We start from the raw sequence: 115,343 nt of genomic DNA, 5'->3' as shown, positions 1-115,343 counted from the left end.
GGGGCGGCGGACCGGTCACCCTCGACTGGTACAACTTCCCCGACGACTCCGGCGCCCTTCAGCAGGCCGCCGACTCCTGCGGCCGCGACTCCGGCGGGCGCTACTCGATCCGCTACAACAAGCTGCCGCGCACCGCCGACGGCCAGCGCCAGCAGCTGGTGCGCCGGCTCGCCGCGCACGACGCCGGGGTGGACATCATGGGCCTCGACGTCACCTGGGCGCCCGAGTTCGCCGAGGCCGGCTGGATCCGCGAGTGGACCGGCGCGCTCAAGGAGCAGGCCGGCGCGGACACTCTGGCCGCCGCGCTGAAGACCGCGACCTGGAAGGACCGGCTGTACGCCGTCCCGTACAACTCCAACACCCAACTGCTCTGGTACCGCGACGACCTGGTCCCCACCCCGCCGCGCACCTGGGCCGAGATGCTCGGCATGGCCGACGCGCTGGCCAAGGCCGGCAAACCGCACTTCGTCGAGGTCCAGGGCGCCCAGTACGAGGGCCTGACGGTCTGGTTCAACACCCTGGTGACCAGCGCCGGCGGTTCGGTGCTCACCCCCGACGCGACCGCCCCCTCGCTCGGGCCGCCGGCCGTCACCGCCGCCGGCGTCATCCGGGACCTCGCCCACTCCCCCGCCGCCGACCCCTCGCTCTCCAACCAGATGGAGGACCAGAACCGGCTGGCGATGGAGTCCGGTTCCGCCGCCTTCGAGCTCAACTACCCGTTCGTCTACCCGGCGATGAAGGCCGACCAGCCCGAGCTGTTCCCGCACTTCCGCTGGGCGCCCTACCCGGCCGTCCTCCCGGACCGCCCGGCGAGCGTGACCATCGGCGGGATCGACCTCGCGGTCGGTGCCTACAGCCGGCACCCCGAGCTGGCCCAGGAGGCCACCCTCTGCCTGCGCAACCGCGACAACCAGCTGACCAACGCGCTCAAGGGCGGCTTGCCGCCGTCGCTGCGCAGCCTCTACACCGCCGCCGAGCTGACCGACAGCTACCCGTTCGCCGCCGACGTGCTGGCGGCGCTGGACTCCGCCTCCGTCCGGCCGCAGACGCCCGCCTACCAGAACGTCTCGATCGCGATCTCGCACGCGCTCTCCCCACCGTCCGCCGTGCAGCCGGAGAGCACCGTCTCCGCGCTGAACGGCCAGCTCAGGGACGCGCTCGGCTCGAAGGGGCTGATCCCGTGACCAGGCCGCCCACCCTCCCCGCGACAGCCCCGAAGGGCCTGTCCGAGGGCTCGCGCCAGGAGCGCCGGCTCGGCTGGCTGCTCTGCGCCCCGGCCGTGCTGGTGATGACCGCCGTGACGGCCTACCCGGTCGGCTACGCCGTCTACCTCTCCCTCCAGCGCTACGACCTGCGCTTCCCCCAGCAGGCGGAGTTCGTCTGGTTCGGCAACTACGCCGCCGTGCTCTCCTCCCCGTTCTGGTGGCAGGCGCTCTGGGTGACGGTGCTGATCACCGCCGTCTCGGTGGCCATCGAGCTGGTGCTGGGGCTCGCGCTGGCGCTGGTGATGCACCGGGCGGTGTTCGGCCGGGGCACGGTGCGCACCGCCGTCCTGGTGCCGTACGGGATCGTCACCGTGGTCGCCGCCTACTCCTGGCAGTACGCCTGGACGCCGGGCACCGGCTACCTGGCCGCGCTGCTGCCCGAGGGCAGCGCCCCGCTCACCGACCACTGGCAGGCGATCGGGCTGATCATCCTGGCCGAGGTGTGGAAGACCACGCCCTTCATGGCGCTCCTGCTGCTGGCCGGTCTGGCGCTCGTCCCCGGGGAGACCGTCCGGGCCGCGATGGTGGACGGCGCGACCTTCGGCCAGCGGCTGCGGCTGGTGATCCTGCCGCTGATGAAGCCGGCCATCCTGGTCGCCCTGCTCTTCCGCACCCTCGACGCGTTCCGGGTCTTCGACAACATCTACGTCCTGACCGGCGGGTCCAACGACACCGGCTCGGTGTCGATCCTCGGCTACGACAACCTCTTCACCGCGCTCAACCTGGGCATCGGCTCGGCGATCTCGGTGCTGATCTTCCTCTGCGTGGCGGCGATCGCGCTCGTCTTCATCAAGGTGTTCGGCGCCTCGGCGCCCGGTGGCGGGACGGAGGGCCGATGACCTCCCGACGCACGCGCGCGGCGGCCGGCTGGGGCGTCGTCAACCTGCTGGTGGTGCTCTACGCGCTGTTCCCGGTCTGGTGGATCGCCGCGCTCTCCTTCAAGGACCCGAGCACGCTGAACGACGGCGACTTCGTCCCGCGCAAGTGGACGCTGGAGAACTACCGCGGCATCTTCCAGACCTCGGACTTCACCCGCGCGCTGGTCAACTCGATCGGCATCGCCGTCATCGCCACCACCATCGCGGTCGTCCTCGGCACCATGGCCGCCTACGCGGTGGCCCGCCTGCGCTTCCCGGGCAAGCGGCTGCTGATCGGGATGTCGCTGCTGATCGCGATGTTCCCGCCGATCTCGCTGGTCTCGCCGCTGTTCAACATCGAGCGGGTCCTGGGCCTCTTCGACACCTGGCCGGGCCTGATCATCCCGTACATGACGTTCTCGCTGCCGCTGGCGATCTACACCCTGTCGGCGTTCTTCCGGGAGATCCCGTGGGACCTGGAGAAGGCGGCGAAGGTGGACGGCGCGACGCCCGCGCAGGCGTTCCGGCTGGTGATCGCGCCGCTGGCGGCGCCGGGGGTGTTCACCACCGGGATCCTGGTCTTCATCTTCTGCTGGAACGACTTCCTCTTCGCCATCTCGCTGACCTCCACCAACGCCGCACGGACCGTCCCGGCGGCGATCGCGTTCTTCACCGGCAGCTCGCAGTTCCAGCAGCCGACCGGCTCGATCGCCGCGGCGGCCGTGGTGATCACGATCCCGATCGTGGTCTTCGTGCTGCTGTTCCAGCGCCGCATCGTGGCCGGCCTCACCGCCGGCGCCGTCAAGGGCTGACCCCCGAAAAGCACCCCGCAGGAAGCGTCCCAGGAAGGCAGGCAGGGCATGGCCGAGATCGTCCTCGACGGCATCACCAAGCGCTACCCGGACGGCGCGGTCGCCGTCCACGGCATCGACCTGACCGTCGCGGACGGCGAGTTCGTGATCCTGGTCGGCCCCTCGGGCTGCGGGAAGTCCACCACCCTCAACATGATCGCGGGCCTGGAGGACATCACCGAGGGCACCCTGCGGATCGACGGCCAGGTGGTCAACGACCGCGCCCCCAAGGACCGGGACATCGCCATGGTGTTCCAGAGCTACGCGCTCTACCCGCACATGAGCGTCCGCGAGAACATGGGCTTCGCCCTGCGGCTGGCGAAGACCGACAAGGCGGTGATCGCCGCCAAGGTCGAGGAGGCCGCCCGGATCCTCGACCTGACCGAGCACCTGGACCGCCGGCCCGCCAACCTCTCCGGCGGCCAGCGCCAGCGGGTCGCGATGGGCCGGGCGATCGTCCGCGACCCCAAGGCCTTCCTGATGGACGAGCCGCTCTCCAACCTGGACGCCAAACTCCGGGTGCAGATGCGCACCCAGATCTCCCGCCTCCAGCGCCGGCTGGGCACCACCACCGTCTACGTGACGCACGACCAGGTCGAGGCGATGACGCTCGGTGACCGCGTGGTGGTGCTGCGCGGCGGCGTCGTCCAGCAGGTCGGCGCGCCGCAGCAGCTCTACGACGAGCCGGTCAACCTGTTCGTCGCCGGGTTCATCGGCTCACCGGGGATGAACTTCCTGGACGCCACCCTGGAGCAGGGCGTGCTGCGCACCGCGCTGGCCGACCTGCCGGTGAGCGACCGGCTCCGGCAGCGGCTGACCGCGGCGGACGCGCCGCGCGAGGTGGTCGTCGGGCTGCGGCCCGAGCACTTCGAGGACGCGGCCCTCCTGGAGCACCCGCACGGCGGTCGGACGGCCACCGTCGCGGTCGAGGTGCTGGAGTCGGTCGGCTCCGACGTCTTCGCGCACTTCACGGTCGAGGGCGAGGCGGCCGTCCCGGGTGCGCTGGAGGAGCTGGCCGCGCAGCGGCGGGACACCGGCGCCACCGCGCGCGGGCGCGAGGTGGTGGCCCGGATCGGCACCGACACCCGGGCCGCCGAGGGCAGCCCGCTGGAGCTGTGGATCGACACCGACCGGCTGCACGTCTTCGACCCGGTCTCCGGGGCCGCCCTCAGCCACGCCGACCGCTGAGCGCCCGGCCGGGCCCGCCGCCGGGCGGCCCGCGCCGACGTGCCGAAGCGGGTGATCCGGGCGATCATGGGGAAACGCGCATCGAAAGGTGGAATGCGATGTTCCAGCTCCTGTGGATTCTGCTCATCGGTTTCGTGCTGGGTGTTCTGGCCAAGCTGATCCTGCGTGGCCCGCAGGCGATCCCCTGGTGGTTGACGATGCTGCTCGGCGCCGCGGGCGCCTGGCTGGGCAACGCGGTGGCCGGCTGGGTCGGCGTGCGGCACACCTCGGGCATCGACTGGATCCGCCACATCCTCCAGCTCGCCTTCGCCGTCGGCCTGATCGCCCTGGTCGCCCCCGCCTGGAGCAGATCGCACCCCAGCCGGTAGGCACCCGGAAGCCCGCCGGCGGGCACCCCGCACCGCAGCCGGAGGGCACACCCGGCACCCCGGCCGCGGACGACACGTCCCGGACCGGGGTGCCGGCCGGCGGCCGGACGGCCGCGGCCCGGAGCACCGGTGGGCGGTGCGACCGGGCACGTACGACCGCGGCTAGACTCGCCCGACCGAAGTGGACACCTGTCCGGTCGGCTGCGGGCGCCGGCGGCGCGGCACCGGCCGGGGATCGCGCGAGGGACAGAACATGGTCGAGGCCTCCCCCAAGGTCGTTGTCGTCGTACCCACGTACAACGAGCGGGAGAACCTGCCGGTCCTCGCGGGGCTGCTCGCTGACCTGAAGCTGCCCGGTCTGCACCTGCTGGTGGTCGACGACAACTCCCCGGACGGCACCGGCGAGGTCGCGGACGGGCTCGCGGCCCGGGCGCCCGGCACGGTCTCCGTACTGCACCGCACCGAGAAGGACGGCCTCGGCCGGGCCTACGTCGCGGGCATGACCCGGGCCCTGGCGGAGGGCGCCGACGTGGTGGTGCAGATGGACGCCGACCTGTCGCACCCCGCCTCGGTCCTCCCGGTCATGGTGGAGACACTGCTGGCCGACGAGAGCACCGCCGTGGTGCTCGGCTCGCGCTACGTGCCCGGCGGCTCGACCGCCGAGGAGTGGCCGTGGCACCGCAAGGCGCTGTCGGCCTGGGCGAACCTCTACGTCAACACCATCCTCGGCCTCGGCGTCAAGGACGCCACCGCCGGGTTCAAGGCCTGGCGCGCGCAGGCCCTGCGGGCGATCGACCTGCCCTCGGTGCACAGCAACGGGTACTCGTTCCAGGTGGAGCTGAACTACCGCGCCGTCCAGCGGGGCATGCGGATCCGCGAGGTGCCGATCCGGTTCGAGGAACGCGTCCAGGGCACCTCCAAGATGAGCCTCGGCGTACAGCTCGAATCGGCGCTCGCACCCTGGAAGCTGCTGCGCGAACAGCGCCGCCGGCCCTAGTGCCGAGCCGGCGCCGTCGGCCGGACGAGCGGCTCTTTCGAGTGCCGGTGCGGTGGATCAGCAGTGTGAGCTGCCAGGACGGGGAAAGAAGGGCGGCATGGCCCTACTCCCGGAGACCTTCGCCACCACGCTGCGCCGCGGTGCCCGACAACCCTTCGTCGTCCAGACGGTCCGGGCCACGGTGGCCGCCACGCTCTCGTACGTGGTGGCCACTCGACTGAGCAGCGAGCCGGCGCCGCTGACCGCCCCCCTGACGGCGCTGCTGGTCGTCCAGGTCACCGTCTACTCGACGCTGACCACCAGCATCCGCCGGGTCAACTCGGTGGTCGTCGGGGTGCTGATCGCGATCGGTTTCAGCTCGGTGGTCGGGCTCTCCTGGTGGAGCCTGGGCATGATCATCCTGGCCTCGCTGATCATCGGGCGGTTCGTCCGGGTGGACGAGTTCGTCCAGGAGGTGGCGATCAGCGCGATGCTCATCCTGGGCGTGAGCCAGGTGACCTCACAGGCCTGGGACCGGGTGCTGGAGACGCTGATCGGCGCCACCGTCGGACTGCTGTTCAATCTGCTGTTCGCCCCGCCGGTCTGGATCGACACGGCGGGCGAGTCGATCGAGGACCTCGCCCGGCGGGCCCGGCACCTGCTGCTCGGCATCGCCGAGGAGCTCGGCGAGCCCACCCCCGTGGAGCGCGCGGCCGAACGGCTGTACGAGGCCCGCCGGCTCGACCAGGCCATCGCGGACGTCGACGGCGCCCTGCGACAGGCCGAGGACAGCCTGCGGCTCAACCCCCGGATCAGCGAGGGGCTGCTCTCCCGGCTGGTGCTGCGGACCGGTCTGGACACGCTGGAGATCTGCGTGGTGGTGATCCGGGTGCTGGCCCGGTCGCTCACCGACCTCGCCAAGCGGCGGGCCCCGGGCGAGCGGCTGTTCCCGGCCGACGTCGCGGTCGCGCTGGAGGAGCTGCTGAGCCACCTCGGCGGGGCGCTGGTGAGCTTCGCGGTACTGGTCACCACCCAGGTGAGCCGCAACGCCGAGGAGGCCGAGCGGCGGCTGACCTCCGAGCTGGCCGCCGCCTGGGCCAGTCGGGAGAACGTCGCCCATCTGCTGCTGCTCCGGGTGCAGGAGCACCCGGAGGCCTGGCAGCTGCACGGTTCGCTGCTGGCCGAGGTGGACCGGATCCTCGACGAACTCGATCTGGAGCACCGCAGCCGGCGGCTGATGGAGGAACTGGACCGGGCCTCGGTGGCGAACCGGGAGCGGTTCTCCCGGTTCGCCCGGCTGCGGAGGCTGGCCCGGGGCGAGCGGCTGAACCCGGGCCGGCTGCGGAGGCGGCGGGCGGTCAAACAGCGGGCCTGAGGGCAGCGGGCCTGAGGGCAGCGGGCCTGAGGGCCCCGGCGTCGGCCGGGGCCCTCGGGCCCGACGCGGCGGTGGCGGTCTCAGCCCCGGGCGGCGTCGAGGAGCGGCTGGATCTCGATCTTCTGCATCCGCAGCATCGCCGCCACCACCCGGGCGGCCTTGGCCGGGTCCGGGTCCGCGATCAGTTCGGTCAGCACGCGGGGGACGATCTGCCAGGAGAGCCCGTAGCGGTCCTTGAGCCAGCCGCACTCGCTGGCCGCGCCGCCGTCGGCGGTGAGCTTGGCCCAGAGGTCGTCGACCTCCTGCTGGTCGGCGCAGTCGACCTGGAGCGAGATGGCCTCGGTGAAGTGGAACACCGGACCGCCGTTGAGGGCGACGAACTGCTGACCGTCGAGTTCGAAGGTGACGGTCATGACCCGGCCCGGCTCGCCGGGGCCGGTCTCGCCGTAGTGGGTCACGCCGGTGATCCGGGAGTTGGCGAAGACCGAGGTGTAGAAGCGGGCGGCCTCTTCGGCCTGGTCGTCGAACCAGAGGAAGGTGGTGATCTTCTGCATGGCCCGACGCTAACCGCCGGGCCGCGGCGGGCGGCCGAACCACGGCCGGAGGTCACCGGTTCGGCGCCTCCGGCCGTTCCCACCCGGGCCCGGGCGGCGGCGCCGGGGTCAGTGCACCCAGCCCGCGTACCGCTGGGTGAAGCGCAGACCGGTGCCCGCCGTCACGACGACGTCGTAGCGGCCCTGCTTGTCCAGCGGCCAGGCCAGGTTGACCTGCTTGCCGGGCTTGACCCAGACCGTCTGCGCGGTGCCCGCGAAGTCGTTGGGCACCGCGGTGAAGCCGACGTCGGTCAGGCCGTCGTTGACCAGTTGGAGGGTGAGCCGGGAGGAGCCGCTCAGATCGGCCGTCACGATCGGCACGCCGATGTCGTTCTGGCCGTCCTCACCGTCCCGGACGACGGTGCCGGCGAAGCGGCGGACGAAGCCGTCGGGGCCGTGGACGGTGAAGTCGTACCGGCCGTGCGTGGCGGCGGCGTCCCAGACGTAGGTGGCGGTGGCAGCGGGCGCCACCGTGTACGGCGTCCCGGCGAACGGGAGGACGATGTTGGGGTAGACGGTGTAGGGGAAGGCGACCGAGCCGTCGTTGCTCATCGTGCAGGTGACCTTGCCGGTCTTCCGGTCCACCTCGACGTCCGCCCAGGGCTGGTAGGGCAGGTGACGGTGCGGGCGCTCGCCGGGCTCCTGGACGGGCATCGACTGGGTGCCGGCGGCGGGCAGCACGACACCGGGGAGCGCCGCCCCCGCGTCGGCCTTGGCCATCAGCGCCACGGTGTCGGGCAGCTCCGGTATCGAGAAGTCCGGGGCCGCGAAGTCGAAGCAGCTTGTGAGGTCGCCGCAGACGGCCCGGCGCCAGGCGGAGATGTTGGGTTCGGCGACCCCGGTGACCTGTTCCATGAAGCGCAGGACCGAGGTGTGGTCGAAGACCTGGGAGTTGACGTAGCCGCCGCGTGACCAGGGGGAGGCGACCCAGAGTGGCACCCGGTTGCCGAGGCCGATCGCGCGGCCCTGGGTGAACTCCTCGGCCGTACCGGCCTCGGGGGTGGGCGGCACCATGTGGTCGAAGTAGCCGTCGTTCTCGTCGTACATGACGAGGAAGACGGTGTGCTGCCAGACGGCGGGGTTGGACATCAGCGACTGGAGGGCCTGGTTCACCCAGTGCGCGCCGTACGCCGGGCCGGCGTTGGGGTGTTCGCTGAACAGGTAGGGCGCGACCAGCCAGGAGACGGTCGGCAGGGTGGCGTCCTTGCAGTGGGCGTCGAAGGCCGCCGGGTCGAACCTGGTCATCGCGTTGACGTAACGCGGGTCGTCCTTCGGGAAGTTGTGGAACTGCTTGAAGTAGGACAGGGCGTTGTCGTCGTAGTCGCCCGTCCGGTCGTCCTTGCTGGGGTTGTGGTAGACCCGCCAGGAGACGCCGGCCGCCTGCAGCCGCTCGGCGTAGGTCGTCCAGTCGGCGACGGGGTTGTCGGTCACCGGGGTGTTGTCGATCCAGGGACCGGTGGTGCCGTCCCGTCCGGGGCCGGAGGTGCCCGTCCACAGGTAGAGCCGGTTGGGGTCGGTCGGGCCGGCCAGCGAGGTGAAGTAGGCGTCGCAGAGGGTGAACGCGTCGGCCAGCGCGTACTGGTAGGGGATGTCGGCGCGGGTGAAGTACCCCATGGTGCGCTCGCCCTTGGCGGCGATCCACTTGTTCATCGCGCCGTTGTTGATCGCCTGGTGACCGGTCGCCCAGTCGTGCGGGAGGCCGCCGGCGTTCTGCGCGTTGTACTTGGCCGTGTCCATCCGGTACGGCAGCATCGCGCCGCCGTCGGCGCGCCCGGCGTCGGGCTGGCGGAACACGTCGGTGCCGTCCGGGAACCGGAGGGCCTGCTTGTCACCGAAGCCGCGGACGCCGTTGAGGGTGCCGAAGTAGTGGTCGAAGCTGCGGTTCTCCTGCATCAGCACCACGACGTGCTTGACGTCCTTGATGGTGCCGGTGGGCCGGCCGGCGGCGGGAGCGGCGCTCGCGGACGCGGCGGGCAGGCCGGTCAGTGCGGCGGCGCCGGCGGCCGCGGTGGCGCCGACGAAGGAACGACGGGAGAGATCGGACATGGCGAACGGGCCTCTCGGGGCGGGGGAGGGAGCAGGACGGGGCGGGAGGCCGTCAGAGCTGGAAGGTGGCGACCGCGGCGGCGCTGTCGGAGGGCCACTGGTTGGCGGCGATCGCGGCCGGGTCGGTCCCGGTGGCGGGCCAGTCGGCCACCAGGGTGTGCGCCTCGACCAGCTTCAGCGGGCCGGCGTACAGCACGTAGTCGATCCGGTCCTGCGGCTCCGGCTCGCTGCCCCGCTGCTTGCGGACCGGCGACCAGGTGGCCCCGGGCGCCTTGGCCGGGTTCCGGTGCTCCTCCCGGAAGCTGTCGGTCAGTCCGGCCTCCTGGAGGGCCACCGTGACCGGCCAGTTCAGCGGGCCTACCCCGCCGTGGCTGGCCGCGGTGGCCGCCGTCCAGTCCAGGTGCGAGGGCGAGGAGAGCGCGCCGGCGAGGACCACCGGGGTGTGCGCGGCGGCCTCGGCGCGGACGGCAGCGGCGAGCGCCGTGGCCTGCTGGAGGCGGGCGGAGGCGCTCTCCCCGGCGGTCACCTGGGCAGCGCTCTGGCCGTCCTGCACCGCGTAGGGGCCGTAGTTCGCCTCGTCCAGGTGGGCGGCCCAGAAGCGGACGCCCCGGCCGCCGGGCAGCTGCACCGTCACACCGGCCGCGGGCAGCCCGGCGGTGACCGGGGTGACGGCGGACAGCGGGTAGCGGCTGAGGACGCCGACGCTGCCCGCGCTCTGGTAGGCGTACCAGCCGAGCGCGGTGGCCAGGCTCTGGGCGGCGCTGCCGGCCGTCTCCTGGAGGGCGAGCACGTCCAGGCCCTGGGCGAGCACCACCCGCAGCTGCTTCTCCACCGCGTCGGTGAAGGCCGCGCCGGCCTCGGCGAGGTTCCAGCTCGCCACCTTCAGCCGCAGCGGCCCTGCCGGGTCCGCCACCGGGATCTGCACGGTGACGGTGTCGGTGGCGCCCGCGCTGTCCTTCACGCCGACGACCACCACCTCCGGGTTCTTCGGCGCGGTGGCGGGCGCGGTCCCGGTGAGCGTGCCGTCGGAGCCGACGGAGGCCCAGGCCGGGCCGCTGATCTTGCGGAACGCCGCGGTGCCCGCCGGGTTGCCGGCCGGCCGGGACCAGAGACCGCCGAGCTTGACCGAGACGGCGCCCCCGGGCGCCACGGCCGCGGTGGTCAGCGCGTCGACCGCGCTGTGCGGGCGGACCACGGCGGGCTTGGGCCGGAAGGTGAAGGGCGCGGTCTGCGCCAGGACGCCGTAGCCGTCCTTGGCCAGCAGGTACGCGGTGTACGGGCCGCCGGTCAGCGCCGAGGTGTCGAGCTGCACGTCCCCGGCGGCGGCCGGGGTGTACTTCCAGAGCAGCGACGAGCCGGTGCCGGGCTTCCTGCTGCCGTCGTAGATGCCGACCCAGTTCTTGGCGTCCGGGGCGTCGGTGCTCCAGTGGAGGGTGAGCCTGTCGCCTTCGACCGGGTTGGCGGATGAGCTGAGCGTCAGGGCGCTGCCTGCGGCCACGGTGGTCCTGTCCGCCGCGCCCGGGCGACCGGTCCGCGGGAGGGCACGGCCGGGCCCGTCCGCGGCTGGTCACGGAGATCGGGATGAGGGTTGCCGGCAGTTGGCTGTACAACTGCGGGCGACCCCATTCATCCCAAGGTCGGCGACCGCCACGTGAACGACGCATGACGCGGTGTCGGGCGCTGCGGGAACTCCGGCCCTGACCGGGCCGCCGGCGCGGCGGGCGTCGATCGGGCGCGCTGGCGGGTGGGTGGACGGGCGGCGGTGCCGACCGGTGGGCGGTCAGGCCGCCCGGGGCGTGCCGGGGTCGGCGCCCGGGGGTGCGCTCGGCGGGCCGCCGTGCGCGGCTTCGACGAACTCCTTGAAGTCGTGCAGGTCGTCGATGACCTGACGGTCGACGAAACCGAGCGCCTCCCCGATCCGCTCCAGCAGACCCTGCGGTTCGACCTCCAGCTGGAGCATGATCCGCGTGCAGTCCTCCCCGAGACGGTGGAACGTCACCACGCCCGACTGCCGGACCTCCCCGGCCACCGCGGCCCAGGCCACCCGCTCGTCCGGCACCACCTCGGTCGTCGCGGCGTCGAACTCGCGGTGCGCGCCGGCCACGCCGACCACCCAGTGGGTGAGCTCCCCGCCACGCCGCTCGATGCTGACCACGCCGCGCATGAAGCGCGGGAAGTCCTCGACCTTCCGCCACTGTTCGTACGCCACCGCGAGCGGCACGTCGACCAGGACCGACTCCTCGATCTGTGTCATCATGTTTCCCTTCTCCGCCGAGGTCCGACCGCCGGGCCGGCGGTCGGTCGTAGGGGCGCCTGCCCCGGCCCCGCCCCGGTATGCACGCGGGCCGACGATCCGTCAGACGTCACCCGGCCGGCCCAGCGCGGATCCGGCGGCGGCGGGGGGCCGATCGGCCGCCGGGCAGGCCGGGGGGCGGGCGGCGGGGCCGGGGCGGGTGTGGGCGGCGGAGCCGGGGGCAGGCGGGACCCATTCCCGCGGACCGCCCCCGCGGGACCGACCCGAGGAAGGGAACCGCACACCATGGGGTGGAGCCTCGTCCGCCTGATCGTCGTCGCCGCTTCGGCCGCCGTCGCCGCCTACGGCCTCAACCTGCTCACGGAGGCCGTGGCACGACTGGTCGCCGCACGCGGGCACACCGGTCCCACACCGACCCTGCTCCGCGCCTGTCGGCCACCCCTGCTGGCGGCCACCGCCTGCGGACTGATGCTCGCCGGGGAGCCGTGGGCCCGCACCGCCCCGGTCGTGCACGCCGCCGGCCGGCATCTGCTGGTGCTCGCGACCATCGCCGCCTGCGCCTGGCTGGCCGCGCGGCTGATCGCCCTGGCGACGAGCGGCGCGATGCAACTCGCCGGGCGGCGGCGCAACCCCGCCTGGGCGGGCCGGGCCCGGACCCAGGCAGGTCTGCTCGGCCGGATCTTCCAGGCCACCGTCGCCGTGGTCGCCCTCGGGGCGATGCTGATGACCTTCCCCGCCGTCCGGGGGCTCGGGACCAGCCTGCTCGCCTCCGCCGGGCTGGTCGGCGTGGTGGCCGGGATCGCGGCCCAGAGCACCCTCGCCAACCTGTTCGCGGGCATCCAGATGGCCTTCGGCGACCTGATCCGGATCGGCGACGTCGTCGTGGTCGCCGGCGAGTGGGGGACGGTCGAGGAGATCACGCTCACCTCGGTGGTGATCGCCACCTGGGACCAGCGGCGACTGGTGATGCCGATGTCGTACTTCGCCGGCCGCCCCTTCGAGAACTGGTCGCGGCGCACCAGCAAGATCACCGGCACCGCACTGTTCCACCTGGACCACCGCACCCCGGTGCCCGAGCTGCGGACGGAGTTCGAGGCGTTCCTCGCCAAGAGCTCGCTGTGGGACGGCGAGGGCAGCGCCCTCCAGGTGGTCGACACCACACCGACCACCATCGTGGTGCGGGCCCTGATGACCGCGCCCGACGCCGACGCCGCGTTCGAGCTGCGCTGCCAGGTCCGCGAACACCTCGTCGGCTACCTGTGCGAGACCCATCCGCACGCCCTGCCCCGAGTGCCGGTCGCCCGCGCCGCAGGACGAGACGAGGCTCACATGTCGGGGTAATCACACCCTCTTCGCAGAATCACCACACATCAAAGGGGAATCGGTCCGAAGATCCCGGGTACACAGGGACAGACCGTCGCGGAACCGATGAAAGGACCGACATGGCTCCGTCCAGTGATGCTCTCCTCGCCCCCGTGTTCCCCCTTCAGGGCCAGGCCCGGCCGAGCGCCGGGCCTTTGGGAGCCACCTCCGGAACGCCCGGTCTCTCCGGCCTCTCGACGACCCCGGAGATCACCGAGCTTCCCGAGCTCCCCGAGATCGCCGAACCGAGCGAGGTCTCCCCCGCCGACGCGCGTGAGCTGACCCGGACCCTGCTGGCCCGGCTCGACGCACTGGAGGAGGGCACCCGGGAGTACTCCTATGTCCGGGCCACGCTGATCGAGCTGAACATCTCCCTGGTCCGCTACGCCGCCCGGCGCTTCAATTCGAGCCGCGAGCCGCAGGAGGACCTGGTCCAGGCGGGCATCGTCGGCCTGATCAAGGCGATCGACCGCTTCGACTCCCGGCACGGTGTGGAGTTCACCACGTTCGCGGTGCCGACGGTGCTCGGGGAGATCCGCCGCCACTTCCGTGACACCACCTGGGCCGTCCACGTGCCGCGCCGCCTCCAGGAGCTGCGGCTGACCCTGGCCAGGGCCCAGGAGCAGCTCACCCAGCGGCTCGACCGCGCCCCGACCGTCGCCGAGCTGGCCGAGCACCTGTCGCTCACCCCGGAGGAGGTGACCGAGGGGCTGACCGCCGCCAACGGCCACACCGTGGGGTCGCTCGACCTGGGCTCCGAGTCCACCGACGACGACTCCCGGGGCTCCCTGGCCGACCGGCTCGGCATGGAGGACGGCCGGCTGGAGAAGATCGAGAGCCTGGTCGCCCTGAAGCCCCTGATCGCCGCGCTGCCCGAGCGTGACCGGCAGATCCTCTCGATGCGCTTCACCGAAGAGCTCACGCAGTCCGAGATCGGCGCCCGGCTGGGCGTCTCCCAGATGCACGTCTCGCGGCTGCTCAGCCGGATCCTCGGCCGGCTCCGCGCCGGTCTGGACCAGGACTGACCGAGCGACCCCGGCGGCCGGGGCGTCACTCCTCCTGTGGGGCGTGCGCCTTGGCCGCGGGCTTTCCCCCGCGTATGGTCGAAGGGAACTCTCTGGAGGGGAAAGACAACCACGATGCCAGTCGAGGACGAGCAGTACCGGATCACGGCGGCGGCGAGCACTCTGCCGCCCGCGCTGACCGTGGACATAAGGCGGGCCGACGCCGAGGCGGCGGTCTGCGCGGTGGCGGGTGATCTCGACATCGACAGCCTCCTGCCCGCCGAGCGGGCGCTGACCTCCCTGGTCGACGAAGGCACCCCCCTGGTCGTGGTCGATCTGGAGGGCGTCGGCTTCTGCGACTCCTCCGGCCTGAACCTGTTGTTGAAGACCCGCCTGGCCGCCTCCGCCGCCGGGGTGGAGTTCCGCCTCGCGGCCGTGGCCACGCCGGTCGCCCGCGTCCTGGAACTGACCGGCGCCGGCGCCGTGTTCTCCATCCATGACTCGGTCGGCGCGGCGCTCGTCCGTTGAGCACGACCGTGCGATCCGGCCCGCTCCGCCCGCCCATGACCACGGGCGACCAGTCGAACGGCCGTCACAGGAATATCCTGGCGCTGCCCGGGAATCCGATCGGACGACGAGCCACAGCAACCGCACGAAGGGGTGAACCGCATATGACGAGGGGCCGGGGCACCCTGGACGACAACCGGTCCGGAGCCGCGCTACCGGAGGCCGGCCAACGCCGGCGGCTGCGGCTGGCCGGCCTGCCCAAGCCGGTGGCCCGTTCGCGTGCCTTCACCCAGCAGGCGCTCGCCGACTGGGCGTGGCTGGCTCCGGAGAGCGGCGCGGACCCGGACGTGGCGGACGATGTCGTGCTGCTCGTGGCCGAGCTGGTGGCCAACGCGATGATGCACGGCGGCGGGCCGCTCGAACTCGTACTGGACGCGTCCGCGGCCCGGCTCCGGGTGGAGGTGAGCGACGGCGAGTCCGCGCTCCCCGAGCCCCGCCTGCCGCACCGGCCGGGGCTGCCCGGCGGCCACGGCCTGTTCATCATCCAGCGGGCCGCCGACCGCTGGGGCGCCGAGCGCCACGACCAGGGCAAGGCGGTCTGGGTCGAGATCGACGCCGCCCGACTCGCTCCCGGGCACTGAACGGCTCAGGCTTCAGGGCTCTCGGGGTTCAGGGCTCTCAGGGCTCTCAGGGTCAGGGCTCTCAGGGTTCAGGGCACTCAGGGTTCAGGGCACTCAGGGGTCAGCAGGACACAGGCCACGGCCCGGGCGGTTTCCCCGCCCGGGCCGTGGTGTTCGTCGTGCTCCGGTCGATCCTCGTGCGTCGGCTGTTCGTCGTACCGGGCTCTCCCCGGCTCGCCGGCCGACGCGGGTGGTTGCGCCCGAAGCCCGCTCCGGGCGGAAGCCCGCCTATGACCGGGGGCGGCGACGCAGCCTCGTGCTGAGGTCGCCACCGCCCCCGGTCGTCGCGCTCCGCTCAGCCGGTCTCCCCCACCAGGCCCGCCACCGTGTCCGGCCAGTCGAGCAGCCGGTGCTCCGTCCCCGGGGCGACCACCTCGTACGTCCGGCGGAGGAAGTGCACCATGTCCCGGGAGGACAACACCAGGACGGCACAGCCCTCGTCGCCGTGGAACTCGACGGCGATCACGCCGGGAGCCCACGGCCGGACCCGTAGGTCCCCCAGACCGGACGGCTTGCGCAGCCCCTCCCCGAACAGCTCGCGGGCCGCCGTCCAGGACAGTGCACCCTCCAGTCCGAGCGAGGCACCGGCCCCGAAACCGAGCGACAGCGCGAACGGGTCGGCCGGGTCGTAGCGCAGCCCCATGAGCACCGGCCGGGGCTCCGGGCCGACGAGACAGGCCTCGATGACGTCCTCGACGATCTCGGGCACCGTGCGCCCCCCTTCTGTTGCAGCAGTGGTGCACGCCCGGCTACCCCCGTCGGCGGGGACCATGCGTGTCAGAACCGCTCCAACACCTCCGGCCGGTACACTTGACCGCTCGTCATGTCGCCCTACTGGCCCGCGAGGGGCCCCGAACCGACGGTTCGGCCGGGGGCTCAGTCGAGGCCGCGGGCGTGGCGGAGCCGGGCGGAGATCGTCTCGGGTTCGACGATCGGTGCCGGGTAGTCGGCCGGTGGGTGGTCCAGCCGCCACGGGCGGTGCACGGAGCGACCGGGCAGGTCGGCCAACTCAGGCACCCACCGCCGGACGTAGGCCCCGCCCGGGTCGAGCCGGTCCGCCTGGGCGAGCGGGTTGAGCACCCGGTTGGGCCGGGTGTCCGTACCGGTCCCGGCCACCCACTGCCAGTTGAGCTGGTTGTTGGCCAAGTCACCGTCCACCAGCAGCCGCAGGAAGTGGGCGGCGCCCGTCCGCCAGTCCTTGTAGAGCGTCTTGGTCAGGAACGAGGCCGTCACCAGCCGGGCCCGGTTGTGCATCCAGCCCTCCTGGGCGAGTTGGCGCATGCCCGCGTCCACCAGGGGGAAGCCGGTGCGGCCCCGGCGCCAGGCCTCGGACTCCGCGTCGTCGGGCAGCCAGTGGTCCCCCTTGGACCGGTAGTCGGCGTGCGCCGCCTCCGGGCGGGCGGCGAGCACCTGGTGGTGGAAGTCCCGCCAGGCCAGCTGCCGGACGAACGCCTCCGCACCGCTGCCGCCGCGTCGTTCGGCGGACGCCACCAGCTCGGCCGCGGAGACGCAGCCGAAGTGCAGGTAGGGCGAGAGGCGGGAGGTGCCGTCGGCGGCGAGGTCGTCGTGCAGTTCCTCGTACCGCTCCAGGGCGTAGCCCTGCCAGAGCTTGCGGCCGGGGCGCTCACCGCCCGGCGGCAGCCCCGGCGAATCCGGTGTGACGGCCGGGACGGGCTCGCTGGCGAGGCCCTCGGGCGTGCGCAGCGCCCGGGGCGCGCGGTGCACCGTCCGGCGCGGGGCCTGCTGCCAGGTCCGGAAGTACGGGGTGAACACGGCGTAGTGGTCCTTGCCGGCGGGGCTGACCGCGCCCGGTACGGCCACGGTCAGCACGCCGTCGTGGACGTGCAGACGGGAGCCGAGGGCGTCGCGCAGGGCCTGCTCGCGGCGGTGGGCGAAGGCGCTCACGCCGGCGGCGACGTGGACCGAGACGGCGTCCACCTCGGTGGCCAGCCGGGCGGTCTCGGTGGCGGCGGTGCCCCGGCGCAGCAGCAGCCTGCCGCCGAGCGGGCGCAGCGCGGCGTCGAGGTCGGTGAGGCAGTCGGCGAGGAAGGCCATCCGGTTGGGCGGGGCGAAGCCGGCGGCGTCGACCTCGGGGTCGAGGACGAACAGCGGCACGACCTCGTCGGCGGCCTCGGCGGCGGCCCGGAGCACGGGGTTGTCGTGCAGGCGCAGATCCTGGGTGAGCAGGGCGATGGAGACGGTCATCAGTGGTGGCCCGGGGGTCGTGGTGGGGTGGGATGTGGGGCAGGTCCGGCCGGTCCGGCGGAGGCGGTGTTCGGCCTTCGGCGGTGCGGTGTTCGGCGTTCGGCGGTGCGGTGTTCGGCGTTCGGTGCGCGGGGCGGTTGCCGGTCGGCGGCTGCCCTGCGGGGACAGACGAGCCTCCCACCCCGGTGCGCCGAACGGGGCACGGCGCGCCGGGAATTCACGCCCGGTCCGGATCCGGGACGGAACCGCGGGCAGCTCACCGCGTCGCCGGCCGGGGCGGGGTCCCTGCATCAGAGGGCGGGGTCCCAGCATCAGTGGGCGGGGTGCCACTCCACCAGGACGATCGTGGCGTCGTCGGTGAGCCGGTGGTCCTGGCGCTCCAGCAGTGCGTGGATCAGCCGCCGCAGTGCCTCCGGAGCGGAGACACGACGACCGGCCCGGTGGGAGCGTCGGTGCCCTCCGCCGCCGGTGGCAGCAGCGGTGCGAGCCGCACCTGCCGCACGTCGGCGAGCAGGACCAGCGCGTCGGTGAGCCCCATCGTCCGGGCCGCGTCCCGGACGGCCGTAGCGAGCTCACCGGGGCCGATCCGCTGGGAGGCTGCCAGCAGGCCCTCCATCGCCCGGCCGAAGCCGATGTCGTCCATGGCCTCCACCTTCCGCCGGGACCGTTCTCCGCCGATCGGCGCGGCCGCTCACGGCGTGCGACGGGGCCCAGGCCGTCGGGCCCTCCGGCCTCAGGCGAGGGTCAGGAAGAGCTTCTCCAGCTCCGCCTCGCTCATCGGCGGGGCTTCCCCGTCGGCGGCGGCCATGCACTGGCGCATCCCGCTGGCCACGATCTTGAATCCGGCACGGTCCAGGGCGCGGGAGACCGCCGCCAACTGGGTGACGACGTCCTTGCAGTCCCGGCCTGCCTCGATCATCGCGATCACACCGGCCAGCTGCCCCTGGGCCCGACGGAGCCGGTTCAGGACGGCGCCCACCGCTTCCTCGTCCACCTGCATCCCGGGAGCCGCCTTCCGCCGTCGTGACCGAGCCTCCAGCGTACCCCGTGGGGTATCGCGGCCGCCGGGGCCGACCCGTACGCACCCCTCCCCCGGGCCGCTCAGCGCCTGGCCAGCCGCCGCTCACCGCCCGCGCCGGGGGTGTAGGCGAGTGCGTAGTGCGAGAAGACCGCCGGTTCGTCCTCGGCGGGCAGCACGTCGTCGGTGCCGATCGAGGGCGCCTGCTTGACCACGCCCTTGGCGAACGCGACCCGGACGTAGCCGGGCCCGACCACGGCGCCGTCGAGCGGGACGAACACCAGCCGCCGCCGGGACGGCAGGCCGACCGTGACGGTCACGAAGAACGGCTGGTCACTGGCCGTCTCCACGTACACCGACTCCAGCGTGCCGATCCGGTGGTCCTTCTCGTCGACCACGGCGTGGCCGCGCCACTCCCTGATGTCAGCCATTCCGATCACCGCAGCCTCCCGTTCACCGCAGCCTCCCGTGTCGCCGGTGCCGTCGTGGGACACCCGGGATCTCCATCCTGCGCCGCGACGGGCCGGGGCGCCCGGCGAGCACCGCGGCACCCGACCGGCCGGAGAAGGGGTACGCGGGCTGGCGGCCCCCGGCACTCGTCGACGGGCCCGCGCAGCCGGCGCTCCCGGGAGGCCGGGCCGAGCGGGTGCACGCCGAGGCCGCCGCCCAGCAGGTGAGCCTGCCCGGCGCCGTCCTGCACTCGCTGCGGCACGCTTCGGTGGCGGGGCCGGCGATGCCGTGGGAGCGGCACCGCGCCCTGGAGCTGTCCGGCCGATCAGGTGACGCGCCGGGCTCGGCCCCCATGGGAAGGGGTGGCTGTGACGGAGACGGCTCATGAAGCGGCCGTTGCGTGGGCGCAGAAGATCATGGACGCGGATTGTGCCGACGATGCCGAGCCGTGCGGGGTGGTGGTGGCGTTGGGCAAGGCCCTCGGCTGTCCGAGCGGCTACGGCAGCGACTTGATCTTCTGGCCCGAGGGAAGGCAGCCGACGGCTCCCGAGGTCGTCGGTCAGGCGTTGGGGTACCGGCCCTTCGCCCTGTGAGAGGGCCCCGAGCCCGCGGCCGGACGGCCGGCCACCGTGTGCCCGATGGTGCGCCGCCGTGGGTAGGACGGCAAGGACCGTCAGCCTTTCGGCGGCCCGAGCCGGTGCCCGGGTCTTCTCCGGTACCGGAGCGGACTCCGGCTACCGCTCCGGTACCGGGGAGGCGGTCACTGTCGGGGGAAGTCCTGGTCCGCCCGGAGGGCGAGGGTGCGCCACCCATGGGTGATCTCCTCGCGCAGCGCGCCCGCGTCGGGCTCGGTGCTGCCCGGGCCGCGGCGCGTCGTCAGCAGGTCCAGCAGTGCGCCACCGTCGCCGGGGCGGGTCTGCGGGTCCGCGCTCAGCGCCCGGCCGACCACCGCCGCGAGCGCCGGGTCGAGCGCGGCGAGGGCTGCCAGAGCCGTCGGCTCCGGGCCGGTGTCGACGATCCGGCGGATCACCGCCCCCGTGCTGGCGGCCGCGAACGGACTCCCCCCGTGGGCCGCGCACACCACGCAGCAGGCCCAGGCCCAGACGTCCGCCGCCGGGCCGACCGGCCCGTCGCCGAACTGTTCGGGCGCCATGTAGGTCAGCGTCCCCGGGCCGCCGCCGGTGCGGGTCAGCCGGGTGCCGTCGACGATCGCCGCGATGCCGAAGTCGAGCAGCCGCGGCCCCGCCGTCGTCAGCATGATGTTGGCGGGCTTGAGGTCCCGGTGCACCAGCCCCAGCCGGTGCACTCCGCGCAGCGCGACGGCCAGCGCGAGCGCGAGGGCCCGCAGCGCCTCCGGGGAGCGGATCGGCCCCTGCTCGCGCAGATGGACGTCGAGCGGGCGGCCGTCCAGCAGTTCCATGGCCAGGTAGGGGCGCCCGGAGTCCACACCGGCGTCCAGCACCCGGGCGGTGTAGGCGCCGGAGACCATCGCCAGCACCTCCGCCTCGCGCTCGAAGCGACGCAACAGGTCGGCTTCCCCGAGGAGTTCGGGGTTGATCGTCTTCAACGCGACCTGGGTGGCCGAGCCCTCCCGACGGGCCAGGTAGACCGTCCCCATGCCGCCGGCCCCGATCCGGCCGAGCAGTTGGTACCCGCCGATCGTCCGCGGCTCGTGCGGGTACAGCGCCTGGTGCGGGACGTGCCCGACGGGTGAGGCGGGTGAGGCGGGTCCGGCCTGCCCGGCGGGTTCGACGCGCCCGAGGTGCAGCGGAGCCGGCGCGCCCTGCGGCGCCGGTGGGGCGGGGACGGACCACGGCGCGTCGACCGGGGCGGCGGGCATCGGCAGGTAGGGCGCGGGCCGGGCGGCGGGCGGAGCATCCGCCGGGACGTGGGCCGTGCGGCCGGCACCGCCGGCCAGCGGGCGCCGGCTGGTCACGAGCGCGATGATCTGGAACATCAGCGCACCCTCGACCACCCCGATCGGCAGCACCAGTGCACCGAGCACCGCGCGGAGGACGAAGCCGCCGATCAGCCGGACGATACTGCCCGTGGTCGTCCCGGCCCCCGGGGGCATGCCGACGACCAGCAGGTTGCGCTGCGTCAGGAGCCAGAGGAACACCCAGCCGAGCAGGGCGACCACCGCCGGGATGAGGTAGATCGGCTGCGTGATGGAGAAGTGGACGTCCAGGGCCTGGGCGATGGCCAGCGGGCTCTCCGAGACGATCGACGGCATCATGTAGACGAAGTCGGTGTCGGCGATCGTCGAGTTCAGCAGGGCCAGCAGGCCGGCCGCGCTCAGCAGCACGAGCACCTGTTCACCGACCGCCGCCGCCGTCAGCCCCGACGGCACCGCCACCCTCCCGCCCGCGCCCGCGAGGCGACCGATCGCGCGATGGCGGGTGGCCTGCTGAGCCAGCATCAGAAGCGGCAAGGACACCATCCGCACGACCAGTGCGACGCCGCCCAGGACCAGGATGATCAGGCCCAGCGGAGTCTCCGTGTAGCTCTCCATGAACGCCCCCCGTTGTGCCGTTCGCCGGTCAAGCAGACCGAGTATAGGCCGCGTCGCGATCACTCCGGCCGAACGGCGAACGGGGTCCGGGGGACGGCGAGTACGGCCCGGGCGGACGGCGGCCCGGGCGTCCTTCACACGCCACGGCGCCGGGCCGGGCGGGCCGGTACGCCCGACGCGCACAGGAGTTGCCAGGCCACCGCCGCGGTCAGCCCCCAGCTCAGCCACCCCACGCCGAAGTGGCCGGACCACCCGGCCAGCAGCAGCGTCAGCCCGAGGCAGGGCAGCGCCCAGCGCAGGGTCCGCCGCCAGGACGCCCCGGCCACCGCGGCCGCCAGCACGCCGACCCCGAAGTACCCGACGAGGCTCCCGCACAGCAGCCGGCGCGCACCCTCCGGGGTGTGGCCGTACGGGTGCGCGAGGCCCAGGCCCGGCCCGGCCCCCAGGACGGCGAGCGCGCACGTCGTGGCGGCGTGCAGCGCCGTCATGACGCGCACCGGAAGGACGCCCGGGCCGTCCTTCGGCACACCGCCGTACCCGTGCGGCAGCGACATGCTCCACCAGCCGATGAGTAGCGCGAAGCCGCCCGCCGCGGCGCGGACCAGGGCCGCGCGCCAGACGGCCTCCCCCGCCACCGACGTGATCTGGATGACCCCCTCGCCCAGCACGATGATGACGAACAGGCCCAGCCGCTCCACCGGGTGCGGGGCGTCGGCGTAGGCCGCCTCGACCACCGGCACGCGCTCCGCGGTCCCCCGCTTCCTGATCAGGCGCTCCAGCCGCTCCTACGCCAGTCGCAGCACCCGGCTGCCGGGGGTGGCGACGACCAGGTCGAGGAAGAGCTCGGTCCAGGAGGCATGCCGCTCGACGGGCGGCTGACATGTGCTCATGGGGAGAACATCGGCCGGCGGCCCGCCCGCTGGAGCGAGCCCGGTGTCCGTTGCCTCCTGTGCCCTTCGCCCTGCCTCCCGGCTCCCAGCTCCCGGCTCCCGGCTCCCGGCTCCTGTGCCGTACCGCCGGTCGGCGGGTGCGGCTAGATTTCCATGGACATGTACACCGCGCGCTTGCCGTAGCAGGCCGGAACGGCGACCTCGCGGTGGGTGCGGTAGCCCAGCAGGGCGAGCAGGATGTCGCTGCGCCGGACCGCCACCATGGAGATCCGCTCGAAGCCCTGCTCCTGCGCCTCCTCGCGGATGTGGCGGATGAACCGGAGCGCCACGTCCTTGCCGCGCAGCGGCTCCGCGATGACGAAGTCGTGCACGTGCAGGTTGCGCGACTGGAAGTCGGCCTCCTCCACCTGCCCCAGGTCCGGGCACTGGTAGAGCGGGTAGGGCAGGCTCAGCAGATAGCCGCCGACCTTGCCCCCGTGCTCCAGCACGAAGCAGGTGTCGGGTGAGGAACGCGCCCTGGACTGCAGCGCCTCCCGGCCCTCGGAGAGGTCGTCCGCCGCGTAGGCGTCGGACTCCAGCGCCACGACGGCGTCCCAGTCCTCGTCGGCCAGCAGGCGGAAGCTGATGTCGTCCGTCATCTACTCGGCCCCTCCGACGGTGGCACCGGCTCCGCCGGCGGGGCTGCCGCCCGGGCCGGTCAGGCCGTCGGTGCGGGCGGCCGCCACCATCGGGCCCCAGGCGGCGATCAGTCGCGCGAAGTCCTCGACGTCCGCCTTGGCCTCGTCGAGCAGGCGCTCCCGCAGCGGGGCCAGGTGCTCGGCGAACTCCGCGTACTTCCCGCCCAGTTGCCGGTACGAGCGGTCGAGGACGTCCAGCCGGTGGACGTTCTCCGCCCGGTCCGTCCCGGCGCTGTCCCTGACCAGCTCCAGGATCGTGTCGACCCGTACGTGGTGCTGCTCGTCGAGCAGCTCGCCGCCGGCCGCCATCATCCGGCCGTAGACGGGGTAGAGGTAGAGCATCGACAGCAGGAACTTGGTGAACCGCAGCTGGTAGGCGGTGAATCCGGCGCCGCTCCGGCGGCCCGGGGTGTAGTAGTTCACGATGTGCCGGTTGTGCACCACGCCGGGCAGGGTGGCGTCCAGGACCACGTGCAGCAGGAAGTAGTCACTGCCGATGGTCTCGGTCGCGGGCGGCAGCGGGACGCGCTCGTAGACCTCGTGATCGAAGCCGATGTTGCACATGTCCACCTGCCAGATGTCGGGAGCCCCGAGCACCGACTCGTCGGCGGTGAACGGGTCCGTCCCGCCCCCGGTGAACGACGCCTCGACCAGCTGCCGCTTCTCCTCCTCGGACCAGACGGGCGGCGCCCAGAGGCTGACCACGTCGTAGTAGAGAGCCGGGTCCAGCTCGCGGATCTCGCTGACGTCGACGGAGAGTTCACCGATGAAGGAGCTGCCGACCAGTGACACCGGCTTCTCGGCGTCCGCCGGCTCCAGCTCGCTCTTGGTGACGGCCGCCTCCGCGTCGGCCGCCCGCTTCCCGAGCGACAGCAGCTCCTGGTGGATCGGGAAGACCGGCTTCCCGCCCAGGACCTGGTAGTCGCTGTCCGAGTCCCGGCGGTGGACGGAGTCGCAGCCGAGGGCGGCGGCGATCAGGAACGCCCGGTTGGTGCAGGCACCGTAGGAGACGGCGTCGGGCAGCATCAGATCGAGCAGCCGGGCCGGTTCGGCGACGCCGGCGGCGTCGACCACCCGCTCCAGGAACTCCCGCTGGCGGGCCTCGTCGAGGTGGTGCACGACCACGCCCGCCGCCCCGGGCAGTTCGGCCACGGCGCGCGCGTGCGCCGCGAAGGTCGACGCGTCCGAGGAGTCCAGGACGACCAGGTGCACCTCGACCTCGAAGTGCTCGGCGGCGTACGCGGCCTCCTTGCCGATCGCCGAAATCGTCTCGGCACAGGCCCGGTTGGTGGGCAGGGCCAGACAGATTCTGCGCATGCCAGTTCTCCGTTCGGTCATCAGGTGTCTTGCTGTTACCGCGAGTTGGGCGAGGTCGAGCATGTACCGCAGACCCGGTGCGCGCGGTGGCGAAGCGCTGGGGGCGCCGTGGACCGGCGCAGCGCCGTCCGGCATCCGTTCCGGTCACTCCAGAGGTCGAGTCCGTTTACCACCACGCCGATCAGGTACTCCTTGCGGCGCCCGGACCGGCGCCCACCGGTGTCGGCAGCGGGCGCGGCTCCGGCACCACCACCGGCGCCGGCACCACCCGAACCGGCCGGACAGGCTGAACGGGCCCGAAGGACCGAACGGGCCGGGGCACGGCGAAGGCGTGACCGGCCACCGAATGGACCACACCCCGAGACCGCCACAACTCACCGATTTAGCTTGGCAGTTGATGCCCACGACGGGGACTCCTGCCAAGGCGCCCCCGCGCCGCCGACTGGCATTCCCCTACGGTGGACTAGACCAACTTCCGGTGTCAACCGCCTCCTTGGATCGGCTCCGGGCCACGGGGGCACGCTGCCCGATCGGGCAGCCGCCGCTGCCCGCGGCACGAAGCCGTGCGACGGCCCTCGGGAGGTGGGCCGTACACCCTTGACCACCGGGTTGCCGGGCCCGGGCGCTCGGTTGGCGCGGACCGTCCGACCGGTCCGGGTCTCAAGGTCCTCCCCGGCCGTCCGTCAGGGTGCGGACGTCGAGCAGCGGTGGATCGACCGGCCAGGGCAGCGCGGTGCCGGAGGCGCTCGCCGCCAGGCGCAGCGCGCCGAGCAGTGGCGGCCCGTCGGGGCGGTGCGGGCGCGCCGTCGGGAGGCGGTCGGTCAGCGCCGCCAGTGCCGCCTCACTCAGGCGGTCCAGGGCGAACAGGCCCCCGGTCAGGGCGACCCGCGGGTCCGGCAGCCCGACGGCCCGGACGACCGCGGCGGCCGCGTCCGCGATCTCCTCCCCCGCCCGCCGCACGATCGCGCCCGCGACCGGGCAGCCGCCGTCGGCCGCGTCGACCACGTCGGGGGCGAAGGCGGCCAGCAGGGCGGCCCGATCGGGGCGCGGCTGCAGGGCGGCGGGCAGGCCGGCCACCGGGCCGTAGCGGCGCTCGGCCGACGCCAGCAGTACGGCCGAGCCGCCCGTCCGGCCGTCGTGGGCGCGCAGCGCCGACTCCAGGCCGGCCCGGCCGATCCAGCCGCCGCTGCCGCAGTCGCCGAGCAGTTGGCCCCATCCGTCGGCCCGGTGCCAGCCCGTGTCCGGGTGGACGCCGATCGAGACCAGACCGGTCCCGGCGGCCACGGCCACACCCGGCCGACGTCCGAGGGCGCCCACGTGGGCGGTGACGGCGTCGCCGGCCAGCACCAACCGGTCCGCACCCGTCGCGCGGGCGAGCGGGACGGGGAGTTCGCGGGCGAGGTCCCGGCCGAGCAGGGCCATGCCCGTGGCCCCGACGGCCACCGCCCCGATCCGCGCGCCGGGCGGCAGGCCGGCGATCAGCGTGCCCAGGGCGGGGAGTACACGGCTCAGCAACGCCTGCGCGTCGTGCCCTCCTGCGGTGATCCGGGCCGGGGCCGCGATCCGGTCGGTCCGGGCACCGGCGAGGTCGGCGGGCCACCCGCTGGGAGCCAGGGCGAGCCGGACTCCCGTGCCGCCGACATCGATCCCGACCACCCAGCTGCCGTCCCGACAGTCCTGGCCGACCTGGCCGGGATGGCCGGGATGGCCGGGATGGCCGGGATGGGGCGTGGTGGAGCCGACGGGGTGCGGCCCGGCGGGATCGATCCGGTCCACAGCGGCCCTCCGCTCGGTGCTGTTCGTGCCCGCGACGGGACATCCGTACGAGCCGGCTCGGCTTCCCCGTGGGGTGTCACCCCCGGGGCCTGTCCGAAGTGTGCCACCGCGCCCCGCCGGGCAGCCGTCGATCCGGAGGTCCCGGGCGCCGTCGTCCGCTCTGTCCCCTGGATGAATGAGGCGAAGGGTTAGTGGTCGTAGGCGGTCAGCGAGCGCATGGCGGGTTGGTCGCTGTGGTCGTTGTGCCAGATCGCACTGGTCAGCGCGAGGGTGCGTTGTAGGCCACGCACCATCACCCCGGTCGGTGTGCGGCCTTGGTGGCGTTCGAGGTCGAGCTGGGCCTTGAAGGTCTGGTTGACGGACTCGATGATCTGCCGTAGCGGCTTTACCAGGGCGGATCCGGCCCGCGAGGGCTCGCCTTGCGGGCCGGCCGCAGCAGCCGCATTCCCCACTCGGCGCGTTCGCGTTCGAAGGCGCGGCCGTAGTACCGCCGGTCGCTGATCAGGGTCTGGCCCGGGCGGGCCGCCATGAGGTGCGGTTCGGCGTCGAGCCTGCCGAGGGGTCTCGCGTCCGTCGGCCTTCGCGCCGGTCAGCGCGAAGGCCGACGGGCAGGCCGTGCAGGGTGCACACGAGGTGCGGGCGCGGGCCCCAGAAGTAGCGGGAGTGGCTGGCGCGGTAGCCGTACTCGGCCCAGCCGGCCAGACGGAGCGCTCGGCGGTCTCGCGGGAGCGCCCGCATTCCACGGGTGTGGAGTCACCGCGCGCGACGCGTCGGTCGCGGTGCTCGGGCCGGCCGGGACCGTCTCCGACGGCGAACGCGTCCGCTACGTCCAGGACGGGCTCGTCCACCCGGCGCACTACCGCCGGAGCGTGGAGCTCGCCCGGTTCTCCACCGGCCACGAGTCGACGCCGGAGGGACAGCGCAACCAGGCCTCCTACCGCTCGCCGGGATTCCTCTCCTACGAGGAGCAGATGTCGGCGTCCGGGCTCCCCCGGGCCCGGACGCCCGGTTCGGCACCTCCCGGCACCGGACCGCAGGGGGAGCGGCTGACGGTTCCCGTGCCCGCCCTCGCCGCGGGCACGGGAACGGCGGGCACGGGTGCGGCGGGCACCGGCGGGGCCGCCCCGGTGGCGGCGGGCGGTTCAGCCGCGCTTGACGGCCACGCCGCCGTACATCGCGATGTCCTGGTCGCGCACCGGCGCCGCCTCCGCGTCCGGCCGCCACTGGTGGACCAGGGTCACGCCCGGGTCGAGCAGGTCGTAGCCGTCGAAGAAGGCGAGCGTCTCGTCCTTGTCGCGGATCTGCAGGGGAATCCCACGCGCGTTGTACTCGCGGCCGACACCGCCCACACCCACCGGGTCGGTGTCCCCGGTGAAGACGGTCAGCGCCAGGAAGCTCCCCGGGGCCAGCTCGTCCATGAACCGCCGCACGATGCCCTGCGGGTCGTCCTGGTCGAGGACGAAGTGCACGATCGCGATCAGCGAGAGCGCCACCGGCTGCGTCAGGTCCAGGACCTCGCGCAGCTGCGGGGCACCGATGATCGAGTCGACGTCGCGGAAGTCGGCGTCGATGTAGGAGGTCCGGCCCTCCTCGGTGCTCGACATCAGCGCGCGGGCGTGGGTCAGCACGATCGGGTCGTTGTCGACGTAGGCGACGCGGGCTTCTGGGGCGATGCCCTGGGCGATCTCGTGCACGTTGGGCGAGGTCGGGATCCCGGTGCCGATGTCCAGGAACTGGCGGACCTTGTGCTCCTCGGCGAGGTGGCGGACCACCCGCTGCATGAAGGTGCGGGTGGTGCGCATCGAGGTCGGCAGGGCCGGCCAGGCCTTGACCGAGGCGTGGGCGGCGGTCCGGTCCGCCTCGAAGTTGGTCTTGCCGCCGATGAGGTAGTCGTACACCCGGGCCGAGTGCGGGACGTCCATCCGCAGGTCCACCCCCGGCCAGCGCCGCTCCTGCCGGTTCCCTGACATCCACCCCATGCCTGACATCCTCGCCCCTCCCGCTCCCCGCTCACCCGGGGAAGCAGCTCCGGCCGCCCCGCTGGCGGGCCATCGTGCGCATGGTAACGGTGCCGCCCGAACAGCGCGGCTGCCGGGGGCCGGACAGCGCGGGGCCGGTCGCGGGACCAACGCCCGGCGGCCGCAGCAGCCGTGGTGCCCCGTCAACCCGGCGCGCCCGGGCTCGCGGGCGCGACGGGCTCCACGGAGCCCGGTACAGCGGGGCGACCGGGCTGAGCGCGGCGGGCGTGCCGCGCGGGCGGCCGGGACCAGGCCGGACTGGTAGGCGATGGCGACCAGTTGGGCCCGGTCGCGGGCGTCGAGCTTGGACATCGCGCGGTGCACATGCGTCCGGACGGTGAACGGGCTGACGTACATCCGCTCGGCGATCTCCTCGTTGGTCAGAGCGTGGTGGAGGTCGGCCGGGACTCCGCGCCCGGCAGCCCGAGCCGCAGATCGAGGGCGGGCAGGGCGAGGACGCCGAGGCCCACGGCAGCACCGCCACCGGGCGGCGCAGCACCAGGCGGGCCCAGCGGGTGCCGCCGTTGGCCGGCTGCCGCTCCGCTTCGGCGGCGGCCGGGGCCACCGGGCTCCCGGCGGTGGTGCCGTCGGCGACGGCACGCAGCCGGCCGACACGGCCCCGGCGGGCGGCGCGCCGGGCCCGGCGCGGCAGCACCCGGTCGCCGAGGAAGCCGAGCAGGGCCGGGACCAGTGTCAGGGCGATCACGACCGCGATCACGACCGTACCGGCGGCCGCCATGCCCATCTTGGCGAGGATCGGGATGCCCACCACGGAGAGCCCGGCCAGCGCGATGACGACCGTCAGCCCGGCGAAGACCACGGCGGAGCCGGCCGTGCCGACCGCCCGGCCGGCGGCCTCCTTCGGCTCGTACCCCTCCAGGAGTTCGGCGCGGTAGCGGGAGACGATGAAGACGGCGTAGTCGATCCCGACGGCGAGGCCGAGCATCATCGCGAGCGTGCTGGTCGTGGTGGAGAGGCTGAGCGTACTGCCGAGGGCGGTGATCGCCGCGATGCCGAGGCCGACGCCGACCAGGGCGGTCAGCAGCAGACCGGCGGCGGCCAGGGATCCGAAGGTGATCACCACACGACGGCGGAGATCGCCATGCCGATGGCCTCCGACGTGCCGCCCACCTCCCCGCCGCCCAGAGCGCGGAGCCGCCGATCTCGACCGTGAGGCCGGCGTCCCGCCCGTGCTGCGCCGCCTGTTGGAGGGCATCCGTGGCGGCCGTGCCCAGGGAGCCGGGCTTGGCGTCGTAGCCGATCGTCGCGTAGGCGGTCGAGCCGTCCTCGGAGACGGTGCCCGCCTGGAACGGGCTGACCGCGCCGGTGACCTGCTCGCCGTGGGCGAGCTCGGCGACCGTCCGCTCCACGGCCTGCTGGTGGGTGGCCGCGGTGATCTTCTGCCCGGACGGGGCGACGAAGACCCGGCGGGCCGACGCGCCCTCGGCGGTGCTGCCGGGGAAGCGCGCGTCCATCAGGTCGAAGGCCTGCTGTGCTTCCGTGCCCGGCATCGCGAAGCCGTCGTCGGGTGCCGCGGGTGCCTTGGCGGCCAGGACTCCGGCGGTCGCCAGCAGGGCGACCCAGAGGAGGGTCGTCAGGCGGCACCTGAGGAAGGCCCATCGGCCCAGGCGGTACAGGAATGTGGCCACGGGAGAGCAGACTCCTTCGGATGACGTTCACGGGTGCGGCGGCGGGCCCGGGGCCGCGGCACGGCCCGGGGCGCCCGGAGCATGGCCATCCTCGATCGCGGGGGGCCGCCGCGTCGTCCTCGCTGCGCAGGCCGTTCACGTAGTCCGTGCGCAGTAGCGCGGCACCCGGACGGAGTACGTCAGCTGCACCGCGGGGAGCAGCCGCCGGGCCTTCCGGCTCCCCGGCCCGGCCTCCACCGGGGTGGTCCGGGGCGGACGGCGACGTCCGGCGGGCCCCGGCGGTCCGGTGACCGCCCGGTCACCGGGGCAGTCACCCGGGCGGTCGGTGACGACGGGCCGGGAACGGGCAGGCGAAGTAGCGTGATGTGCCTGGCCCGACCGATTTGTCCGGTCCGGCCGGAAACGAACCCGCTCGATGATCTGATCATCCTGCCGCCGGAGGTGGCCTCATGGGCGTTCCAGCCGCTCGCATCGTGTTCGACGAGAGCGACCGCGCGGTCGTCGCGGACGCGGTGGCGGAGATCCTCGCCACCGGTGCGCTGACCCTCGGCCCCTGGACCGAGCGCTTCGAGCAGGCCTTCGCGGCCGAGCACGGCGCCTCGCACGCCGTGGCCGTCGCCAGCGGGACGGCCGCGCTGGAGATCGTCCTGCGCACCGTCGACGTCCGTGACCGCGACGTGGTCGTCCCGGCGGTCACCTTCTACGCGACCGCCGCCGCCGTCGTCCACGCCGGCGGACGCCCCGTCCTCGCCGACGTCGACCCGGCGACCTTCGCGCTCTCCCCCGAGACGCTGGAGGCGGCCCTCACCCCGGACACCGCCGCCGTGGTGCTGGTGCACATCGGCGGCCTGATCACCCCCGAGGTCGACGAGCTGCGCGCGATCTGCGACCGCCGGGGCATCCCGCTGGTCGAGGACGCCGCCCACGCGCACGGCAGCAGCTACGCCGGGCGCGCGGCCGGGTCGTTCGGCCTGGCCGGCGCCTTCTCGTTCTACCCGACCAAGGTCACCACCAGCGGCGAGGGCGGCATGATCCTCACCGAGTCGTCCGACCTGCGCGACGAGGCACGGATCCACCGGGACCAGGGCAAGGGCTCGTTCACCACCAACCACCACGTCCGGTTCGGCGCCTCCTGGCGGCTGAGCGAGCTCAACGCCGTCGTCGGCGCGGTGCACCTGCGCCGGCTCAAGGAGTTCGTGGAGACCCGGCGCCGGGTGGCCCAGCGGTACGACGCGGCGCTCGCCGGGCTCGACGGGCTGCGGCCGACGGTCGAGCCGGTCGGCTGCCGCAGCAACTACTACAAGTACGTCGCCCTGCTGCCGGCCGGCGTCGACCGCGCCGCGTTCAAGCGGGCGGTGGCCGAGGAGCACGGGGTGCGGCTCTCCGGCGAGGTGTACGACCTGCCGCTGCACCTCCAGCCGGTGCTGGCCCCCTACCGGCGCGGGCCGCTGCCGGTCGCCGAGGACCTCTGCGCCCGGCAGATCTGCCTGCCGGTGCACTCCGACATGACCGAGGACGAGACGGACCAGGTGATCGAGGCGGTCACCGCCGTCCACCGCCGGCTCGCCGGATGACCGGGACGGCCGAGAGCACCGGGGCCGCCGGACCCACAGCGACCGCCGGGGCCGCCGGACGGGTCGGCCGGTCCCGATGACCGGAACCACCAGGAAGCCCGGAACCACCGGAACCACCGGGACGCCCCCGGACCGGACGGTCCGGGCGAAGGCCGGACAAGGAGAGAGACCGTGCGCGTAGCCGTCACCGGGGGATGCGGATTCATCGGCTCACACGTCGTGGACCGGCTGATCACAGCCGGCCACGAGGTGCTCGCGGTGGACACCACCGACAAGTACCTCAATGCCGACGCGGAGCACGCCCGCATCGACATCCTCGACCTGACCGCCCTCACCAGCGCCCTGGACGGCTGCGAGGTGGTCTTCCACCTCGCAGCCATGGCCGACGTCGAGCAGGTCGCCGCCGACCCCGTCCGGGCCGTGCGGATGAACATCGACGGCACCGAGGCCGTCCTGGAGGCGTCCCGCCGCAGCGGCCTCAGCCGCACCGTGCTGGCGAGCACCGTCTGGGTCTACGGCGCCGCCCTCACCGACGACCAGCTGGACGGCGGTGCGCAGGAGCTGGACGAGCACGTGCCCATCGAGCTGGAGCGCAGCGGGCACCTGTACGTCGCCACCAAGCTGGCCGCCGAGATGCTGGTGCACAGCCACCGGGAGCTGTACGGGCAGCACTTCACCATCCTGCGCTACGGCATCCCGTACGGACCGCGGATGCGGGACGAGCTGGTGGTCGCCCGGTTCGTGCAGGCCGCGCTGGCCGGCCGGCCGATCACCATCGCGGGCGACGGCCGGCAGAGCCGCAACTTCGTCTACGTCGAGGACCTCGCGGACGCCCACGTGCGCGCCCTGTCCCCCGCCGCCGAGGACCAGACCTTCGCCCTGGAGGGCTCCACCGCCGTCTCCGTCCGGGACATCGCCGACACCGTCGACCGGCTGCTCGGCCCGGTCTCCATCTCGCACATCGAGGCCCGGGCCGCCGACTACGACGGCCGCCGCATCTCGGCCGCCCAGGCGAAGCGGCTGCTCGGCTGGTCGCCGAAGACCACCTTCACGGACGGCGTGCGGCGCTACGCGGACTGGTACCGCGACGAGGGCGGCCCGGGCGCCGGCCGCGCGGCCGGCGGCTCCTGAGGCGGCGCCCCCGGTGCCGCACGCCCTGCTGGTCTCCGGCTCGCTCGGGCAGGGCCACGACGTGATGGCCCAGGCCTGCGCCGACTCGCTGCGGGCGCGCGGCTGGACCACCGCCACGGTGGACGCCATGGCGCTGCTCGGACAGCGCGCGGGCGCGGTCGGCGAGGCGGTCTTCCGCCGGCTGCTCGACCTGCCCGGCGTCTACGACGCCTTCCACTTCGCCGCGCTGCGCCCCGGCGCCCGGCCGGCCCTGCTCGCCGACGCCGCTGCGCGGACCAGGCTCGTCCCGGCCCTGCGGGAGCTGGTCGCGCGGCAGCGGCCGGAGCTGGTGGTGTCGGTGTTCGCCACCGCCACCGCGGCGGTGAACCGGCTGCCCCGGCGGGCCGGCGGGCCGGCCTTCCGGCACCTGGTGCTCTGCACCGACGTGACACCCCACCGGCTCTGGGTGCAGGAGGGCACCGACCTCTTCCTGGTCACCTCCGAGGTCGCGGCCTGCGCGGTGCGGCGCTACCGGCCGGAGGCCGCGATCGCCGTGCTGCCGGCGCCGCTGCGGGCGCCGTTCTACCACCCGCCCACCCGCGCGGCGGCCAGGGCCGAGTTCGGGGTGCCGCCCGACGCCAGGTGCGTGCTGCTGATGTCCGGCTCCTGGGGGCTCGGTCCGCTCGCCCGCGCCGCCACCGACCTGGCGGACGCCGGGCCGCACGTGCTCGCCGTGGCCGGGCGCAACCGCGAGCTGGAGCGCCGGCTGCGCCACGCCGCCGGCCACCGTCCGCGCCTGCACCCGTTCGGCTACACCGAGCGGATCCCCGCCCTGATGACCGCCGCCGACCTGGTGGTGACCAGCTCCGGGGACACCTGCAGCGAGGCCCGGGCACTCGGCCGCCGCCTGCTCCTGCTGGACGTCGTCCAGGGCCACGGCCGGGACAACCTCCAGCACGAGCTGGAGCTGGGCCACGCCGACGTCACCTCCGCCCGACCGGCCGACGTGGTCCGCACCGCCCTCGCCGCCCTGGACCGCCCGGCCCCGCCCCCCTCGGCCGGCGCCTCCCCGGAGGGCTGGCGGACCGGCTTCGCGGCCGCCCTGGCCCAGGTCGGGCTGGTCTAGGGGTGTTGGCAGAGTTTCGCCTGATCCGGCGGGACTCTGCGAACACTCCCTAGCCGGTCCGGCCCGTGCGGGGCGGGACGGCGTGGTCGCGGAGTGGGCCGAGGGTGAGGCCGTGGGTGCGGCAGTGGGCGGCGATCAGGGGGAGGGCGGCGAGGGTGGCGCGCCAGGAGTCGGGGGCGGAGGTGCAGTCCGAGTCGTGCAGCAGGAGGGTGGCGCCGCCGGACAGGCCGGGGCGGGCGGTGGCGTACACGGAGGCGCCGGTGGCGTCGTCGGTCCAGTCCCGGCCCCAGGCCGTCCAGAGCACGGTGCGCAGGCCGAGGCGGCGGGCGGCCAGCGCCGGGCCGGCCGCCAGGACGCCGTACGGCGGGCGGTACCAGGACGGAGGGACCGCGCAGAGTTCGGTGACCGCCGCCGTGGCGCGGCGCAGTTCGCGCAGGTCGCGGGCGGGGGCCGGGTACCACTGCGGGCGGTGGTACCAGCCGTGCACGGCCACCTCGTGACCCCGGGCCACCAGCTCGCGGCCGAGCTCCGGGGCCCGCTCCAGCATCGTGCCGAGCAGGAAGAAGGTGGCCCGGACACCGAGGCCGTCCAGCGCGTCCAGGACGTACGGGGTGCTGCGCCGGTCCGGGCCGTCGTCGAAGGTCAGCGCGACGTGCCGGTCCGCGTCGCCGTACCCGGCCGTGCGCCGGGCGAGGGTGCGGCGCACGGGCGGCAGGCGGACGGCGGCCGGGGCGAGGTGGAGCAGCTCGGCGCCCGCCACGGTGAGGGCCGCCCGGCGGGCGGTGCGCGTCCGGTCCATCGGTGCCCGTCCCGGGTCAGCCGAACCGGGACGCCATGCGCCGGAACACCCCCGGTGCGACGCCGTGGACGCGTGCGGCGAGGCCGAGCCAGCGCGGGACGAAGGGCCGGTCGCAGGACGTGCTGATCGCCCCGACGACGGCTTCGGCGACCCGCTCGGCGGTCACCGGCCGAGGTCGTTCACGCTGGTAGGGGGTGCCGCGCCGGGCGAAGAAGGGGGTGTCCACCGCGCCCGGCAGGACGATCCGGACGCCGACGCCGGTACCGCGGAGCTCGTACCAGAGGCTCTCGGCGAACATCGCCAGCCCGGCCTTGGTCGCCGAGTAGGCGGCCTCGTCGCGGACGCCGACCTGCCCGGCCATCGAGCCGAGGAGCACGATCCGGCCGCGCCGGCGCTCCAGCATGCCGGGGAGAAGCAGCCGGACCAGCCGTAGCGGGGCGGCCAGATTGACCTCGATCATCCGGTCCAGGGTGTCGGTGGGGGTCTGCGTGAAGGGGCCGCGCCAGCCGAGGCCGGCACTGGCGATCAGGACGTCGACCTGCCCGGCGGCGGCCAGGGCCGCCTCGGCGAGGCGCTGCGGGCCGTCCGGCTTGGAGAGGTCCTCGGGCAGGGCCCGGCCGCCGGTGCGGGCGGCGACCGCGTCCAGCCGGGTGCGGTCGGTGCCGGAGAGCAGCAGCTGCCAGCCGGACGGCGCGAGTCGGGCGGCGGTCGCCGCGCCGATGCCGGAGGAGGCTCCGGTGACCAGCGCCACCGGCGGCCCGGCGGCAGGGGCCCCGGGCCGGTCCGGCCGCCGGGGCCGGTGACGGCCTTCGTCCACCATGGCTGCTCCCGTCCTTCCCACACCTGGCCGTCCGTTTTGTCCGGCAAGTCACCTTCGCACGGGGGCGCCGTCCGGGCTACCGGGGTGGGATCGCGGCCGCCTCGCTCCGGCCGTCGGCCGCCGCCGCGACCGGCCGCACCTCGGCCTCCACCTCGCCGAAGCGGGAGAGCACGAAGGTGCCGCCGACCGCCACCGCGAAGCCGACCAGCGCGCACCAGGCGTAGCCCGGCCGCGCCGCGTCGCCCAGCACGACCACGCCGACCAGGGCCGGACCGAAGGTCTCGGTCACCGTCCCGGCCGCCGTCGCCGCCGTTACGGTGCCCCGCTGCAGCGCGAGCGCGTACGCGAGGTAGCCGCCGAGGCCGCCCAGGGCGAGCCCGTACGCCGCCGGGTCGGTCAGCACGTCGGCCACCCCGCCGACGTCCAGCACCCGGACGGCCAGGCTGGTCACGCCGAAGCCGACCCCGGCGAGCAGGCCCAGACCGGCCGCCGCGGCGCCGCCGCCCCGGCGGGCCAGCACCAGGGTGAGCAGCAGCATCAGGACGGTGGTCCCGAGCAGCGCCCAGTGGAAGGCCGGCGCGGCGTACTCACGGCCCTCCCGCCCGGAGCCGAGGGCCAGCAGGGTGAGCCCGGCGACCACGGCCACGATCGCGGCCACGTCGCCGCGCCGCAGCCGGGCGCCGAGCAGCCAGACCGCGGCGAGCGCCGTCACCGCCAGACCCGCGTTGGTGACCGCCTGGACCAGGAAGAGCGGCAGGCTGCGCAGCGCGACGACGCTCAGCACGAAGCCGCCGATGTCCAGCGCCGTCCCGAGCAGGAACTGCCAGGAGCGCGCCAGGGCGGCGAGCAGCCCGACCCGCACCCGGTCCGACCGCGGCGCCGACCGCGCGCCGCGCGCCTGGAAGACCGAGCCGAAGCCGAAGCAGACGGTCGCGACCAGGGCGGTGGTGAGTCCGAGCAGCATGACTCTCCTCGCTCCTCGGGGCGGGCTCCACGACCAGTCTGGTCCCGTGCGGGCGCACCCGCACGGGGTGCGGGTACGGCGGGCGCCGCACCGGCGGGCGCCGCACCGGCGCGAGCCGGCGCGCCGGTGTCACGGCTTGATGGCCACGGCCGCGTAGAGGGAGGCCTCGGTGTCGGACACGGCGGTGTCCTCGGGGCCGGCCGGGCGCCAGCGCGGGGTGGGGACGAGCCCGGGGGCGAGGAGCGTCCAGCCGTCGAAGAACCGGGCGATCTCATGGTGCGCGCGGGCCTGGCCGGGGGCGCCCGCGGCGCGGTAGATGCCGGCCAGCCGGGCGATCTCCTCGGGCGCGAAGTCGGCGGTGACGTGGGAGAGCACCAGGGCACTGCCGGGCGCGAGGGCGGCCTTCAGGTGTTCGACGATCGCGTGGGCGCGCTGCACCGCGGCGCCGTCGGGGCCGTCCGGCGCGACGGTGCCGTCCGGCGCGACGGGGGCGTCGGGCGCGTCGGGGTCGCCGGGCGCGTCGGGGTCGTCGGGGACGAAGTGCAGGACGGCGTTCAGGGAGAGGGCGACCGGGCGGGCGAGGTCGATGGTGTCCCGCAGACCGGGTGCGGCGAGCAGCGCCGCCGGCTCGGTCAGCTCGGCCTCGACGTACGCGGTGCGGCCCTCGCGGGCCCCGGTGAGCAGGGCCTGGGCGTGCGAGAGCACGATCGGGTCGTTGTCGACGTAGACCACCCGGGCCCGCGGGTTCACCCGTTGGGCGATCTCGTGCAGGTTGGGCGAGGTGGGGATGCCGGTGCCGATGTCGAGGAACTGGTCCAGGCCGGCCTCGGCGAGGGCGCGCGTCGAGCGGTGCATGAAGGCACGGTTGGCGCGCGCGGTCGCGCGCACCCAGGGGAGCGCGGCGAGCGCCTGGCCGGCCGCCTCGCGGTCGGCGGCGAAGTTGGTGATGCCGCCCAGGAAGTAGTCGTACATCCGGGCCGAGTGCGGCACGTTCAGTCGTAGGTCGACACCGTCGTAAAGGCTCATCGCTCTCCCCGGCCGCAGGACTCACCCGTCGTTGCCCACGCTACCGGCCCGTCAACCGCCGTTCCGGTCCGTGGAGTTCCGCTGGCCGATGATCCGCAGATCGGACGTAATGACTGTCGGTATTCGCACAAACGCCTGCGGTGACGAAACCTGGTGGAATGGGGTCCGCGGGCACGGGGCCCGCACCCTCGGGCGGCCGGCGGTCGGTCGGCGGCGGTGGAAGGCAGGTTCGATGACGATCGACAGGGGTGTCCGGGTACTCGGGCACCGGGGAGGACCGGCGCCGGCGGGCCCGGGCGGGGGCGGCCGCCGGAGGAACGGCCACGGGGACGCCGACGAGCACGGGTACAGCGGCCCGGAGTACGCCAACATCCGCCTGGAGCTTGCCTATTCGGCGTTCTGCGAGACCCATGAGCCGGCCTGGCGGGCCCTCGCCCTGACCCGGATAGGCAACCGCGCGGACGCGGCGCTGATCGTCGAGGCGGTCAAGGAGGACCTCGCCCGGCACTGGGCCCACGTCCTGCGGTTCGAGGAACCGGCCGCGTACGCCTGGCGGCTGGCGAACCGTCATGTCGCCGACTGGGTGTCCGGCGAGGAGCGGGTCGAGGTGGAGGCGGTCACCTTCGAGGCCGTCATCGGAGCGTTCAAGGACGTCGCCAACGGCCTGCTGCACAGCGAGGCGGACGAGGTCCGGCTCTATGCGGCGATCCTCGAACTCCCCGACCGGCAGCGGGACGTGGTCGTCCTGCGGTACCTGCTCGGGCTGCACGTCAAGGTGATCGGCGCTTATCTGGGCCGGCCCGTCGCCACCGTCCACTCCAACCTCCGGCACGCCCGCGAGCGGCTGGCCAGACGGCTCGGTGTGCGCGAACTGCCGGACCGGGGAGGCGAACAGTGATCCCCCGGCCCCCGGCCGAGGCGCCCGCCGCACCGGCCACGCCACCAGGGGCCGTGCCACCGGCCGAGGGCGGGACGGCGACGCCGCACATCCCCCGGCCCGAACGGGCTCACGCCGAGCGGATCGCCGCGCTGCGCCTGGCCAGGCTCACGGCCGCCCCCACCCACCTGCCGTCCGAGCACGAACAGGCCGCCTTCGAGCTGGGCCTGGTGGTCGCCCTGGTGCTGGGTACCCCGGACGCGGCCCGGGGGCTGGACCTGCTGGTCAACGCGCGGCGGATCCAGCCGGAGGGAGCGGAGGTGTTCGCCGCGCTGCTCTACGCCACCGGCCGCGAGGAGGGCGCCGAGTTCTGGTGGCGGTTCGCCGCCGGATCGGGCAGCGGCACGGCGGCGTACTGCCTGCACCTGTACCACCTGCGGTACGGCGAGACCGACGACGCCGACTACTGGCGGGCCTGGTCCGACCAGCTCGCCGCCGCCCTGGGCCCGCCGGGAGCGCGCCCGCGCGGACCGACCCCGCCGCGGGTGGACCGGCCGCTGCTGCCGGACGACGTCCGGCGGGACGTGCTCTCGCGCTGCCACCGGGGCCTGGCGCCGCAACTGCCCCCAACGCTGGTCGAGGTGATCGACCGCCTGCCGCGCCAGGGCGATCCGGGCCGCGGCGACCCGGGCCACGGCGACAACGACCACGGCGACCCGGACCGGAGCGGTGACGTACCCAGCCCGTGGGGGCTGACCTCGGGTGCGACCTCGGCCTGTTCCTGGGACGGCGCGCAGGGGTGAACCGGGCCGCGGGACGGCCCGGCCCCGTTCGGGTGAGTCCCCGGGCCGGCGATCTCCGGACGGGGCGGGCGCAGGGCGGCGCCCGCCCCGGGCGCTCAGCGCGGGGCGAGGCGGTCGGCGATCTCCGGGCACCGGCCGGAGCCCTCGGCCGCCACCGTCGCGTCGTCCCAGCACGGCGGGCCGGCCGGGTGGGCGGCGGCATGGACCACGTAGTGCTGCGGGGCCATCGCGGTGTCCCGGCCTGGCAGGGCCTCGATCACCGTGCGGTGGGCGACCAGCGGGGTGAACCCGGGGTCGTCGGTGGCGATCCGGGCGATCAGACGGCCGTCGACGAAGTCGACCCGGGTGGCGGTGCCGAGCGCGTCGACGACCAGGGCCCGGACGGCGTCCAGGTCCACCCAGGAGTTCTCGATCCGCTGCCACGCACCGGTCCGGACGGCGCCGCCCAGACCGGTCAGCGCGGGCAGACCGGCGAGCGGGACCGGCCCCCGGGCGGCGGCTTCGAGCAGCGCGGGCAGGGCCAGCGCGAAACGGCCGGTCTCCTCGCGGTCGAGCACCTGCGGGCAGGCGACCAGGGCGAACTCCAGGCTGTTCGAGGTCCGCAGGATGTTCAACATCAGCCGGACGGCGACCGGCTGGTCCGGCAGCCAGGTCAGTTCGGGGTCGCTCGTCGGGGACGGGCGGGCGTCGGACATCGCCTCGGGGATGGTCATGCTCAGGTCGTTGACCACGACCTGGCGGGCGAAGCGGGAGCCGCGCAGATGGGCGACGTCCTCGATCAGCTGCCAGACGGCGCCCGCCGGGAGGGTGCTGTGCCAGTAGCCGGCGAGCGACGCCGCCTTGGCCCGGCCGATCACCTCGTCGAGGTCGGCCGCGTCGGTGTCCAGGGCGATCAGGGCGTCCTGGGCGAGGGTGCCGATGTGGTCGGCCATCGCGGCGCGCTGGCGGTTGGCGGAGAGCGCCGACATCACCAGGTCGCCGCGGCCGGCCCGGCGGGCCACCAGGGCCGCGAAGGCCGCCAGCAGGACGACGGAGGGGCTCGCGCCGGTGCGCCGCGCGGTGGCGAGCAGGTCGGCGGCGGCCTGCCGCGAGCGCAGGACGACGGCGGCGACGCCGTCCGGCGGGCCGGTGATCCGGGAGTCCGCGAAGGCGGCCTGCGGCGCGGTGGACAGGACCTTCTGCCAGTGCCGCAGCGCGGCGGCGGCCTTGCGCCGGCCCTGGTCGCTCTGCTCCATCGCGGCCACCTCCAGCGGCGTCCGGGCGGTGACGGGCGGGAGCTCCTTGCCGGCCGCGAGGGCGAACCAGTCCTCGATGAGCAGCGTCGTCGCGGCGCCGTCCGCACCCGCGTGGCAGACGACCACCACCAGCCGGAGCGGGTGGTCGTCCTCGGTCAGCAGGGTGAACCGGAGCCGGGGCCCGGCCGCCAGGTCGAACGGGACGGCGACGTCGGCCCGGCCCAGCTCCTCGGCGAGCGCGTCGATCCCCGCCGCCCCGCCGGTCGACCGGCTGTCCACCACGGTGACGCCGAACTCGCCCTCGCCGCAGACCAGCTGACGCTCGGGGAAGGCGTCCGGCCCCGGCCCGGGCGGGAACACCGTCCGCAGCGAGTCGTGCCGCTCGACGAGCCGCCGCACGGCGTCGAGCGCGGCTGTCAGGGTCGTCCCGTCGGGGACCGGCCAGACGGACTCCTTGTTGATCTGCTCGGGTCGGTCCCGCCGGATGCAGCGGATCATGTTGTCCTGGCCGAGGGTCAGCGGCCCGAAGCCGCTGCTCGCGCCGCTGTACCGGACGGTGATCCGCCGGCTGGTCTCTCTCACGTCGTACGCGCCCTTCGGCCGGCCTGGGGTTGGAGCGGTGTGCGGGTCGGGACGTTATCAGCGGCCCGGCGAAGTGGTACAGACCAGATTTCTGGTGGCGCCGACGGACCGTCAGTTCCGTTGCCAGAAAGGCTGACAGGCCTCTGACAAGGCTTTCCAGCGGTGCCGGCGCAGCCGGAACGGCTGCTCCCCGAGCACCGCTACGGCGGCGCGGAACGGCCCGGGCACCGGGACGTCGTCGAGCAGGCAGGGGCCCTCGCCGAGCGTGCCCGGGTGGGCCAGACGCAGCGGGGCCGGGCCGGCCAGCGGCAGCCCGAAGCCCTGCACCAGTCGGCCGCCGTAGGCTTTGACGCAGGCCTCCCGGCGACACCAGAGGGTGGTGAAGCGCTCGGCCAGCACGGCGGGCGAGGCCGACCGGGCGAGGAACTCCGCCTCGGCGCCCGGGAAGTAGCGCTCGGCCACCCGGGTGGCCACCCGGGCGTCGTGGACCTCCTCGACGTCGACACCGACCGGCCGCCCCGCGGTCAGGGCCAGCACGGCCAGGGCGCCGGAGCCGGAGTAGCTGACGCCGACCCGCTCGTGCCCCACCGCCGGTTCGGGTTTGCCGTGCGGGCCGTACCGCCAGGCGAGTTCGGCGGGGTGCAGGCCGAGGCGTTCGGCCACCAGCAGCCGGACGACGCCGTGCACCACGGTGAACCGCCGGCCGGCCACGGGATCGCGGGCGGGGCCCCGGCCGGTGGCGCGGGCGAGTTCGTCACGGTCCAGCAGGCTTCGCAGGCTCCGGACGACCTCGTCCGGCTGGTCGGTGGGAATGGTCCAGAGATCGACCCGGTCGGCGGTGTCCGGCATGGAGGCGGTGTCGGAGGTTGAGGTGGACGTGGAGGCGGTGTCGGCGGCCGGACCCGCCGTCACGGGCCGGCCCGAAGGGTCAGGGTGCTCAGCACGCCCAGCCTGCGGTCGAAACCGGCGGCCAGCACCGGCCGCCCCTTCTCCTGCCACTCGGGCAGCCGCTCGGCCAGCTCCGCCCAGAGGCCGGTGAACGGCAGACCGGCGAACGGCAGGCCGGCCGCGGCTGCCACCTCGGGGACCGGCTCGGCCGCCAGGCCGGAGCCCAGCAGGACGGCCGCGTCAGCCCCGAGGGTTCCGACCTCCGCGCCGACCACCTCGGCCGCCTTCCGGGCGTCGAGCGCGGAGACCTGACGTACAGTCAGTTCCACGTCGGCGGCTTCGTCCAGGACGAGCACGACGACGCTGTGCCGCTCGGGCAGGTCGACCGGCGCCGCCGGCCGGTAGTGCAGCGCGGTCTGTTCCGCCAGTACCACCACCGCCCGCCGGCAGGCCCCGGTGCGCTGGTACTCGGCGGCCACCCGCAGTGCGCTGAAGGCCACCGCCGACCCCTGGTCGCAGAGGGCGAAGGCCAGCGGCGCGCCCGGGCAGGACCGGCTGAGCGCCAGCGAGCTGGGCGCCCCCGGGCGCACGTCGGGCGAGTCGAAGGCGAGAATCAGCAGGTCCACCGGCACGCCGTCGGCGAGCGCCTCGGCCAGCAGGCCCTCGGCCAGTTCCTCGTAGGAGTGGCCGACGCCCTCGGCGAGGAGGTCCTCCCGCACCGGCAGGCCGTACGGCCGGACCAGGTCCGTGACGAACACCCGCAGGTCCGGGTCGAGCGAGGTCTCCGACCTGCCGTCGAAGGACCGCGCGAGGATCCGGGTGACGCCCAGGGCGAGCGGCGGCGCGGAATCGGCGGCCACCCGGTCAGTCCTCGGGGATGATGTGCCCGGCGACGTAGTCGGCCAGGCTGGTCACCGAGCGCAGGTCGTCCTCGCCGATCTGCTCGACGTCGACCTGGATGTCCAGCGTCTCCTCGACTTCGAGGATCAGCTCGATGGTGCCGGCCGAGGTCAGGCCGAGGTCGTCGAAGAGGCAGGCGTTCTCGGGGATCTCGGGGAGGTCGCGCTTGAGGACGCGCGGCAGCAGCTCGCCGATGCTCCGCAGGATCCGGTCGCGCAGCTCGACATCAGTGGTCTGGACCGCGGGTTCTGGCATGGATGTCCCGTCCCGTCGTGCGTGAGAGGTGAATGGGTGCGGCGGGCGGAGGCGTGGTCGTCCTCGCCGTGCCGATGCGTCGCCCGGGTGCGCCGAAACGACGATGCGTCAGTGTTCGACGGCCATGGCGGAGAAGGTGGCTCCGACACCGGCGGCGGCGATCAGGTAGCGGTCGCCCCGGTGGAGCAGCCCCCGCGTGGTGGCGGTGTGGAGATTGATGAGGCTGTCTGCAGCGAAACTGTGCCCGACGGAGCGCACGTTGTCCAGCACGACCTTCTCCACCGGGAACCCGATCCGTCGGCAGATCATCCGCCAGGAGGCCTGGTTGACGTTGTGCGGGAGCACCAGGGCGAGGTCCGAGAGGTCCAGACCTGCCTGGTCGAGGGCGGCCTCGATCGCCTCGATCATCACCACCGGGTACTCCCGCTGGTAGCGCGCCAGCAGGTCCGCGTCGCCGGCCAGGCGGCCGTCGAACTCGGGGCGGTGGCGGACGGCGTAGGAGAGCACCCGATTGCGCTCGCCGGTGGCCCGGACCAGGCAGGCGGCCGCGCCCTCGGCGAAGATCCCGGTCTCGGGCACCACCTGGGCGTCCTTGGTGAAGGTCTTCTCGCCGGCCAGCACCAGCGCCAGGGCCTCCGGGTCGTCCTGCCCGGCGAGCAGGCGGCCGGCCAGGTCGACGGCCAGCAGACCCACCGCACAGGCGTGGTGGGTCACCGTGAAGGCCGAGGCGTGCGCCAGGCCGTACCGGCCGAGCAGGTCGTGCAGGGGGTTGAGCGGGTACGGCACCGCCACCGGCATGCTGCGGGCGTGGATCACGAAACGGACGTGCCGTTCGCGTCCGCGCAGCTCCGGTAAGGCCTCGACGGCGGCGCCGAGCAGGTCGGGCAGCTTCCCGTCCGGATCCAGCCGCAGCTGGTCCAGTCCGTGGAAACGGCGGAAGAGTCGAAGTTGACGCGGGGTCAGGCCGATCCGCTCGCCCACTGCCTCAATGGGCACGGTGTGGTGGGGGAGGTGGACGGCCACTGCCTCCAGTGCTGTCACGCGGGCTAGTATTCCGACGCCCGACGGGTCGCACAAGTGATCTCGGGCCCTTCGCAGTCTCAATCCGCCCCCGTGCCGTCGAGCAGGTGGAGCCCCCATGACCTCTTCCGAACCCGAATCCTCCGCCGCCCAGGTCCGTCCGGAGCTGGTCGCCCTGCTGGCCCGGGCCGCCGGCGCGCCGCCCGAGTGGGCCGCGCTGGTCACTCCGCAGGCCCGGCTGGACGCCGATCTGCTGCTGGACGAGTACGAACTGACGGTGCTCGATGCCCTTTTGTGCGGGCACTTCGGGGCAGCCGCCGGCCTCGCCGCACTCCGCGCCGGGCTGGACCTGGCCGAGCTGGAAGCCCTGACCGTCGCCGAGGTGCAGCGGCTGCTGCCCGCCGAGGAGCCCGTCCGATGAGCCGATTCCTGCTGGTGGTACCGCCGTTGACGGGACACGTCAATCCGGTCGTGGGGATCGCCCGCGAGCTGGCCGCGCGCGGCCACGAGGTCGCCTGGACCGGCACCGAGTCGGTCCTGCGGCCGCTGCTCGGCCCCGGGGCGGTCGTCCTGGGGACGGGCACCCGGGCGTTCCGGACGCAGGGCGGGCACGGACTGGCCGCCCTGCGCTCGCTCTGGGAGGGCTTCATCGTCCCCTACGCGCGGTTCACCGCGAAGCCGTTGGACGCGGCGGTGCGGGAGTACCGGCCGGACGCGCTGCTGGTCGACCAGCACACGCCCGCGGGCGCGCTGGTCGCCCACCGGCACGGTCTGCCGTGGGCCAGCCTGGCGCCGGGCGCGATGGAGCTGGGGCGGCCGTTCCGGGCGCTGCCGAAGGTCGAGGCCTGGATGACCGGGCTGCTCACCGGGCTCTGGCGACGGGCCGGACTGCCGGAGGAGGAGTACACCGACCCGCGCTTCTCCCCCGCCCTCGTCCTGGCGACGACCGGTCCCGCGCTGGCCGGTCCGGCGCCGCTCCCGGCGCACTACGCCCTGGTCGGGCCGGTGCTCGCCGAACGGCCGGCCGACCCGGCCTTCCCCTGGGAACGGCTGCAGCCGGGCCGGCGCCGGGTCCTGGTCACCATGGGGACGCTGGCCGGAGACCTCGGCGCGGACTTCCACGCCCGGGCCGTCCGGGCCCTGGCGCTGTGCGGGGACGACGTCCAGCCGGTGATCGCCGCGCCCGCCGCGCTGCTGCCCGAACTGCCCCGCCACGCGGTGGCCGTGGACCGGGCACCGGTGCTGGAGCTGATGGCGCGGGGAGCGCTGGACGCGGTGCTGTGCCACGGCGGGATGAACACCGTCGGCGAGGCGCTGGCGCACGGGATCCCGCTGGTCACCGCACCCATCCGACACGACCAGCCGTTCGTCGCGGCCCAGGTGGCGGCAGCCGGCGCCGGGCTGCGGGTGCCGTTCGCGCGCGTCACGCCCGAGGGGCTGGCGGCCGCGCTGCGCACCGTCCTCGACGCACCGGAGCACCGCGCGGCGGCCGCCCGGGTGGGCGCCGAACTGCGGTCCGGCGGCGGGGCCCTGACGGCGGCCGACCGACTGGAGTCGCTGGTCGGAACCGGGGCAGAACGATCGAATCCATTGGTCTAGGCCATTGTATCCGGGGCGCCGCAGACCCTAGTGTGGCGCGAAGCACCGCTTCCCAGGTGCCCCGGCCACCTTCCCCGCACGGACCGTCCAGCCCTGTGTGCGCTGGACGTCGTCGACGTGGCACATCCATCCCCGCACGGGAGTTCTGGTTGATCGAGACCAAAGGACTTCGCAAGTCCTATCCGTCCAAGCAACGCGGCCAGGCTGCCGTCGACGCCGTCCGCGGCATCGACCTGGACGTGGCCGCAGGCGAGATCTTCGGCTTTCTCGGGCCCAACGGCGCCGGAAAGACGACCACCCTGCGCATGCTCGCCACCCTCATCCGGCCGGACGGCGGTGCGGTCCGGATCGCCGGCGCCGACCTGCTGACCGACCCGGCCGGAGTCCGGCAGCGGATCGGGTACGTCGCCCAGGGCGGCGGCACCGCCGACGCCGTCACCGCCCGCGAGGAGCTGGTGATGCAGGCCCGGATGTACGGCGCCCGCAAGACCCTGGCCCAGCAGCGGGCCGAGGAGGCCCTGAAGGCCTTCGGGCTCACCGAGTTCGGCGACCGCGCGTGCCGCACCTACTCGGGCGGCCAGCGCCGCCGGCTGGACATCGCACTGGGCGTCATCCACGCGCCGCGGGTGCTCTTCCTCGACGAACCCACCGTCGGGCTCGACCCGGCCAGCCGGGTGCAGGTGTGGGCGGAGATCCGCCGCCTGAACGCCGAGGGCCTGACCGTCGTGGTGACCACGCACTACCTGGAGGAGGCCGACGCGCTCTGCGACCGGGTGGCGATCGTCGACCACGGCGAGGTCGTCGCCGAGGGAACCCCGGAGAGCCTGAAGCGGGAGATCTCGGGCGACGTCGTCCTGGTCGGCCTGGCGGCCGGCGAGGCCGAACGCGCCACCAAGGCGCTGCGGGAACAGCCGTACCTCCACCGCCTGGAGACCCAGGGCGAGGACGACCTGCGGCTCTACCTCGACGACGGCGCGGCCGCGATCCCGCGACTGCTGCGCGCCCTCGACGGAGCGGGCGTCGTGCCCGGCACCGTGCAGCTGCAGCGGCCCAGCCTGGACGACGTGTTCCTGGCCCGGACGGGCCGTTCCATCGAGCAGTCCTGAGCACTGATCCCCGAGAGGCCCCCATGAAGCTCGCCCGCGACACCTGGCTGGTCTTCCAGCGACAGCTGCTGATCATGTGGCGAACCCCGATCTGGATCGCCGTCGGGCTGATCCAGCCCCTCTTCTACCTGCTGCTGTTCGCCCCGCTGCTCAAGACGGTGCTGGCGCCGATGGGCGCGATCACCTACGCCGACGCCTACCAGATCTACGTACCGGGCCTGTTGGCGGTGCTCTGCATCTTCGGCGGCCTGTACACCGGCTTCAGCCTGCTCGGCGAGCTGAAGGCCGGGATCATCGAACGGTCCCGGGTGACCCCGGTGAGCCGGCTGGCGCTGCTGCTCGGCCGGGCGCTGCGCGAGACGGTGGCGCTGCTCGTCCAGGCCGTCCTGATCACCCTGATCGCGCTGCCGTTCGGGCTGCGGGTGGCACCGCTGGACCTGCTGCTGGCGTACCTGCTGCTCGGCCTGCTGGCCCTGATGACCTCGGCGATCTCCTACGGCATCGCGCTGGTGCTCCCGGCCGACGAGGCGATGGCGCCGGTGGTGAACACCCTCGCGCAGCCGATCGCGCTGCTCTCCGGTGTCCTGCTGCCGCTGGTGCTGGCGCCGGTGTGGCTGCAGAACGTGGCCAAGTGGAACCCCTTCTACTGGGCCGTGGAAGGCATGCGGGCGCTGTTCTCCGGCCATGTCGGGGACAGCGTGGTCTGGCAGGGGCTGCTGGTGGTCGTCCTGATGACGGTGGTGTCCGTGTACTGGTCGGCCCGCCTGTTCTCGACCCGGGTGCGCTGAGCCCCGCGCGTTCCCCATGCGGTACGAGGGCGGGGCCGGGGCTCGAAGAAGCCCCGGCCCCGCCCTCGTCCGTGTCGCTACCGGGCCTGCGCCCGGATGAAGCGGGCCAGCTCGGCGACGCCCGCGTCGATCTGGTGCTCCGTCAGCGAACTGACCGAGAGCCGGAGCCGGTGCTCTCCCCCGCCCGCCGGGTAGAACGGCGCCATCGGCGTCCAGAGCACTCCGAAGTCCCTGGCGCACCGCTCCATGGCCGCTTCGTCGGCCGTGAAGGGCACCGTCAGCACGGCGAAGAAGCCGCCCTCCGGCTCGTTCCAGGACAGGCCCAGCCGCCGGCGCTCCGCCGCCGGGAACTCCCGCTCCAGGGCGCCCAGCAGCGCCGTCATGTTGGCCGTGTAGTAGGCCGTCGCGCGGGCGTTGGCGGCGCGCAGCCGGCAGTCGTGGCGCAGCAGCATGCCGCCGATGACGGCCTGGCTGAGCGCGGGCGTGTTCACCGTCGTCATGCTCTTCAGCTTCGCCAGCTCGTCGGCGAGCAGCGAGCGCCGGCCGCCGGGGCCGGCCACCTCCTGGTCGGCGACGACGTAGCCGAGCCGGGCGCCGGGGAAGCAGGTCTTGGCGAAGGAGCCGAGGTAGACGACCTGCCGGCGGCGGTCCAGCGCCTTCAGGGTCGGCCGCTCGCCGGGGTCGCGGGCGAAGAAGCCGTACGGGTTGTCCTCGATGACCAGCAGCCCCTCCGCGGCGGTGGTCTCCAGCAGCCTCGCCCGGGCGCCGACGGGCATGCTGGTGCCCGAGGGGTTGGCGAAGTCGGGCACCACGTAGAGGGCCCGCGGTCGCCCGCCCCCGGCCCGGACGGCCCGGGCGGCTGCCCGGACGGCCTGCGGGTCGGGGCCGCCGTCGGGGCCCTCGGGCACCGGGACGGTGGTCAGGTCGAGCAGCCGGGCGGCGCCGGTGACGCCGACGTAGCAGGGCGAACTGACCAGCAGGACGTCCTGCGGGCCGGCGCAGAGGGCGCGCAGCGTCAGCAGCATGCCCTCCTGGGCACCGACGGTGAGCACCAGGGACTCGGGGGCGACGGTGAGGCCCTCGTCGTTGGCCAGGGTGCGGGCGACCAGGTCGGCGATGACGCCCTTGGTCGGGCCGTACTGGAACAGCGTGGTGCGCACGGCGTCCCGGTCGAGGCCGCAGGCCGCCAGGTGGTCCAGATAGGCGTCCAGGTGGCCGTGGACGTCCTCCGGCTCGAAGAAGCCCTCGTAGGGGCGGCCGGGGGCGAAGGAGACGGCCCCGGGGTAGCGGGTGGTGACCTCGTTGAGGAAGGTCATCGCGTCCAGCAGCGGATCCGACAGCGAGGCGTGCAGTCCGGACAGCGCGAGGGGCTCGACGGCCGGGGCGTCGGGCGGGGCGAGCGGGCGGAGGGCGGTCACCGCAGAGCCTCGCGCAGCCGCTCGGCGGCGTACCGCTGGGCCTCGCCGGCCGCGTCCAGGACGCCCGTCATGGCGAAGAAGCCGTGCGGCATGCCCGCGAACCGGCGGGACTCGACCGGGACGCCGGCCGCCCGCAGCGCGTCGGCGTAGTGCTCCCCCTCCTCGCACAGCGGGTCGTACTCCGCGGTGATCACGGTGGCGGGCGGCAGCCCGGCCAGGCTCGGGGCGCGCAGCGGGGAGGCGTAGGGGTGGGCGCCGTCGGCGGGATCGGCCAGGTAGTGGCCCCAGTACCAGGCCACCGAGCGGCGGTTGAAGAGCAGCGGGTCGTCGTGCCGCTCCGGCGGTGCGGCGGCGACCGCGCGGTGGTCGGTGTTGGGGTAGACCAGCAGCTGGTGGCGCAGGGCCGGGCCGCCCTCGTCCCGGGCGAGCAGGGTGAGGGCGGCGGTCAGGTTGCCCCCGGCGCTGTCGCCGCCGACGGCCAGCCGGGCCGGGTCGACACCGAGGGCGTCGGCGTTCCCGGCCAGCCACCGGGCGGCGGCGCGGCAGTCGTGGACGGCCGCGGGGAAGGGGTGCTCGGGGGCCAGGCGGTAGCCGACGGAGGCGGTGACGCAGCCGACGGCGTTGGTCAGCCGGCGGCAGATCGCGTCGCTGGTGTCGGGCGAGCCGAGGGTCCAGCCGCCGCCGAAGAGGTAGAGCAGTGCGGGCAGCGGCCGGCCGGCCGGCTCGGGGCGGTAGAGCCGCAGGGCGAGCTCGCCGCCGGGGCCGGGGATCCGGTGCTCCTCGACGGCGGCGACGGGCTCGGGGGTGCCGGCGGCGGACCGGATGTCGGCGAGGTCGGCGGCGCGGGCCTGGGCCGGGGTGAGGCTGTAGAGCGGGGGTGTGCCGGCCTGCGCACGGCGTTCGCGCAGGGCCTGGGCCTGGGGGTGCAAGGGCATGGTCATCCCATCGGACGGCGGGGGTCGGGCGCTCCTGCTCCGAGCCTGCCCGGTCGGTCACGCCCGGACGGGCTCGCGGAGGGGAGTCCTGGGGCTTGTCCGAGCAGTTCGCGTCGCGAGAGCGCGGCGGGGAGTGTCGGACAAGTCCTGGGGGGTGCTGGCAGAGTCGCGTCGGATCAGGCGGGACTTTGCCGACGCTCCCTAGCGGTCGGCCTCGACGTAGATCGTCTCGTCGGTGCGGAACGCGGTGTCGAGGTCGGCGACGTCGGCGCGGACGCCCTGCCGGTAGGCGCAGTGGCGGATCGCGTCGGCCTCGAAGCCGGCCTGGGTGAGGACGTGCCGCAGCTCGTCCAGGTCGTAGATCCACTGGTGGCCGTAGTACCGGAAGATCTGGTTGACCAGGAAGGCCGGGCGCGGCGGCATCGGCGGGCCGAACCCCATGGTGGTGAGGCGCCGGCGGTGCTTGGTGAGGAAGCCGTCGTCGGTCGCGTAGCCGACCAGGTAGCGGGCCAGGTCGGGGGTGGTGACGCGCAGCACGCCGCCGGGGCGCAGCACCCGCCGGGCCTCGCGCAGCCAGCCGATCGCCACCGGCATGGTGACGTGCTCGATCAGGTGCTCGGCGTAGACCCAGTCCACGCTGGCGTCCGCGAAGGGCAGCGGGCGGCCGATGTCGAGCTGGGTGAACCAGCGGTCGCCGTCGACGCGGTAGAGGGTGCCGGGTTCGGTACTGGCGCCGGGGCTGCGCAGGGCGGTCAGGTCGGTCCCGAGGCCTTCCGGGTGGGCCGTCCGGAAGGCGGCGAACTCGATTCCGGTGATGCCGAGTTCGCGGAAGCCCTGGTGGTCCCGCGGGAGGCCGCCGGCGGCCGGTTCGAGCTTCTCGCAGGTGGCGACGTCGGCGCTGAACGCGTCGAGGCGGACGGCGAGGCCGTCCGGGTCGTCCCAGTCCCAGCCGGGGAAGGCGTCCTGGTTCTTCATGTCGTCGGTCTCTCTGTCGGGCGTGCGGTGCTTCGGCCCGGAACTTCGGTCCGGAGCTCGGTCGGGGCCGCGCGGTGGGGCGGTGGGCCGGGCGCGGGGGGATGGGCGGGGGCCGCGCGGTGGGGCGGGGGCCGGGGTCGCGCCGTCAGGCGGTGGGCCGGGGCGCGGAGGCGGTGGGCCAGGGCGCGAGGGCGCTGCGGTCCAGGTCCGCGAGGGTGGGCCGGCCCAGCAGGGCCAGCGTGTGCTCCAGTTCGTCGCGGAGCAGGTCGAGGACGCGGACCACTCCCGCCTCGCCGTCGACGGCGAGCCCCCACAGCACGGGGCGGCCGACCAGGACGGCCCGGGCGCCGAGCGCGAGGGCGACGGCGATGTCGGTGCCGGTGCGGACGCCGCCGTCGAGCAGCACCGGGACCTCCGGCGGGAGCGCCGCGACCACCTCGGGCAGCGCCGCCAGCGCCGGGAGCGCGCCGTCCAGTTGACGGCCGCCGTGGTTGGAGACCACCACGGCGTCCACCCCGTGTTCGGCGGCGAGCCGGGCGTCCTCGGCGGTCAGGATGCCCTTGAGGACCAGCGGGAGGCGGGTGCGGGCCCGCAGCCAGGCCAGGTCGGACCAGGTCAGGCTGGGGTCGAACTGCTCCAGGGCGTGCTCGGCGATGCCGGAGGAGCCCGCGTCGGCCCGGTGGCTGGCGGCCATCAGCGCGGGGTCGAGGTTGACGGCGCGGATGTCCGGCGGAACGGCGAAGCCGTTGCGCAGGTCGCGCAGCCGGCGGCCGATCCGGGGCGCGTCCACGGTCAGCATGAGCGCGGCGAAGCCGGCCGCCTCGGCCCGTTCGATCAGGGCGGCGAGCGCGTCGCGCCGGCGCAGCCAGTAGAGCTGCAACCAGAGCGGCCCGGTGGCCGCGGCCGCGATGGACTCCAGGCTGCGGCTGGCGAAGATTCCGGCGACCAGCACCGCGCCGGCCCGGCCGGCTGCCCGGGCGGTCACGGTTTCCCCGTCCGAATGGACCAGCCGGTGGTAGGCCATCGGGGCAATTGCGAGTGGCGTCCGGAGCTCGGTTCCGAGCAGCGGGACGGCAGTCGAGCAGGTCGAGACGTCGACCAGCGTGCGGGGGCGCAGTGCATAGTGACCGAACATTTCCCGGTTGGCCGCCAGGGTGCGTTCGGATCCACTGCCACCCTCGATGAAGTCCCATATTTCCGGTGGTAGTTGGGCGCGCGCCGCGCGCTCCATCCCGGCCAGCGTGAGTAGTCCCACGGGCATCCTCGTTCCCGGACGGCCGCGCTCGGACCAGTCCCGCTTCGGCAGCGTAGAAGGTACGGACCAGATTGGTATAGACCTTGATTTGACCAAACGTCTGTGCAAAGGTCTGGCAACGGAATTGACCGTATTGGTTTGAGAACGGCGTCCATGTCAAATCTCCTCTCCGTGGAGTGGCGTTGACCGGCATTTCCCTCCCCGCACTTCCACCCTCCTCACCGCCGCACGCCGACGCCCCGGACGACTGGGTGGCACGGTTCCTGCTGGCCGGCCCCGAGGACGCGGAGTGCCTGCGCTTCGGCACACCCGTCGACCGCGCCACCCTGCGCGCCCTGGTCGACGAGCAGGCCGCACGGCTGACCGCGGCCGGCCTCGGCCCCGGCGGCACCGCGGCGCTGCGACTGCCGCCCTCCCTGGGCTTCGTCGCCGCGCTGCTCGCCTGCTGGCAACTGCGCGCCCAGGTAGCCCTGCTGGACCATCGGCTGACCGACCACGAGATCGCCCTGGCGGTCGAACGGCTGACCCCGCAGGTGCTGGTAGGGTCCGAGCACCGGCCCTCGGCGGCGCTGCGCGGCTTCTCCGAGGTCGAGCCGGTGGCCGTCCGGCTACCGGGCGGGCGACCTGCCCGGACCGGCCACGCGCTGGTCCAGCTCAGCTCCGGGTCCACCGGCCCGGCCAAGGTCATCGCCCGTACCGCCGGCGACCTGCTCCGTGAACTCGACTGCTACCGGCGGTTGGCGGACTTCCCCGGCGAGGGCGAGCGGGTGGTGCTGCTCTCCTCGGTGGTGCACGTGCTCGGACTGGTCGGCGGACTGCTGAACAGCCTGTACGCCCACGCGCCGCTCACCGTGCCGGAGCGGATGACGGCGGCGGGTATCCTGGCCGCCGTCGGCGACGAGGGGGAACGGCCGACCACCGTGATCGGTGTCCCCTTCCACGCCGAACTGCTGGCCGGTGTGGCCGCACCCCCGGCGCTGCCACGGCTGCGCCGGATGGTGGTGGCCGGGGAGCTGGTCCGCCCGGGCCTGCCGGCGGCCTTCACCGCCCGGTACGGCGTACCGCTGGGCACCATGTACGGGATGACCGAGCTCGGCGTCATCGCCACCGATCTGGACGGCGCGCTGCACCCGGCGAAGCGTCCCGTGCACGGCATGGAACTGCGCCTGGTGGCAGGCGAGTTGCAGCTGGGCACGGCCGCCTCGCCGTACCCTGGGCTGGACGACCCGACCCGGTGGTCGGACGGCTGGCTGCACACCCGCGACGCCGCGGAGCTGGACCGGGCCACCGGGCTGGTCACCGTGCTGGGCCGGCGGGACTCCCAGGTCTCGATCGGCGGGCTGAAGGTGGACCTCACCGAGGTCGAACTGATCCTGGCCGCCCTGCCCCAGGTCCGCGAGGCCGTCGTGGTCTTCGACGAGGGCGCCATCGAGGCGTACCTCGCCGCCGACCAGGACGCCGACCACGCGCTGGTCCGGGACGGGCTGACCCGGCGGCTCGCCGCCTACAAGCGGCCCCGCCGGCTGTCCTTCCTCCCGCAACTGCCGCGCACCGCCACCGGAAAGCTGCTGCGCGACCCGGCCGCCCTGCGGGCGACCGCCGCCGAACCGCCCCGCTGACCGGCCTCGCCGGGAGGCGCCGGACAGACCCGCCGCACCCGGACCGCCGCGTCCCCGACTCCCCGCCGCTTCTCCCCGCCGCTTGCTTCTCCCCCGACGATCCGCGCGCCGCTGCGCGCGAGTACAGGAGCACACCATGCAGGACCGCATCCGCGAGTTCGTCCTCGCCGCCCTGACCGAGATGCAGTACGACGTCTCCGAGGTCACCGGCGACACCGACCTCGGCCCGGCCGGGCTCGACCTGGAGTCGCTCGCGCTGGCCGACCTCTCGGTCCAGGTCGAGGACGAGTTCGGGATCAAGTTCGACTTCGACGAGATGGAGAGCACCGCGCTGATGACGCTCGACGAGTTCACCGCCGACGTCGCCAAGCGCTTCGCCGCCGTCACCGCCACCTCCGGCAGCCCCGCGTGACCGAGCCCGTCCTCCCCGACCGGGCCGAGGTACTGACGATCCTGGCGGCGTTCGGGCAGCGCGCCGCCGACACCGTCCCCGAGGAACTCGGCTCTCTGGAACTCACTTGGCTGATAGCCGAGTTCGAGCAGCGCTACGGCATCGAGCCGGATCTCGACGACGAACGCTTCGAGGCGATCCGGACGGTGGACGACGCCGTCGAGGTGCTCCGCTCCGCCGTCCTCGCGGCGGCCGCCGGCGCCCCGCCGGAACGGACCGCAGGGGTCGCGCAGTCATGACCGGCCACGCTCCGCCCGCCGTCCGGCCCGTGGTCACCGGAGTCGGCGTGCTCAGCGCGGCCGGCACCGGGCTGGACGCGCTCACCGACGCGGCCGCCCTCGGCAAGACCGCGTTCACCACGGTGACCAGGTTCGACGTCTCCGCGCGCCGGACCACCCGGGCCGCGCTGCTGGCCGAGCCGGTGCCGCTGGCCGACGCCGTCCTCGCCGCCGTGGACCAGGCCTGCCGCCAGGCCGGCCTGCCCGCCGGGCGCGGCGGTGACGGCCCCGACGGCGACGGCCGGGCCGCGGCGGACCGGGAGGGCATGCCCGTCCTGCTCGCGCTGCACAGTGACCTCCACACCCGGGCCGTCACCGCCGCCGTCGCCGCCGGAGCCACCGCCGCCTGGGGGACCGCCGGCGTCACCCGCGTCTACACCGGTGCCTGCGTCGCCGCCGGCACCGCCGTGGCCGACGCCGCCGCCCTGGTGGCCGCCGGCCGCCACCCCCGGGTGCTGGTCGCCGCCGGCCACCTGGTGGAACCGGGCGTCTTCGCCGCCTTCGACGCCGGCCGGGCGCTGGCCCGGGACGGCGAGCTGCGCCCGTTCAGCGCCGGCCGGACCGGCACCCTGCTCGGCGACGCGGCCGCCGCCGTGGTTGTCGAGGCGGAGCCGCGGGCCGAGCTGCGCGGCGCACCCGTGCTCGCCCGGCTGGCCGGCTGGGGCCGGTCCGGGGACGCCCACCACGTCTGCCGCCCGGAGCCGAGCGGCGACGGCGTCGCCCGCGCCGTCGGGGCCGCGCTCGCCCGGGCGGGCCTCGCCCCGGACGAGGTCGGCTACGTCAACGCCAACGGCACCGGTTCGCCGCTGTCCGACCGGGCCGAGGCCAACGCCCTGCACCAGGTGTTCGGCGCGCACGCCGGGCGGCTCCCGGTGAGCTCCAGCAAAGCCGTCCACGGGCACGCCCTGGAGGCCTCCGCCCTGCTCGAACTCGCCGTCACCATCGGGGCGTTGCGCGACGGGCGGCTCCCGGTGAACGCCGGCTGGCTCGGCCCGGACCCGGACGTCGGACTGGACCTCGTGCTGGATGGCCCGCGCGCCGACCGGCCACGCTACGCGCTGACGCTCAACTCCGCCTTCGGCGGTGCCAACACCGCACTCCTGGTGGCGACCCGGTGAGCGCACTGCGCGTCCTCGCCGAAGCCCGCTGGCCGGAGCCGGGCCACCACGAGCCGCTCCCGCCGATCCCCGGCTTCACCGCCTCCTCCTTCAATCCGCTGGTCGCCGAGACCGCCGAGCGCTGCCTGCGCGCCCGGCACGGCAGCGCCCCGGCCCCCGGCCGGACCGCCCTGCTGCTGGCCAGCGCGGGCGGCGACCGCGCCACCGCCCGCGCCATCGACGACGCCGCCGCCTCCGGGGGGCGGGTGCCGCCCCTGCTGTTCTTCCAGTCCAACCCGAACGCCGTGCTCGGACACATCGCCGCCCGCTGGGGCCTGACCGGGCCGGTGGTGTCGATCAGCCCGGCCGACTCCGTACCCGGCCTGGTGCCGCAGGACGCGCTCGACCTGGCGGCGCTGCTCCTCGCGGACGGCGACGCGGACCAGGTGCTCGTCGTCGCCGCCGAGCAGGCGGCGTCCGCCGGGGGAACGGACCGGGCCGCCGCCGTCCTGGTCACGGCCGGCTGACCCGCGCCGCCCCGCCACCGCACACCACGCCGCCTCCGTACCCCGCCACCCCGTATCGCCCGCACCGCCATCGAGCGAGCGGCGCACCCGACGCGCCCCGCCGAAGTACGCCCAGCACCATGGGAGGGATTCACCACCGTGAGCATCCGCAGTATCCGCACCCTTCTCGCGGACGACCCCGACGTCGGCGCCGGCAACGTCCTCACCCGCCGGATGGCCCTGGGCCTCGGACTGGACGAACCGCTGCTGGCCTTCGACACCCCGGTGGACGGCCATGCCGCCTGGCAGCCCTTCACGCTGCGCGAACTCGACCGCGCCGTCCGGGCCCGGGCGGCGGCCCTGCACGGCCTCGGCGTCACCCGCCGCGACCCGGTGGTGGTCTACGCGACGGACGTCGCCGACCATGTGCTCTCCTTCCTCGCACTGGCCCGGCTCGGCGCCATCCCGGCGCTGCTGAACCCGAACGTGGACGGGGAGCGCGCCGCCCGCTACATCGCCCGGATCGGCGCCGTCGGCATCCTCGCCGACGCCCCGCACCTCGCCGCGCTGGCCGGCCACGACCCGGGCGCCCCGCTGCTCCCGGAGGTCGGCACGCTCGGCTCGGGCGACCCGGACGCCGCCCCCGCCCCCTACCGGCACTGGTCCGACGACCCGGTGGCGATCACGCACTCCTCCGGCACCACCGGGATGCCCAAGGCAGTCGTCCACTCCCACGCGAGCCTGTACGCGGCGATCCGCCACCGCCTGCGACTGCCCCGCCCGCAGGGCCAGGAGCGGATGCTCAGCGCACTGCCCGCGCCGCACGCCGCCACCCTGATCGCGGTGAACCTCGCGCTCAGCTCGCACACCCGGCTCGACCTGCTCTCCCGGCAGGCCGGCGCCGGTGTGCTGGACGCCATCGAGGAGCGCCGGCCCACCGGTGTCATCGGCTTCGCCGCCACCTGGGCCGAGCTGGCCCACCACGACCTGGCGAAGCGCGAGTTGTCGTCGGTCGCGCTCTGGTGGAACACCGGGGACTGCGCCCACGAGGTGCACATCCGCCGGCTGATCGCCGCCGGCAGCCGCGAAGCCGTCACCCGCGAGGGCCGGGTCCGGCTGCCCGGCTCGCTGTTCGTGGACGGCCTCGGCTCCACCGAGATGGGCCACTCGCACTTCTTCATCACCCACGGACCCGGCACCGAACGCTACGGCCGCTGCGTCGGCCGCCCGCACGCCTTCGTCGACTGCGAGTTGGTCGGCCCGGACGGCGAGCCGCTGGGGACGGGCGAGGTCGGCGAACTCGCCACCGCCTCCCCCACCCTGGCACTCGGCTACTGGAACGACTCGGTCAAGACCTTCCGCACCCGGATCCGCGGCCGCTTCCTCACCGGGGACCTCATGTACCGGGACGAGGAGGGCTACTACTACCACGTCGACCGCGCCGTGGACTCAGTGGAACTCGGCGACGGCAAGCGGCTGTTCACCGCGATGTCGGAGGAGCGGGTACTGGCCGCCTGCCCCGACGTGGCGGACTGCACGGTGGTCGCCGTCCGGGACGGCGACCAGGTGGTCACCGACGTCCTGCTGATCCTGACCGCGGACGCGGATCCGACGGCCGACCGCACCAAGGCGGTCACCGCGGCCCTCGACGAGGCCGCGGCGGCCACCGTCCGCCAGGTCCTGGTGGTGGCGGGCGACGACATCCCGCTCGGGCCGACCGGTAAGGTCCGCAAGGTGCTGCTGCGCCGCCGCTACCTCGACTCGGTGGCCGCCCGATGAGCGCGGCCACCGCCCGCCCGGGCGCCGTGGTCACCGGGATCGGCCTGGTCACACCGGTCGGCCGAAAGCCGGCCGAGGTCTTCGAGGCGCTCACCGCCGGCCGCTCCGGCATCCGCGCGCTGCCCGAGGGCCACGCCGCGCACGGCTGGCTCACCGCCGCCGGCCTGGCACCCGCCGTCGAGGGCCGCGAGGTGCTGCCGCCCACCGAGACCAGGTGCGTGGACCGGTTCGTGCTGCTCGCCCTCGCCGCCGCCGACGACGCGCTCGCCGACGCCGGCCTGGTGGTCGGCCGGGACGCCGACCCGCACCGCACCGCCGTGGTACTGGCCACCGGCGGCGGCGGGCTGGAGACCTTCGAGCAGCAGTCGCACCGCCGACTGGAGCGCGGCCGGCCCGGCGTCAGCCCGTACCTGCTGCCCGGCATGCTCTCCAACATGGCCACCGCCCGGATCGCCATCAAACACGGTATCCGGGGCTTCAGTTCGGCCATCGTGACGGCCTGTGCGGCCGGCGCCCAGGCCGTCGCCGAGGGGCTGCGGCTGATCCGGGCCGGCGACGCCGACGTGGTGGTCTGCGGCGGCAGCGAGTCCTCGCTGCACCCGACGATCGCCGCCGCGTTCACCAACGCCCGTGCACTGTCGGCCGGCTGGGACGATCCGACCGAGGCCAGCCGGCCGTTCGACGCCCGCCGCAACGGCTTCGTCCTCGGCGAGGGCAGCGCCGTCCTCGTCCTGGAGCGGGCCGAGCACGCGGACGCCCGCGGCGCGGCCGGGTACGCCGACCTCACCGGCTGGGGCGCCTCGACGGACGCCCACCACCCGACCATGCCGCGGCCGGACGGCTCGGGCGCGGCCGACGCGATGCGCGCCGCGATCGCCAACGCGGGTCTGGCGCCGTCCGACATCGGCTACGTCAACGCGCACGGCACCGGCACCAAACTGGGCGATGTCGCCGAGACCGCCGCCCTGCGCGCGGTCTTCGGCGAGCACGGTCCGGCGGTCAGCTCCACCAAGGGCGCGACCGGCCATCTCCTGGGCGCCGCAGGGGCGTTGGAGGCAGTGGTAACCGCGCTCGCGGTCGCCCGGGGGACGCTGCCACCGACGCTCAACCTGACCGATCCCGATCCGGCCTGCGCGCTCGACCACGTGCGCGGCGCGGCCCGGTCCGTACCGCCGGGCGCCGCGCTGAGCAACGCGTTCGCCTTCGGCGGGCACAACCTCAGCCTGGTCTTCGGCCCGGCGTCCACCCGGTCCGTCAAGTAACCGACCGGGCACCGGGGTCGCACCCCGGCCTGCCCCGGGGCACCCGTCGGAGCCGACCCGGCCCGGCGCGGCGCCCCGGCCACCCATCATTCGCCACCCCCGGGGAGCACCCGTTGTCCATCCAGTCCATCACCCATGTCGAGTTCCACTGCGCGGACGCCGACAAGACCGCGGCCGGCCTCCGTGCCGACTTCGGCTTCGTGCCCGATGAACGCACGCCCGACGCCCGGACGCCCGAAGCCTGCACGCCCGATGCCCACACGCCCGAAGCCCACACGCCCGAAGCCCGGACGTCGGCGGAGCAGGCGCCCGGGGGGCCGGCCGCCGGGCCGGACGGCGTACGCACCGTCCGGCTGCGCCAGGGCGCCATCCGGCTGCACCTCGTCTCCGCCGCCGACCCCGCCCACCCGGTCGCCCGGTTCGTCGCCGTGCACGGCGACGGCGTCGGGGTGATCGCGCTCGGCTGCACCGACCCGCAGGCCTCGCTGGAGCGGGCCGAGCGGCACGGCGCCCGCGTCCTGGACCGGGCCGGCGGCCTGGTGGCGGGCTTCGGCGACGTCGCCCTGCGGTTCGTCCCCGACACCGCCGCCGGGGCGGCCTCCGACCCGGCCGCGGAGGCCGCCCCCGGCGCCCTGCTGGACGCCCTCGACCACGCCGCGATCTGCGTCCCGGCCGGCGAACTCGCCCCCGCCGTGCGGTTCTGCGAGGCCGCGCTCGGCCTCCACCGGATCTTCGGCGAGTACATCGAGGTCGGCGAGCAGGCGATGGACTCCAGTGTGGTGCAGAGCGCCTCCGGCGAGGTCACCTTCACCCTGATCGAGCCCGACACCTCCCGCCGGCCCGGCCAGATCGACACCTTCCTGGCCGACAACGAGGGCGCGGGCGTCCAGCACCTGGCCTTCCGCACCGGCGACATCGCCACCGCCGTGCGCACCATCCGCGACCGCGGGGTGGAGTTCCTCACCACCCCGGGCGCCTACTACGACGCGCTGGCCGAGCGGCTCGGCGGGACGGCCATCCCGGTCGACACGCTGCGCGAACTCGACGTGCTGGTCGACCAGGACCACGGCGGGCAGCTCTTCCAGATCTTCCTGCGCTCGACCCACCCGCGCCGGACCTACTTCCTGGAACTGATCGAGCGCCAGGGTGCGGGCACCTTCGGCACCGCGAACATCAAGGCCCTGTACGAGGCCGTCGAGCGGACGAACGCCACCGCCTCCGTCTGAGCAACCCCCGCCCCGCAGAAGGAGGCCCCCGCATGACCACCGCACCCGAGTTCCGGCTCACCGAGGCCGAGCGCGCACTGCTGCCCACCCTCGAGGAGGTGGCGGGCTACCTCGAACACGGCTGGTACCTCTCCCGCCGGCTGTTCAGCGACGAGGAGCTGGACACCCTGCAGGCCGCCACCGAGAAGTACTACGAGGGCCACCGCGACCGCGAACTCGCCGTCCGCCCGCCGAACCTCGCCGCCTGGACGCCGGAGCACGGCCCGGTCCAGCGGCACAACGACTACGTGCACTACGAGAGCGACGCCATCGGCGCGATCCTGCGCAAGCCGCTGCTGGGCGCCGTCGCCGCGCTGCTGGCCGAGGCCGAGGAGATCCGGGTCTTCCAGGCGACGCTGATCTACAAGCCGCCGGTGCCCGAGGAGCCGACCAACCAGGTGCCCTGGCACTTCGACAAGCACTACTGGCAGACGTCCAGTTCCGACCGGATGCTCACGGCCTTCCTGCCGTTCCACGACTGCGGGGTGGAGAACGGCACGATCACCATGATCGACGGCAGCCACCGCTGGCGCGAGCTGGACTCCGGCGAGGACTCCACCCGGCACTTCGCCCACCGCGACCGCTCCGAACTGGAGTCGATCCTGGCCGCCAACGCGCACCACAACGGGCAGCAGGTGCGCAAGGTCCCGATCGAGATCCCGCGCGGGCACGTCAGCTTCCACCACTGCCGGACCTACCACGGCAGCGGCGCCAACCTGTCCGACGCACCGCGCCGCGCCGTCTCGCTGCACCTCCAGGACGGCGGGAACGAGTACCGCCACCACCTCAGGCCGGACGGCGGCACGGTGGTCTACAACCACGACGTGGTGGTCCGCCGCACCGCCGACGGCCGGCCGGACTACGCCGACCCGGACATCTGCCCGACCCTCTGGCGGGGCACCCCGTGACGGCGGTCGGCGGCACCGCCACCACGGCGGCCCCGGCGGGCCCGGTCCCCCGGCCGGGCGCCGCCGGGCCCGCGCCGCTGGGCACCCCCGAGCAGCGGTACCGGATGCTGCGGCTGATCCGCGGCTTCGAGGAGCAGGCGCTCACCCTGGTGAGGTCCGGGGTGATCACCGGCGGCATCCACCCCTACATCGGCCAGGAGGCCGTGGCGGTCGGCGTCTGCGCCGCGCTGGGCCCGGGCGACCGGCTCACCTCCACCCACCGCGGGCACGGCCACGTGCTCGCCCGGGGTGTCGACCCCCGCCGGCTGCTCGCCGAACTGGCCGGCCGGGTCGACGGGTTGAACCGGGGCCGGGGCGGCTCCATGCACGCCGCCGACCTCTCGCTGGGCATCCTGGGCGCCAACGGCATCGTCGGCGCCGGTGCGCCGATCGCGGTCGGCGCCGCCTGGGCGGCCCGGCAGGCCGGCGACGACCGGGTGGCGGTCTCCTTCTTCGGTGACGGCGCGCTCAACCAGGGCGTCCTGCTGGAGTCGTTCAACCTGGCCGCGATGTGGCGGCTGCCGGTGGTCTTCGTCTGCGAGAACAACGGCTACGCCACCACCCTGCCGGCCGCCACCGCGGTCGCGGGCAGCGCGGTCGGCCGGGCGGCCGCCTTCGGCATCCCCGCCGTCACCGTCGACGGGATGGACACCGAGGCCGTCCGGGCCGCGGCCGAGGAGGCCGTCGCCCGGGCCCGGTCCGGCGGCGGCCCGGGCTTCCTGGAGTGCCGCACCTACCGCTTCGAGGGCCACCACACCATGGAACGCCGGATGAAGCTGCGCTACCGCACGCCGGAGGAGGTGGCCGACTGGCGGGCCCGCGACCCGCTGCCGCGCGCCGCGGCCGCGATCGGCGAGGTACGCGCCGCCGAGCTCGACGCCTCGGTGGCGGCCGAGCTGGCGGCCGCCGAGCAATTCGCGCTCGCCTCCGAACTGCCCGATCCGGAGGGCGCGTTGGACTATCTGTACGCCGACGGACGGCGGCCGCGGGCGGGAGCGACGGGATGACCAGACTCTCCTACACCAAGGCGCTGAACCGGGCACTGGCCGACGAGTTGGCCGAGGACCCCGCGGTCTGCGTGTTCGGCGAGGACATCGGCGCCGGCCTGGCCGGTCCGACCCTCGGGCTGCTCGACCGCTTCGGGCCCGGGCGGATCGTCGACACCCCGCTCTCCGAACAGGCCTTCACGGCGATGGCGATCGGCGCGGCGCTGAGCGGCCGACGGCCGGTGATCGAGTTCCAGATCCCCTCGCTGCTGTTCCTCGTCTTCGAGCAACTCGTCAACCAGGCGCACAAGTTCTCCCTGATGACCGGCGGCCAGGCCAGTGTCCCGCTGACCTGCGTGGTCCCCGGATCCGGCTCCCGGGACGGCTGGGCGGGCCAGCACTCCGACCATCCCTACAGCCTGTTCGCGCACGCCGGGGTGAAGACGGTGGTGCCCGCCACGCCGACCGACGCGTACGGCCTGCTCCGCTCGGCCGTGCGCGACCCGGACCCGGTGGTGGTGTTCGCGCCGGCCGCCGCGCTGGCCGTGCGCGAGACCGTCACCTGGGCGCTGGAGCCGATCCCGCTCGGCTCGGCGCGCGTCCACCGCACCGGCACCGACGTCACCCTGGTCGCCGTCGGCCACCTGGTGCACGACGCGCTGGCGGTCGCGGAGGAGCTCGCCGACGAGATCTCGGTCGAGGTGCTCGACCCCCGTACGCTGCACCCCTTCGACTGGACGGCGCTGGCCGCCTCGTTGGAGCGCACCGGCCGGCTGGTGGTCGTCGACGACTCCAACCGCAGCTGCGGCATCGGCGCCGAGGTGCTGGCCACCGCCGCCGAGGAGATGCGGCTGATCGCCCCGCCCCGCCGCGTCACCCGCCCCGACGGCGCCGTCCTGCCGTTCGCCCCCGCCCTCGACCGCGCCCTCCAGCCCGGCCGGGAGCAGCTGCGGCACGCGCTGCGCGCCGTCATGAAGTAACCCGAGGGTGCGCGCCCCCTGTCCGGCGCGCACCCCTCGTGGCAGAATCCCGTTCCCCCGTGAAGGAGCTCCACATGTCCACCAGCCGTTACCACTGGGACCGTTCGCACCCCGGCCTGACCGGTCTCCAGGAGGCCATCGACCCGCTGCGCCGCGAGGTCGTCGGCCACACCGTCTACGGCGGACTGACCAGCATCGGACACGTGCGCACCTTCCTGGACCGGCACGTCTTCGCCGTGTGGGACTTCATGTCGCTGCTGAAGAGCCTGCAGCGCGAGCTGACCTGCGTCGACGTGCCGTGGGTCCCGAACGGCCCGACCGCCAGCCGCCGGCTGATCAACGACATCGTGCTGGTGGAGGAGAGCGACGAGCTCGGCGAGGGCTTCACCAGCCACTTCGAGCTGTACGTCGAGGGCATGCGGCAGGCCGGCGCCGACCCGGCACCGGTCGAGGCCTTCCTGGAGCTGCTGCGCGCGGGCACCCCGGTGCCCGAGGCGCTGAAGACCGCCGGGGTGCCGCAGGCCGCCGTGGACTTCACCGCGACCACCTGGGAGATCATCGAGAACGCGCCGGTGCACTGCCGCGCGGCCGCGTTCGCCTTCGGCCGCGAGGACCTCATCCCCGACATGTTCGCCCAGGTCATCAGCATCGACGACCCGGACGGCGCGCTCACCGTGTTCAAGGACTACCTGGCCCGGCACATCGAGGTGGACGGCGAGCAGCACACCCCGATGGCGATGCAGATGCTGATCGACCTCTGCGGCGACGACGACGCCAAGTGGGCGGCCTGCGCGGAGACCGTCCGGCTCGCGCTCAGCGCCCGGGTGCGGCTCTGGACGGCGATCGAGGAGGCCTTCCCGGCCTGACCGGCACCGGGACGGTACCGGAGGGCACGGGAGGGCACGGGAGGGCACGCACCGCCTTGGTGCCCTCCGGGCCTCCGGAGCCCCGGACCGACGCGAGGGGGTGGGCCCGACGGCCCACCCCCTCGTCGGCGTCGCCGTTACGCGGCGGCCCGACCCGCTCAGAGCACCTTCGCGAGGGTGGTGGCCAGCTCGGGCAGCACGTCGGCCGGGTCGCGGTGGCGGTGCAGTGCTGCCCGCCCCTCGGCGCTGCGCAGCCGGGCGGCCAACCGGGCCGGGAGCACCGCCGTGGTGAGCGCTCCGGCCCCGTGGAACCCCTCCACCGTCCAGGAGACCCACGGCAGCGGATAGTTGGCGGCCGGACTGAAGAACACCGGCCGGTAACCCTGGAAGGCGATCCGGTAGGCGCCGAACCGGCTCCAGTTGGAGAAGCTGAACCGGCGGTGCTCCGGGTCGAAGCCGAGCGGCACACAGTCGCGCAGCCGGGACCGCCCGATCGCCTCCAGGAAGGCCAGATTGGAGCGGAGGTTGAGGTGCCCGTCGGCGAACCCCTCCAGCGCCTCGCGCAGGGCGGCCGCGAGGGCCGCCGGGCCGTCCTGCGCCGCGTGGGGCAGGTGGACGTCCCCCAGCAGGTTGCCGACCAGGGTCGGCGGCAGACCGAGCGGGCGGCGTGCGTTGACCGGGACGGTGAGCCAGCGGGTCTCGCCATCCTCGTCCAACTCCCGCACCGTACTGACGACATGGGCGCAGAGCACGTCGCCGGAGGAGAGTCTTCGCCCTGCTGTCGCGCTGAACTCCTCGCGCATCCGGGCGAGTTCGGCCTCGCCGAAGTACAGCTGGACGGTCCGGTTGGCGCGCGGCCCGGCCGCCACCGCAGCGGCCAGCACGGCGGCCTCGGCCGGGCCGGGCAGTCGGAACCCGGGCCGCCCGCAGTCCTCGGCGGGCAGCACCTTGCCGAGCAACGCGTCCTGGTCCTCGACCAGTTCGGCCTCGGGCAGCTCCTCGCCCTCCACTGCGGCGGACCAGGCCCGCATCAGCAGCATGAAGCTCTGCAGGTCACCGATCGCGTGGTGCCAGGAGCAGCCCAGCACCGTGCCGCCGGCCGAGGGCCGGGTGATCCGGACGGTGAGCAGCGGGACGCCGCCGGCCCGGGCGGCTGGGGCGTCCACCGGGTCGACCAGCGCGGCGCCGGCCGAGGTGACCCGGCCCATCGCCTCCGCCAGCGTGCCGTCGACGTCGTAACTGTCCATCGGTACACCGGAGTCGTCGCAGACGGCGGTCAGTTCGTCGCCGTCGGTGCGCAGCCGCCCGGCGAACGCCGGGACCTGCGCCAGTGCCCGGGCGAGGCCGGCGGCGAGCCGGTCCTCGTCCAGGGTCTGTTCGAAGAAGAGGACCACCGAGACCGAGAGGTCGGCCAGCATGGTGTCCATCAGCCCGCAGCGCAGGCGGGTCCCCGGGGCCCGGCCGGCCCGGACCAGCCGGGAATCGCGCAACTGCGGCCAGAGACTCATCGGTCCATCCAGGGGCTCGCGGGGGGCCGCCCGGAGCGCTCCGGGCGGCGGGCAGACGCTCCGGACGGCGTGGCAGACGCTCCGGACGATGGGGCAAACGATAGGGCAGCGGCCCGCTTCCGATCCAGTGGTCCAGTCCAATTGACTCGGCCTGGTCAAGGGCGGGAACGCCCCCGGAGCCCCGCCGGGAACGCCGGGCCGCCCCGGCCGGACTAGAATCCGAACCATGGGAGAGCGCGCAGGCGCGCCCGTCGCGCCGCCTCTGGTCCTCGTCACCGACCGGGACTCGCAGCTGATCGATCCCGGCCGGTCGTACCACGTCGGCCGCGACCCGACCAGCGAGATCGTCATCGACGACCCGCGGGTCTCCTGGCACCACGCCGTCCTGCACACCAGTGACGGCCACTGGCTGCTGGACGACGTCGGCAGCACCAACGGCACCTTCACCGACGGCCGCCGGATCGACCACCAGGACGTCGGCCCCGGCACCCGGCTACGGTTCGGCAACCCCGCCGACGGCCCCTCCGCGACCTTCGCCGGGCTGCCCGCGCCGGCCGGCCGCGAGCGGCCGTCGCTGATCGCCCCGCAGGCCTCCGGCGTCTTCCGGCAGCCCAGCGCGATCATCCGGCTCCCGGGCCGGACGGTGCGGATCGGCCGGGCCGACGACAACGACCTCGTCCTGGACGACCTGGTGGTCTCGCGCCACCACGCCGAGCTGCGCACCCTCCCCGACGGCGGGCACGAGATCGTCGACCTCGCCAGCCACAACGGCACCTACCTCAACGGCCGCCCGGTGGTCCGGGCCCCGGTCGGGCCGGCCGACATCGTCGGCATCGGCCACTTCGCGCTCTGCCTGTCCGGCGACGAGCTGGTCGAGTACACCGACACCGGCGAGATCTCGCTGGACGTCCAGGGCCTGGTGGTCCGGGTCGGCCCCGACCGCCGGGTGCTGCTGGACGGCGTCGGCTTCCCGCTCGCCGAGAAGGCCCTGCTCGCGGTGGCCGGGCCCAGCGGCGCCGGCAAGTCCACCCTGCTCAACGCCCTCACCGGGCTGCGCCCGGCCGACGAGGGCACCGTCCTCTACGACGGCCGCGACCTGTACCGCGACTACGCCGAACTGCGCCGCCGGATCGGCCTGGTGCCGCAGGACGACATCCTGCACACCCAGCTCACCGTCCGCCGCGCGCTCTCCTACGCGGCCGAACTGCGCTTCCCCGGGGACACCACCAAGGCCGAGCGTGAGGCCCGGGTCGACGAGGTGATCCACGAACTCGGCCTGGACAGCCGGGCCGACCTGGTGATCTCCAGCCTCTCCGGCGGCCAGCGCAAGCGCGTCAGCGTCGCCCTGGAGCTGCTGACCAAGCCCTCCCTGCTCTTCCTCGACGAGCCGACCTCCGGGCTGGACCCGGGCATGGAACGCTCGGTGATGACGATGCTGCGCGGCCTCGCCGACGACGGCCGCACCGTCGTGGTGGTCACCCACAGCGTCCTGAGCCTGTCCGTCTGCGACCGGCTGCTGGTGCTGGCCCCGGGCGGGCGGACCGCCTACTACGGGCCGCCCGGCGAGGCCCTGGAGTTCTTCGGCTACTCCGAGTGGCCCGAGGCCTTCGAGGCCTTCGAGAGCGAGGACCACGCCGCCTGGCAGCGCAGGTTCCTGGCGTCCCCGCAGTACCAGCGGTACGTCGCCGCCGGCGCGGTGCCGGGCGTCCCCGCCGGGCGCCCGGCCGCGGTCGGCGGCAACCCGATCGGACGGGAGAAGCCGCAGGGCTGGTTCTCCCAGCTGGGCACCCTGGTCCGCCGCTACACCGCGGTGCTGGCCGCCGACCGGCTCTTCCTCACCGTGATGATCGCCCTGCCGTTCATCATCGGCGTGATGTGCCGGGCGATGGCCGGCTCCCGGATCTCCCCCGACAACGCCATCAACGTGGTGCTCACCCTGTGCATCGGCGGGCTGCTCACCGGCTCCGCCAACGCGGTGCGCGAGATCGTCAAGGAACGGCCGATCTACCAGCGGGAACGGGTGGTCGGGCTCTCCAGATCGGCGTACCTGGTCTCCAAGGTGGTGGTGCTCGGCACCGTCACGGTGGCCCAGGCGGCCGTGCTGACCACGGTCGGCCTGGCCGGGGTGGACCTCAGCCCGACGCTGCCCAACGGGGTGACGGTGCACAGCGGCGTCGTGCTGCCGGCGCTCCCCGAGCTGATCCTGGCCGTCGCGATGCTCTCCTTCTCGGCCATGATGCTCGGCCTGCTGGTCTCCGCGCTGGTCCGCAAGGAGGAGGCCACCATGCCGATGCTGGTGCTCCTCTCGGTGGTGCAGATCGTCTTCAGCGGCGCCATGCTGAAGCTGCACGGGGTGCCCGGCCTGGAGCAGTTCGCCTGGCTGGTGCCGTCGCGCTGGGGTCTGGCCGCCATGGCCCAGACCGTCGACCTGCACACGGTCTTCCCGACCGCGATCACCGCGGACCCGCTGTTCCGCCCCGACCGCACCCGCTGGCTGCGGTGCCTGGGCATCCTGGTGGGCCTCTCGGTGGTGCTGGGCGGCGCCGTGCTGGCACTGCTGCGCCGGCAGGAGCCCTCGATCATGCGGAAGTGATCGGATGCGCGCGACCGGGACGCGGATGTGCAGGACGCAGGTGATCAGCTGGAAGTGATCACGCAGAAGTGAACGCCTCCGATGGACGGAGCCCATGGACGAATTCGCGTTCCGCCCGACCCATGTCGCCCCGCCGGACGGGATGGCCACCTGGACGGCCCCCGACCCGGCGCAGCCGGCCGCCCGGCTGGACCCGCTGCTGCCGGTCCAGCTGATCGCCCGGCAGGGTGACTGGGGGCACGTGCTGTGCTCCAACGGCTGGGCCACCTGGGTGGACGGCCGACTGCTGATCAACCTCCCGACGGCGCCGCCGGACGCCACTGGCCCGCCGGCCCGGACGGCCGACCCCCGCCCGGCGCTGGCCGAGGCCGAGGGCGCACTGGCCCGCTACCGGGCGCTGCTGGAGGACCTCGCGGCCGGCAGCGCCGATCTGGAGACCTTCCGGGACCGGGCCCGCGGCCTGCGGATCGGGCTGGTCGTCGACGGCGAGGCGCTCTGGCTGTTCGACCCGGTGCACGACCGCTGGTGCTACTGCGACGGCCTCCAACTGCAGACCTACGCGGCGCCCGGGCGGCCGAACGCCTCCCCGGCCGCGACCCCGCGCCCGGCCGCCTCGCCCCCGCCCGCGCCCGGCCCGGCGCCCTCGCCCTCGCCCGCGCCCGGCCGAGCCCCCACCGGGTACGAGCCGACCCGGACGGGTGAGCCGTGATCCCCCCGGAGGAGTCGGGCAGCGGTGAGCCCACCGGACCGCCGCCGCCGTCCGGCTCGCACACCGAGGAGGTCCCCGGTCTGCCGTCCGGCATGGTCGGGCGGCGGGTGGCCGGCTACCGGCTGGAGGCCGAGATCGGCCGGGGCGGCATGGCCGTCGTGTACCGGGCCAAGGACCTGCGGCTGGGCCGGACGGTCGCGGTGAAGCTGCTGGCGCCGGAGCTGGCCCGCAACGAGGTGTTCCGCCAGCGATTCATCCACGAGTCGGAGGCCGCCGCCGCGATCGACCACCCGCACATCATCCCGGTGTTCGAGGCCGGCGAGACGGACGGGATCCTGTTCATCGCGATGCGCTTCGTGCACGGCGGCGACCTGCGCGGGCTGATGAACCGGGGCGGCGCGTTCACGGTCGGCCGGGCGGCCCGGCTGGCCCTGCAGATCGGCTCCGCGCTGGACGCCGCGCACGACCAGGACCTGGTCCACCGGGACGTCAAGCCGGGCAACGTGCTGGTCGCCGCGGGCACGGACAGCGAACACCCGGAGCACCTGTACCTGGCCGACTTCGGCCTCACCAAGAAGTCGCTCTCGCTCAGCGGCCTGACCACCGTCGGGCAGATCGTCGGCACCCTGGACTACGCGGCGCCCGAGCAGATCTCCGGACGGCCGCTGGACGGCCGCTGCGACCAGTACAGCCTGGCCTGTGTGGTCTTCGAGATGCTGGCCGGGACGCCGCCGTTCCGCCGGGAGAGCGACCTCGCGCTGCTCTGGGCCCACCTCAACGACCCGCCGCCGACGCTGCGGGACCACCGCCCGGACCTGTCCGCCGAGGTGGACACCGTGGTGGCCCGGGCACTCGCCAAATCACCCGAGCAGCGGTACGCCAGCTGCCTGCAGTTCGTCGCCGAGCTGCGCGCCGCCACCGAGGCGCCCGGCCCCGCCACGCCCTGGCTGGCGGACGGACCGGCCACCCAGGTGCTCCCGGCGTACGGCGGCGGCGCGGGCGGGCCGTACGTCTCGCCCCCGGTGCCCGAGCCGCCGGACTGGGCGACGCCGGTCGTCCACCCCCGGGGACGCTGAGGCGCGGCGGTCCCGGCCGTCAGCCGCCGTCTGCCGCGATCTCGCCGCGCCTGCTCCGGTGGGCCGCCAGCAGACCGCCGAGCAGGCCGGCGACCAGGCCCCAGGCCGCCGCCAGCGGCACCAGCAGCCAGAGCTTCGGGTCGAGCACGAGCGAGCCGCCGCCGAGGCCCGCGACCGGGTTGGTGTCGCCGAGCACGGAGCCGAGGAGGTCGCCCAGCCCGCCGTCCCCGGCGCCGACCCCGAGCACCGAGAGGCCGTAGTCGGCGGAGACCCGGGACCAGACGCCCACCAGCAGCATCGTCACGGCCGCGGCCGCGCCCAGCCGGACGGCGTGCTGCCAGAGCCGGACCCCGCGCGGGGAGCGGTAGGCGGTGAGGAAGCCGGCCGCCAGCAGCAGCACGGCCGTCAGCGGCAGCAGCCACCAGACCCGGCCGTCCTGCTCCGCGAGGGTGCTGAGGCTGATGGTGGCCGACTTGCCCTCGGGTGCGCGCAGCACCTCGGACAGCGACTCCGGCACGGGCAGCCCGATCGCCCCGACCAGGTGGCCGTGCCACTCGGCGCCCATCCCCAGCCCGAGGGCGAGCCAGACCAGGTTGGGCAGCGCCAGCAGGAGCAGGGCCAGCGTCGCCCGGGCGTCGCCGTGCACGACGGCGGTGACGAGCCCCGCCACCAGGCCGAGCACCACACAGGTGAGCAGCACCAGCAGCATCGCGAACGCGGCCGGCCGGACGGCCTGCTGGAACGGCACCAGGCCGCGCGGCAGCGGCGCCCGGCGGGAGACCGCGAAGGTGGCCGCCAGGACCACCAGCAGCCAGAGCAGCCCGAGGCCGATGGTGCTCAGCGGCTCCGCGTGGAAGCCGATCTCGGGGGTCAGGCCGAGGGCGCCGCCGAGGTCCTGGACGAGGTCGTCGCCGAGCGGGACGACGAAGGTGTGCCGGGCGGCGAGGGTGATCAGCACCAGGGCCACCACCCAGACGGCCGCCGTCCGGGCCACCCGGCCGAGCAGTTCGGCGCCGCCGGCGACCGCCCGGAAGCGCAGCTGGCGCAGGAAGACCTCCGCCATCACCAGGGCGCCGACCAGTCCGACGGTCAGCGGCATCGCGGTGATCCCAGCGTCCACCTGGGCGAAGAAGCCCGCCCCGCCGTCGAGCTGCACGGAGCCCCCGACGGCGAGCGCCAGCGCACCGGCCAGGACGTACGGGAAGCCGCCGCCCGGCAGGGAGCCGGCGCCGGCGGCCCAGAGGCCGAGGGCGGCCACCGCCGCCATCGCGGCGATCCCGGCGAGGACGACCGCCGACGCGTCCAGCCAGCCGCGCATAACGCCGGGCGGGCCGGGCGCCGTGGTGGGGGGCTCCTGGGGCATGCGGGCTCCTGGTGGACTCGGGTGCCCCCCTCGCGTCTGAGTCCAGCGTCACCCAGGACCGGGCCGCGCGCGCTGTGTGCGCACGGCGAGCCGGCGGTGGCGTGCTGTTGCGGCGGTTGCCGGGCGGGGGCAGAAATGGAAGCCAGTGGCAGGAGCCTTCTGTGCCGGTCGTTTCGCCGGCCGCCCGCGAAACGGAGCCTCGATGAGTTCCCAACCGCCCCTCTCCGGGCCCCCGTCCGGCCCGCCGTCCGGCCCGCTCTCCGGGCCGCCGTCCAGCGGCCCGCCGGGACCGCCGTCCGTTCCCCCGTCCGGGCCGTCCGGGCCGGGCGGCTCCTCGGCCGGTGGGCCGGGCGGGCGTCCGACGCCGTGGTGGCGGTCCCGCACGAAGCTGGCGCTGGCCGGGGGCACCGCGGCGCTGGCCGTGCTGGCGACGGTGCTGATCGTCAACAGCGGCGGCGGGAGCGGTACCCCCAGCGATGCCATCCCGGCCGCGAACGAGGTGGCGCTGCAGACTCCGGGCGATCCGGGACCGGCGCCGTTCACCCAGTCGGTCGAGACCACCGCGGTCTCCTCTCCCGCGTCGGCCCCGGGCAGTCCGGGCGGCGCCACGAAGAGCACCGCCGCGGCCTCGCCGAGCGGCATCCGCACCGTGCAGGGCTCCTCGGCCGGGCTCTACGCCGGTGAGAAGTCCAAGCCGGCCTGCGACGTCGAACGGCTGATCTCCATGACGTCGACCGGGGACACCGGCCGGGCCTGGGCGGCCGCCCAGGGGATCGAGCAGTCCGCCATCCCGGGCTATCTGCGCTCGCTGACCTCCGCCTACCTGCGGGTGGACACCCGGGTCACCAACCACAGCTACAAGGGCGGGGCGTCGGTCGCCTACCAGTCGGTGCTGCAGGCCGGCACCGCCGTCCTGGTCGACGCGCAGGGCGTACCGCGGGTGCGCTGCAGCTGCGGGAACCCGCTGAAGCCGCCGGAGCTGGTGAGCGACGCCAAGTACACCGGCAAGTCGTGGACCGGCTTCCAGCCGTCCTCGCTGGTCATCGTGGTGGCGGCGCCGAAGCCGGTGACGGAGCTCGTCCTGGTGGACATCACCACCGGTGGCTGGTTCGCCCGGGTGACCGGGCAGATCAAGGTGGTGGACAAGACGGTCCAGCCGCCGGAGGTCCTGGTGCCGGGCATCCCGCCGGCCGCTCCGATGAAGCCGGTCTCCCCGTCGGCGTCGATGTCGGGCTCCACCTCGGGTTCGGGCTCGCCCTCGACCTCCGGCTCGACCTCGGGCTCGACCGGTCCGTCGACCGGGTCGGCCTCGGCCTCCAGCTCCTCGGGCACGCCGTCCGGGCCGTCCTCCGGCCCGTCGTCCTCGGCGAGCACCGGTTCGGCGTCGGCCTCGTCGTCGACCAAGTCCGCCGGCCCCACCTCGTCCTCGCCGCCCGGCCCGTCCACCGCCAGCGTGACGCCCTCCACGGCGACGGCGACGGCGTCCGCGAACTCGGCGACGGCGTCCGGGCCGACGGTGGCCACCGCGACCTGTGCGACCGTCGCGCCCTCGACCCTCCCGCCGTGCCCCGGCGCCTCGGGCAGCACGCCCAGCTGACCGACCACTCCCCCGCAGCGGCGGGGCGCCTCGGATCCACCGGGCGCCCCGCCGCTGCGTCACGCCGTCCACCTTTATAGTTGGATTATCAAACGCACAGCGCTACAGTGAGTCGCGATGTCAAACCCACGCCCTTGGGAGCTCTCGTGACCGCCCCCCGCACCGCCGCGCCCCGCACCCCGGAGGTGCCCGATGCCGCGCACTGACCGCACCGGGACCGTGCTGCTGGCCGCCTGCCTCGGCCTCTTCACCGTCTTCATCCAGACCACCCAGACCATCGGCACGCTGGGCGCGGTCCGCGCCGACCTCGGCCTCGACGCCGCGGACCTGGTCTGGATCCCGAGCATGTACACCCTGGTGGTGGCCTCCGTCGTACTCGGCGGCGGCGCGTTCGCCGACCGCTGGGGCCGCCGGCGGATCTTCCTGCTGGGCGCGCTCGCGATGGGCGCCGGCGGGGTGGTCCTGGTGTTCGCCGGGAGCCTGTCCACCGTCCTGCTCGGGCAGGCGGTGGCCGGACTCGGCGGCGCGCTGATCACCCCCAGCTCGCTCGCCCTGGTGACCGACGCCTTCCCCGACCCGCGCCGGCGGGCCGGCGCGATCGCCGCCTGGGCCGCCGCCTCCGGCCTCGGCCTCGCCCTCGGGCCGATCACGGCCGGGCTGGCGCTGCGCTGGTCGACCTGGCACACCGCGTTCTGGCTCGGCCCCGTGATCGCCGCGCTCGCCGGCGCCGCCGCCCTGTTCGGCGTGACCGAGTCCCGGGCCGAGGGCGTCCGCCTGGACTGGCCCGGGCAGATCCTCGCCACCGGCGGGCTCGCCCTGCTCATCTACTGGCTGATCGACGGCGGCCACCACAGCTACCTCGGCGGCGCCCCACTGGCCGCCGCCCTCGGCGCGGCCGTCCTGCTCGCCGCCTTCGCCGTGGTCGAACTCCGCCGCACCCACCCGCTGCTCGACCTGCGGCTGATGCGCGACCCCTCGTACAGCGCGGCGCTGCTGCTGGCCGGCACCGTCCTGTTCGGCTTCGTCGGCCTCGCCATGCTCCAGGTGCTCTGGCTGCAGCAGGTGCGCGGACTGACCGCGCTCCAGGTGGGCGTCCAACTCCTCACGGAATTCGGCATGTTCATCCTGGCCTCGGCGGTCGCCGGGATCCTCGGGCCACGGTTCGGCGCGGCCCGGCTCATCATCACCGGGCTGCTGCTGGCGGCGGCGGGCGCCGGCCTGTTCGCCACCGTCGAACCGGCCGACGGGTTCGGCGGCTACGCCCCGGCGCTGGTGCTGTTCGGCTTCGGCTGCGGCCTGGCCGGCGCGCCCTCGACCGCGCTGGCGGTCGGCCATGTGCCGCGCGGCAAGGAGGGCGCGGCCGCCGGCACGGTCAACGCCGCCCGCCAGGTCGGCGCGGTGCTCGGCACCAGCGTCCTCGGCACCCTGATGACCAGCCGCTTCGGCGAGCGGCTCGGCGCCCTCCGGAACCCGCGGCCGCAGGACGTGGCCCAGGCCTTCACCGACGCCGTAGGCCGCGCGGCCTCGGTCGCCGCGATCGTCCTCCTCGCCGGCGCGGCCGCGGGCGCCCTCCTCCTCGCCCTCGCCCGGCGCCGCCGTCCCGCGCCGAGCCCGGCGGAGCCGGAGCCGGCCACCCTCACCGCGGTGCGCGCCTCGAACACCTGACGCTTCGTCGCCCCCGCGCGAGCGGATCCCGGCTGCCACCCGAGGTCCCGGCGCGGCCGGGGGCCCGGGCGGCCCCCTCGACAGGGGGGCCGCCCGTGCCGGCTGCGCCTCTCGCGAGAAACTGATGAAAAGTCAGGACTCTTCGGGGCGGATCTTCGCCAGGCCCCGGTAGCGCTCCGGGTCGACCACGGCGGACAGTCCGTTGAGCATCAGCCGGGTGCCGCCCTGGAGGTGGGCGGTGTCCTGGGTGCCGTCCCCGCTCAGCACCAGGTACGCGTACTGCTCGGTCCAGTCGAGCCGGGATCCGGCGCCCTGGGCGGCGAGTTCGAGCGTCACCAGGGAGACCCAGCGGCGCAGGCCGTCCACGTGGGCCTCGTACACGTAGACGATGCGCTCGCCGGGCACGATGTCGTGGAACCGGGAGCGGTATTCGAGCCGCTCCTCGATGTCCCCGGAGACGAACAGGTTGGTCGCCACCTCGCTGCCGCCGACCCGGAAGTCCAGCGCGTGGGTGGCGTGCTTCGAGGAGCCGGGGAGGCGGAACCAGCGGGTGCGCAGCACGGGCTCGGCGAAGGCCGCGAAGACCTGCTCCGGCGGCGCCGAGAAGCCGACCTGCAGAGTGAAGGAACCGTGGACGACCTGCGGTTTCCCGTCGGTCGGAGAAGTGCCCTCATGTGCGTGATCAAGGCGGCCAGAGCTCACGCGGCGACACTACCACGCAGGCCGATCACCGTTCGGCCGCTCGGCCGGCGACCGTGTCGCGTCGCCGGCCGAACAAGCTGATTGGACGTCAACTTCCGTTGCCCATAGGGTCAGATCCAGCCTTCGAGGGAGGCCAGGAAGCCGTCCAGGTCGTCCCGGTGGATGCAGTGGCCGGTGTCCGGCACGTACCGCACCTCGAACCCGCTCGCGCGCAGGGTCTCGGCCAGCTCGTCCGGGACGAGGTGGTGGTCGCCGGCGCCCTGGACCAGCGAGGGCACGACCGGGCGGTCCGGTACGTAGCTGTGCGAGCTCTCCAGCCAGTCGACGGCCCGGACGTCCCAGCGCGCGTACCCGGCGAGCTCGGCCTCGATGTCCTCGGGCTGCCAGCGCGGGAACATCGGACGGATGGCCTCGGCGGTCGCCACCTTGGTGAACTGGGCGAACTCGCGGATCTCCGCGACCGCCTTCTCGGTGAAACGCCAGGCGGGGTCGCTGTAGACCACCTTGGCCGGGCGCAGCCCCTCCACCGCCAGCGAGAGCACCGAGGCGCCGAAGGAGTGGCCGATCGCGAGGTCGGCGCCGGCCGGCAGCGACTCCACCAGGTCGGCGGCGAGCAGCTCCGGCGAGTAGGAGTCGGCCTGCGGGCTCTCGCCGTGGCCGCGCAGGTCCGGCATGATCACCCGGTAGCCGCGGTCGGCCAGCCGGGGCGCCACCCGGCTCCAGGTATCCGACGACGAGATGATGCTGTGGACGAGCAGGGCGACCTTGTCGCCGTCGCCGACTTCGTGGAGCTTGAGCCTCATGGGCCGGGTCTTCCTCTCAACGCGTGGTCCGGACGGTCCGGAGGTGTCTGACGGCCCGGCGGTGTCCGGCGGCCGTACGCGGCGGGCCGGCCGCGGCGACCCGGCGGGTCGTCAGCGGTCGGCGGCGGTCAGGTGCACCAGGGCGCGGGCCGCCAGGCGGTAGCCGAAGGCGCCGAGCCCGACCACCACACCGCCGGCCAGCGGGGCGATCACCGACTCGTGCCGGAACTGCTCGCGCGCCCAGACGTTGCTCAGGTGCACCTCGACCCAGGGCTGCGGATAGCTCGCCAGCGCGTCGCGCAGGCTCCACCCGGCGATCATCAGCGCGCCTGGGTTGACCACCGCGCCGACGCTGCTGAGCCGGTGCTCGTGGATGGCCCGGACGAGGTCGCCCTCGGAGTCGTGCTGGATCGAGCGGACCTCCCAGCCCACGCCGCTCACCTCCTCGGCGACGGCCTTCTCGATGTCGGCCAGCGTGTCGGTGCCGTAGATCTCCGGCTCGCGCTGGCCGAGGATCCCGAGGTTGGGGCCGTTCAGGAGAAGCATCGTGGTCATGAGTCACCTCGCTGGTCGGAGACGCGGATCGCGCCGGGTGCCCGGTCGGGGGTCTGTACCGGGTCGGTGTGCTGGTCGCCCAGGCCGAGTTCGGCCCCGGCCACCTCCTCGGCGCGGGTCATCGCGTACCGCAGGATGGGCGGTGCCATCAGCGAGGTCACGATCGCGACGAGGATGATGATGGTGTACGTCTCGGTGTTCAGGACGCCGAGCCGCAGGCCGGTCATCGCGACGATCACCTCGACGACGCCGCGGGAGTTCATCCCGGCGCCCAGCGCCAGCGCCTCCCAGCGGTTGAGCCGGCTGAGCCTGGCCCCGATGAAGGCCCCCACGAACTTGCCGAAGATCGCCACGGCGAGTACCGCGACCGCGACGCCCAGGACGATCGGGCGGCCCAGCGCGGTGAGGTCCATCCGCAGGCCGGCGGTGGCGAAGAAGAGCGGGGCCAGGAAGGCCAGCACCGTGGTCCGCAGCGGCTCCAGCTTCGCCGGGTCCAGCTCGCCGCTGGTGCCGATCAGCACACCGCAGACGAAGGCGCCGAAGATGGCCTCCAGGTGCATCGCCTGCGTCGCCGCCGCGCTGAACAGCACCAGCACCACGGCGGTGGCGATCGTCGGCATCGGGCCCTCCGACCGGCCGGCCGCGCGCAGGGCCCGGCCGACCAGCGGGCGGCCGACCACCAGGGCGAAGACCACCACGCCGATCGGGTACAGCACCGCGGTGGTGACCACCCCGGCGGTCAGCCCGGCGGTGGCCATCGCCGAGACGACGGAGAGCAGGAACCAGCCCACCACGTCGTCGACCACGCCCGCGGCCAGGATGAGCTGGCCGATGTCGCGGTGCAGCAGCTTCATGTCCAGCAGGGTCTTGGCGATCACCGGGATCGCCGTGACGCACATCGCCACGCCGAGGAAGAGCGCGAAGACGGCCGGGTCCGCGCCGCTCGGCAGGAAGGACCGCGGCAGCAGGTAGCCGGTGCCGATCCCGAGGCCCAGCGGCAGCAGCAGGCCGGCGATGCTGACCCGGGCCGCGGTCAGCCCGCGCCGGCGGACCAGGGCGAACTTCAGCTCCGCGCCGGTGACCCCGACGAGCAGCAGCACGCCGAGCTGCCCGACGGCGTCCAGCAGGTGCAGCTGGTCCGGCTTCTGCGGCAGCAGCCAGTCGGAGAAGCCCGGCAGCAGCGGTTCGAGGACCGAGGGCCCGAGCAGGACGCCCGCGCACAGCTCACCGGCCACCGCGGGCAGGTTGAAGCGCTGGGCCAGCCGGCCGAGGACGAGTGCCAGGAGGAGCAGCACGGCGACCTGGAGGAGGAACACCAGGAGCGAGTGCTGGCCGATCGTCGGCACGGGTGCGGCGGTTCGCATGTCGACCCATTCCAGGAGGTGGTTCAGCGGTTGGTTGCGGCGTCCTGCCCGGTGAGTCTCCGGGCCAGCAGCTCGATCACCTCGGCGCTCCGGTCGGCGAGGAAGAAGTGTCCGCCGGGGAGGACCTCCAGCTCGGTCGCCCCGGTGGTGTGCTCCTCCCAGGCCCGCGCCTCGTCGATCGACACCCGCGGGTCGCTGTCGCCGGCGAGCACCGTCAGCGGGCAGTCCAGCCGCTGGTCGGGGTCGTGCCGGTAGCGCTCGATGGCGGTGTAGTCGCTGCGGATGGCCGGCAGGATCATCGCCAGGTTCTCCGGATCGGCCAGCATGAGCTGGCTGGTACCGCTCAGCGCCTTGAGCTCGGCCACCACGTCGGCGTCCGAGCCGGTGTGGACGTTCTCGTCGCGGTAGCGGGACGGCGCCCGCCGGCCGGAGGCGAACAGCCGTACCGGCGCCGGGAGTCCGGCCCGCCGCAGGCGCAGGGCCACCTCGTACGCGAGCACCGCGCCCATGCTGTGGCCGAACAGCGCCAGCGGCTTGTCGTCCAGGTGGCGCACCGCCGCGAAGATCTCGTCCGCGAACTCGGGGATGTTGTCGATGCCCGGCTCCTGGTGGCGCATCTGACGGCCCGGGTACTGGATCGCCAGCACCTCGATCCCCTTCGGGGCGAGCACCCGCGACACCGGGAAGAAGAAGCTCGCGGACCCGCCGGCGTAGGGCAGGCAGACGAGCCGCACGGTGCTCGTCGGCACCGGGTGGAAGACACTGACCCACTTCTCGTAGTGGGCGGTCGTCGCTTGGGCCATGCCGGATCTTCCCTTCGGGCAACGGTCCGTGGCGCGGCCGCGGGCCCACGCCGGAAGGCGGTGGCGGGCGGACTGCGCACGGGTCCCCGGATTCTTCGGGACGTCCGCACAGTAGGCCGGTCAAGACCGGTCGTGGTATCCCCCGATCTGATAGCCCGGGGCGGACGTTGACGCTTCACGCGGGTCGCGGTAGTAGTCTTCCGATGTTCCTGCCAGGGCTGTCGCGCCCCGTTGTCGCGCGCAGCCGCCGCGGCGTCCGAGCAGCGCGCCTTCGCACTCCTCCGCCGCGTTCCCGCCGCCGTGCCCACCCGCCGTGCACCGGTCCGCACCGGTCCGCCGCCTCCCTGCGATGAGGGGTCCCTATGCCCAAGGTGTCACCGCACGAGCCCCCGACCGGCCCGACGGACACGGACGTGGTCGTCGTCGGCAACGGGCCGGTCGGGGCCGCGCTCGCCGTCCTGCTCGCCCAGCACGGCTGGCGGACGACCGTGCTGGAACGCCGCCGGCGCCCGTACACACTGCCCCGGGCGACCAGCTTCGACGGGGAGACCGCCCGGCTGCTCGCCGCCTGCGGGATCGGCCCGGACCTCGGCGGGATCACCGAACCGGCCTCCGGCTACCAGTGGCGGACGGCGGCCGGCGAGACCCTGCTGGACATCGAGTTCCGGACCCCGGGCCCGTACGGCTGGCCGGATGCCAACACCATGCACCAGCCCGCCCTGGAGCAACTGCTGGCCGCCCGGACCGCGCGGCTGCCCGGGGTCACCGTGGAGCGCGGCCGGCAGGTCGTCGGGATCGCCGACCACGGCGACCGGGTCCTGGTGACGGCCGAGGACGAGGACGGCGCGGCGCGGACGGTCTCGGCCCGCTGGGTAGTGGGCTGCGACGGCGCCAACAGCTTCGTCCGGGACCACCTCGACGTCCCCGTCACCGACCTCGGCTTCTCCTACGAGTGGCTGCTGTGCGACGTCGAACTGCGCGAGCCGCGGGCGTTCGTACCGACCAACCTGCAGATCTGCGACCCGGCCCGGCCCACCACGCTGGTGGGCAGCGGCCCCGGGCACCGGCGCTGGGAGTTCATGCGGCTGCCGGGCGAGCGGGCCGCCGAGCTGAACCGCGAGGAGACGGCCTGGCGGCTGCTCGCCCCGTTCGGGGTCACGCCGGACACCGCCACCCTGCTGCGCAGCACCACCTACATGTTCCAGGCCCGGTGGGCCGACCGCTGGCGGGCGGGCCGGGTGCTGCTGGCCGGTGACGCGGCCCATCTGATGCCGCCGTTCGCCGGGCAGGGCATGTGCTCGGGCATCCGGGACGTGGTCAACCTGTCGTGGAAGCTGGACCTCGTGCTGCGCGGTCTCGCCGACGAGGCGGTGCTGGACACCTACACCGGGGAACGCCGGGCGCAGGTCAGGGAGTCGATCCTGGCCTCGGTCCAGCTGGGCCGGGTGATCTGCGTGACCGACCCGGCCGCCGCCGCCGAGCGGGACGCCACGGTGCTGGCCAACCGGCACGGCCGGGGTCCGACCCGGCCGGAGCCGGCGAAGCCCCTCACCGAGGGCCTGCTGTACGGCGGCGGGGGCGACGGACCGCTCAGGCCGGCCGGCGAGGTCGTGCCGCAGGGGGTGGTCGACGGGCCCGGCGGCCGCGGCCTGTTCGACGAGGTGGTCGGGCGCGGCTTCGTGCTGCTGCTCGCGCCCGGGGCGGACGCCCGGCTCGGCGCGGAGCGGCTCTCCTTCCTGGCCGGGCTGCGGGCGCACGTGGTGCGGCTGCTGCCGGCCGGCCGGACCCGGGACGGGCAGGGGGACGGCGGCGCCGGGGCGTCCGGCGAGGTCCGGGTGGTGGACACGGACGGCGTCTACGAGGCCTACCTGGCGCGGTACGGGGCGAGCGCGCTGCTGGTCCGCCCGGACTACCACGTGTTCGGCGCGGCCGGCGAGCCGGCGGGCGCGGCCGCGCTGGTGGACGGGCTGCGGGCCGGGCTGACGGCCGCCGTACCGGCGGGCGCGGCGGGCCACGGGGGCTGACGCGGCGACGGCCCGCCCGGACCGGCTGGTCCGGGCGGGCCGTCCCGCGCCCTACTGTCCGCGGGCCAGCAGCACGGCGCCGCGCAGCGAGGAGAGCCCGCCCAGCCGGGCCGGGGCGACCGGCAGCGGGGCCAGGCCCGGCCGGGCGAGCGCGGCGAGGTGCTCGGCCGTCCGGTCGACGAGTTCGGGGATCCCGGCCGCGAAGCCGCCGCCGAGCACGGCGAGCCGGGGGTGGAGCAGCTCCGCCACACCCACGGCGGCGGCGGCCAGGGCGCGGCCGGTCCGGTCGAGTGCCGTGACGGCCCAGGACTGCCCGGCCCGCAGCCCCGCCCGCAGCTCGTCGAAGGTGACGGGCGCGCCGCGCAGCCGCTCGGCGCGGGCCAGGGTGGCGGGGCCGGAGGCGGTCGCCTGGAGGCACCCCCGGCGGCCGCAGACGCAGACCGGGCCGTCCAGTTCGACGACCAGGTGGCCGAGTTCGAAGGAGCCGTGCGCCGGGCCCGGGCAGAGCCGGCCGCCGAGCACGAGGCCGCCGCCGATGCCGGTGCCGACGCCCAGGTAGAGGAGGTCGGCGCAGGCCGCCGCCTCGGCCTCGGCGAGGGCCGCGAGGTCCCCGTCGTCCGCCCAGACGACGGCCGCCCCGGGGAACAGCGTCCGCAGCGCCGGGCCCAGGGGCAGACCGGTCCACTCCGGCCGGCTGGGCCAGGCGGTGACCCGCTCGTCCGGGCCGACGGTGGCGGGCATCGCGACACCGACGGCCCGGAAGGGCGCGCCCGACCGGGCCGCCAGCGTGCCGACGTGCTCGGCGAGCCGGGCCAGGTCGTGATCGGCGTCGCGGCCCGGGCCCCAGGCGAAGGAGGTCTCCTCGGCCCGGCCCGTCGCCGACTCCGCCCGCAGGGCGACCTTGGTGCCGCCGACGTCGATGCCGAGGTAGCGCGGCGCCTCCTCGGCGTCCGCCGCGCCGCCGGGACCCGGTGCCGGTCCGTTCTCGCCGGTCCGCATGGTGTGCCGCCTCCGCGCGGTCGGGTCAGCGCTCGCTGAGGGCCGGGCAGAGGGCGAGCAGCTCGACCGGGCGGCGCAGCACCACGTCGGGGCCGGCCGCGAGCAGCTCGGCCTCGTCCGGACCGGCCCAGAGGGCGGCGGCGGAGGCGACCCCGGCGCCGCGGGCGCTGGCCAGGTCGGTCGGCGCGTCACCGATCATGATGGCCTGGTCGGCGGGTACGTCCAGCAGTTCCAGCGCGCGCAGCACGATGTCGGGGGCGGGCTTGGGCCGGGCCACCTCGTCGGAGCCGATCACGTGGGCGAAGTACGGGAGCAGGCCCAGGCCGTCGAGCAGGGAGCGGGCCCGGTCGCCGGCCTTGCCGGTGGCCACGGCCATCCGCAGGCCCCGGTCACGGAGCTCCTGGAGCAGTTCGGGGATGCCGTCGAAGACCTGCACCTGGTGCGCGAGCCGGTAGCTCTCGCGGACGAAGGGCGCCTCCATCTCCAGCGGCAGGCCCATGATCCGCATGATGTCGGGGAAGTAGCGGCCCTGGTGGCGCTGGTACTCCTCGAAGGGCGCCGGGCCGCCGCCGACGATCTCGGCGTAGGCGATGGAGAACGCCTGGCCCATCACGGCGAAACTGTCGACGATGACCCCGTCCAGGTCGAAGACGACCGCCTGCCGGGGGTTCGCTGGTCTGTCCGTGGTCGTGGCGGACCCGGGTGCCGATGTGGCGGTCATGAGGTCCTCACCTCCTCGTGGGCGGCTGCGGGACGGGCGGATCGCGCCCGGCCGGCAACGCGGGCCGACTCGTAGAAACTCTCGATGAGCTGGACCGTGCCACGCGCCTGCGCGATGGCCCGGCCGCGATGGGCGGGGTCGGCCAGCAGTGCCCCGAGGCCGTCCAGTTGGCGCCGGTACTCGGCCCCGATCGGCTCCGCCGGCACGGCGATCCGACGGGTGGTGCCCTCCCGGGTCAGGGTCAGGACCGGCTCGGGCTGCCGGTTGGGGCTGAAGCCGAAGGTGCAGCGCAGTTCCGCGCTGCCGGCGCTGCCCTCGACCACGATCCGGGAGACGTCCAGGGCCTCGTGGGAGGCCCAACTGGCCCGCAGCGAAACGGAGATGCCGTCCTCGCGGACCAGGAAGCCGCGGGCGGTGTCCTCCACGTCGCCGGTGAGCGCGTCGGCGGGCCGGTCCTGGCGCCAGGCGGCGGACCAGGCGCCGACGTTGACGAAGTCGTCGGAGGTCGCGCCGACCACCTGGGCGAACTCGGCCGGCCCGACCAGGGCGGCCAGCGCGTCCAGCAGGTGCCAGCCGAGGTCGACCAGCACCCCGCCGCCGGCCGTGCTGCGCCGGGTGAACCAGCCGCCGGCCTTCGGGACGCCGCGGGCCCGCACCCACGACAGGTCGACGTGCCGCACCCGCCCCAGGTCGGGGACGAGCGCGGCCAGTTCGCGGACGTCGGCGCGGTGCCGGGCGGCGCTGCCGGCCAGCAGCATGCCGCCGTCGAGCTCGGCCCGCGCCAGGTCGTCCGCCTCGGCGGAGGTCAGGCAGACCGGCTTCTCCAGGAAGACCGCGAGGCCGCGCCGCAGCAGCGCCGCGGCCACCTCGGCATGCAGGTGGTTGGGCACGGCGACGACGGCGACGTCGACGTCCTCGGGGTGGAGCGCGTCCACCGCCGCGTGGGCGGGGATGCCCGTCGCCTCGCCGACCGCCGCCCGCAGGGCCGGGTCGGGGTCGACGACGGCGACCACGTCGAAGTCCTCGTGCGTCCTGAGCCGCGAGAGCCAGAGCTCCCGGCCGGCCCAGCCGAGCCCGACGACGGCGGCGCGATGCCTCACAGGGCTGCCACTGCGTCGGCGACGATCGCGGCGGTGGCGTGCAGGGCCTCCTCGGAGGCGAGCAGGACGCGGTGGTGCAGCCAGACGCAGTCCCGGCTGATGGCCTCGGTGTTGGGGCAGCGCTCGGCGACCGCCTCCGGGGTCTCGTCGGGGGCGGCGGTCTCCCAGAACGCGTCGGTGCGGTAGATCGCGCGGAACGCGGCGAAGGCCGGCAGGCCGGCGTCGACCAGGCGGTCGACGAGCTCGTTGCGGCCCTCCTCGGAGATGCCGGGGATCCGGAACATCGCCATGTAGTGCGAGTTGCGGTCGGCCCGCGGGTCGCTGCCCTGGGGGACGACGCCGTCGATCGCGCCGAGCAGGCCGGACAGCAGGTTCCAGCGCTCCTCGCGCAGGTCGGTCTGGGCGTCGAGGCGGCGCAGCTGGGCGCGGAGCACGGACGCCGAGAACTCGTTGAGCCGCATGTTGGTGCCGGCGATCTGGTGGAAGTACCGGCGGTCGGTGCGCGGCCGGCCGCAGCTGTGCCGCAGGAACGCGGCCTCGTACAGCTCCGACTCGGGGAACAGCAGGGCGCCGCCCTCGCCGGCGGTCATCAGCTTGCCGTTCTGGAAGCTGAAGGCGGCCACCGAGCCGAGCTCGCCGACCCGCTTGCCCTGCCAGCGCGCGCCGTGCGCGTGCGCGGCGTCCTGGAGCAGCGGGACGCCGGTGGACTCGGAGAGCTTGCCGAGGGCGTCCATGTCCGCGATGAGCCCGGCCATGTGCACGGGCATGATCACCCGGGTGCGCGGGGTGATCGCGGCGGCCACGGCCGCCACGTCGATGTTGTAGGTCACCGGGTCGACGTCGACGGGGACGGCGACCGCGCCGAGCCGCTGGGCGGCCTGGGAGGAGGAGATGAAGGTGAAGCCCGGCACGATGACCTCGGTGCCGGGGCCGGCGCCCAGACACTGCAGCGCCAGCTCCAGCGCGTGCGTGCCGTTGGTGACCGCCAGGGCGTGCGGTGCGCCGTGGTGGTCGGCGAACTCGCGCTCGAAGGAGTTCACCTCGTCCCCGCCCATGCGCCACCACTGGCCCTGCTCCAGAGCGCGTATCAGGCCGCTCCGCTCGTCGTCGTCGTACTGCGGCCAGGAGGGGAATTCCGGTGCCGGTCGCGCGTTCATGTCTCTCCAAATCTCCGCTACGAACTGGTCTCCGCTTTTGGACGGCCTGGCGGGATTGAGCGGGCGGGGCGCGTGGCCGACGGAAGAGCGGAACAATGGCCCCTGGGATTTCACGCAAGGTATTGCGGCCTCACAGTAGGCGCCGCCCTCGGCGGCCCGCATCCCTCGTTCTGGTAGTCGTCGGCCCCGACCTGCCGATCACCCGTCAGCGCAGCCCGAAGAATGCGCGGTACTCGTCCACCTGACCGTTCAGCATGTGGATTCCGTGGTGGACGTCGAGCCCCAGGGCGGCCGCCAGCCGCAGCAGCGGCGTCTCCCTCGGTTGCATGATGATGTCCGCCACCACGGCGCCGGGCGCGAGGGCGTCCGGCCGGAACGGCAGCGGGTCGCCCGGGCGCAGGCCCAGCGGGCTGGCGTTCACCGCGATGTCGCTGTCGTGCAGGGGCGGTTCGGCCGAGGCCCGGACCCGGCCGGGCCAGTGCTCGGCCAGCCGTGCGACGAGCGCGGCCAGCCGGGGCCCGTCCGGGTCGGTGACGGCGAGCCGCTCCGCGCCCGCGGCGAGCACGGCGGCCGCGATGGCGCTGCCCGCCCCGCCGGCGCCGGCCAGCGCGACCCGGCGGCCGCGGACGTCGTGGCCGGCCCGCGCCAGGCCCGCGACGAAGCCGGAGCCGTCGAAGTTCTCGGCGAGCCAGCCGCCGTCGGGTTCGCGGCGCAGCACGTTGGCGGTGCCGGTGATCTCCACGGTGCGGCTGCGCCGGTCGGCGAGGCCGGCGGCGGCCGCCTTGTGCGGCACGGTGACGAACAGGCCGTCCAGGTTGCCGATGTGCTGCAGGCCGCGGACCACCGTGGCCAGGTCCCCCGGCCGGGCGTGCACCGGGACGAGCACCGCGTCGATGCCGAGCCGGGCGAACAGCGGGTTCAGCAGCCCGGGTGACTGCACCTGGGCGACCGGGTCGCCGAGGACGGCGTACAGCCGGGTGGCCCCGCCGATCGGCGGGCCGGGCGGGACGGCGTGCTGCGGGGCGTCGGTCATCGTGGCCTCCCGGGGCGGGGTACGGTGCCCTGTGCGACCGTCTCCGCGAACATCTCCGCGACGGTGAAGGCGAGTTCCATCGACTGCTCGGCGTTCAGGCGCGGATCGCAGGCGGTCCGGTAGTTGCCGGGCAGCTCGTGCTCGGCGATCCCCCGGGCGCCGCCGAGGCACTCGGTGACGTCCTCCCCGGTCGCCTCCAGGTGGAGGCCGCCGGGGTGGGTGCCGAGCGCGCGGTGGACGTCGAGGAAGCCGGCGATCTCCTCGACGACGTGGTCGTAGTGGCGGGTCTTGTACCCGTTGTCCGCGGTGCGGGAGTTGCCGTGCATCGGGTCGCACTGCCAGACCACCTGGTGGCCGGAGGCGGTGACCTTCTCGACGATCTGCGGGAGGACCTCGCGGACCCGCGCGTGCCCCATCCGGCTGATCAGCGTCAGCCGCCCGGGGGTGGCGTGCGGGTCGAGCCGGCGCACGTACTCGACCGCCTGCTCGGGGGTCGTGCCCGGGCCGATCTTCACGCCGATCGGGTTGGCCAGCAGCTCCGCGAAGGCGATGTGCGCGTCCTCGGGCCCGCGGGTGCGCTCGCCGATCCAGAGGAAGTGCGCCAGTCCGCTGGAGTACAGCGGCTCCGGCCCGTCCTCCGTCACCCGGAGCAGGGCACTCTCGTAGTCCAGCAGCAGGGCCTCGTGGCTGACGTAGACCTCGCTCCCGGGCGCCGTCCCACCGCCGGCTCCCGGGCCGGCCGGGAGGCCCAGGCCGCGGCCGATCTCCTCGGCCGCCGGCGCGTACCGGTGGCCCCCGGGCGCGTCGCGGACGAAGCGGAGGTTCTCGGCGTGCAGCGCGTGCGGGTCGCCCAGGCCGTCCCGGTGGAGCCGCCGGGCGATGGCCACCGTCCGCGAGGCCTCGGCGTGGGCGAGCAGCATCCGCTCCGGGTCCGGGGTGCGGGCGGCGGGCGTGGGTTCGACGCCGTTGACGATGTCGCCCCGGTAGACCGGCAGGCCGTGGGCGTCGACCTGGTGGGAGCGCGGCTTGGCGTACTGGCCGGCGGCCCGGGCGACCGGCACCACCGGCAGTCCGGTGGTGTGGGCGAGCACCAGGGCCATCCGCTGCAGCAGGCCGAGGTTGGCGCGCAGGTGCGGCTCGGTGTTGTCGGCGAAGGTCTCCGCGCAGTCGCCGCCCTGGAGCAGGAAGGCCTCGCCCCGGGCGACGGCCGCCAGCCGCTCGGCGAGCCGGGCGGTCTCGGCGGGCGTGACGATCGGGGCGGCGGCGCGCAGCCGGGCGACGACCTCCTGCGCGCGGGCCCGGTCCGGCCAGCCGGGCTGCTGCGCGGCGGGCCTGGCCAGCGCGGCGGCGAGGCGGTCGGCGAGCAGCCGTTCCGCCGCGCCGGTCCGCGCGGCCGGCGGGCCGCCGGGCGGCCGCCGTGGTGAGTACCTCATGACACCGCCGCCCCCGTCCCGGCGGGCCCGTCGGCACCGTGCCCGACGAGCCGGGCGAGCGGCCGGCGCGGCATCCGCGCCAGGGCCTCCAGGACGGCCCGCTCGGGCACGTCGTGGACCAGTTCCGCGCCCGCCGGGCCGTCCAGGACGAAGGCCAGCCCGCTGAGGGCCTTCTTGTCCCGCCGCATCAGCTCGACCAGTTCGCCCGGCCGCACGCCCTCGGGCAGCGCGCCGGGCAGGCCGTAGGAGGCGACGACCGCCCGGTGCTCGTCCACCCGGGCGGGGTCGATCCGGTCCAGGACGCCCGCGAGCAGGCCCGCGAAGACGGTGCCGACGGCGACCGCCTCGCCGTGGCGCAGCGCGAAGTCGGTGGCCACCTCCAGGGCGTGGCCCAGGGTGTGGCCGTAGTTGAGCAGGTGCCGAAGTCCGGTGTCGCGTTCGTCGGCCGAGACGATGCCGGCCTTGAGCGTCACGCTGGCGGCGATCCGGTCCGCCAGGGCCAGCGGGCGCAGGTCGCCGGCGCCGATGAAGTGGCACCGGGCGATCTCGCCGAGGCCGTTGAGCATCTCGCGGTGCGGCAGCGTCGCCAGGTAGTCGGTGTCGCAGAGCACCGCGGCGGGCTGCCAGTAAGCGCCCACCAGGTTCTTGCCGGACGGCAGGTTGACCGCCGTCTTGCCGCCGACGCTGGCGTCCACCTGGGCCAGCAGCGTGGTCGGCAGGTGCACGACGGGCACCCCGCGGTGGTAGAGGGCCGCCGCCAGGCCGACCACGTCGGTGGTGGTGCCGCCGCCGCAGGAGACCACGGCGTCGGAGCGGGTCAGCCCGAACCGCACGAACTCCGCGCAGAGCGCCTCGACGGTGGCGAGGTTCTTGTCCGGCTCGCCGTCCCGGGCGGGCAGCAGCAGGGTCTCGACACCGGTGTCGGGCACCCACTGGGCGGGGCGCGCCGACACCACCGCCACCCGCCGGGCACCGAGCCCCCGGATCACCTCGGCCAGCGAGGAGCGCACTCCCGGGCCGATGAGCACGTCGTACGAACGGTCGCCGATGCGCACCGGAACTTGTTCTCTCACGCCGCTTCAACCTGTCCTGTAGAACGTCGAACGCCGACTCTTCGGTGGTGCGCCCGCGGTGGGGCCCCTGCTCCGGTGCCACCCGGGCCCGGACCCGCGCCCGGGGCCCCGGCGGCGGTCGGCCGCCGGGATCCCGGGCGTGCGCAGGACGTGCCCGGCCGTTACTGGCCGGTGGTCACCCGCAGGATGCGGGCCTCGGCCCGCTCCTTGCGGTCGTGCTCGTCGAGCTGCGGGTAGGACGGGCACCCGAAGACCCGCTGGAACGGCGCGAAGGTGTCCCACTCCGGGCGCCGGCGCATCTCCTGGGCGACGGCGTTGTGCTCGCTCCAGAAGTCGCCGCCGATCAGCCGGATCAGGTAGCGCTCCAGCGCGTCGCGGGAGGTGGTCCGGCCGGCGTCGGCGGCCACCGAGACCAGCTCGCCGTCGTAGAAGGCGTGGATCAGCCGGATGTAGGTGTCGTACCCGGTCTTGAAGTAGTTCGAGTACTCGTCGATCAGCGCGTCGGCGTCCGCCGGGGACTTCAGCGCCGCGTCGAGGGTCTCGGCGGCGCGGGTGGCGGTGGCGGTCGCGACCAGCACGCCGCCGGAGAACATCGGGTCACCGAAGCAGCCCGCGTCGCCGACCATCACCCAGCCGGGGCCGGTGACGGTGTCCGCGTGGTAGCAGTAGTCGGTCTCGATCTTGAGGTCCATGCTCGGCCGGGTGCCGGTGAGCCGCGCGGTGATCCGCGGCACCCGGTTCAGGTGCTCGTCGAACGCCGCCTCCGGCGAGCCCGCCGCCCGGAAGGTGTCACGCGGCATCACGGTGCCGACGCTGATGACCTCCTTGGAGATCGGGATCGCCCACACCCAGCCGTCGTTGTGCGCGCCGACCTGGATGTCGCCCTCGGCCCCGAGGTTGTGCTTCTCGTCGAGGCCCTCGTAGTGCCGGAACACCCCGACCATCCGGAGCTTCTCCAGCGTCTTGCGGAGCCCGAACTTGTTGGCGATCCGCCCGGACCGGCCGCTGGCGTCGATCACGTAGGTCGCCCGGACCTCGTGCTCCTCGCCGTCCTTCTCGTAGCTGACGCCGACCATCCGGTCGCCCTCCATCAGCAGTTCCTTGACGCCGGCGCCCAGGTGGACCTCGGCGCCCGCCTTGGCCGCCTCCTCGACGAGCATCGCGTCGAACCGGGCCCGCTCGACCTGGAAGGCGCGGTCGAAGCGCCCCTCGCCCTGCTTGCTGAAGTCCGCGCGGAAGACGCCCGAGAAGAACTTCTTCTCCGTCGGGTCGATGAATTCGCCACCGAACTTCGGGACGTATCCGCGGGATTCCAGCGCCTCGCGCAGGCCGATCCGGTCGAAAAGCCCCATCATGTAGGGCAGCAGGGACTCACCGATGTGGAAGCGCGGAAACTCGTCGCGCTCCAGGAGCACCACGGAATGACCCTGCTTGGCCAGGACAAAGGCGCTGACCGCGCCGGCCGGGCCGCCGCCGATGACAACCACATCGGCCGAGTTCTTCGCCATTGGATTCCCTTCCAGAATTGTCGTACATCGTCTGCGAATGGTGCTGCCGGGAGTGCTCCCGCCGGTGTTCCCGCAGGTGCTCCCGGCGGTGTTCCCGCCGGTCAGGGGAGGTCCCCGGACACGATCGTGCCGACGAGCACGCGGTGCTCGTCGTCGTCGACGACGGTGCGCACCCGCTCCCGTCCGTCCCGGACCGTCAGGTGCCGGCGGCCCTTCAGGACGGCCTGGCCGTCCTCGAACGCCCGGCCGTAGAGGACACCCTGCATGTCCCCCTCGGGGGGCGGCGCCGGGTTCTCCCGGGCGCGGTCCTCCAGTTCCTTCCAGTCGCTCCACCGCCGGGGCAGCAGCTTGAAGGTGTAGACCACGCTCCAGCGGGTCACCCGCCCCCGGCGCTGCAGCGCCGTCTCGCCGTCGCCCCGGTCCACCAGCCGGTACTGGCAGCCGTACTGGGTCTGCACCGCGTCGGTGACGAGCAGCGGTTCGAGGTAGGACGGCCCCGGGTAGCCCACGTCGACCAGCCACTCGGCGCCGTCCAGCGCCACCCGGACGAACATGTGCTCGATCTCGGTGCCGAAGTTCTCCCTGCCCTCGGCGGTACTGGCCGCCATCAGGGAGACCTCGTAGCCGAGGGTGCCGAGCAGCCGGAAGAACAGCCGGTTCAGCTGGAAGCAGGTACCGCCCCGTCCCTCGACGACGGCCGTCTCGAACACGGCGTCCTCGTCGAGGTCGACGAGGTTGATGCCGTCGGTGAAGTCCTGGGCGGCGATGTTGTACGGGATCGCCATGAGATGCCGCTTGTGCAGGGTGCGCAGCGTCTCGATGTCCACGCGCGTCTGCCCGGCGCAACCGATGCGCCGGAGGTAGGCGTCCGCGTCGAACACGTCGTCATCTCCTCTCTTGTCCGCGAGCCGGATCAGGGCCGCTCGTTCGGGGCCGTTCAGTGGGGCGTTCGTCGGGTCGTTCGTCGAGTCGTTCATCGGGCCGTTCATCGGGGTCGTTCATCGGCTTGTCGGCCGGGCCGCTCGCCGGACCGCTCCGGGGCTGCGGCAGGGGCCCGGCCGTGGCGGCTCAGACCGAGATGGCCGCGACACCCCCCGTGCCCTCGCCGAACATGCGCTCTTGCATGTGCGCGACAATCATCCCCGGCGTCGGGTGATCGAAAACAAGACCGGCCGAGAGCTTCGCCCCCATCAGTTCGCCCAGCCGGTTGCGCAGTTCGAGCGCGGTCAGCGAGTCGAAGCCGATCTCGAAGAGGCCCTGGTCCACGTCGATGTGGTGGGACGCGCTGTAGCCGAGGACGACGGCGACCTGGGCCCGGACCACGTCCAGCAGGAGCGCCGCGCGCTCCGTGCCGGGCAGCCCGGCCAGCCGCTCGGCCAGCTTGCGCCGCTCGTCCCCCGAGACCGCGGCCCGGGCCAGCTGCCGGCTCGCGCGCACCAGGCCGCGCAGCAGCGGCGGTGCCTCGCGCCCGGCCGCGGCGTCGGCGCGCAGCGCACGCAGGTCCAGCTTGGCCGGCACCAGCAGCGCCCGGTCACCGCGCAGCGCGGTGTCGAACAGCTCCATGCCCTCGGCCGGGGTCATGCCCAGCAGACCGCCGCGCCGGTTCAGCCGGCTGCGGGTGAGGTCGTCGGTGCCGGCCGCCATGCCGGTCTCCTGCTCCCACAGGCCCCAGGCCAGCGACAGCGCCGGCAGACCGGCCGCCCGGCGCCGGGCCATCAGCCCGTCCATGTAGGCGTTCGCCGCCGCGTAGGCGCCGGTGCCCGCGCCGAGGAACACCGCCGACACCGACGAGTAGACCACGAACGCGTCCAACTCCGGGGTCAGTTCGCGGGTCAGCTCGTCCAGGTGCCGGGTCGCCGTCACCTTCGCCGCGAACACCCGCTCCAGCCGCTCCCGGTCGACCTCGCCGATCACGCCCGCGTCGAACAGGCCCGCGGCGTGCAGCACCGCGGTCAGCCGGCGGCCGTCGCGCCGGACGGCGGCCAGCAGCTCCGCCACCGCGTCCCGGTCGGTCACGTCGCAGGCCGGTACGGCCACCGACTCGGCGCCGAGCGCGTGCAGCTCGGCCACCAACTCCCGGGCACCGTCGGCCTCCAGGCCCCGCCGGCTGGTCAGCACCAGATGCCGGATCCCGTGCTCGGTCACCAGGTGCCGGGCCAGCACCGCACCCAGCGACCCGGTACCACCGGTGACCAGCACCGTCCCCGCCCGGTCCAGCACCGGCTCGGTGCCCCGGGCGATACCGGCCCGGGCGAGCCGGGGCACGTGGAGCGCCGCGCCGCGCACCGCGACCTGCGGCTCGCCGACGGCCAGCACCGGCCCCAGTAGCGGCTCGACCTCCGACAGGTCGGACGCGTCGGTGTCCAGCAGCACGATCCGGTCCGGGTTCTCCGCCTGCGCCGCGCGGACCAGACCCCAGACGGCGGCGCCGGCCGGGTCCGTCACCGTGGCGTCGCCACCGGCGGGCACCGCGCCCCTGGTCACCACCACCAGCCGGGTCTCCTCCAGCCCGGCGCCGGCCAGCCAGGTCTGGACGACCTCCAGCACCCGGTCCGTCACGTCCAGCGGGGTGTCCGCGTCGCCGCCGGTGACCGCCTCCAGGATCGCGGTCTCCGGGACGGCCGCCCCGGACAGCGCGTCCTCCGCGAGGGTGGCCACCTCCTCGGCGGTGGACAGCCGCACCCAGGACGGCGAGCCGGCGGCCCCGTCCGGGAGCACCTCCGTCCAGTCCACCCGGAACAGCGAGTCTCCGCCCGCACGGCCCGCCGCCGCGCCCAACTGCTCGGCGGACACCGGGCGGAAGACCAGCGAGTCGGCCGTCAGGACGGCGCCGCCGGCCTCGTCGACCGCCTCCAGCGAGAGCGCGTCGGGCGCCGGCTGGGCGACCCGCACCCGCAGCGACGAGGCGCCCGCAGCGTGCAGGACCAGGCCGTTCCAGGCGAACGGCAGCATCGTCCGGTGGTCGCCCGTGCTCAGGAAGGCCTTCGCGTGCAGGGCCGCGTCCAGCAGCGCCGGGTGGATGCCGAACCCGGCGGCGCTGCCCCGGTGGTCCTCCGGCAGGGCGATCTCGGCGAAGACCTCGTCACCGCGCCGCCAGGCCGCCCGCAGGCCCCGGAACACCGGCCCGTAGACGTAGTTGTGCTCCAGCAGACCGGCGTAGAACTCCTCGGGGCCGATCTCCACCCGCTCCGCGCCGGGCGGCGGCCAGGCGCTGAAGTCGAACCGCGACCCGGCCGCCCGGGCCGTGGCCGTCAGGACACCGGTGGCGTGCCGGGTCCACGGGTCGCCGACGGCCTCCTCGCGGGTCGAGTACACGGCGACCGTGCGGGCACCGCCCTCGTCCGGACCGCCGACGGTGACCTGCACCCGGACGCCGCCCTGCTCGGGCAGGATCAGCGGGGCCTCGATCACCAGCTCGTCCAGCGTGCCGCAGCCGACCTCGTCACCGGCCCGCACGGCCAGCTCCACCAGGCCCGTCCCGGGCACCAGCACGACGTCGCCGACCGCGTGGTCGGCCAGCCAGGGGTGGGTGCGCAGGGAGAGCCGGGAGGTGCACAGCACCCCGCCGGTCTCCGGCACCTCCACCACCGCGCCGAGCAGCGGGTGGTCCACCCCCGCCAGGCCCAGCGAGGTCGCGTCGGTGGCCGCCGCGGTCATCGGGAGCCAGTAGTGCTGGTGGTCGAAGGCGTAGGTCGGCAGGTCCACCTCGGCGCCACCGGCCGCGTCGGGCAGCACGCCCGTCCAGTCCACCGCCACACCGCGGACGAAGAGTTCGGCCATCGAGGCCAGCAGGCGGCGCGGGCCGCCCTCGTCCCGCCGCAGCGAACCGGTCACCAGGATCTCGACCCCGGCCCCGTCGGCGACCTCGGTGATCGGCTGGGCCAGCACCGGGTGGGTACTGGCCTCCACGAACACCGTGTGGTCCTCGGCGAGCAGCGCGGCGACCGCCGGGCCGAAGCGGACCTGGCCCCGCAGGTTGCGGTACACGTAGCCGCCGTCGATCACGCCGGCCTCGCGGACCCACTCACCGGTCACCGTCGAGAAGAGCGGGACCAGCGGCGCCCGGCCGCGGATGTCCGCGAACGCCTCCGCCAGGACCTCCTCCAGGGCCTCGGCGTGCCGGGTGTGGGAGGCGAAGTCCACCGCGACCCGGCGCACCCGTACCCCGTCGGCGGCCAGCACCTCGACGGCCTCGTCCAGCACGTCGAGGTCACCGGCGACCACCACCGACGCGGGGCCGTTGACCACCGCGACCTCCAACCGGCCCGCCCAGCGCTCCAACCGGGCCAGCGCCTCGGCCTCGGAGAGCGCCACCGAGGCCATCCCGCCGAGCCCGGCCAGCTGACCGGCGATCACCCGGCTGCGCACCGCGACGATCCGGGCCGCGTCCTCCAGGGAGAGCGCACCGGCCACGCAGGCCGCCGCGATCTCGCCCTGCGAGTGCCCCAGCACCGCGTCCGGGATCACCCCCACCGACGCCCAGACGGCGGCCAGCCCGACCATCACCGCGAAGCTCGCGGGCTGCACCACATCGGCCCGGTCCAGGACCTCGGCCGGCGCCTCGCCGCGCAGCACCTCCTCCAGCGACCAGTCCACCCAGGGGCCGAGCGCCCGGGCGCACTCGGCGATGCGCTCGGCGAACACCGGTGAGGTGTCCAGCAGTTCACGGCCCATCCCGGCCCACTGCGCCCCCTGACCGGGGAAGACCAGGACGAGCTTGCCCACCGTGCCCGCGGTGCCCGTCACCAGCCCGGCGGCGGACTCGCCCCGGGCCAGCGCGGCCAGCCCGGCCGACGCCTCCGCCGGGGACCCGGCCACCACCACCGCGCGCTCGGAGAGCAGCGCCCGCCGGGAGAGCAGCGCACCGGCCAGCGCCGCCGGGGCGGTCGCCCCGGCGAGCTCCGTCAGCCGCCCGCCCTGGGCCGCCAGCGAGGCGGCGTTCTTCGCCGAGACCACCAGCGGCACCACGGCGTCGGGGGCGGGCCCGGCCTCGGCCGGCTGCTCCTCGGGGGCCTGCTCCAGGATCACGTGCGCGTTGGTCCCGCTCAGACCGAAGGAGGAGACCCCGGCCCGGCGCGGCCGGTCCACCTCGGGCCACTCCCGCGCCTCGGTCAGCAGCTCGACGGCGCCCGCCGTCCAGTCCACCTGCGAGGAGGGCGCGTCCACGTGCAGGGTCGCGGGCATCACGCCGTGCCGCAGCGCCTGCACCATCTTGATCACACCCGAGACACCCGCCGCCGCCTGGGCGTGGCCGATGTTGGACTTCAGCGAGCCCAGCCAGAGCGGGCGCTCCGGGTCACGGCCGCGACCGTAGGTGGCCAGCAGCGCCTGCGCCTCGATCGGGTCCCCCAGGACGGTGCCCGTGCCGTGGCCCTCGACCAGGTCCACATCGGCCGTCGACAGCCCGGCCGCCGCCAGCGCCTTGCGGATCACCCGCTGCTGCGAGGGGCCGTTCGGCGCGGTCAGACCGTTGGACGCGCCGTCCTGGTTCACCGCGGACCCGCGCAGCACCGCGAGCACCGGGTGGCCGTTGCGCCGCGCCTCGGAGAGCCGCTCCAGCACCACCACACCGGCGCCCTCGGCCCAGCCGGTGCCGTCGGCGGCGTCCGCGTAGGACTTGCAGCGGCCGTCCGTCGCCAGCGCCTTCTGCCGCGAGAACTCCATGAACATGCTCGGGCTGGACATCACCGTCGAACCGCCGGCCAGGGCCAGCGAGCACTCGCCCTGGCGCAGCGCCTGGGCGGCCAGGTGGATCGCCACCAGCGAGGAGGAGCAGGCCGTGTCCACGGTGACCGCCGGGCCCTCGAAGCCGAACACGTAGGACACCCGGCCCGAGGCCACACTGGCGCCGGCGCCGGTCAGCGCGAAGCCGCCCAGCTCCGGCGGCACGCTGCCACCGGCGTAGTAGTCGACGCCCATGATGCCGTTGAACACCCCGACCTCGGTGCCCTTCAGCGAGCCCGGGTCGATGCCGGCCCGTTCCATCGCCTCCCAGGAGGTCTCCAGCAGCAGCCGCTGCTGCGGGTCCATCGCCAGCGCCTCACGCGGCGAGATCCCGAAGAAGGCCGGGTCGAACAGCGGTGCCTCGTGCAGGAAGCCGCCCTGGCTGACGTAGGAGGTGCCCTCGCTCTCCGGGTCGGCGTCGAACAGCTCGTCCAGGCCCCAGCCGCGGTCGGAGGGGAACAGCGACACGCCGTCCCGCCCCTCGGTGACCAGCCGCCACAGGTCCTCCGGGGTGGCCACCCCGCCGGGCAGCCGGCAGGCCATGCCGACGATCGCCACCGGATCGGCCGGATCGTGCACGGCCGCCGCCGGTACCACCGGGCCCGCCGCGACCGCCGTGCCGTCGAACTCGCCGTCCAGGTAGCGGGCCAGGGCGAGCGGGGTGGGGTAGTCGAAGACGGCCGTGGCGGGCAGGCTGAGGCCGGTGGCCTCGCGCAGCCGGTTGCGCAGCTCGACGGAGGTCAGCGAGTCGAAGCCGGCGTCCTTGAAGGCCCGCTCCGCCGCGACCTTCGCCGCGCCCGCGTGGCCGAGCACCGACGCGACGTGCGTCCGGACCAGCTCCAGCAGCAGCGCCTCGCGCTCGGCCGCGGCCAGCCCGGCCAGTCGGCCGGCGAGTCCGCCGCCGGCGCCGGTCGCGGCGGCCCGCGCCGACTGCCGGCCGGGGCGGACCAGGCCCAGCAGCAGGGGTGGCACCCCGGCGCCGGCCGTGGCGGCCGTGCGCAGGGCCCGCAGGTCCAGCTTGACCGGGACGAGCAGCGCCCGGTCACTGTGCAGCGCGGTGTCGAAGAGCTCCATGCCCTCCGCCGGCGTCAGCGGCTGGGCGCCGCCACGCCGGTTCATCCGGCTCCGGGACAGCTCGTCCAGGTCGGCGCCCATGCCGTCGCTCTGCGCCCACGGGCCCCAGGCCAGCGACAGCGCGGGCAGGCCGTCCGCCCGGCGCCGGGCCATCAGCCCGTCCAGGTAGGCGTTCGCCGCCGCGTAGGCGCCGGTGCCCGCGCCCAGGAACACCGCCGAGACGGAGGAGTACGTGATGAACACGTCCAAGTCCGGGGCGAGTTCACGGGTCAGCTCGTCCAGGTGCCGGGTCGCCGTCACCTTCGGTGCGAAGACGCGCTCCAGCCGCTCCGGGTCGATCTCGCCGACCACACCGCCGTCGAAGACACCCGCCGCGTGGACCACGGCGGTCAGCCGGTGCCCGTCGCGCCGGGCGGCGGTCAGCAGCTCCGCCACCGCGTCGCGGTCGGTCACGTCACAGGCCGGTACGGCCACCGACTCGGCGCCCAGCGCGTACAGTTCGGCCACCAGCTCCCGCGCACCCTCGGCCTCCAGGCCCCGCCGGCTGGTCAGCACCAGATGCCGGATCCCGTGCTCGGTCACCAGGTGCCGGGCCAGCACCGCACCCAGCGACCCGGTACCGCCGGTGACCAGCACCGTCCCCGCCCGGTCCAGCACCGGCTCGGTGCCCCGGGCGATACCGGCCCGGGCGAGGCGCGGCACGGACAGGGCCGCACCGCGCACGGCGACCTGCGGTTCACCGGTGGCCAGGACGGCGGTCAGGACCGCGTCCAGGTCGGTGCCGGCCTCGGCGTCGAGCAGCACGATCCGGTCCGGGTTCTCCGCCTGCGCCGCCCGGAGCAGACCCCAGACGGCGGCGCCGGCCGGGTCGGTCACCGCGGCGTCGCCACCGGCGGGCACCGCGCCCCTGGTCGCCACCACCAGCCGGGTCTCCTCCAGCCCGGCGCCGGCCAGCCAGGCCCGGACGACCTCCAGCACCCGCCGGGTCAGCGCGAGCGGGGTGTCCCCGGGGCCGTCGATGACGGCCTCCAGCAGCACCGCCGCCGGCGCGGCGGCGCCGATGCCCTCGCCGGTGCCCTCGCCCTCGCCCTCGCCCTCGAACAGTGCCGCCACGTCCGCCGGGGCGGTGACCCGGGCCGGGACCGGGCCGGGGGTGGGGGCGGCGGGCAGGGTGGCCGACTCGGTCCACTCCACCCGGTACAGCGCGTCGCTGCCCGGCGTCCCCGCCGCCGCCTCCAACTGCTCGGCGGAGACGGCGCGCGAGACCAGCGAGTCCAGCGTCAGGACGAGCCCGCCGGCGTCGTCGACGGCCTCCAGCGACAGGGCGTCCGGCCCCGGCCGGGCGACCCGCACCCGGACCGAGGCGGCCCCGGCCGCGTGCAGCACCAGCCCGTTCCAGGCGAACGGCAGCCGGACCACCGGCTCCTCGTCCGGTGCGTCGTCCGGCCGGGCGCCGCTCAGCGCGGCCGCCGCGTCCAGCATGCTGGAGTGCAGGGCGGCGTCGAGCAGGCCGGGGTGGATGCCGAACCCGGCGGCCCGCTCGCGCAGTTCGTCCGGCAGGGCCACCTCGGCGAAGATCTCCTCACCGCGCCGCCAGACCGCACGCACGCACTGGAACGACCGGCCGTAGGCGTACCCCGCGCGGTCGAGCAGGTCGTAGCCGCCGGTGATGTCCACCGGCTGCGCGCCGGGCGGCGGCCAGGCGGTGAAGTCGAACTCCGGCTCGGCGGCGCCGGCCGTCGTCGGCAGCAGTGTGCCGGTGGCGTGGCGGACCCAGACGTCCATGGCTCCCGCGGTGTCGGTGCCCTCCACCGCGTCCTCGCGGGCGGAGTACACCTCCACCGTGCGGGCGCCCCGCTCGTCCGGGCCTCCGACGGCGACCTGGACCCGCAGGCCGCCGTGCTCGGGCACCACCAGCGGTGCCTCGATGACGAGTTCGTCCAGCACCCCGCAACCGACCTCGTCGCCGGCCCGCACGGCCAGCTCCACCAGACCGGTCCCGGGGACGAGGACCACTCCCCCGACGGCGTGGTCGGCGAGCCAGGCGTGCGTGCGCAGCGACAGCCGGGAGGTGAACACCAGGCCGTCGGACTGCGGCAGTTGGACGACCGCTCCGAGCAGCGGGTGGTCGGCCTTGCCCTGGCCGAGCGAGGTGGCGTCGGTCAGCGGGGTGGCCGGGAGCCAGTAGTGCTCGTGCTCGAAGGCGTAGGTGGGCAGCTCCAGATGGGTGGGCGTGAAGCCGGCGGGCAGCGTCGTCGCCCAGTCCACCGCGACGCCACGGACGAAGAGTCCGGCGACCGAGGCCAGCACGGTGTGCGCCTCGGGGCGGCCGTCGCGCAGCGCGGCGACCGTGACCGCGCGCTCACCGGCGGACTCCGCGACCACGCCGCTCAGCGCGGCGCCGGGGCCGAGTTCGACGAACACCGCGCCACCGGGTGCGGCCGCCGTGGCGATGCCGTCGGCAAACCGGACCGGGCGGCGGACATGGTCCACCCAGTAGGCGGGGTCGGCCAGTTGACCGGGCTCGGCCACCTGTCCGGTCACGTTGGAGACGATCGGGACCTGTGCCTCGCCCCAGGCGACGTCGGCGAGCACGGCGGCGAACTCCGCCAGCATCGGCTCCATCAGCGCCGAGTGGAAGGCGTGCGAGACGGTGAGCTGCTTGACCTTGCGGCCTTGTGCCTTCAGGCTATCGGCGGCCTTCAGCACGGCCGCCTCCTCCCCGGAGAGGACCACCGACGAAGGACCGTTCACCGCAGCCAGGTCCACGCCGTCGTCGAGGAGTTCGGCGACCTCGGCCTCGGTGGCTGCCACCGCCACCATCGCGCCGCCCGAGGGCAGCGCCTGCATCAGCCGGCCCCGCGCGGCGACCACCGCCGCCGCGTCCGCCAGCGAGAGCACCCCAGCCACATGGGCGGCCGTGATCTCCCCGATCGAGTGGCCCATGACCGCGTCCGGCCGGACGCCCCAGGACTCGATCAGCCGGAACAACGCCGTCTCCACGGCGAACAACCCGGCCTGGGCGTAGACGGTCTGGTCCAGCGATCCGGCCGTGCCCAGCACCACGTCCTTGACCGGGTGCTCGGTCCACCCCGCCAACCGCTCGTCCAGCGCCGCACACGCAGCCTCGAAGGCCTCGGCGAACACCGGGTACCGCTCCGCCAGCTCCCGGCCCATCCCGACCCGCTGCGAACCCTGCCCCGGGAAGACGAGGACCACCTTCCCCGGACCGCCGGACGGGGACGCGCTGCCGCTCGCCCCGGCGGGCGCGGACTCGCCGCGTGCCAGCGCGGCCAGGCCCGCCAGCGTCTCCTCGCGCGAGCCGGCCACCAGCACCGCCCGCTCGCCCAGCACCGCGCGCTGGGCGAGCAGCGCACCCGCCACCGCGACCGGCGCCCCGGCCCCGGGCGCGTCGACGGAGGACGCCTCGACGAAGGCGGCCAGCCGCCCGGCCTGGCCGGCCAGGGCGGCGGCCGAGGCGGCCGACAGCACCAGCGGGACGACGCCCTCGGGCACGGCCGCCGGCCGCGCCTCCTCCTCCGGGGCCTGCTCCAGGATCAGGTGGGCGTTGGTGCCGCTGACGCCGAAGCCGGACACCGCCGCCCGGCGGGGGCGGCCGGTCTCCGGCCAGTCCCGCGCCTCGGTCAGCAGCTCCACCGCACCGGCGGACCAGTCGACCTGGGTGGACGGTGCGTCCACGTGCAGGGTGGGCGGCATGACGCCGTGCCGCAGCGCCTGCACCATCTTGATCACACCCGACACCCCGGCGGCGGCCTGGGTGTGGCCGATGTTGGACTTCAGCGATCCCAGCCGCAACGGCCGCTCGACGGGCCGGTCCTGACCGTAGGTGGCCAGCAGGGCCTGCGCCTCGATCGGGTCACCCAGCACCGTGCCCGTGCCGTGGCCCTCCACCACGTCCACATCCGCGGTGGACAGACCCGCGTTGGCCAGCGCCTTGCGGATCACCCGCTGCTGCGAAGGACCGTTCGGCGCGGTCAGACCGTTCGACGCGCCGTCCTGGTTCACCGCGCTGCCGCGGACCACCGCGAGCACCCGGTGCCCCTTGCGCCGCGCCTCCGACAGCCGCTCCAGCACCACCACACCCGCGCCCTCGGCCCAGCCCGTGCCGTCCGCCGCGTCCGCGTACGCCTTGCACCGGCCGTCGGCCGCCAGCCCGCGCTGGCGCGAGAAGTCGATGAAGAGGCCGGGGGTGGCCATCACGGTCGCGCCGCCGGCCAGCGCCATCGAGCACTCGCCGCGGCGCAGCGCCTGGGCCGCCAGGTGGATCGCCACCAGCGAGGAGGAGCAGGCGGTGTCGAGCGTCACCGCCGGGCCCTCGAAGCCGAACACGTAGGAGATCCGGCCGGACGCCACGCTGGCGGCCGCGCCCGTCCCGGTGAAGCCCTCCAGCTCCGGCGGCACGCTGCCGCCGGCGAAGTAGTCGACGCCCATGATCCCGTTGAAGACCCCGACATCGCTGCCCTTGAGCGTGGCCGGGTCGATGCCGGCCCGCTCCAGCGCCTCCCAGGAGGTCTCCAGCAGCAGCCGCTGCTGCGGGTCCATGGCGAGCGCCTCGCGCGGCGAGATCCCGAAGAAGCCCCCGTCGAAGAGACCGGCCTCGTGCAGGAAGCCGCCCTGGTCCACGTAGGAGGTGCCGCGGTTCTCGGGGTCCTCGTCGAACAGCCCGTCGAGGTCCCAGCCCCGGTCGGAGGGGAAGCCCGAGACGCCGTCCCGGCCCTCGCTCACCAGGTCCCACAGCCCCTCCGGGCTGTCGACACCACCGGGCAGCCGGCACGCCATACCCACGATCGCCACAGGCTCGCTGGAGGCGCTGACGAGTTGGCGGTTCCGCTTCTTCAGCGAGCCGACCTCTTCGAGCGACTTCCGCAGCGCCTCGACAAGCTTCTCGTATGAAGTACTCACTTCACTGCCCCATTCACGTTGTACCGCATCAGCTTTCGAGGCCCTCGTCGTCGTCGCCGCCGAGCGCCAGTTGGACGAGGTCGTCGACGTCCAGGTCGGCGAGCGTGCCCGGCCGGTCGTCCTCGTCCGCCGCGTCGGCCGCCGGTCCGCCGGTGTCCAGTGCGACCAGCCTGACCAGGGCTTCCATCAGCCCGGCCTCCCGGAATCGGGCCATCGGGAGGGAGACCAGGGCGTGCCGCAGCCGGTCCTCGTCCACTTCCGGGCCGCTCGCCGCGCCGTCCGGGAGCAGCTCGCCGTGCACGTGGCGGGCCAGGGCGAGCGGGGTCGGGTAGTCGAAGACCACGGTGGCGGACAGATTGAGGCCGGTGGCCTCGCGGAGCCGGTTGCGCAGCTCGACCGAGGTGAGCGAGTCGAATCCGGCGTCCTTGAAGGACGTCCCGGCCACCACCCCGTCCGGTCCGGTGTGGCCCAGGACCAGCGCGACCTGGGCCCGCAGGAGGTCCACCAGCAGGGCCTCCTGGTCGGCCCGGGCGAGCCCGGTGAGCCGGCGCACCAGGCCGTCGCCGCCGTCGCCGGACGCGGCCCGGGCCACCTGGCGGCCGGCCCTCACCTGGCCGCGCAGCAGGGGCGGTACTCCCCCGCCGGTCGCGGCCTCGGCCCTGATCGCCCGCAGGTCCAGCTTGATCGGCACCAGCAGCGCCTCGTCCGCGCCGAGCGCGGCGTCGAACAGCGCGGTGCCCTCCGCCGGCCCGAGCGCGAGAATGCCGCCGCGGCGGTTCGTCCGGGTGCGCCCGGCCGCCTCGGCGCCGGTGGTCATCCCGGTGGCGCTCTGCTCCCACGGGCCCCAGGCGAGCGAGAGCGCCGGCAGGCCGGCCGACCGGCGCCTGGCCATCAGGCCGTCGAGGTAGGCGTTGGCCGCCGCGTAGTTGCCCTGGCCGGCGGAGCCGAACAGGCCGGAGGCGGAGGAGTAGACGACGAACGCCGCCAGGTCGGGGGCGAGTTCGCGGGTGAGCTCGTCCAGGTGGCCGACGGCGGTCACCTTCGGGGCGAAGACCCGGGCCAGCCGCTCGGGCGTCAGCGCGCCGATCACCCCGTCGTCCAGGACGCCCGCGGTGTGCACGACGGCCGTCAGCGGGCGCTCGTCGACCACGGAGGCGAGCAGTGCGGCCACCGCGTCCCGGTCGGTCACGTCGCAGGTCGGTACGGCCACCGACTCGGCGCCGAGCGCGTGCAGCTCGGCCACCAACTCCTGGGCACCGTCGGCCTCCAGGCCCCGCCGGCTGGTCAGCACCAGGTGCCGGATCCCGTGCTCGGTCACCAGGTGCCGGGCCAGCACCGCACCCAGCGACCCGGTACCACCGGTGACCAGCACCGTCCCCGCCCGGTCCAGCACCGGCTCCGCCCGGTCGACGGCGCCGGCCCGGACCAGGCGCGGCGCGGAGAGCACCGGGCCGCGCACCGCGACCTGCGGTTCACCGGTGGCCAGCACGGCGGCGAGGACCGCATCGGCGTCGGTGCCGGCAGCGGTGTCGAGCAGGACGATCCGGTCGGGGTTCTCCACCTGGGCGGCCCGGACCAGGCCCCAGACGGCGCTGCCGGCCGGGTCCGTCACCGCGGCGTCGCCACCGGCGGGCACCGCGCCCCTGGTCGCCACGACCAGCCGGGATGCCTCCGGGACCGGAGCGACCAGCCACGCCTGGAGCACGTCGAGCACCCGGGTGCCGAGCTCCAGCGCGTCCGCACCGGCCGCCGTCAGCACCACGGCGTCCGGCACCCCGCCCTCCGCGGCCAGCGCGGTCACCTCGTCGGCGGTGGCGACGGACACCCGGCTCGGCGCGGCCGCGAGGGGCGGCGGCGACGGCAGGGCCGTCCACTCCACCCGGAACAGCGAGTCGCCGCCCGGCGCACCCGCCGCCGCCTCCAACTGCTCGGCGGAGACGGCGCGGAACACCAGGGAGTCCAGCGTCAGGACCGGACCACCGGTCTCGTCGGCGGCCTGGAGCGACACCGCGTCCTGGCCCGACGGTGCCACCCGGACCCGCAGCGCCGAGGCGCCGACGGCGTGCAGGGTGAGCCCGTTCCAGGCGAACGGCAGGACCGTCCGGGGCTCGTCCGCCGCCTCGGGGGCATCGGCCGGGCGGACGAAGCCGTTGGCGTGCAGGGCGGCGTCGAGCAGCGCGGGATGGATGCCGAAGCGGCCCGCCCCCTCGCGGTGGTCCTCCGGCAGGGCGATCTCGGCGAAGACCTCCTCGCCGCGCCGCCAGACCGCCCGCAGGCCCTGGAACGACGGGCCGTAGGTGTAGCCGAGCCGGATCAGGTCGGCGTAGAAGCCCTCGACGTCGACCTCGACCGGCTGGGCGCCGGGCGGCGGCCAGGCGGTGAGGTCGAACTCCGGTGCGGCGCCGGTCCCGGCCGGCCGCAGGGTGCCGGTGGCATGGCGGGTCCAGCCGTCCGGCCCGGCCTCCACCGCGTCCTCCCGGGCGGAGTACACCTCCACCGTCCGGGTGCCCCGCTCGTCCGGGCCGCCGAGCGCGACCTGGACCCGGACGCCGCCGTGGTCCGGCACCACCAGCGGAGCCTCGATGACCAGTTCGTCCAGGGCGCCGCAGCCGGCCTCGTCGCCGGCCCGGACGGCCAGCTCGACCAGGCCGGTGCCGGGCAGCAGGACGACCCCGCCGACGGCGTGGTCGGCGAGCCACGGGTGCGTGCGCAGCGAGAGCCGGGAGGTGAACACCAGGCCGTCGTTCTGCGGCAGGTGCATCACCGCGCCGAGCAGCGGGTGGTCGGTCCCGGTCAGTCCCAGGAAGGCGGCGTCGGCGGCCGGGGCGGGCTGCAGCCAGTACTGCCGGTGGTCGAAGGCGTAGGTCGGCAGCTCCAGGTGGCCCGGGTCGGCGGGCAGGAGGCCGGACCAGTCCACCGCGACGCCCCGGACGAGGAGTTCGGCCACCGCGGCCAGCACGGTGTGCGCCTCGGGGCGGCCGTCGCGCAGGGCCGCCACGCAGAGCGCGCCGTCGCCGGCGGACTCCGCCACCGCGCTGCTGAGCGCGGCGCCGGGGCCCAGTTCGACGAACAGTGCGGTGCCGTCCCCGGCTGCGACGGCGATGCCGTCGGCGAACCGGACCGGGCGGCGGACATGGTCCACCCAGTAGGCGGGGTCGGCCAGTTGGCCGGGCTCGGCCGGTCGGCCGGTGACGTTGGAGATCACTGGGAGCCTCGGTTCGCGCCAGACCACCTCGGCGAGGACGGCGGCGAACTCCGCCAGCATCGGCTCCATCAGCGCCGAGTGGAAGGCATGCGAGACGGTCAGTTGCTTGACCTTGCGGCCCTGCGCCTTGAGGGCTTCAACGGCCTTCAGCACGGCCGCCTCCTCGCCGGAGAGCACCACCGACAAAGGACCGTTCACCGCCGCCAGATCCACGCCGTCACCGAGGAGTTCGGCCACCTCGGCCTCGGTGGCTGCCACCGCCACCATCGCGCCGCCGGACGGCAGCGCCTGCATCAGCCGACCGCGCGCGGCGACCACCGCCGCCGCGTCCCCGAGCGAGAGCACCCCGGCCACGTGCGCGGCCGTGATCTCCCCGATCGAGTGGCCCATGACGGCGTCCGGCCGGACGCCCCAGGACTCGACCAGCCGGAACAACGCCGTCTCCACCGCGAACAACCCGGCCTGGGTGTACACGGTCTGGTCCAGCGACCCGGCCGTACCGAACACCACGTCCTTGACCGGGTGGTCGGTCCACCCCGCCAACCGCGCGTCCAACGCCGCGCACGCAGCCTCGAAGGCCTCGGCGAACACCGGGTACCGCTCCGCCAGCTCACGGCCCATCCCGACCCGCTGCGACCCCTGCCCCGGGAACACCAGCACCGTGCGCGCCGCCTCACCGGCGGTCCCGGTCACCAGCACCGGGCTGTGCTCGCCCCGCGCCAGGGCACTCAGCCCGGCCAGCGCCTCCTCCGGCGAACCCGCCAGCACCACCGCGCGCTCCGACAGCAGCGCCCGCTGCGCCAGCAGCGCGGCGGCGATCTCCGCCGGCCCGGCCTCGGAGGTCTCGACGAAGGGCGCGAGCCGGTCGGCCTGCCCGGCCAGCGACCGCGCGCTCTTCGCCGACAGCACCAGCGGGACCACACCCGTCGGAGCGGCCTCGACCGCGACGGCCCGCGCCTCGGCCTCGACCGGGGCCTGCTCCAGGATCAGGTGCGCGTTCGTCCCGCTGACCCCGAAGCCGGAGACGCCCACCCGGCGGGGGCGGCCGGTCTCCGGCCACTCCCGCGCCTCGGTCAGCAGTTCGACGGCGCCCGCCGTCCAGTCCACCTGCGAGGACGGCGCGTCCACGTGCAGTGTGGGCGGCAGCACACCGTGCCGCAGCGCCTCCACCATCTTGATCACACCGGCCACCCCGGCGGCCATCTGGGTGTGGCCGATGTTGGACTTCAGCGAGCCCAGCCAGAGCGGCCGCCCCGGCTCCCGGTCCTGGCCGTAGGTGGCCAGCAGCGCCTGCGCCTCGATCGGGTCCCCCAGGACCGTCCCGGTGCCGTGGCCCTCGACCACGTCCACCTCGGTACCGGTCAGGCCCGCGTTGGCCAGCGCCTTGCGGATCACCCGCTGCTGCGAGACCCCGCTGGGCGCGGTCAGACCGTTGGACGCGCCGTCCTGGTTCACCGCGCTGCCGCGGACCAGCGCGAGCACCCGGTGCCCCTTGCGCCGCGCCTCCGACAGCCGCTCCAGCACCACCACACCCGCGCCCTCGGCCCAGCCGGTGCCGTCCGCCGCGTCCGCGTAGGACTTGCAGCGGCCGTCCGTCGCCAGGCCGCGCTGGCGGGAGAACTCCACGAAGGTACCGGGGGTGGCCATCACGGTCGCACCGCCGGCCAGCGCCATCGAGCACTCGCCCTGGCGCAGCGCCTGCGCGGCCAGGTGCATCGCCACCAGCGACGACGAGCAGGCCGTGTCCACGGTGACCGCCGGGCCCTCGAACCCGAAGACGTAGGCCACTCGGCCGGAGGCCACGCTGCCCATGCCGCCGGTGCCGGTGAAGCCCTCCAGCTCCGCGGGCACCGCGCCGCCGGCGCCGTAGCCCTGGCCCATGACGCCGGAGAACACCCCGGCGTCCGTGCCCTTCAGCGAGAGGGGGTCGATGCCGGCCCGCTCCAGCGCCTCCCACGAGGTCTCCAGCAGCAACCGCTGCTGCGGGTCCATCGCCAGCGCCTCCCGCGGGCTGATGCCGAAGAACCCGGCGTCGAACCGCCCCGCCTCGTAGAGGAATCCGCCCTGGCTCACATAGGACGTGCCGGCCTTTCCGGGGTCGGCGTCGAAGAGGTCCGCCACGTCCCAGCCGCGGTCCTCGGGGAAGCCGGACATCGCGTCCCGGCCCTCGCTGACCAGCCGCCAGAGGTCCGCCGGGCTGCCGACGCCGCCGGGCAGGCGGCAGGCCATGCCGACGATCGCGATCGGCTCGTCCGGGTCGGCGGGCGCGACCGCCGGCGCCGCCGCGGCGGCCCCGTCGGCGACGAGACCGAACTCGGCGTGCAGGTAGCGGGCGAACGCGAGCGGGGTCGGGTGGTCGAAGACCACCGTCGCGGCCAGCTTCAGACCGGTCGCCTCGCGCAGCCGGTTGCGCAGCTCGACGGAGGTCAGCGAGTCGAAGCCGGAGTCCCGGAAGGCCGTCCCGCTCCTGATCGCGTCGGGCCCCGCGTGCCCGAGCACGGTCGCCGCGTGGCCGCGGACCAGCTCCAGCAGCAGCGCCTCCTGCTCGGCCGCCGCCAGCCCGGCCAGCCGACCGGCCAGCCCGCCGCCGCCGTCCCCCGAGGCCGCCCGCACCAGCTGCCGCCCGGTCCGCACCAGACCGCGCAGCAGGGTCGGGACGTCCCGGCCGGCCGCGGCGCCGGCGCGCAGCGCCCGCAGGTCGAGCTTGGCCGGGATGAGCAGCGCCTCGCCGGTGCGCAGGGCCGCGTCGAAGAGGTCCATGCCCTCCTCGGCCGTCATCGCCAGCACGCCGCCGCGTCGGTTCATCCGGCTGCGGGTGAGGTCGTCCATGCCGGCTGCCATACCGCCGGCGGTCTGGTTCCACAGGCCCCAGGCCAGCGAGGTCGCGGCCAGACCGGCCGCCCGGCGCTGGTGGGCGAGGGCGTCCAGGAAGGCGTTGGCGGCCGCGTAGCTGCCGGTGCCCGCGCCGAGGAACACCGAGGAGACCGAGGAGAAGACCACGAACGCGTCCAGGTCGGGGGCGAGTTCGCGGGTCAGGGCGTCCAGGTGCTGGGCCGCGGTGACCTTCGGGGCGAAGACCTGGGCGACCCGCTCGGGGTCCAGCGAGCCGATGACACCGGCGTCGGCGATGCCCGCGGTGTGCACGACGGCGGTCAGCCGGCGCCCGGCGCGTCGCACGTCGGCCAGCAGGTCCGCCACGGCAGCCCGGTCGGTCACGTCGCAGGACTCCACCGCGACCGTCGTCGCGCCGAGCCCCTTCAGTTCGGCGACCAGCTGGGCCGCGCCCTCGGCCGCCGGGCCGCGCCGGCTGACCAGCGCCAGGTGCCGGATGCCGTGGTCGGCGACCAGGTGCCGGGCGAGGATCCCGCCCAGCGAGCCGGTGCCACCGGTGATCAGGACGATGCCCTCGGGGTCGAGGCCGGTCCCCGTCCCGCCGTCGGCCCCGGCGGCCGGTGCGGCGCGGACGAGCCGCGGGACGGACAGCGCCGTGCCGCGCAGGGCCAGTTCAGGCTCCCCGGTGGCGAGCGCCGTACCCAGCACCGGGGCGAGGTCGAGGTCGAGGTCCGCGGCGGGGTCGAGGTCGAGCAGGACGATCCGGTCCGGGTTCTCGGTCTGGGCGGCGCGGATCAGGCCCCACACCGCGCCACCGGCCGGGTCGGTGACCGCGCCGTCCGCGCCGGCGCCGACCGCGCCCCGGGTGGCGACGACCAGCCGGGCCTCCTCCAGTCCGGGCGCGGCCAGCCAGGCCTGGACTGCCGCCAGCACCCGGTTGGTCAGGGCGAGCGCGGCGTCGACGCCGTCGGCGCCGTCCGCCACGGCGTCCAGGACCGCCGCGGCGGGGAGCGCCGCCTCCGGGCCCGCGCCGTCGGCCAGCGCGGTGATCCCGGCCGCGTCGGACACCGCGACCCAGACCGGCCGGTCGGCCGCCGCCACCGTGGACGGTGGCAGGTCGCTCCACTCGACGCGGAACAGCGAGTCGGCGCCCGCCGTGCCCGGGCCGGCCGTCAACTGCTCGGCGGTCAGCGGCCGCAGCTCCACCGAGTCCGCCGTCAGGACCACGCCGCCGGCCGGGTCGACCGCCTCCACCGTCAGGGCGTCGCCGCCCTGCGGCGCGATCCGCACCCGCAGCACGGAGGCGCCGACGGCGTGCAGGGCGAGCCCCTGCCAGGCCAGCGGCTGCCAGACCCGGGCGCCGGTCGCAGCACCGTCGGCCACCGCGGTGTCCCGCAGGGCCGGGTGCAGGGCGGCGTCGAGCAGGGCGGGGTGCAGGCCGAACCGCCCGGCCTCCTCCCGGCTCTCCTCGTCCACCGCGATCTCGGCGAAGGTCTCCGCGCCGCGCTGCCAGAGCCCGCGCAGGCCCCGGAAGGCCGGGCCGTGCTGGTAGCCGTGCCCGCCGAGGTCGGCGTAGAGGGCGTCGACGTCGACCGGCCGGGCCCCGGCGGGCGGCCAGACGGTGAAGTCGGCCTGGGGGGCGGCGGTCTTGGTCGTCGCGGTGAGGGTGCCGGTGGCGTGGCGGGTCCAGGTGTCGCCGCCGCTGTCGCCCGCGGCGTCCTCCCGGGTGGAGTAGACGGCGACGCTGCGGGCACCGCTCTCGTCGGGGCCGCCGACGGTCACCTGGACCCGGACGCCGCCCTGTTCGGGCAGGATCAGCGGGGCCTTGACCACCAGGTCGTCGAGGGTGCCGCAGCCCAGCTCGTCACCGGCCCGCACGGCCAGCTCCACCAGGGCGCCGGCCGGGAGCAGCACGGCACCGCCGACGACGTGGTCGGCCAGCCAGGGGTGGGTGCGCAGCGACAGCCGCGAGGTGCCGAGCAGGCCGCCGGTCTCCGGCACCTCCGTCACGGCGCCCATCAGGGGGTGGTCGGCGGCGGCCTGGCCGAGCGAGGCCGCGTCGGCGGCCGGGCCGAGCTGGAGCCAGTAGTGCCGGTGGTCGAAGGCGTAGGTCGGCAGCTCGACGCGGGCGGTGCCGGTCGGCAGGACGCCCGTCCAGTCCACGGCCACGCCGCGGACGAAGAGTTCGGCCACCGAGGCCAGCAGGCGGCGCGGACCGCCCTCCTCCCGCCGCAGCGTCCCGGTGACCAGGGCCTCGGCCCCGGCTTCGTCCACGATCTCGCTGACCGGCTGGACCAGCACCGGGTGCGCGCTCGACTCCACGAACACCGTGTGGCCCGCTTCGAGCAGCGCGGCGACGGCGGGGCCGAAGCGGACCTGGCCGCGCAGGTTGCGGTACCAGTAGCCGCCGTCCAGCACGCCGGCCTCGGTGACCCAAGCACTCGTGACGGTGGAGAGGAACGGGACCAGCGGGGCCTGGCTGCGGATGTCCGCGAAGGCCTTCGCCAGGGTGTCCTCGATCGCCTCGACATGACGGGTGTGGGAGGCGTAGTCCACCGCCACCCGGCGCACCCGGACACCGTCGGCCGCGAGGACCTCCAGCGCCTCGTCCAGCGCCTCGGCGTCACCCGCGATGACCACCGAGGCCGGGCCGTTGACGGCCGCGACCTCGACGCGGTCCGCCCAGCGCACCAGCCGCTCCACAGCCTCGCTCTCGGAGAGCGCCACCGACGCCATCCCCCCGCGACCGGCCAGGCTCCCGGCGATCACCTGGCTGCGCACCGCCACGATCCGCGCCGCGTCCTCCAGCGACAGCGCACCCGCCACGCAGGCCGCCGCGATCTCACCCTGCGAGTGGCCCAGCACGGCGTCCGGCAGCACGCCCACCGAGGCCCAGACGGCGGCCAGACCGACCATCACCGCGAAACTCGCCGGCTGGAGCACGTCCACCCGGTCGAGCAGTTCGGCCGGGGCCTCGCCGCGCAGGACCTCCGCCAGCGACCAGTCGACGAACGGGTCCAGAGCCCGGGCGCACTCCGCGACGCGCTCCGCGAACACCGGTGAGGTGTCCAGCAGTTCACGGCCCATCCCGACCCACTGCGAACCCTGCCCCGGGAAGACCAGGACGAGCTTGCCCGCACCGGCCGCGCTGCCCGTCACCAGCCCGGGAGCGGACTCACCCCGGGCCAGGGCGCCCAGCCCGGCCAGCGCCTCCTCCGGCGAACCGGCCACCAGCACCGCGCGCTCGGCGAGCGCCGTCCGCCCGGTGGCCAGCGCGGCGGCGACGTCCGCCGGTTCCGGCCCCTCGGCGGTGCCGAGGAAGGCCGCCAGCCGCTCGGCCTGCCCGGCCAGCGAGCCGGCCGAGGACGCCGAGACGACCAGCGGCAGCACACCGCCCGGCGCGGACCGCACCGCGTCCGGCTCGGCGGGTGCCTCGGCGGGCGGTTCCTCCAGGACGACGTGCGCGTTGGTACCGCTGACGCCGAAGGAGGAGACCCCGGCCCGGCGCGGCCGCCCGGTCTCCGGCCAGTCCCGCGCCTCGGTGAGCAGCTCCACCGCGCCGGCCGACCAGTCCACCTCGGTACTGGGCGCGTCGACGTGCAGGGTCGCGGGCAGCACGCCGTGCCGCATGGCCTGCACCATCTTGATCACGCCCGCCACCCCGGCGGCGGCCTGGGTGTGGCCGATGTTGGACTTCAGCGATCCCAGCCAGAGCGGACGCCCGGGCTCGCGCTCCTGGCCGTAGGTCGCCAGCAGCGCCTGCGCCTCGATCGGGTCGCCCAGCACCGTGCCGGTACCGTGCCCCTCCACCACGTCCACGTCGGCCGGGGTGAGCCCGGCCGCCGCCAGCGCCTTGCGGATCACCCGCTGCTGCGAGGGGCCGTTGGGCGCGGTCAGCCCGTTCGACGCGCCGTCCTGGTTCACCGCCGACCCGCGCAGCACCGCGAGCACCCGGTGCCCGTTGGCCCGCGCCTCGGAGAGCCGCTCCAGCAGCACCATGCCGGCGCCCTCGGCCCAGCCCGTGCCGTCCGCCGCGTCCGCGTAGGACTTGCACCGGCCGTCGGCCGCCAGCGCCCGCTGCCGCGAGAACTCCATGAACATGCCCGGCCCGGCCATCACGGTGGCGCCGCCGGCCAGCGCCAGCGAGCACTCCCCGCGCCGCAGCGCCTGCGCGGCCAGGTGCATCGCCACCAGGGACGACGAGCAGGCGGTGTCCACGGTGACCGCCGGACCCTCGAAGCCGAACACGTAGGAGATCCGGCCCGACGCCACGCTGCCGGTGGTCCCCGTCCCGGTGAAGCCCTCCAGCTCCGGGGGGACGGGACCGCCGGTCGCGTAGCCCTCGTTGATCACTCCGACGAAGACGCCGACGTCCGAGCCCTTCAGCCCCGCCGCGTCGACGCCGGCCCGCTCCAGCGCCTCCCACGAGGTCTCCAGCAGCAGACGCTGCTGCGGGTCCATCGCCACCGCCTCGCGCGGCGAGATCCCGAAGAAGCCCGCGTCGAACAGCCCCGCCTCGTGCAGGAAGCCGCCCCGGCTCACATAGGAGGTGCCGCTCTTCTCCGGGTCCTCGTCGAACAGCCCGTCCAGGTCCCAGCCGCGGTCGGTCGGGAAGCCCGACACGCCGTCCCCGCGCTCGGTGACCAGCCGCCACAGGTCGTCGGGGCCCGCCACCCCGCCCGGCAGCCGGCACGCCATGCCCACGATCGCGATCGGCTCCGCCTTCTCGGCCTCCAGCTCCAGCACGCGTTGCTGGGAGCGGCGCGCTTCGGCGAGGACGCGCTTGAGGTAGTCGCGAAGCTTGCTTTCATCCGCCATCGAAGTTCGGCTCCTAGAAGGCTGTGGCGTCGGGTGGTCTGCGGGGGTGCCGGTGGCGGTCAGCTGCCGAACTCCGTGTCGATGAGGTCGAAGAGCTCGTCGTCGGAGGCGGTGTCGTAGTCGATCTGTTCCTCGGCCGCCCCGCCGCCGTTCGCCGTCGACCAGGTGGCCAGCAGGCCCTGGAGCCGGGTGGCGACCTGGGCGCGGGCCGTGTCACCGGCCGGTGTCTCGGCCAGCATCGCCTCCAGCCTGCTCAGTTCGACCAGCAGCGGGTGCGAGGTGGCGGTGGCCTCGCCGGACGGGTCCAGCCGGTCGTGCAGGTAGTGCGCGAGGGCCAGCGGCGTCGGGTAGTCGAAGACCACCGTGGCCGGCAGGCTCAGGCCCGTCGCCTCCCGGAGCCGGTTGCGCAGTTCGACGGAGGTGAGCGAGTCGAAGCCGGCGTCCTTGAACGCCGTCTCCGGCCTGACCTGCTCCGACCCGGCGTGACCGAGGACGGTCGCCACCCGGGCGCGGACCAGGTCCAGCAGCAGGGCCTGCTGCTCGGCGGGCGCCAGCCCGGCCAGCCGGCGGGCCAGCCCGCCGCCGCCGTCACCGGCGGCCGCCCGGACGGCCTGCCGGCCGGTGCGGACCAGACCGCGCAGCAGCGGCGGGACACCGCCGCCGAGCGCGGCGTCGGCGCGCAGCGCCCGCAGGTCGAGCTCGACCGGCACCAGCAGGGCCTCGCCGGTGCGCAGCGCCGCGTCGAACAGCGCCGTGCCCGCCTCGGCCGTCAGGGGCCGGACACCGCCCCGGCGGCCGCTCCGGTCCTGACCGGGCCCGTCGGCGGAGCCGTCGGCCTGCGCCCACACACCCCAGGCGAGGGACGTACCGGGCAGGCCTGCCGCGCGGCGCCGGTGCGCCACCGCGTCCAGATAGGCGTTGGCCGCGGCGTAGCCGCCGGTGCCCGCGCCCAGGAAGACCGAGGAGGCGGAGGACATCAGGACGAACGCGTCCAGCTCGGGGGCGAGTTCGCGGCTCAGCTCGTCCAGGTGGCGGACGGCGGTCACCTTCGGCGCGAAGACCCGCGCCATCCGGTCCGGGTCGACCTCGCCGATCACCCCGGCGTCGAAGACCCGGGCGGCGTGCACGATGCCGGTCAGCGGGTGCCCGGCCGGCACGGCGGCCAGGAGCGCCGCGACCGCCTCCCGGTCGGTGACGTCGCAGGCCACCACCGACACCGTGGCCCCGGCGGCCTCCAGCTCGGCGGCGAGCTCCGCCGCGCCGTCGGCGTCCGGGCCGCGCCGGCCCGCGAGGACCAGGTGGCGGACGCCGTGCCGCGCGACCAGGTGACGGGCGGTCAGGGCGCCGAGCGAGCCGGTGCCGCCGGTGATCAGGACCGTGCCGTCCGGGCGGAAGGCCGGTTCGCCGCCGGGCACCTCGCCGGCGGTCCGGGCCAGGCGCGGTACGTGCAGCGCCGTCCCGCGCACCGCGACCTGCGGCTCGCCGAGCGGCAGCGCCGCGGCGAGCGCGGTGTCCAGGTCGTCGGGCGCGGCCGGGTCGAGGTCGAGCAGGACGATCCGGTCCGGGCTCTCGGCCTGGGCCGCCCGGACCAGGCCCCAGACGGCGGCGCCGGCCGGGTCGGTGAGCGCGGCGTCGCCGCCGGCGGGCACCGCGCCCCGGGTCCGCACCACCAGTCGGGAGTCCTCCAGGGCTTCGTCGGCCAACCAGGACTGCACCACCGCCAGCACCCGGGTGGTGAGCGGGAGGACGGCGTCCGCCCCCTCGCCGTCGGTGACGGCCGTCAGGACCACGACCGGGGGAACGTCCCCACCGGCCGTCAGGGCCGCGAGGTCCGCCTCGGTCGAGACGGCCGCGCGCCGCGGCGCCGTGCCGGTGCCCTGCAGCGGCGCCGGGGGCAGCGCCGTCCAGTCGACCCGGTACAGGCCGTCGTCGTCGGCCGTGCCCGCCGCGGCCGCCAACTGCTCGGCGGAGAGCGGCCGCAGCGTCACCGCGGCTGCCGTCAGGACCGGGCCGCCGGCCTCGTCGACCGCCGCCAGTGCCAGCCTGTCGGGCCCGGCCGCGGTGATCCGCACCCGCAGCGCGGAGGCGCCGACGGCGTGCAGGGCCAGCCCGTGCCACTCCAGCGGCTGCCACGTCCGGTCCCGGTCCGCCGCGGCCGCGTCCCGCAGGGCGGGGTGCAGGGCGGCGTCCAGCAGCGCGGGGTGCAGGCCGAACCGGGCGGCGGTGTCCCGCTGCCCGTCGGGCAGGGCGAGCTCGGCGAACACCTCGTCGCCGCGCCGCCACACCGCCCGGAGGGCGCGGAACAGCGGTCCGTACTCGTGGCCGTGAGCGATGAGTTCGGTGTAGAGGCCGTCGACGTCGACCGGCTCCGCACCGGCCGGGGGCCACGCCCCGGTGTCGAACGGCTCGGCCCCCGCCGTGGGCGCCACCGCGAGGGTGCCGGTGACGTGGCGGGTCCAGGTCTCCGTCGCGTCCTCGTGGGCGGAGTACACCTCGACCTTGCGGGCGCCCTGCTCGTCCGGGCCGCCGACGGCGACCTGGACCCGGACCCCGCCGTGCTCGGGCAGGAGGAGCGGTACCTCGATGACCAGGTCGTCGAGGGTGCCGCAGCCGACCTCGTCCCCGGCCCGGACGGCCAGCTCCACCAGGGCGGCACCGGGGACGAGGACCACTCCCCCGACGGTGTGGTCGGCGAGCCAGCCGTGGGTGCGCAGCGACAGCCGGGAGGTGAACACCAGGCCGTCCGACTGCGGCAGTTGGACGACGGCGCCGAGCAGCGGGTGGTCGGCCCGGCCCTGGCCGAGCGAGGCCGCGTCGGTGGCGGCAGCGCTCCGGAGCCAGTAGTGCTCGTGGTCGAAGGCGTAGGTGGGCAGCTCCAGATGGGTGACCGGAAGGCCGACGGGCAGGGTCTTCGCCCAGTCCACCGCGACGCCCCGGACGAAGAGTTCGGCGACCGAGGCCAGCACGGTGTGCGCCTCGGGGCGGCCGTCGCGCAGCGCGGCCACCGTGACCGCGCGCTCACCGGCGGACTCCGCGACCACGCCGCTCAGCG

Annotated in this window: 86 protein-coding genes and 2 pseudogenes (1 of these 88 running past the window's edge); 39 read left to right on the top strand and 49 right to left on the bottom strand. The window is 74.9% G+C overall.

What is annotated here, in order from left to right:
- The 7 genes from ABZ497_RS20540 to ABZ497_RS20510 all read left to right on the top strand — a co-directional run.
- A protein-coding gene (locus ABZ497_RS20540; protein ID WP_359807174.1) for an ABC transporter substrate-binding protein crosses the window boundary here: on the top strand, positions 1-1,184 show its 3' portion. 85 nt of this gene lie to the left of the window's left edge; the window shows 1,184 of its 1,269 coding nt (coding positions 86-1,269); its start codon lies off the left edge, out of view; it ends in the stop codon at positions 1,182-1,184.
- The gene (locus ABZ497_RS20535; RefSeq protein WP_359807171.1) at positions 1,181-2,104 is read left to right on the top strand and encodes a sugar ABC transporter permease; all 924 of its coding nucleotides are present in this window, start codon (positions 1,181-1,183) and stop codon (positions 2,102-2,104) included. Before ABZ497_RS20540 ends, ABZ497_RS20535 begins: the two co-directional genes overlap by 4 nt.
- Positions 2,101-2,934: a carbohydrate ABC transporter permease gene (locus ABZ497_RS20530; RefSeq protein WP_329491346.1), complete on the top strand. Its 834-nt coding sequence runs from the start codon at positions 2,101-2,103 to the stop codon at positions 2,932-2,934. Before ABZ497_RS20535 ends, ABZ497_RS20530 begins: the two co-directional genes overlap by 4 nt.
- A gap of 48 nt (positions 2,935-2,982) precedes the next feature.
- A complete protein-coding gene (ugpC, locus tag ABZ497_RS20525; RefSeq protein WP_329491345.1) occupies positions 2,983-4,161 on the top strand; it encodes a sn-glycerol-3-phosphate ABC transporter ATP-binding protein UgpC in 1,179 nt (392 codons plus the stop codon).
- Positions 4,162-4,259: 98 nt separating this feature from the next.
- Complete coding sequence (locus ABZ497_RS20520) at positions 4,260-4,529, top strand: GlsB/YeaQ/YmgE family stress response membrane protein (RefSeq protein WP_329491344.1); 270 nt, start codon at positions 4,260-4,262, stop codon at positions 4,527-4,529.
- 253 nt (positions 4,530-4,782) lie between these two features.
- Positions 4,783-5,526 (top strand): polyprenol monophosphomannose synthase, encoded by a 744-nt coding sequence (locus ABZ497_RS20515; protein WP_359807167.1) that lies wholly within the window; start codon positions 4,783-4,785, stop codon positions 5,524-5,526.
- A 97-nt stretch (positions 5,527-5,623) separates the two neighbouring features.
- Positions 5,624-6,880: an aromatic acid exporter family protein gene (locus tag ABZ497_RS20510; RefSeq protein WP_359807164.1), complete on the top strand. Its 1,257-nt coding sequence runs from the start codon at positions 5,624-5,626 to the stop codon at positions 6,878-6,880.
- Between the two features lie 80 nt (positions 6,881-6,960).
- On the opposite strand, the gene ABZ497_RS20505 is transcribed toward ABZ497_RS20510, so the two are convergent.
- The 4 genes from ABZ497_RS20505 to ABZ497_RS20490 form a co-directional block, all read right to left on the bottom strand.
- Positions 6,961-7,434 carry a VOC family protein gene (locus ABZ497_RS20505; protein ID WP_352295268.1) on the bottom strand — a complete coding sequence of 158 codons (474 nt, stop codon included), beginning with the start codon at positions 7,432-7,434 and terminating at the stop codon, positions 6,961-6,963.
- 108 nt (positions 7,435-7,542) lie between these two features.
- Positions 7,543-9,519: a phosphocholine-specific phospholipase C gene (locus tag ABZ497_RS20500; protein WP_359807161.1), complete on the bottom strand. Its 1,977-nt coding sequence runs from the start codon at positions 9,517-9,519 to the stop codon at positions 7,543-7,545.
- Between the two features lie 52 nt (positions 9,520-9,571).
- Positions 9,572-11,017, bottom strand: coding sequence for an endonuclease/exonuclease/phosphatase family protein (locus ABZ497_RS20495; RefSeq protein WP_359807159.1), 1,446 nt, complete (start codon positions 11,015-11,017; stop codon positions 9,572-9,574).
- A 282-nt stretch (positions 11,018-11,299) separates the two neighbouring features.
- Positions 11,300-11,773 carry an SRPBCC family protein gene (locus ABZ497_RS20490; RefSeq protein WP_329491338.1) on the bottom strand — a complete coding sequence of 158 codons (474 nt, stop codon included), beginning with the start codon at positions 11,771-11,773 and terminating at the stop codon, positions 11,300-11,302.
- A 285-nt stretch (positions 11,774-12,058) separates the two neighbouring features.
- Here ABZ497_RS20490 and ABZ497_RS20485 point away from each other — a divergent pair, with 285 nt between their 5' ends.
- The 4 genes from ABZ497_RS20485 to ABZ497_RS20470 all read left to right on the top strand — a co-directional run bounded on the left by ABZ497_RS20485 (position 12,059) and on the right by ABZ497_RS20470 (position 15,287).
- Positions 12,059-13,114, top strand: coding sequence for a mechanosensitive ion channel domain-containing protein (locus ABZ497_RS20485; protein ID WP_359807157.1), 1,056 nt, complete (start codon positions 12,059-12,061; stop codon positions 13,112-13,114).
- Between the two features lie 134 nt (positions 13,115-13,248).
- A complete protein-coding gene (locus ABZ497_RS20480) occupies positions 13,249-14,160 on the top strand; it encodes a SigB/SigF/SigG family RNA polymerase sigma factor (protein ID WP_359807154.1) in 912 nt (303 codons plus the stop codon).
- 114 nt (positions 14,161-14,274) lie between these two features.
- The gene (locus ABZ497_RS20475; RefSeq protein ID WP_352296515.1) at positions 14,275-14,667 is read left to right on the top strand and encodes an STAS domain-containing protein; all 393 of its coding nucleotides are present in this window, start codon (positions 14,275-14,277) and stop codon (positions 14,665-14,667) included.
- Positions 14,668-14,810: 143 nt separating this feature from the next.
- Positions 14,811-15,287, top strand: coding sequence for an ATP-binding protein (locus ABZ497_RS20470; protein WP_359807152.1), 477 nt, complete (start codon positions 14,811-14,813; stop codon positions 15,285-15,287).
- A 334-nt stretch (positions 15,288-15,621) separates the two neighbouring features.
- Here the strand turns inward: ABZ497_RS20470 and ABZ497_RS20465 are convergent, their stop codons facing one another.
- From ABZ497_RS20465 to ABZ497_RS20445, 5 genes are all read right to left on the bottom strand, one after another.
- Positions 15,622-16,035 (bottom strand): SsgA family sporulation/cell division regulator, encoded by a 414-nt coding sequence (locus tag ABZ497_RS20465; RefSeq protein ID WP_359807150.1) that lies wholly within the window; start codon positions 16,033-16,035, stop codon positions 15,622-15,624.
- Positions 16,036-16,202: 167 nt separating this feature from the next.
- Positions 16,203-17,531: a deoxyribodipyrimidine photo-lyase gene (locus ABZ497_RS20460; protein ID WP_359807147.1), complete on the bottom strand. Its 1,329-nt coding sequence runs from the start codon at positions 17,529-17,531 to the stop codon at positions 16,203-16,205.
- Positions 17,532-17,925: 394 nt separating this feature from the next.
- Complete coding sequence (locus tag ABZ497_RS20455) at positions 17,926-18,174, bottom strand: hypothetical protein (protein ID WP_359807145.1); 249 nt, start codon at positions 18,172-18,174, stop codon at positions 17,926-17,928.
- 90 nt (positions 18,175-18,264) lie between these two features.
- Complete coding sequence (locus ABZ497_RS20450) at positions 18,265-18,531, bottom strand: metal-sensitive transcriptional regulator (protein WP_359807143.1); 267 nt, start codon at positions 18,529-18,531, stop codon at positions 18,265-18,267.
- 101 nt (positions 18,532-18,632) lie between these two features.
- Positions 18,633-18,989 (bottom strand): PRC-barrel domain-containing protein, encoded by a 357-nt coding sequence (locus ABZ497_RS20445; RefSeq protein WP_359807140.1) that lies wholly within the window; start codon positions 18,987-18,989, stop codon positions 18,633-18,635.
- Between the two features lie 378 nt (positions 18,990-19,367).
- Here ABZ497_RS20445 and ABZ497_RS20440 point away from each other — a divergent pair, with 378 nt between their 5' ends.
- Positions 19,368-19,592: an e9imm peptide gene (locus ABZ497_RS20440; protein ID WP_359807138.1), complete on the top strand. Its 225-nt coding sequence runs from the start codon at positions 19,368-19,370 to the stop codon at positions 19,590-19,592.
- Between the two features lie 167 nt (positions 19,593-19,759).
- On the opposite strand, the gene ABZ497_RS20435 is transcribed toward ABZ497_RS20440, so the two are convergent.
- The 8 genes and pseudogenes from ABZ497_RS20435 to ABZ497_RS20400 form a co-directional block, all read right to left on the bottom strand.
- Positions 19,760-21,511, bottom strand: a complete 1,752-nt coding sequence (locus ABZ497_RS20435) for a serine/threonine-protein kinase (RefSeq protein ID WP_359807136.1) — start codon at positions 21,509-21,511, stop codon at positions 19,760-19,762.
- 134 nt (positions 21,512-21,645) lie between these two features.
- Positions 21,646-22,251: a low temperature requirement protein A gene (locus ABZ497_RS20430; RefSeq protein WP_359807134.1), complete on the bottom strand. Its 606-nt coding sequence runs from the start codon at positions 22,249-22,251 to the stop codon at positions 21,646-21,648.
- 293 nt (positions 22,252-22,544) lie between these two features.
- Complete coding sequence (locus ABZ497_RS20425; protein WP_329491326.1) at positions 22,545-23,039, bottom strand: GNAT family N-acetyltransferase; 495 nt, start codon at positions 23,037-23,039, stop codon at positions 22,545-22,547.
- Complete coding sequence (locus tag ABZ497_RS20420) at positions 23,040-24,395, bottom strand: DUF6271 family protein (protein ID WP_359807131.1); 1,356 nt, start codon at positions 24,393-24,395, stop codon at positions 23,040-23,042. It abuts the gene before it with no gap.
- Between the two features lie 660 nt (positions 24,396-25,055).
- Complete coding sequence (locus ABZ497_RS20415; protein ID WP_359807129.1) at positions 25,056-26,171, bottom strand: BadF/BadG/BcrA/BcrD ATPase family protein; 1,116 nt, start codon at positions 26,169-26,171, stop codon at positions 25,056-25,058.
- 188 nt (positions 26,172-26,359) lie between these two features.
- Positions 26,360-26,926: pseudogene (locus ABZ497_RS20410) on the bottom strand (transposase); the annotation flags it as partial.
- A gap of 387 nt (positions 26,927-27,313) precedes the next feature.
- A complete protein-coding gene (locus tag ABZ497_RS20405; RefSeq protein WP_359807182.1) occupies positions 27,314-28,141 on the bottom strand; it encodes an SAM-dependent methyltransferase in 828 nt (275 codons plus the stop codon).
- A 434-nt stretch (positions 28,142-28,575) separates the two neighbouring features.
- Positions 28,576-29,838 (bottom strand): annotated as a pseudogene (locus ABZ497_RS20400) (MMPL family transporter); the annotation flags it as partial.
- Between the two features lie 449 nt (positions 29,839-30,287).
- Here ABZ497_RS20400 and ABZ497_RS20395 point away from each other — a divergent pair.
- From ABZ497_RS20395 to ABZ497_RS20385, 3 genes are all read left to right on the top strand, one after another.
- Entirely contained in the window at positions 30,288-31,412 is a 1,125-nt protein-coding gene (locus tag ABZ497_RS20395; RefSeq protein WP_359807127.1) for a DegT/DnrJ/EryC1/StrS family aminotransferase, read from the top strand.
- A gap of 171 nt (positions 31,413-31,583) precedes the next feature.
- The gene (locus ABZ497_RS20390; protein ID WP_359807124.1) at positions 31,584-32,543 is read left to right on the top strand and encodes an NAD-dependent epimerase/dehydratase family protein; all 960 of its coding nucleotides are present in this window, start codon (positions 31,584-31,586) and stop codon (positions 32,541-32,543) included.
- A gap of 13 nt (positions 32,544-32,556) precedes the next feature.
- The gene (locus ABZ497_RS20385; protein ID WP_359807121.1) at positions 32,557-33,648 is read left to right on the top strand and encodes a hypothetical protein; all 1,092 of its coding nucleotides are present in this window, start codon (positions 32,557-32,559) and stop codon (positions 33,646-33,648) included.
- 49 nt (positions 33,649-33,697) lie between these two features.
- Here the strand turns inward: ABZ497_RS20385 and ABZ497_RS20380 are convergent, their stop codons facing one another.
- The 4 genes from ABZ497_RS20380 to ABZ497_RS20365 all read right to left on the bottom strand — a co-directional run bounded on the left by ABZ497_RS20380 (position 33,698) and on the right by ABZ497_RS20365 (position 37,257).
- Positions 33,698-34,447: a polysaccharide deacetylase family protein gene (locus ABZ497_RS20380; RefSeq protein ID WP_329491320.1), complete on the bottom strand. Its 750-nt coding sequence runs from the start codon at positions 34,445-34,447 to the stop codon at positions 33,698-33,700.
- Positions 34,448-34,463: 16 nt separating this feature from the next.
- A complete protein-coding gene (locus ABZ497_RS20375) occupies positions 34,464-35,267 on the bottom strand; it encodes an SDR family NAD(P)-dependent oxidoreductase (RefSeq protein WP_359807118.1) in 804 nt (267 codons plus the stop codon).
- 76 nt (positions 35,268-35,343) lie between these two features.
- Entirely contained in the window at positions 35,344-36,231 is an 888-nt protein-coding gene (locus tag ABZ497_RS20370; protein WP_359807115.1) for a hypothetical protein, read from the bottom strand.
- Between the two features lie 129 nt (positions 36,232-36,360).
- Complete coding sequence (locus ABZ497_RS20365) at positions 36,361-37,257, bottom strand: SAM-dependent methyltransferase (RefSeq protein WP_359807112.1); 897 nt, start codon at positions 37,255-37,257, stop codon at positions 36,361-36,363.
- A gap of 232 nt (positions 37,258-37,489) precedes the next feature.
- Between ABZ497_RS20365 and ABZ497_RS20360 the strand changes: the two genes are divergently transcribed.
- Together ABZ497_RS20360 and ABZ497_RS20355 are read left to right on the top strand one after the other, a co-directional pair.
- Positions 37,490-38,155 carry a sigma-70 family RNA polymerase sigma factor gene (locus ABZ497_RS20360; RefSeq protein ID WP_359807109.1) on the top strand — a complete coding sequence of 222 codons (666 nt, stop codon included), beginning with the start codon at positions 37,490-37,492 and terminating at the stop codon, positions 38,153-38,155.
- Positions 38,152-38,937, top strand: a complete 786-nt coding sequence (locus tag ABZ497_RS20355; protein ID WP_359807106.1) for a hypothetical protein — start codon at positions 38,152-38,154, stop codon at positions 38,935-38,937. The genes ABZ497_RS20360 and ABZ497_RS20355 overlap by 4 nt, the downstream gene beginning before the upstream one ends.
- A gap of 95 nt (positions 38,938-39,032) precedes the next feature.
- Here the strand turns inward: ABZ497_RS20355 and ABZ497_RS20350 are convergent, their stop codons facing one another.
- The 5 genes from ABZ497_RS20350 to ABZ497_RS20330 all read right to left on the bottom strand — a co-directional run bounded on the left by ABZ497_RS20350 (position 39,033) and on the right by ABZ497_RS20330 (position 43,838).
- Positions 39,033-40,754, bottom strand: coding sequence for a condensation domain-containing protein (locus ABZ497_RS20350; protein ID WP_359807104.1), 1,722 nt, complete (start codon positions 40,752-40,754; stop codon positions 39,033-39,035).
- A gap of 111 nt (positions 40,755-40,865) precedes the next feature.
- Entirely contained in the window at positions 40,866-41,603 is a 738-nt protein-coding gene (locus ABZ497_RS20345) for a 4'-phosphopantetheinyl transferase superfamily protein (protein ID WP_359807101.1), read from the bottom strand.
- Between the two features lie 59 nt (positions 41,604-41,662).
- A complete protein-coding gene (locus tag ABZ497_RS20340) occupies positions 41,663-42,502 on the bottom strand; it encodes a hypothetical protein (RefSeq protein ID WP_359807099.1) in 840 nt (279 codons plus the stop codon).
- 4 nt (positions 42,503-42,506) lie between these two features.
- Complete coding sequence (locus tag ABZ497_RS20335) at positions 42,507-42,797, bottom strand: acyl carrier protein (RefSeq protein ID WP_329491311.1); 291 nt, start codon at positions 42,795-42,797, stop codon at positions 42,507-42,509.
- A 108-nt stretch (positions 42,798-42,905) separates the two neighbouring features.
- The gene (locus ABZ497_RS20330) at positions 42,906-43,838 is read right to left on the bottom strand and encodes a 3-oxoacyl-[acyl-carrier-protein] synthase III C-terminal domain-containing protein (protein ID WP_359807096.1); all 933 of its coding nucleotides are present in this window, start codon (positions 43,836-43,838) and stop codon (positions 42,906-42,908) included.
- A gap of 97 nt (positions 43,839-43,935) precedes the next feature.
- On the opposite strand from ABZ497_RS20330, the gene ABZ497_RS20325 reads away from it, so the two are divergent.
- The 4 genes from ABZ497_RS20325 (at position 43,936) to ABZ497_RS20310 (ending at position 47,310) form a co-directional block, all read left to right on the top strand.
- Positions 43,936-44,238, top strand: coding sequence for a hypothetical protein (locus ABZ497_RS20325; RefSeq protein ID WP_359807093.1), 303 nt, complete (start codon positions 43,936-43,938; stop codon positions 44,236-44,238).
- Positions 44,235-45,416 carry a glycosyltransferase gene (locus ABZ497_RS20320; protein WP_359807090.1) on the top strand — a complete coding sequence of 394 codons (1,182 nt, stop codon included), beginning with the start codon at positions 44,235-44,237 and terminating at the stop codon, positions 45,414-45,416. Before ABZ497_RS20325 ends, ABZ497_RS20320 begins: the two co-directional genes overlap by 4 nt.
- A gap of 149 nt (positions 45,417-45,565) precedes the next feature.
- Positions 45,566-46,522: an ATP-binding cassette domain-containing protein gene (locus ABZ497_RS20315; protein WP_352294601.1), complete on the top strand. Its 957-nt coding sequence runs from the start codon at positions 45,566-45,568 to the stop codon at positions 46,520-46,522.
- A 23-nt stretch (positions 46,523-46,545) separates the two neighbouring features.
- Positions 46,546-47,310 carry an ABC transporter permease gene (locus ABZ497_RS20310; protein ID WP_329491305.1) on the top strand — a complete coding sequence of 255 codons (765 nt, stop codon included), beginning with the start codon at positions 46,546-46,548 and terminating at the stop codon, positions 47,308-47,310.
- 77 nt (positions 47,311-47,387) lie between these two features.
- On the opposite strand, the gene ABZ497_RS20305 is transcribed toward ABZ497_RS20310, so the two are convergent.
- The 4 genes from ABZ497_RS20305 to ABZ497_RS20290 all read right to left on the bottom strand — a co-directional run bounded on the left by ABZ497_RS20305 (position 47,388) and on the right by ABZ497_RS20290 (position 51,893).
- Positions 47,388-48,728: a PLP-dependent aminotransferase family protein gene (locus ABZ497_RS20305; protein ID WP_359807087.1), complete on the bottom strand. Its 1,341-nt coding sequence runs from the start codon at positions 48,726-48,728 to the stop codon at positions 47,388-47,390.
- Positions 48,725-49,663, bottom strand: coding sequence for an alpha/beta hydrolase (locus tag ABZ497_RS20300; RefSeq protein ID WP_359807084.1), 939 nt, complete (start codon positions 49,661-49,663; stop codon positions 48,725-48,727). The genes ABZ497_RS20305 and ABZ497_RS20300 overlap by 4 nt, the downstream gene beginning before the upstream one ends.
- Before the next feature lie 201 nt (positions 49,664-49,864).
- The gene (locus ABZ497_RS20295; protein ID WP_359807082.1) at positions 49,865-50,638 is read right to left on the bottom strand and encodes a methyltransferase domain-containing protein; all 774 of its coding nucleotides are present in this window, start codon (positions 50,636-50,638) and stop codon (positions 49,865-49,867) included.
- A gap of 145 nt (positions 50,639-50,783) precedes the next feature.
- Positions 50,784-51,893, bottom strand: a complete 1,110-nt coding sequence (locus ABZ497_RS20290; RefSeq protein ID WP_359807080.1) for an alpha-hydroxy acid oxidase — start codon at positions 51,891-51,893, stop codon at positions 50,784-50,786.
- Positions 51,894-52,075: 182 nt separating this feature from the next.
- Here ABZ497_RS20290 and ABZ497_RS20285 point away from each other — a divergent pair, with 182 nt between their 5' ends.
- The 12 genes from ABZ497_RS20285 (at position 52,076) to ABZ497_RS20230 (ending at position 63,929) form a co-directional block, all read left to right on the top strand.
- The gene (locus ABZ497_RS20285) at positions 52,076-53,512 is read left to right on the top strand and encodes a long-chain fatty acid--CoA ligase (RefSeq protein WP_359807077.1); all 1,437 of its coding nucleotides are present in this window, start codon (positions 52,076-52,078) and stop codon (positions 53,510-53,512) included.
- A gap of 136 nt (positions 53,513-53,648) precedes the next feature.
- On the top strand, positions 53,649-53,924 hold the full coding sequence (locus tag ABZ497_RS20280) for an acyl carrier protein (protein WP_329491299.1): 276 nt from the start codon (positions 53,649-53,651) through the stop codon (positions 53,922-53,924).
- Entirely contained in the window at positions 53,921-54,202 is a 282-nt protein-coding gene (locus tag ABZ497_RS20275) for an acyl carrier protein (RefSeq protein ID WP_329491298.1), read from the top strand. Before ABZ497_RS20280 ends, ABZ497_RS20275 begins: the two co-directional genes overlap by 4 nt.
- The gene (locus tag ABZ497_RS20270; protein WP_359807075.1) at positions 54,199-55,359 is read left to right on the top strand and encodes a beta-ketoacyl synthase N-terminal-like domain-containing protein; all 1,161 of its coding nucleotides are present in this window, start codon (positions 54,199-54,201) and stop codon (positions 55,357-55,359) included. The genes ABZ497_RS20275 and ABZ497_RS20270 overlap by 4 nt, the downstream gene beginning before the upstream one ends.
- The gene (locus ABZ497_RS20265; protein ID WP_359807072.1) at positions 55,356-55,865 is read left to right on the top strand and encodes a beta-ketoacyl synthase N-terminal-like domain-containing protein; all 510 of its coding nucleotides are present in this window, start codon (positions 55,356-55,358) and stop codon (positions 55,863-55,865) included. The genes ABZ497_RS20270 and ABZ497_RS20265 overlap by 4 nt, the downstream gene beginning before the upstream one ends.
- A 138-nt stretch (positions 55,866-56,003) precedes the next feature.
- The gene (locus ABZ497_RS20260; protein WP_359807071.1) at positions 56,004-57,623 is read left to right on the top strand and encodes a class I adenylate-forming enzyme family protein; all 1,620 of its coding nucleotides are present in this window, start codon (positions 56,004-56,006) and stop codon (positions 57,621-57,623) included.
- Positions 57,620-58,885, top strand: coding sequence for a beta-ketoacyl-[acyl-carrier-protein] synthase family protein (locus ABZ497_RS20255; RefSeq protein ID WP_329491294.1), 1,266 nt, complete (start codon positions 57,620-57,622; stop codon positions 58,883-58,885). The genes ABZ497_RS20260 and ABZ497_RS20255 overlap by 4 nt, the downstream gene beginning before the upstream one ends.
- Positions 58,886-58,998: 113 nt before the next feature.
- Positions 58,999-60,111, top strand: coding sequence for a VOC family protein (locus ABZ497_RS20250; protein ID WP_359807068.1), 1,113 nt, complete (start codon positions 58,999-59,001; stop codon positions 60,109-60,111).
- Between the two features lie 32 nt (positions 60,112-60,143).
- Positions 60,144-61,058, top strand: coding sequence for a phytanoyl-CoA dioxygenase family protein (locus tag ABZ497_RS20245; RefSeq protein ID WP_359807066.1), 915 nt, complete (start codon positions 60,144-60,146; stop codon positions 61,056-61,058).
- Positions 61,055-62,104, top strand: a complete 1,050-nt coding sequence (locus tag ABZ497_RS20240; RefSeq protein WP_359807063.1) for a thiamine pyrophosphate-dependent dehydrogenase E1 component subunit alpha — start codon at positions 61,055-61,057, stop codon at positions 62,102-62,104. The genes ABZ497_RS20245 and ABZ497_RS20240 overlap by 4 nt, the downstream gene beginning before the upstream one ends.
- Complete coding sequence (locus ABZ497_RS20235) at positions 62,101-63,063, top strand: transketolase C-terminal domain-containing protein (RefSeq protein WP_359807060.1); 963 nt, start codon at positions 62,101-62,103, stop codon at positions 63,061-63,063. The genes ABZ497_RS20240 and ABZ497_RS20235 overlap by 4 nt, the downstream gene beginning before the upstream one ends.
- Before the next feature lie 74 nt (positions 63,064-63,137).
- The gene (locus ABZ497_RS20230; protein WP_329491289.1) at positions 63,138-63,929 is read left to right on the top strand and encodes a DUF3050 domain-containing protein; all 792 of its coding nucleotides are present in this window, start codon (positions 63,138-63,140) and stop codon (positions 63,927-63,929) included.
- 158 nt (positions 63,930-64,087) lie between these two features.
- Here ABZ497_RS20230 and ABZ497_RS20225 read toward each other — a convergent pair whose 3' ends face one another.
- On the bottom strand, positions 64,088-65,437 hold the full coding sequence (locus tag ABZ497_RS20225; protein WP_359807057.1) for an acyltransferase: 1,350 nt from the start codon (positions 65,435-65,437) through the stop codon (positions 64,088-64,090).
- A 226-nt stretch (positions 65,438-65,663) separates the two neighbouring features.
- Between ABZ497_RS20225 and ABZ497_RS20220 the strand changes: the two genes are divergently transcribed.
- From ABZ497_RS20220 to ABZ497_RS20210, 3 genes are all read left to right on the top strand, one after another.
- Positions 65,664-68,030, top strand: coding sequence for an FHA domain-containing protein (locus ABZ497_RS20220; protein WP_359807055.1), 2,367 nt, complete (start codon positions 65,664-65,666; stop codon positions 68,028-68,030).
- 94 nt (positions 68,031-68,124) lie between these two features.
- Positions 68,125-68,739: a hypothetical protein gene (locus ABZ497_RS20215; protein WP_359807053.1), complete on the top strand. Its 615-nt coding sequence runs from the start codon at positions 68,125-68,127 to the stop codon at positions 68,737-68,739.
- A 92-nt stretch (positions 68,740-68,831) separates the two neighbouring features.
- Positions 68,832-69,815, top strand: a complete 984-nt coding sequence (locus ABZ497_RS20210; RefSeq protein WP_359807179.1) for a serine/threonine-protein kinase — start codon at positions 68,832-68,834, stop codon at positions 69,813-69,815.
- A gap of 19 nt (positions 69,816-69,834) precedes the next feature.
- On the opposite strand, the gene ABZ497_RS20205 is transcribed toward ABZ497_RS20210, so the two are convergent.
- Positions 69,835-71,178: a streptophobe family protein gene (locus ABZ497_RS20205; protein WP_359807051.1), complete on the bottom strand. Its 1,344-nt coding sequence runs from the start codon at positions 71,176-71,178 to the stop codon at positions 69,835-69,837.
- 202 nt (positions 71,179-71,380) lie between these two features.
- Between ABZ497_RS20205 and ABZ497_RS20200 the strand changes: the two genes are divergently transcribed.
- Together ABZ497_RS20200 and ABZ497_RS20195 are read left to right on the top strand one after the other, a co-directional pair.
- Positions 71,381-72,775 (top strand): DUF6777 domain-containing protein, encoded by a 1,395-nt coding sequence (locus ABZ497_RS20200; protein ID WP_359807048.1) that lies wholly within the window; start codon positions 71,381-71,383, stop codon positions 72,773-72,775.
- A gap of 192 nt (positions 72,776-72,967) precedes the next feature.
- Positions 72,968-74,440 carry an MFS transporter gene (locus ABZ497_RS20195; protein ID WP_359807045.1) on the top strand — a complete coding sequence of 491 codons (1,473 nt, stop codon included), beginning with the start codon at positions 72,968-72,970 and terminating at the stop codon, positions 74,438-74,440.
- A 132-nt stretch (positions 74,441-74,572) separates the two neighbouring features.
- On the opposite strand, the gene ABZ497_RS20190 is transcribed toward ABZ497_RS20195, so the two are convergent.
- The 5 genes from ABZ497_RS20190 to ABZ497_RS20170 all read right to left on the bottom strand — a co-directional run bounded on the left by ABZ497_RS20190 (position 74,573) and on the right by ABZ497_RS20170 (position 78,667).
- Entirely contained in the window at positions 74,573-75,142 is a 570-nt protein-coding gene (locus ABZ497_RS20190; RefSeq protein ID WP_359807043.1) for an SRPBCC domain-containing protein, read from the bottom strand.
- A gap of 110 nt (positions 75,143-75,252) precedes the next feature.
- Positions 75,253-75,945 (bottom strand): alpha/beta hydrolase, encoded by a 693-nt coding sequence (locus tag ABZ497_RS20185; RefSeq protein ID WP_359807041.1) that lies wholly within the window; start codon positions 75,943-75,945, stop codon positions 75,253-75,255.
- A 111-nt stretch (positions 75,946-76,056) separates the two neighbouring features.
- On the bottom strand, positions 76,057-76,500 hold the full coding sequence (locus ABZ497_RS20180) for a type II 3-dehydroquinate dehydratase (protein WP_329491280.1): 444 nt from the start codon (positions 76,498-76,500) through the stop codon (positions 76,057-76,059).
- The gene (locus ABZ497_RS20175; RefSeq protein WP_359807038.1) at positions 76,497-77,864 is read right to left on the bottom strand and encodes a cation:proton antiporter; all 1,368 of its coding nucleotides are present in this window, start codon (positions 77,862-77,864) and stop codon (positions 76,497-76,499) included. The genes ABZ497_RS20180 and ABZ497_RS20175 overlap by 4 nt, the downstream gene beginning before the upstream one ends.
- 23 nt (positions 77,865-77,887) lie before the next feature.
- The gene (locus tag ABZ497_RS20170; RefSeq protein ID WP_329491278.1) at positions 77,888-78,667 is read right to left on the bottom strand and encodes an alpha/beta fold hydrolase; all 780 of its coding nucleotides are present in this window, start codon (positions 78,665-78,667) and stop codon (positions 77,888-77,890) included.
- 362 nt (positions 78,668-79,029) lie between these two features.
- Here ABZ497_RS20170 and ABZ497_RS20165 point away from each other — a divergent pair, with 362 nt between their 5' ends.
- Positions 79,030-80,691 (top strand): bifunctional 3-(3-hydroxy-phenyl)propionate/3-hydroxycinnamic acid hydroxylase, encoded by a 1,662-nt coding sequence (locus ABZ497_RS20165; RefSeq protein WP_359807035.1) that lies wholly within the window; start codon positions 79,030-79,032, stop codon positions 80,689-80,691.
- Between the two features lie 51 nt (positions 80,692-80,742).
- On the opposite strand, the gene ABZ497_RS20160 is transcribed toward ABZ497_RS20165, so the two are convergent.
- The 12 genes from ABZ497_RS20160 to ABZ497_RS20105 all read right to left on the bottom strand — a co-directional run.
- Positions 80,743-81,690, bottom strand: a complete 948-nt coding sequence (locus ABZ497_RS20160; RefSeq protein ID WP_359807033.1) for an ROK family protein — start codon at positions 81,688-81,690, stop codon at positions 80,743-80,745.
- A 25-nt stretch (positions 81,691-81,715) separates the two neighbouring features.
- Positions 81,716-82,411: an HAD-IA family hydrolase gene (locus ABZ497_RS20155; protein ID WP_359807031.1), complete on the bottom strand. Its 696-nt coding sequence runs from the start codon at positions 82,409-82,411 to the stop codon at positions 81,716-81,718.
- Positions 82,408-83,511, bottom strand: a complete 1,104-nt coding sequence (locus tag ABZ497_RS20150) for a Gfo/Idh/MocA family oxidoreductase (RefSeq protein ID WP_329491274.1) — start codon at positions 83,509-83,511, stop codon at positions 82,408-82,410. The genes ABZ497_RS20155 and ABZ497_RS20150 overlap by 4 nt, the downstream gene beginning before the upstream one ends.
- Entirely contained in the window at positions 83,508-84,668 is a 1,161-nt protein-coding gene (gene rifK, locus ABZ497_RS20145; RefSeq protein ID WP_352294548.1) for a 3-amino-5-hydroxybenzoate synthase, read from the bottom strand. The genes ABZ497_RS20150 and rifK overlap by 4 nt, the downstream gene beginning before the upstream one ends.
- A gap of 205 nt (positions 84,669-84,873) precedes the next feature.
- Positions 84,874-85,701 carry a shikimate dehydrogenase gene (locus ABZ497_RS20140; protein ID WP_359807028.1) on the bottom strand — a complete coding sequence of 276 codons (828 nt, stop codon included), beginning with the start codon at positions 85,699-85,701 and terminating at the stop codon, positions 84,874-84,876.
- Positions 85,698-87,134 (bottom strand): 3-deoxy-7-phosphoheptulonate synthase class II, encoded by a 1,437-nt coding sequence (locus tag ABZ497_RS20135; protein WP_359807025.1) that lies wholly within the window; start codon positions 87,132-87,134, stop codon positions 85,698-85,700. Before ABZ497_RS20135 ends, ABZ497_RS20140 begins: the two co-directional genes overlap by 4 nt.
- Complete coding sequence (locus ABZ497_RS20130; protein ID WP_359807022.1) at positions 87,131-88,207, bottom strand: 3-dehydroquinate synthase family protein; 1,077 nt, start codon at positions 88,205-88,207, stop codon at positions 87,131-87,133. Before ABZ497_RS20130 ends, ABZ497_RS20135 begins: the two co-directional genes overlap by 4 nt.
- A 161-nt stretch (positions 88,208-88,368) precedes the next feature.
- Positions 88,369-89,715: an NAD(P)/FAD-dependent oxidoreductase gene (locus ABZ497_RS20125; RefSeq protein ID WP_359807019.1), complete on the bottom strand. Its 1,347-nt coding sequence runs from the start codon at positions 89,713-89,715 to the stop codon at positions 88,369-88,371.
- A gap of 101 nt (positions 89,716-89,816) precedes the next feature.
- Positions 89,817-90,692, bottom strand: coding sequence for an arylamine N-acetyltransferase (locus ABZ497_RS20120; protein ID WP_359807017.1), 876 nt, complete (start codon positions 90,690-90,692; stop codon positions 89,817-89,819).
- Between the two features lie 91 nt (positions 90,693-90,783).
- Positions 90,784-101,436 (bottom strand): type I polyketide synthase, encoded by a 10,653-nt coding sequence (locus ABZ497_RS20115; RefSeq protein ID WP_359807014.1) that lies wholly within the window; start codon positions 101,434-101,436, stop codon positions 90,784-90,786.
- Positions 101,437-101,464: 28 nt separating this feature from the next.
- Positions 101,465-112,291 (bottom strand): type I polyketide synthase, encoded by a 10,827-nt coding sequence (locus ABZ497_RS20110; RefSeq protein WP_359807012.1) that lies wholly within the window; start codon positions 112,289-112,291, stop codon positions 101,465-101,467.
- A 59-nt stretch (positions 112,292-112,350) separates the two neighbouring features.
- Positions 112,351-115,343: SDR family NAD(P)-dependent oxidoreductase (locus tag ABZ497_RS20105; RefSeq protein WP_359807010.1), on the bottom strand; the 2,993-nt coding region annotated here is incomplete at its 5' end.

This window comes from Kitasatospora sp. NPDC005751, assembly GCF_040630835.1.
In the GTDB taxonomy this organism is placed as follows: Bacteria; Actinomycetota; Actinomycetes; order Streptomycetales; family Streptomycetaceae; genus Kitasatospora.
This window is presented reverse-complemented; position numbering and strand designations above follow the sequence as displayed.

Coding starts and splice junctions, on each gene's coding strand:
- ABZ497_RS20245 (WP_359807066.1), top strand. CDS start 60,144: ATGACCACCGCACCCGAGTTCCGGCTCACCGAGGCCGAGCGCGCACTG.
- ABZ497_RS20375 (WP_359807118.1), bottom strand. CDS start 35,267: ATGGTGGACGAAGGCCGTCACCGGCCCCGGCGGCCGGACCGGCCCGGG.
- ABZ497_RS20295 (WP_359807082.1), bottom strand. CDS start 50,638: ATGAAGAACCAGGACGCCTTCCCCGGCTGGGACTGGGACGACCCGGAC.
- ABZ497_RS20125 (WP_359807019.1), bottom strand. CDS start 89,715: ATGGCGAAGAACTCGGCCGATGTGGTTGTCATCGGCGGCGGCCCGGCC.
- ABZ497_RS20280 (WP_329491299.1), top strand. CDS start 53,649: ATGCAGGACCGCATCCGCGAGTTCGTCCTCGCCGCCCTGACCGAGATG.
- ABZ497_RS20160 (WP_359807033.1), bottom strand. CDS start 81,690: ATGCGGACCGGCGAGAACGGACCGGCACCGGGTCCCGGCGGCGCGGCG.
- ABZ497_RS20455 (WP_359807145.1), bottom strand. CDS start 18,174: ATGGACGACATCGGCTTCGGCCGGGCGATGGAGGGCCTGCTGGCAGCC.
- ABZ497_RS20425 (WP_329491326.1), bottom strand. CDS start 23,039: ATGACGGACGACATCAGCTTCCGCCTGCTGGCCGACGAGGACTGGGAC.
- ABZ497_RS20310 (WP_329491305.1), top strand. CDS start 46,546: ATGAAGCTCGCCCGCGACACCTGGCTGGTCTTCCAGCGACAGCTGCTG.
- ABZ497_RS20225 (WP_359807057.1), bottom strand. CDS start 65,437: ATGAGTCTCTGGCCGCAGTTGCGCGATTCCCGGCTGGTCCGGGCCGGC.
- ABZ497_RS20460 (WP_359807147.1), bottom strand. CDS start 17,531: ATGACCGTCTCCATCGCCCTGCTCACCCAGGATCTGCGCCTGCACGAC.
- ABZ497_RS20195 (WP_359807045.1), top strand. CDS start 72,968: ATGCCGCGCACTGACCGCACCGGGACCGTGCTGCTGGCCGCCTGCCTC.
- ABZ497_RS20205 (WP_359807051.1), bottom strand. CDS start 71,178: ATGCCCCAGGAGCCCCCCACCACGGCGCCCGGCCCGCCCGGCGTTATG.
- ABZ497_RS20515 (WP_359807167.1), top strand. CDS start 4,783: ATGGTCGAGGCCTCCCCCAAGGTCGTTGTCGTCGTACCCACGTACAAC.
- ABZ497_RS20255 (WP_329491294.1), top strand. CDS start 57,620: ATGAGCGCGGCCACCGCCCGCCCGGGCGCCGTGGTCACCGGGATCGGC.
- ABZ497_RS20270 (WP_359807075.1), top strand. CDS start 54,199: ATGACCGGCCACGCTCCGCCCGCCGTCCGGCCCGTGGTCACCGGAGTC.
- ABZ497_RS20110 (WP_359807012.1), bottom strand. CDS start 112,291: ATGGCGGATGAAAGCAAGCTTCGCGACTACCTCAAGCGCGTCCTCGCC.
- ABZ497_RS20120 (WP_359807017.1), bottom strand. CDS start 90,692: ATGAACGACTCGACGAACGACCCGACGAACGCCCCACTGAACGGCCCC.
- ABZ497_RS20175 (WP_359807038.1), bottom strand. CDS start 77,864: ATGCGAACCGCCGCACCCGTGCCGACGATCGGCCAGCACTCGCTCCTG.
- ABZ497_RS20300 (WP_359807084.1), bottom strand. CDS start 49,663: ATGCCCTTGCACCCCCAGGCCCAGGCCCTGCGCGAACGCCGTGCGCAG.
- ABZ497_RS20210 (WP_359807179.1), top strand. CDS start 68,832: ATGGTCGGGCGGCGGGTGGCCGGCTACCGGCTGGAGGCCGAGATCGGC.
- ABZ497_RS20485 (WP_359807157.1), top strand. CDS start 12,059: ATGGGGTGGAGCCTCGTCCGCCTGATCGTCGTCGCCGCTTCGGCCGCC.
- ABZ497_RS20335 (WP_329491311.1), bottom strand. CDS start 42,797: ATGCCAGAACCCGCGGTCCAGACCACTGATGTCGAGCTGCGCGACCGG.
- ABZ497_RS20360 (WP_359807109.1), top strand. CDS start 37,490: ATGACGATCGACAGGGGTGTCCGGGTACTCGGGCACCGGGGAGGACCG.
- ABZ497_RS20435 (WP_359807136.1), bottom strand. CDS start 21,511: ATGGAGAGCTACACGGAGACTCCGCTGGGCCTGATCATCCTGGTCCTG.
- ABZ497_RS20230 (WP_329491289.1), top strand. CDS start 63,138: ATGTCCACCAGCCGTTACCACTGGGACCGTTCGCACCCCGGCCTGACC.
- ABZ497_RS20325 (WP_359807093.1), top strand. CDS start 43,936: ATGACCTCTTCCGAACCCGAATCCTCCGCCGCCCAGGTCCGTCCGGAG.
- ABZ497_RS20500 (WP_359807161.1), bottom strand. CDS start 9,519: ATGTCCGATCTCTCCCGTCGTTCCTTCGTCGGCGCCACCGCGGCCGCC.
- rifK (WP_352294548.1), bottom strand. CDS start 84,668: ATGAACGCGCGACCGGCACCGGAATTCCCCTCCTGGCCGCAGTACGAC.
- ABZ497_RS20490 (WP_329491338.1), bottom strand. CDS start 11,773: ATGACACAGATCGAGGAGTCGGTCCTGGTCGACGTGCCGCTCGCGGTG.
- ABZ497_RS20530 (WP_329491346.1), top strand. CDS start 2,101: ATGACCTCCCGACGCACGCGCGCGGCGGCCGGCTGGGGCGTCGTCAAC.
- ABZ497_RS20470 (WP_359807152.1), top strand. CDS start 14,811: ATGACGAGGGGCCGGGGCACCCTGGACGACAACCGGTCCGGAGCCGCG.
- ABZ497_RS20370 (WP_359807115.1), bottom strand. CDS start 36,231: ATGCTGCTCGGACTCACCACCGCCCTGGTCGCGACCGTCTGCTTCGGC.
- ABZ497_RS20185 (WP_359807041.1), bottom strand. CDS start 75,945: ATGAGGCTCAAGCTCCACGAAGTCGGCGACGGCGACAAGGTCGCCCTG.
- ABZ497_RS20165 (WP_359807035.1), top strand. CDS start 79,030: ATGCCCAAGGTGTCACCGCACGAGCCCCCGACCGGCCCGACGGACACG.
- ABZ497_RS20220 (WP_359807055.1), top strand. CDS start 65,664: ATGGGAGAGCGCGCAGGCGCGCCCGTCGCGCCGCCTCTGGTCCTCGTC.
- ABZ497_RS20235 (WP_359807060.1), top strand. CDS start 62,101: ATGACCAGACTCTCCTACACCAAGGCGCTGAACCGGGCACTGGCCGAC.
- ABZ497_RS20345 (WP_359807101.1), bottom strand. CDS start 41,603: ATGCCGGACACCGCCGACCGGGTCGATCTCTGGACCATTCCCACCGAC.
- ABZ497_RS20215 (WP_359807053.1), top strand. CDS start 68,125: ATGGACGAATTCGCGTTCCGCCCGACCCATGTCGCCCCGCCGGACGGG.
- ABZ497_RS20520 (WP_329491344.1), top strand. CDS start 4,260: ATGTTCCAGCTCCTGTGGATTCTGCTCATCGGTTTCGTGCTGGGTGTT.
- ABZ497_RS20475 (WP_352296515.1), top strand. CDS start 14,275: ATGCCAGTCGAGGACGAGCAGTACCGGATCACGGCGGCGGCGAGCACT.
- ABZ497_RS20450 (WP_359807143.1), bottom strand. CDS start 18,531: ATGCAGGTGGACGAGGAAGCGGTGGGCGCCGTCCTGAACCGGCTCCGT.
- ABZ497_RS20135 (WP_359807025.1), bottom strand. CDS start 87,134: ATGAGGTACTCACCACGGCGGCCGCCCGGCGGCCCGCCGGCCGCGCGG.
- ABZ497_RS20405 (WP_359807182.1), bottom strand. CDS start 28,141: ATGTCAGGGAACCGGCAGGAGCGGCGCTGGCCGGGGGTGGACCTGCGG.
- ABZ497_RS20155 (WP_359807031.1), bottom strand. CDS start 82,411: ATGACCGCCACATCGGCACCCGGGTCCGCCACGACCACGGACAGACCA.
- ugpC (WP_329491345.1), top strand. CDS start 2,983: ATGGCCGAGATCGTCCTCGACGGCATCACCAAGCGCTACCCGGACGGC.
- ABZ497_RS20505 (WP_352295268.1), bottom strand. CDS start 7,434: ATGCAGAAGATCACCACCTTCCTCTGGTTCGACGACCAGGCCGAAGAG.
- ABZ497_RS20510 (WP_359807164.1), top strand. CDS start 5,624: ATGGCCCTACTCCCGGAGACCTTCGCCACCACGCTGCGCCGCGGTGCC.
- ABZ497_RS20200 (WP_359807048.1), top strand. CDS start 71,381: ATGAGTTCCCAACCGCCCCTCTCCGGGCCCCCGTCCGGCCCGCCGTCC.
- ABZ497_RS20180 (WP_329491280.1), bottom strand. CDS start 76,500: ATGACCACGATGCTTCTCCTGAACGGCCCCAACCTCGGGATCCTCGGC.
- ABZ497_RS20380 (WP_329491320.1), bottom strand. CDS start 34,447: ATGGACCGGACGCGCACCGCCCGCCGGGCGGCCCTCACCGTGGCGGGC.
- ABZ497_RS20420 (WP_359807131.1), bottom strand. CDS start 24,395: ATGCGCAGAATCTGTCTGGCCCTGCCCACCAACCGGGCCTGTGCCGAG.
- ABZ497_RS20365 (WP_359807112.1), bottom strand. CDS start 37,257: ATGAGCCTTTACGACGGTGTCGACCTACGACTGAACGTGCCGCACTCG.
- ABZ497_RS20320 (WP_359807090.1), top strand. CDS start 44,235: ATGAGCCGATTCCTGCTGGTGGTACCGCCGTTGACGGGACACGTCAAT.
- ABZ497_RS20395 (WP_359807127.1), top strand. CDS start 30,288: ATGGGCGTTCCAGCCGCTCGCATCGTGTTCGACGAGAGCGACCGCGCG.
- ABZ497_RS20140 (WP_359807028.1), bottom strand. CDS start 85,701: ATGACCGACGCCCCGCAGCACGCCGTCCCGCCCGGCCCGCCGATCGGC.
- ABZ497_RS20170 (WP_329491278.1), bottom strand. CDS start 78,667: ATGGCCCAAGCGACGACCGCCCACTACGAGAAGTGGGTCAGTGTCTTC.